General features: G+C 48.7%; 99 protein-coding genes and 1 tRNA gene (2 of these 100 cut by a window edge). 40 read left to right on the top strand and 60 right to left on the bottom strand.

From position 1 onward, the window contains the following. Positions 1-80, top strand: partial view of a GTPase ObgE gene (obgE, locus tag HGH92_RS12020; protein ID WP_317166392.1) — the 3' end only. Its footprint begins 955 nt before the window's first position; the window shows 80 of its 1035 coding nt (coding positions 956-1035); the start codon falls outside the window, past its left edge; the stop codon is at positions 78-80. Between the two features lie 57 nt (positions 81-137). Beyond that, on the top strand, positions 138-836 hold the full coding sequence (locus HGH92_RS12015; protein WP_168870952.1) for a hypothetical protein: 699 nt from the start codon (positions 138-140) through the stop codon (positions 834-836). Positions 837-877: 41 nt separating this feature from the next. Here HGH92_RS12015 and HGH92_RS12010 read toward each other — a convergent pair whose 3' ends face one another. The 4 genes from HGH92_RS12010 to HGH92_RS11995 all read right to left on the bottom strand — a co-directional run bounded on the left by HGH92_RS12010 (position 878) and on the right by HGH92_RS11995 (position 3830). Next, the gene (locus HGH92_RS12010; RefSeq protein ID WP_168870951.1) at positions 878-1456 is read right to left on the bottom strand and encodes an N-acetyltransferase; all 579 of its coding nucleotides are present in this window, start codon (positions 1454-1456) and stop codon (positions 878-880) included. Continuing rightward, positions 1443-1808 carry a hypothetical protein gene (locus HGH92_RS12005; protein ID WP_168870950.1) on the bottom strand — a complete coding sequence of 122 codons (366 nt, stop codon included), beginning with the start codon at positions 1806-1808 and terminating at the stop codon, positions 1443-1445. Before HGH92_RS12005 ends, HGH92_RS12010 begins: the two co-directional genes overlap by 14 nt. Before the next feature lie 238 nt (positions 1809-2046). After that, positions 2047-3294 (bottom strand): PepSY-associated TM helix domain-containing protein, encoded by a 1248-nt coding sequence (locus tag HGH92_RS12000; RefSeq protein ID WP_168870949.1) that lies wholly within the window; start codon positions 3292-3294, stop codon positions 2047-2049. Between the two features lie 236 nt (positions 3295-3530). Further along, complete coding sequence (locus tag HGH92_RS11995; RefSeq protein WP_168870948.1) at positions 3531-3830, bottom strand: YbaB/EbfC family nucleoid-associated protein; 300 nt, start codon at positions 3828-3830, stop codon at positions 3531-3533. A gap of 134 nt (positions 3831-3964) precedes the next feature. Between HGH92_RS11995 and HGH92_RS11990 the strand changes: the two genes are divergently transcribed. The 3 genes from HGH92_RS11990 to HGH92_RS11980 all read left to right on the top strand — a co-directional run bounded on the left by HGH92_RS11990 (position 3965) and on the right by HGH92_RS11980 (position 8900). Beyond that, positions 3965-5200, top strand: a complete 1236-nt coding sequence (locus HGH92_RS11990; RefSeq protein WP_168870947.1) for an NAD(P)/FAD-dependent oxidoreductase — start codon at positions 3965-3967, stop codon at positions 5198-5200. Positions 5201-5282: 82 nt separating this feature from the next. Further along, positions 5283-6308 (top strand): DUF2891 domain-containing protein, encoded by a 1026-nt coding sequence (locus tag HGH92_RS11985; RefSeq protein ID WP_168870946.1) that lies wholly within the window; start codon positions 5283-5285, stop codon positions 6306-6308. A 36-nt stretch (positions 6309-6344) separates the two neighbouring features. Further along, entirely contained in the window at positions 6345-8900 is a 2556-nt protein-coding gene (locus HGH92_RS11980) for a DUF3857 domain-containing protein (protein WP_168870945.1), read from the top strand. On the opposite strand, the gene HGH92_RS11975 is transcribed toward HGH92_RS11980, so the two are convergent. The 4 genes from HGH92_RS11975 to HGH92_RS11960 form a co-directional block, all read right to left on the bottom strand. Continuing rightward, positions 8901-9224 carry a Dabb family protein gene (locus tag HGH92_RS11975; RefSeq protein ID WP_168870944.1) on the bottom strand — a complete coding sequence of 108 codons (324 nt, stop codon included), beginning with the start codon at positions 9222-9224 and terminating at the stop codon, positions 8901-8903. Between the two features lie 11 nt (positions 9225-9235). Further along, on the bottom strand, positions 9236-10432 hold the full coding sequence (locus tag HGH92_RS11970; protein ID WP_168870943.1) for an FtsX-like permease family protein: 1197 nt from the start codon (positions 10430-10432) through the stop codon (positions 9236-9238). A 9-nt stretch (positions 10433-10441) separates the two neighbouring features. After that, positions 10442-11092, bottom strand: coding sequence for an ATP-binding cassette domain-containing protein (locus HGH92_RS11965; protein ID WP_168870942.1), 651 nt, complete (start codon positions 11090-11092; stop codon positions 10442-10444). Between the two features lie 97 nt (positions 11093-11189). Further along, positions 11190-13004 (bottom strand): DUF4836 family protein, encoded by a 1815-nt coding sequence (locus HGH92_RS11960; RefSeq protein ID WP_168870941.1) that lies wholly within the window; start codon positions 13002-13004, stop codon positions 11190-11192. 231 nt (positions 13005-13235) lie between these two features. On the opposite strand from HGH92_RS11960, the gene HGH92_RS11955 reads away from it, so the two are divergent. Then, positions 13236-13514: a YciI family protein gene (locus tag HGH92_RS11955; protein ID WP_168870940.1), complete on the top strand. Its 279-nt coding sequence runs from the start codon at positions 13236-13238 to the stop codon at positions 13512-13514. 53 nt (positions 13515-13567) lie between these two features. Here the strand turns inward: HGH92_RS11955 and HGH92_RS11950 are convergent, their stop codons facing one another. After that, the gene (locus tag HGH92_RS11950; RefSeq protein ID WP_168870939.1) at positions 13568-14584 is read right to left on the bottom strand and encodes an SRPBCC family protein; all 1017 of its coding nucleotides are present in this window, start codon (positions 14582-14584) and stop codon (positions 13568-13570) included. A gap of 86 nt (positions 14585-14670) precedes the next feature. Continuing rightward, positions 14671-15156, bottom strand: a complete 486-nt coding sequence (gene msrB / locus HGH92_RS11945) for a peptide-methionine (R)-S-oxide reductase MsrB (protein ID WP_168870938.1) — start codon at positions 15154-15156, stop codon at positions 14671-14673. Positions 15157-15479: 323 nt separating this feature from the next. On the opposite strand from msrB, the gene mutL reads away from it, so the two are divergent. After that, positions 15480-17381, top strand: a complete 1902-nt coding sequence (mutL, locus tag HGH92_RS11940) for a DNA mismatch repair endonuclease MutL (RefSeq protein WP_168870937.1) — start codon at positions 15480-15482, stop codon at positions 17379-17381. A 59-nt stretch (positions 17382-17440) separates the two neighbouring features. Here mutL and HGH92_RS11935 read toward each other — a convergent pair whose 3' ends face one another. Next, positions 17441-18910: a gluconokinase gene (locus HGH92_RS11935; protein WP_168870936.1), complete on the bottom strand. Its 1470-nt coding sequence runs from the start codon at positions 18908-18910 to the stop codon at positions 17441-17443. An 83-nt stretch (positions 18911-18993) separates the two neighbouring features. On the opposite strand from HGH92_RS11935, the gene HGH92_RS11930 reads away from it, so the two are divergent. From HGH92_RS11930 to HGH92_RS11920, 3 genes are all read left to right on the top strand, one after another. Continuing rightward, entirely contained in the window at positions 18994-20733 is a 1740-nt protein-coding gene (locus HGH92_RS11930; protein WP_168870935.1) for a GMC family oxidoreductase, read from the top strand. 101 nt (positions 20734-20834) lie between these two features. Next, positions 20835-21521 carry a gluconate 2-dehydrogenase subunit 3 family protein gene (locus HGH92_RS11925; RefSeq protein ID WP_168870934.1) on the top strand — a complete coding sequence of 229 codons (687 nt, stop codon included), beginning with the start codon at positions 20835-20837 and terminating at the stop codon, positions 21519-21521. 140 nt (positions 21522-21661) lie between these two features. Beyond that, positions 21662-23113 (top strand): Gfo/Idh/MocA family protein, encoded by a 1452-nt coding sequence (locus tag HGH92_RS11920; protein WP_168870933.1) that lies wholly within the window; start codon positions 21662-21664, stop codon positions 23111-23113. Positions 23114-23189: 76 nt separating this feature from the next. Here HGH92_RS11920 and HGH92_RS11915 read toward each other — a convergent pair whose 3' ends face one another. From HGH92_RS11915 to HGH92_RS11905, 3 genes are all read right to left on the bottom strand, one after another. Then, a complete protein-coding gene (locus tag HGH92_RS11915; RefSeq protein WP_168870932.1) occupies positions 23190-23987 on the bottom strand; it encodes a hypothetical protein in 798 nt (265 codons plus the stop codon). A gap of 162 nt (positions 23988-24149) precedes the next feature. Beyond that, positions 24150-25898, bottom strand: a complete 1749-nt coding sequence (locus HGH92_RS11910) for a RagB/SusD family nutrient uptake outer membrane protein (protein WP_168870931.1) — start codon at positions 25896-25898, stop codon at positions 24150-24152. Between the two features lie 10 nt (positions 25899-25908). Then, positions 25909-28974 (bottom strand): SusC/RagA family TonB-linked outer membrane protein, encoded by a 3066-nt coding sequence (locus HGH92_RS11905; protein WP_168870930.1) that lies wholly within the window; start codon positions 28972-28974, stop codon positions 25909-25911. A gap of 264 nt (positions 28975-29238) precedes the next feature. Here HGH92_RS11905 and HGH92_RS11900 point away from each other — a divergent pair, with 264 nt between their 5' ends. Further along, complete coding sequence (locus HGH92_RS11900) at positions 29239-31008, top strand: carboxypeptidase-like regulatory domain-containing protein (protein WP_168870929.1); 1770 nt, start codon at positions 29239-29241, stop codon at positions 31006-31008. A 106-nt stretch (positions 31009-31114) separates the two neighbouring features. Continuing rightward, positions 31115-31756, top strand: coding sequence for a hypothetical protein (locus HGH92_RS11895; protein ID WP_168870928.1), 642 nt, complete (start codon positions 31115-31117; stop codon positions 31754-31756). Between the two features lie 5 nt (positions 31757-31761). On the opposite strand, the gene HGH92_RS11890 is transcribed toward HGH92_RS11895, so the two are convergent. The 3 genes from HGH92_RS11890 to HGH92_RS11880 all read right to left on the bottom strand — a co-directional run bounded on the left by HGH92_RS11890 (position 31762) and on the right by HGH92_RS11880 (position 35467). Continuing rightward, positions 31762-33051, bottom strand: coding sequence for a D-alanyl-D-alanine carboxypeptidase (locus HGH92_RS11890; protein ID WP_168870927.1), 1290 nt, complete (start codon positions 33049-33051; stop codon positions 31762-31764). Between the two features lie 76 nt (positions 33052-33127). Further along, positions 33128-34462 carry a Gfo/Idh/MocA family protein gene (locus HGH92_RS11885; RefSeq protein WP_168870926.1) on the bottom strand — a complete coding sequence of 445 codons (1335 nt, stop codon included), beginning with the start codon at positions 34460-34462 and terminating at the stop codon, positions 33128-33130. Between the two features lie 39 nt (positions 34463-34501). Then, entirely contained in the window at positions 34502-35467 is a 966-nt protein-coding gene (locus tag HGH92_RS11880; RefSeq protein ID WP_168870925.1) for a formylglycine-generating enzyme family protein, read from the bottom strand. A gap of 186 nt (positions 35468-35653) precedes the next feature. Between HGH92_RS11880 and HGH92_RS11875 the strand changes: the two genes are divergently transcribed. From HGH92_RS11875 to HGH92_RS11865, 3 genes are all read left to right on the top strand, one after another. After that, positions 35654-36583: a hydroxypyruvate isomerase family protein gene (locus HGH92_RS11875; protein WP_168870924.1), complete on the top strand. Its 930-nt coding sequence runs from the start codon at positions 35654-35656 to the stop codon at positions 36581-36583. Positions 36584-36762: 179 nt separating this feature from the next. Further along, positions 36763-37113, top strand: coding sequence for a phage holin family protein (locus tag HGH92_RS11870; protein ID WP_168870923.1), 351 nt, complete (start codon positions 36763-36765; stop codon positions 37111-37113). A 36-nt stretch (positions 37114-37149) separates the two neighbouring features. Further along, complete coding sequence (locus tag HGH92_RS11865) at positions 37150-39123, top strand: thiamine pyrophosphate-dependent enzyme (protein ID WP_168870922.1); 1974 nt, start codon at positions 37150-37152, stop codon at positions 39121-39123. Between the two features lie 294 nt (positions 39124-39417). Here HGH92_RS11865 and HGH92_RS11860 read toward each other — a convergent pair whose 3' ends face one another. The 4 genes from HGH92_RS11860 to HGH92_RS11845 all read right to left on the bottom strand — a co-directional run bounded on the left by HGH92_RS11860 (position 39418) and on the right by HGH92_RS11845 (position 42757). Beyond that, complete coding sequence (locus tag HGH92_RS11860; RefSeq protein ID WP_168870921.1) at positions 39418-40794, bottom strand: TlpA family protein disulfide reductase; 1377 nt, start codon at positions 40792-40794, stop codon at positions 39418-39420. 92 nt (positions 40795-40886) lie between these two features. Next, entirely contained in the window at positions 40887-41429 is a 543-nt protein-coding gene (locus HGH92_RS11855) for an O-acetyl-ADP-ribose deacetylase (RefSeq protein WP_168870920.1), read from the bottom strand. Positions 41430-41433: 4 nt separating this feature from the next. Beyond that, positions 41434-42183: an NYN domain-containing protein gene (locus tag HGH92_RS11850; RefSeq protein WP_168870919.1), complete on the bottom strand. Its 750-nt coding sequence runs from the start codon at positions 42181-42183 to the stop codon at positions 41434-41436. Between the two features lie 103 nt (positions 42184-42286). Continuing rightward, positions 42287-42757: a Dps family protein gene (locus HGH92_RS11845; protein ID WP_168870918.1), complete on the bottom strand. Its 471-nt coding sequence runs from the start codon at positions 42755-42757 to the stop codon at positions 42287-42289. Positions 42758-42933: 176 nt separating this feature from the next. Here HGH92_RS11845 and HGH92_RS11840 point away from each other — a divergent pair, with 176 nt between their 5' ends. Next, positions 42934-44121: an MFS transporter gene (locus tag HGH92_RS11840; protein ID WP_168870917.1), complete on the top strand. Its 1188-nt coding sequence runs from the start codon at positions 42934-42936 to the stop codon at positions 44119-44121. A gap of 45 nt (positions 44122-44166) precedes the next feature. On the opposite strand, the gene rmuC is transcribed toward HGH92_RS11840, so the two are convergent. From rmuC to HGH92_RS11820, 4 genes are all read right to left on the bottom strand, one after another. Next, positions 44167-45618 (bottom strand): DNA recombination protein RmuC, encoded by a 1452-nt coding sequence (gene rmuC / locus HGH92_RS11835; protein ID WP_168870916.1) that lies wholly within the window; start codon positions 45616-45618, stop codon positions 44167-44169. 117 nt (positions 45619-45735) lie between these two features. Next, on the bottom strand, positions 45736-46812 hold the full coding sequence (locus HGH92_RS11830; protein WP_168870915.1) for an iron-containing alcohol dehydrogenase family protein: 1077 nt from the start codon (positions 46810-46812) through the stop codon (positions 45736-45738). A 20-nt stretch (positions 46813-46832) separates the two neighbouring features. Then, on the bottom strand, positions 46833-47558 hold the full coding sequence (kdsB, locus tag HGH92_RS11825; protein WP_168870914.1) for a 3-deoxy-manno-octulosonate cytidylyltransferase: 726 nt from the start codon (positions 47556-47558) through the stop codon (positions 46833-46835). A gap of 67 nt (positions 47559-47625) precedes the next feature. Then, on the bottom strand, positions 47626-48816 hold the full coding sequence (locus HGH92_RS11820) for a DegT/DnrJ/EryC1/StrS family aminotransferase (protein WP_168870913.1): 1191 nt from the start codon (positions 48814-48816) through the stop codon (positions 47626-47628). A 116-nt stretch (positions 48817-48932) separates the two neighbouring features. Here HGH92_RS11820 and HGH92_RS11815 point away from each other — a divergent pair, with 116 nt between their 5' ends. Beyond that, positions 48933-49370 (top strand): YybH family protein, encoded by a 438-nt coding sequence (locus HGH92_RS11815; protein WP_168870912.1) that lies wholly within the window; start codon positions 48933-48935, stop codon positions 49368-49370. A 131-nt stretch (positions 49371-49501) separates the two neighbouring features. Here the strand turns inward: HGH92_RS11815 and HGH92_RS11810 are convergent, their stop codons facing one another. Then, on the bottom strand, positions 49502-49702 hold the full coding sequence (locus HGH92_RS11810; RefSeq protein WP_168870911.1) for a hypothetical protein: 201 nt from the start codon (positions 49700-49702) through the stop codon (positions 49502-49504). 515 nt (positions 49703-50217) lie between these two features. Between HGH92_RS11810 and HGH92_RS34015 the strand changes: the two genes are divergently transcribed. Further along, entirely contained in the window at positions 50218-50793 is a 576-nt protein-coding gene (locus tag HGH92_RS34015) for a CAP domain-containing protein (RefSeq protein WP_211092580.1), read from the top strand. On the opposite strand, the gene HGH92_RS11800 is transcribed toward HGH92_RS34015, so the two are convergent. Both HGH92_RS11800 and HGH92_RS11795 read right to left on the bottom strand, forming a co-directional pair. Next, on the bottom strand, positions 50790-51071 hold the full coding sequence (locus tag HGH92_RS11800; protein ID WP_168870910.1) for a hypothetical protein: 282 nt from the start codon (positions 51069-51071) through the stop codon (positions 50790-50792). The genes HGH92_RS34015 and HGH92_RS11800 overlap by 4 nt on opposite strands. A gap of 10 nt (positions 51072-51081) precedes the next feature. Then, the gene (locus HGH92_RS11795; RefSeq protein WP_168870909.1) at positions 51082-51843 is read right to left on the bottom strand and encodes a glycoside hydrolase family 25 protein; all 762 of its coding nucleotides are present in this window, start codon (positions 51841-51843) and stop codon (positions 51082-51084) included. Between the two features lie 128 nt (positions 51844-51971). Here HGH92_RS11795 and HGH92_RS11790 point away from each other — a divergent pair, with 128 nt between their 5' ends. Further along, positions 51972-52997 (top strand): SPASM domain-containing protein, encoded by a 1026-nt coding sequence (locus HGH92_RS11790; protein WP_168870908.1) that lies wholly within the window; start codon positions 51972-51974, stop codon positions 52995-52997. On the opposite strand, the gene HGH92_RS11785 is transcribed toward HGH92_RS11790, so the two are convergent. From HGH92_RS11785 to HGH92_RS11775, 3 genes are read right to left on the bottom strand one after another with little or no spacing between them, the layout of a single operon-like run. Beyond that, positions 52998-53360 carry a hypothetical protein gene (locus HGH92_RS11785; protein ID WP_168870907.1) on the bottom strand — a complete coding sequence of 121 codons (363 nt, stop codon included), beginning with the start codon at positions 53358-53360 and terminating at the stop codon, positions 52998-53000. An 18-nt stretch (positions 53361-53378) separates the two neighbouring features. Continuing rightward, positions 53379-53837, bottom strand: a complete 459-nt coding sequence (locus HGH92_RS11780) for a hypothetical protein (RefSeq protein WP_168870906.1) — start codon at positions 53835-53837, stop codon at positions 53379-53381. A gap of 26 nt (positions 53838-53863) precedes the next feature. Further along, positions 53864-54058 (bottom strand): YtxH domain-containing protein, encoded by a 195-nt coding sequence (locus HGH92_RS11775; protein WP_168870905.1) that lies wholly within the window; start codon positions 54056-54058, stop codon positions 53864-53866. Between the two features lie 210 nt (positions 54059-54268). On the opposite strand from HGH92_RS11775, the gene HGH92_RS11770 reads away from it, so the two are divergent. Beyond that, positions 54269-55345 carry an AI-2E family transporter gene (locus HGH92_RS11770; RefSeq protein WP_168870904.1) on the top strand — a complete coding sequence of 359 codons (1077 nt, stop codon included), beginning with the start codon at positions 54269-54271 and terminating at the stop codon, positions 55343-55345. Here HGH92_RS11770 and nadD read toward each other — a convergent pair. From nadD to paaA, 5 genes are all read right to left on the bottom strand, one after another. Then, positions 55342-55911 carry a nicotinate (nicotinamide) nucleotide adenylyltransferase gene (gene nadD / locus HGH92_RS11765; protein ID WP_168870903.1) on the bottom strand — a complete coding sequence of 190 codons (570 nt, stop codon included), beginning with the start codon at positions 55909-55911 and terminating at the stop codon, positions 55342-55344. The genes HGH92_RS11770 and nadD overlap by 4 nt on opposite strands. A 92-nt stretch (positions 55912-56003) precedes the next feature. Further along, positions 56004-56501, bottom strand: a complete 498-nt coding sequence (paaD, locus tag HGH92_RS11760; protein WP_168870902.1) for a 1,2-phenylacetyl-CoA epoxidase subunit PaaD — start codon at positions 56499-56501, stop codon at positions 56004-56006. 1 nt (position 56502) lies between these two features. Further along, positions 56503-57267, bottom strand: coding sequence for a 1,2-phenylacetyl-CoA epoxidase subunit PaaC (paaC, locus tag HGH92_RS11755; protein ID WP_211092579.1), 765 nt, complete (start codon positions 57265-57267; stop codon positions 56503-56505). Continuing rightward, positions 57264-57632 (bottom strand): 1,2-phenylacetyl-CoA epoxidase subunit B, encoded by a 369-nt coding sequence (locus tag HGH92_RS11750; RefSeq protein WP_168870901.1) that lies wholly within the window; start codon positions 57630-57632, stop codon positions 57264-57266. Before HGH92_RS11750 ends, paaC begins: the two co-directional genes overlap by 4 nt. Before the next feature lie 81 nt (positions 57633-57713). Continuing rightward, entirely contained in the window at positions 57714-58712 is a 999-nt protein-coding gene (gene paaA, locus HGH92_RS11745; RefSeq protein ID WP_168870900.1) for a 1,2-phenylacetyl-CoA epoxidase subunit PaaA, read from the bottom strand. A gap of 190 nt (positions 58713-58902) precedes the next feature. Here paaA and HGH92_RS11740 point away from each other — a divergent pair, with 190 nt between their 5' ends. After that, on the top strand, positions 58903-59538 hold the full coding sequence (locus HGH92_RS11740) for a hypothetical protein (protein WP_168870899.1): 636 nt from the start codon (positions 58903-58905) through the stop codon (positions 59536-59538). Between the two features lie 50 nt (positions 59539-59588). Then, positions 59589-61010, top strand: a complete 1422-nt coding sequence (locus tag HGH92_RS11735) for a S41 family peptidase (RefSeq protein WP_168870898.1) — start codon at positions 59589-59591, stop codon at positions 61008-61010. A gap of 67 nt (positions 61011-61077) precedes the next feature. Here the strand turns inward: HGH92_RS11735 and HGH92_RS11730 are convergent, their stop codons facing one another. From HGH92_RS11730 to HGH92_RS11715, 4 genes are all read right to left on the bottom strand, one after another. Beyond that, the gene (locus tag HGH92_RS11730) at positions 61078-61980 is read right to left on the bottom strand and encodes a M28 family peptidase (RefSeq protein ID WP_168870897.1); all 903 of its coding nucleotides are present in this window, start codon (positions 61978-61980) and stop codon (positions 61078-61080) included. Positions 61981-62021: 41 nt separating this feature from the next. Beyond that, a complete protein-coding gene (gene feoB, locus HGH92_RS11725; RefSeq protein ID WP_168870896.1) occupies positions 62022-64154 on the bottom strand; it encodes a ferrous iron transport protein B in 2133 nt (710 codons plus the stop codon). 149 nt (positions 64155-64303) lie between these two features. Then, the gene (locus HGH92_RS11720; RefSeq protein ID WP_168870895.1) at positions 64304-65974 is read right to left on the bottom strand and encodes a PspC domain-containing protein; all 1671 of its coding nucleotides are present in this window, start codon (positions 65972-65974) and stop codon (positions 64304-64306) included. 39 nt (positions 65975-66013) lie between these two features. Then, positions 66014-66355: a PadR family transcriptional regulator gene (locus HGH92_RS11715; protein ID WP_078669713.1), complete on the bottom strand. Its 342-nt coding sequence runs from the start codon at positions 66353-66355 to the stop codon at positions 66014-66016. 395 nt (positions 66356-66750) lie between these two features. Here HGH92_RS11715 and HGH92_RS11710 point away from each other — a divergent pair, with 395 nt between their 5' ends. From HGH92_RS11710 to HGH92_RS11700, 3 genes are all read left to right on the top strand, one after another. After that, the gene (locus HGH92_RS11710; RefSeq protein WP_168870894.1) at positions 66751-67044 is read left to right on the top strand and encodes a hypothetical protein; all 294 of its coding nucleotides are present in this window, start codon (positions 66751-66753) and stop codon (positions 67042-67044) included. Between the two features lie 219 nt (positions 67045-67263). Next, positions 67264-68913: a SulP family inorganic anion transporter gene (locus HGH92_RS11705; protein WP_168870893.1), complete on the top strand. Its 1650-nt coding sequence runs from the start codon at positions 67264-67266 to the stop codon at positions 68911-68913. An 84-nt stretch (positions 68914-68997) separates the two neighbouring features. Beyond that, positions 68998-69672: a carbonic anhydrase family protein gene (locus tag HGH92_RS11700; RefSeq protein ID WP_168870892.1), complete on the top strand. Its 675-nt coding sequence runs from the start codon at positions 68998-69000 to the stop codon at positions 69670-69672. Between the two features lie 214 nt (positions 69673-69886). Here HGH92_RS11700 and HGH92_RS11695 read toward each other — a convergent pair whose 3' ends face one another. The 3 genes from HGH92_RS11695 to HGH92_RS11685 form a co-directional block, all read right to left on the bottom strand. Next, positions 69887-71020, bottom strand: coding sequence for a methionine aminotransferase (locus tag HGH92_RS11695; RefSeq protein WP_168870891.1), 1134 nt, complete (start codon positions 71018-71020; stop codon positions 69887-69889). Positions 71021-71119: 99 nt separating this feature from the next. Further along, positions 71120-72211, bottom strand: a complete 1092-nt coding sequence (locus HGH92_RS11690) for a mannose-1-phosphate guanylyltransferase (protein ID WP_168870890.1) — start codon at positions 72209-72211, stop codon at positions 71120-71122. After that, positions 72211-73185: an SIS domain-containing protein gene (locus HGH92_RS11685; RefSeq protein WP_168870889.1), complete on the bottom strand. Its 975-nt coding sequence runs from the start codon at positions 73183-73185 to the stop codon at positions 72211-72213. Before HGH92_RS11685 ends, HGH92_RS11690 begins: the two co-directional genes overlap by 1 nt. A 175-nt stretch (positions 73186-73360) precedes the next feature. Here HGH92_RS11685 and recQ point away from each other — a divergent pair, with 175 nt between their 5' ends. The 3 genes from recQ (at position 73361) to HGH92_RS11670 (ending at position 76529) form a co-directional block, all read left to right on the top strand. After that, a complete protein-coding gene (recQ, locus tag HGH92_RS11680; RefSeq protein WP_168870888.1) occupies positions 73361-75562 on the top strand; it encodes a DNA helicase RecQ in 2202 nt (733 codons plus the stop codon). A 44-nt stretch (positions 75563-75606) separates the two neighbouring features. Then, positions 75607-76371 (top strand): DUF3050 domain-containing protein, encoded by a 765-nt coding sequence (locus HGH92_RS11675; RefSeq protein WP_168870887.1) that lies wholly within the window; start codon positions 75607-75609, stop codon positions 76369-76371. 85 nt (positions 76372-76456) lie between these two features. After that, positions 76457-76529, top strand: a tRNA-Phe gene (locus HGH92_RS11670). Positions 76530-76659: 130 nt separating this feature from the next. Here HGH92_RS11670 and HGH92_RS11665 read toward each other — a convergent pair. Beyond that, positions 76660-77325: an acyltransferase gene (locus HGH92_RS11665; RefSeq protein ID WP_168870886.1), complete on the bottom strand. Its 666-nt coding sequence runs from the start codon at positions 77323-77325 to the stop codon at positions 76660-76662. Between the two features lie 285 nt (positions 77326-77610). Then, positions 77611-78168: a hypothetical protein gene (locus HGH92_RS11660; protein WP_168870885.1), complete on the bottom strand. Its 558-nt coding sequence runs from the start codon at positions 78166-78168 to the stop codon at positions 77611-77613. Positions 78169-78359: 191 nt separating this feature from the next. Here HGH92_RS11660 and HGH92_RS11655 point away from each other — a divergent pair, with 191 nt between their 5' ends. Next, positions 78360-78842, top strand: coding sequence for a DUF4240 domain-containing protein (locus HGH92_RS11655; protein WP_168870884.1), 483 nt, complete (start codon positions 78360-78362; stop codon positions 78840-78842). A 3-nt stretch (positions 78843-78845) separates the two neighbouring features. Here the strand turns inward: HGH92_RS11655 and HGH92_RS11650 are convergent, their stop codons facing one another. Beyond that, a complete protein-coding gene (locus HGH92_RS11650; protein WP_168870883.1) occupies positions 78846-80144 on the bottom strand; it encodes a hypothetical protein in 1299 nt (432 codons plus the stop codon). A 299-nt stretch (positions 80145-80443) separates the two neighbouring features. On the opposite strand from HGH92_RS11650, the gene HGH92_RS11645 reads away from it, so the two are divergent. The 3 genes from HGH92_RS11645 to HGH92_RS11635 are packed head-to-tail and all read left to right on the top strand — an operon-like array spanning position 80444 to position 81894. Further along, entirely contained in the window at positions 80444-80962 is a 519-nt protein-coding gene (locus HGH92_RS11645) for an RNA polymerase sigma factor (protein ID WP_168870882.1), read from the top strand. Then, positions 80943-81200 (top strand): hypothetical protein, encoded by a 258-nt coding sequence (locus HGH92_RS11640; RefSeq protein WP_168870881.1) that lies wholly within the window; start codon positions 80943-80945, stop codon positions 81198-81200. Before HGH92_RS11645 ends, HGH92_RS11640 begins: the two co-directional genes overlap by 20 nt. A 13-nt stretch (positions 81201-81213) precedes the next feature. After that, complete coding sequence (locus HGH92_RS11635; protein WP_247654871.1) at positions 81214-81894, top strand: ClpP family protease; 681 nt, start codon at positions 81214-81216, stop codon at positions 81892-81894. On the opposite strand, the gene HGH92_RS11630 is transcribed toward HGH92_RS11635, so the two are convergent. Together HGH92_RS11630 and HGH92_RS11625 are read right to left on the bottom strand one after the other, a co-directional pair. Further along, positions 81863-82333 (bottom strand): hypothetical protein, encoded by a 471-nt coding sequence (locus HGH92_RS11630; protein ID WP_168870879.1) that lies wholly within the window; start codon positions 82331-82333, stop codon positions 81863-81865. The two genes, HGH92_RS11635 and HGH92_RS11630, sit on opposite strands and share 32 nt — an antisense overlap. 128 nt (positions 82334-82461) lie before the next feature. Further along, positions 82462-83262 carry a lipid II flippase Amj family protein gene (locus HGH92_RS11625; protein ID WP_168870878.1) on the bottom strand — a complete coding sequence of 267 codons (801 nt, stop codon included), beginning with the start codon at positions 83260-83262 and terminating at the stop codon, positions 82462-82464. Positions 83263-83420: 158 nt separating this feature from the next. On the opposite strand from HGH92_RS11625, the gene HGH92_RS11620 reads away from it, so the two are divergent. Further along, a complete protein-coding gene (locus tag HGH92_RS11620; RefSeq protein WP_168870877.1) occupies positions 83421-85565 on the top strand; it encodes an alpha-galactosidase in 2145 nt (714 codons plus the stop codon). A gap of 34 nt (positions 85566-85599) precedes the next feature. On the opposite strand, the gene HGH92_RS11615 is transcribed toward HGH92_RS11620, so the two are convergent. Then, on the bottom strand, positions 85600-87615 hold the full coding sequence (locus HGH92_RS11615; RefSeq protein WP_211092578.1) for a hypothetical protein: 2016 nt from the start codon (positions 87613-87615) through the stop codon (positions 85600-85602). 187 nt (positions 87616-87802) lie between these two features. Here HGH92_RS11615 and cls point away from each other — a divergent pair, with 187 nt between their 5' ends. After that, positions 87803-89284, top strand: coding sequence for a cardiolipin synthase (gene cls, locus HGH92_RS11610; protein WP_168870875.1), 1482 nt, complete (start codon positions 87803-87805; stop codon positions 89282-89284). A 4-nt stretch (positions 89285-89288) separates the two neighbouring features. On the opposite strand, the gene HGH92_RS11605 is transcribed toward cls, so the two are convergent. From HGH92_RS11605 to ybeY, 5 genes are all read right to left on the bottom strand, one after another. Next, complete coding sequence (locus HGH92_RS11605) at positions 89289-89702, bottom strand: hypothetical protein (protein WP_168870874.1); 414 nt, start codon at positions 89700-89702, stop codon at positions 89289-89291. A gap of 117 nt (positions 89703-89819) precedes the next feature. Next, on the bottom strand, positions 89820-91076 hold the full coding sequence (locus HGH92_RS11600; protein ID WP_168870873.1) for an outer membrane beta-barrel protein: 1257 nt from the start codon (positions 91074-91076) through the stop codon (positions 89820-89822). Beyond that, a complete protein-coding gene (locus HGH92_RS11595) occupies positions 91069-91659 on the bottom strand; it encodes an RNA polymerase sigma factor (protein WP_211092577.1) in 591 nt (196 codons plus the stop codon). The genes HGH92_RS11600 and HGH92_RS11595 overlap by 8 nt, the downstream gene beginning before the upstream one ends. Positions 91660-92211: 552 nt before the next feature. Further along, complete coding sequence (gene mnmG, locus HGH92_RS11590) at positions 92212-94080, bottom strand: tRNA uridine-5-carboxymethylaminomethyl(34) synthesis enzyme MnmG (RefSeq protein WP_168870872.1); 1869 nt, start codon at positions 94078-94080, stop codon at positions 92212-92214. Positions 94081-97456: 3376 nt separating this feature from the next. Further along, positions 97457-97888, bottom strand: a complete 432-nt coding sequence (gene ybeY, locus HGH92_RS11585; protein ID WP_168870871.1) for an rRNA maturation RNase YbeY — start codon at positions 97886-97888, stop codon at positions 97457-97459. 159 nt (positions 97889-98047) lie between these two features. Here ybeY and HGH92_RS11580 point away from each other — a divergent pair, with 159 nt between their 5' ends. Next, positions 98048-98284 (top strand): ferrous iron transport protein A, encoded by a 237-nt coding sequence (locus HGH92_RS11580; RefSeq protein ID WP_078669684.1) that lies wholly within the window; start codon positions 98048-98050, stop codon positions 98282-98284. Positions 98285-100288: 2004 nt separating this feature from the next. On the opposite strand, the gene nadA is transcribed toward HGH92_RS11580, so the two are convergent. Next, positions 100289-101296: a quinolinate synthase NadA gene (gene nadA / locus HGH92_RS11575; protein WP_168870870.1), complete on the bottom strand. Its 1008-nt coding sequence runs from the start codon at positions 101294-101296 to the stop codon at positions 100289-100291. Between the two features lie 766 nt (positions 101297-102062). Between nadA and HGH92_RS11570 the strand changes: the two genes are divergently transcribed. Both HGH92_RS11570 and HGH92_RS11565 read left to right on the top strand, forming a co-directional pair. Further along, positions 102063-104156, top strand: a complete 2094-nt coding sequence (locus HGH92_RS11570; protein WP_168870869.1) for a peptidylprolyl isomerase — start codon at positions 102063-102065, stop codon at positions 104154-104156. A gap of 106 nt (positions 104157-104262) precedes the next feature. Next, complete coding sequence (locus HGH92_RS11565) at positions 104263-104769, top strand: DUF2480 family protein (protein WP_168870868.1); 507 nt, start codon at positions 104263-104265, stop codon at positions 104767-104769. On the opposite strand, the gene corA is transcribed toward HGH92_RS11565, so the two are convergent. Further along, positions 104766-105872 carry a magnesium/cobalt transporter CorA gene (gene corA, locus HGH92_RS11560; RefSeq protein WP_317166391.1) on the bottom strand — a complete coding sequence of 369 codons (1107 nt, stop codon included), beginning with the start codon at positions 105870-105872 and terminating at the stop codon, positions 104766-104768. The two genes, HGH92_RS11565 and corA, sit on opposite strands and share 4 nt — an antisense overlap. Before the next feature lie 194 nt (positions 105873-106066). Continuing rightward, positions 106067-107323, bottom strand: coding sequence for a DUF3472 domain-containing protein (locus tag HGH92_RS11555; RefSeq protein WP_168870866.1), 1257 nt, complete (start codon positions 107321-107323; stop codon positions 106067-106069). Between the two features lie 45 nt (positions 107324-107368). On the opposite strand from HGH92_RS11555, the gene HGH92_RS11550 reads away from it, so the two are divergent. Further along, positions 107369-107665 carry a hypothetical protein gene (locus HGH92_RS11550; protein WP_168870865.1) on the top strand — a complete coding sequence of 99 codons (297 nt, stop codon included), beginning with the start codon at positions 107369-107371 and terminating at the stop codon, positions 107663-107665. After that, positions 107610-108164 (top strand): type 1 glutamine amidotransferase domain-containing protein, encoded by a 555-nt coding sequence (locus HGH92_RS11545; RefSeq protein ID WP_168870864.1) that lies wholly within the window; start codon positions 107610-107612, stop codon positions 108162-108164. Before HGH92_RS11550 ends, HGH92_RS11545 begins: the two co-directional genes overlap by 56 nt. 55 nt (positions 108165-108219) lie before the next feature. Here HGH92_RS11545 and HGH92_RS11540 read toward each other — a convergent pair whose 3' ends face one another. Further along, positions 108220-108597 (bottom strand): septal ring lytic transglycosylase RlpA family protein, encoded by a 378-nt coding sequence (locus HGH92_RS11540; protein ID WP_168870863.1) that lies wholly within the window; start codon positions 108595-108597, stop codon positions 108220-108222. 144 nt (positions 108598-108741) lie between these two features. Between HGH92_RS11540 and HGH92_RS11535 the strand changes: the two genes are divergently transcribed. Further along, positions 108742-110478 carry a thiamine pyrophosphate-dependent enzyme gene (locus HGH92_RS11535; protein WP_168870862.1) on the top strand — a complete coding sequence of 579 codons (1737 nt, stop codon included), beginning with the start codon at positions 108742-108744 and terminating at the stop codon, positions 110476-110478. Between the two features lie 46 nt (positions 110479-110524). On the opposite strand, the gene HGH92_RS11530 is transcribed toward HGH92_RS11535, so the two are convergent. Both HGH92_RS11530 and HGH92_RS34160 read right to left on the bottom strand, forming a co-directional pair. Then, entirely contained in the window at positions 110525-112987 is a 2463-nt protein-coding gene (locus HGH92_RS11530) for a BamA/TamA family outer membrane protein (RefSeq protein WP_168870861.1), read from the bottom strand. Next, positions 112987-115343, bottom strand: the 3' portion of a protein-coding gene (locus tag HGH92_RS34160) for a translocation/assembly module TamB domain-containing protein (protein WP_168870860.1). Its footprint extends 2713 nt past the window's final position; 2357 of the gene's 5070 nt are visible here — the last part of the coding sequence; its start codon lies beyond the right edge, outside the window; it ends in the stop codon at positions 112987-112989. The genes HGH92_RS11530 and HGH92_RS34160 overlap by 1 nt, the downstream gene beginning before the upstream one ends.

Here is a 115343-nt window from a genome sequence, read left to right as displayed (position 1 = left end):
AGCTGAAAGACGTGTTGTGGCAGGCCCTGACGGATAAAGACAACCAGATAAGTACAGCCGACACCGCCAGTGTCGAATAACTGACAGGGCCAGGGACATGTAATAACGCCAATGTTCGTTACACGATCCCACATACTATGAAAACACTGTTAAAGCTTGTTCTGCCGGCATCCCTGCTGATGACGGCCTGCCAACAATCAAAAACACCTGTTAAGGAAAGACCTGTCCAAATTGATACCATGCAGCTGATTGCCCTCCCGGCGCCATCGGCAGAGAAAGTCGCGTCCAATGAAGTATCTGTGGTGGCACGCGACAGTACTACGTATGTGCGTTTCGGTGACTGCTACTTTTCACTTGACTGGATTTCGGTAGACCAGCAGCGCAATGACTTTGAAAAACATCCTGACACCCTCTATTTTTCTCTCGCACCCAAACGCACTATAGAAGGCCAGATGCTGGCCATCACCACCGGCGAAGCGGAAAAAATAAAAGTATGGCAACGTTTTGAAACCAGCGCCCGTGTAGGCAGGCAGCTGCTCCGTCAATGGAAACACCACCGGAGCGAATGGGAACAACTGCGTCCGGAAGCCAGCAACTTCTTTATCTGCCGGAAATATACTTCCGCCCAGACCAACCAGCTGCCCGACGATGCCAGCCTCGAAAGCCTCCGGCAGCATGTTAAAAAACATTACGGCCAGGCACTCTTCAATCAGGTGGCCCAACTGGAAAAACTGCCGGAAGCCGTTATCAGCACCTATTATTTGAAGTTCAACGGCACCCTGCGCAACTCCCCTATCAAAATCAATAAGCTACTGATCATCCAGGTGACGCCATAAATAAAAGAGAACCGGCAATGCAGACGCATCACCGGTTCATATCAATCGGCTGTACTTAACAGAACAGGGTTTTTCAGTTCCGGTGGATTAAATAACATAGCGGTGCACAGGCAATTCGCAAAATGATGTCCCACCAGAACAGGATAGTTAATGCAGCTCTTACACCCTTCCCAGAAACGGGTGTCAGTAGTAATTTCGGAGTATGTGACCGGCTTGAATCCCAGCCGGCTGTTTAATTTCATCACCGGCAAACCGGTGGTGATACTGAAAAGTTTTGCAGATGGATATAAAAAACGACTTAACTCGAATATTTTCTTTTTGATGGCTGCCGCCACTTTCAGTCCCCTGAACTCGGGCGCCACTATCAGGCCGCTGTTAGACACAAAATCGTCATTCTGCCAGGCCTGTATATAAGAGAACCCGGCCCAGAAACCACTTTTCGTAAAAGCGATGACTGCATTGCCCTGCAGGATCTTCTTTTTGATATCCATCGGGTTCCGTTTGGCAATACCGGTACCCCTGGCTTTAGCGGAAGCTTCCATCTCCGCTACAATAGGCAGCGCAAAGTCCACGTCTTCCGGAGTCGCTACCCTGACAATTATCTCCTCATCTGTTTCCATTGTAAATGAGTTGTTGCTGTATGTAAAGACCATAAATCGTATCCGGTATCAGGCCATATATCCTGATCCGGTTGGCGGCATCGCCCAGCGGCACTTTACTGAGTACCGGTACAAATACCCGGGTGATAGCCCCTTTTACCACTTCGTTACCGCGTTCATATAGTTTGCCGGCCAGCTGAAGGCATTTTCCCGCTATCGCGAAATTCTGCTCCCGTAGCTGTTTGTCGGTGTATTCACTGAAACATCCTACGGTGTCGTATATGTGAAATATCGCCGGAAACTGATGAAGGGCTTTTTTAAGTGCCGGTATATGATCTTCTATATAGGCCGGCACTTCGTATTGGTTTATCATGGCTGATCGTTGTTACTGTATAGGGTGTGCCAAACGGTGTTCCACAAACCGCATTAAAACGTTAAAGTGCAGCAGGGCAAGGAGTTTTAACAATTATGATGAGGATGCCAGGCGGCAAAAGCCTTCCGTTTCTGCATGGTGTTTTTCAAAAAATGCAAGGGCAGCAACGACCATAAACAAAAAAGCCTGGTGCTGTAAGTGGCACCAGGCTTATGTTTTATTATCTTTTCCGGTAAAATCAGGCAGCCGCGAGTGGCGGGCTGACGCTGCGTTTGTTTTTAGCCGCTTTCTTTTTCTTCATGGTCCTGTTGATCCACAGGATAGTGCCGGTAGTGGGGAAAGTAGCGCCCAGCAAAGCCAGCAGCAGTGCAAAAATTTTAGAGGGCAGCCCAAAAACAGAACCGGTATGTAACGGTTTGATAAGGCCACGTACTTTCTGGCCAAGGTTCCTTTCGCTGAAGGTTTGGGATTTCAGCACCTGGCCACTGAACTGGTCCAGGTAATAACTGGTGGTAGCGGCTTCATTGAGTGCCCCGGCAGGTAGCAGGGTCACCTGTATGGAAGCCTCCTTGTCTTTCGGCATGGCCACTGCATAATATTGCGCATCAGGCACCTGCTGTTTTACCTGTGCCAAAGCAGCCTCGTAGGAAACATTGTTAACCGTTTCCTGTGCAGGCACCGATGCCGGCGCCTCCATTGGTTTGGGAGAAGTGCCCAGGGCGGCAAACAGTCCTTTATTGAACCATTCGAACGACCAGGTAAGGCCGGTAAACACCGATACAAAAAGGAAAATGCTGACATAAAAGCCCAGCACAATGTGCATATCATGGTTCAACCGTTTCCAGCCGCCGTCCCATTTTACTTTAAGGCGCTGTTGCAGGATCTTACGGGTTTTGGGCCACCATAATATAATGCCGGTGATGAGGATAAAAAGAAATATCAGGGTGCTGATGCCGGTGATCAGTTTGCCGGTATCTCCGGCCAGCAGCCAGCGGTGCAGGGAAAATACCTGATAGTAGAATGTTTGCTGGTAGCTGTAAAGTTCTATCACCTTACCGGTGTAGGGGTTGACAAAAGCGGTACGGCCTTTTCCTTTTTTGGGTTCTTTTCCCCCTTTACCTTCCTTACCCGCCGGCTTCATTTCTTTGCCGGCGTCTTTTTTACCTTCCGCGCGCGCATCTTTGCCTGCTGCTTTTTTATCGCCTTTTTTACCCTCGTCCAGCTGCACGGCCAGTGAACGGGCAGGGTCCGCATATACCTGTATACGGGAGATACCCGCGCCAGGCACCTGCTGCTTCACCATTTCAGCGATCTGGTCCAGCGGTAACCTTTCTTTCTCCGGCTGTACGTAATAACGGCTGTGATTAAACGCCTCCGTCAGCTCCTTTTCAAATACCAGTAAAGCACCGGTCAGGCAACTGATGGTAATAACCAGGCCTGCCGCCAGCCCCAGGTATAAGTGAATACGGCGAAAAAAGACTTTCATATCAGATTGATCCAACCACAAAAGAACGGTCCTTCACGCGGAATATACCCGCGAAAAGGGAAAAAGATTTACGCAATCCGGAAAATTTCCGCGTAAAGGTTTTAAAAGCCCCGACTTTGATGTAATAAGAACACAAAGGAGCGGAGATCACATCTTCCTGATATATTAAATAGAAGGTGGTCTTCGCTCCTTTGCGTTCTTAATAATATTCAAAAATCTTTGCGCTTTGTATGAAACTAGAGCAAATTGCCCAGCACGCCGGCAGCGCTCTTCATTTCAGCTTCCCAGGTATTTTCGGCATCTTTCAATGCACGGTTCAGCGCAGTGAGCAACAGATCTTCCATTTCCTCTTTATGCTCAGGCGCCATCAGACGCTCCGCTATTTCAATACTTTTTACCTGACGGTTACCATCTACCGCCACCTTGATCGCACCATCGCCTGCTTCACCTTCCAGTGTAACTTTTGCCAGACGCTCTTTTGCCTCCTTCATTTTCTGTTGGATCTGCGTCACCTTGCCGAATAAATCACCAAACATATTTGTGTATTTTTTTAGGGCCGTAAAGATAAGTTTTTACCACAGCGTTTTAATATTCAATATTTTAAATATACGACAGCAGGAGCCAACAATTATGTATCTTACCACCACGTATAAGTTATCAGCTTAAAAAAATGGAAACTAAAGTTTGTATTATAGGTGCCGGGCCGGGTGGGGCTTGTGCAGCCCTTCAACTGGCACAGCTGGGCATCGAATGTATCGTTGTTGACAAAGCCGTTTTCCCCCGGGACAAAGTATGCGGTGATGGCCTCAGCGGCAAAGTGTTAACTATCCTGGAGAGAATCGACAAAGGTATCGGCGAGCGGCTGCAACAGGCTGTTTTTAAAATGGACAGCTGGGGCGTCACCTTCGTAGCTCCTAACCGCATCGGGATGGACATTCCCTACAGAGCTGATTATCAGAATGATAAAAGCGACCCGCGAGGCTTCGTCTGCAAACGTATTGACTTTGATAACTTCCTGGTAGAAGAACTGAAACGCCGCCCGGAAATTCGTTTGTTCGAAGGCGTTAGCATCGATAAATATGAACTGCGGCCAGATGGTTATTATCTGTCCGACAAAGAAGGAAAATTCCAGGTCAAAGCCGATCTGATACTGGTGGCCAACGGCGCCCATTCCGCTTTCACCAAGGAAGTAGCGGGCATCAAAATGGAACCTGACCATTATATCGCCGGCTTACGCGCCTATTATAAAGGAGTGACCAACATGCACCAGGATGCCTTCATAGAACTGCACTTCCTGAAAAACATGCTGCCCGGTTACTTCTGGATATTCCCGCTCCCTAATGGCGAAGCCAATGTGGGCGTGGGCATGCTTAGCAGCACCGTCCGCAACAAAAAAGTGAACCTGAAAAAGCTGATGCTGGATACCCTTGCTACCGATCCGATCATGAAAGAACGTTTTAAAAACGCTACGCTGGAAGGTTCGATCGATGGTTATGGCCTTCCGCTTGGCAGCAAAAAAAGAAAGCTGCATGGTGATCGTTACATGCTGATCGGCGATGCCGGCTTCCTCATCGACCCATTCACGGGCGAAGGTATCGGTAATGCACTGTATTCCGGACAGATAGCCGCCAGGCAGGCAGCAGCAGCCATTGCGGCCAACGACTATTCCGACAGTTTCCTGAACAGCTATGACCAGGAGATCTATCGTATCCTCGGCCCCGAGATGGAAGTCAGCACCAAACTGCAAAAGCTGATCAAATACCCGTGGCTGTTTAACCTGCTGATGAAAATGGGTTCCCGCAACAAACAGCTGAAAGAACTGATGACCTGCATGTTCCATGAGGTAGACCTCCGCAAAAGGCTGGGCAACCCGCTGTTTTACGTGAAGCTATTATTTAACCGATAATCCGATAATTTCTGTGAGACATATCACCCTGCTTGCCATTATCTGCTTTTCCACAGCAACCGTTACTGCTCAAAAACAGCCCATGACACCAGAACAACTGCCTAAGATGACGGTTAAAACGGCCAATCAGCTGGCAGCACTGCCGCTGAAATGCCTGGACCTGCCTTTTCCTTATAAAACAGGCGTGGTGTTCCCTGACAGTACCCTGCTCGGCGCTCCGTCGACCTATCATCCGGCATTCTACGGCTGCTTCGACTGGCACAGCAGCGTACATGGCCACTGGATGCTGGTACGCCTGCTGAAAATGTTCCCTGATATGGAAAAGTCAGCCGTGATACGCACCAGGCTGGCACAACACCTCTCGGCAGAAAACATCCGGACAGAACTGCAACTGTTTAAAGGAAAAGAGAACAAGAGCTTTGAACGCATCTATGGCTGGAGCTGGCTGCTGCAACTGCAACGGGAGCTCCTTACCTGGAACGACCCGATGGGCAAAGAACTTAGCCGGAATGTTCAACCGCTGGCCAGCCACTTTGCTGCTGCATATGTTGACTTCCTCGGTAAACTGATGTACCCCATCCGTGTGGGCGAACATACCAACCTGGCTTTCGGCCTTTGCCTGGCCTGGGACTATGCCCAGACCACCGGCGATAAAGCCCTGCAAACCGCCATTCACGACGCTGCCATGCGCTTTTATGCCAAAGATAAAAATGCGCCTGTGGAATGGGAACCCGGCGGATACGATTTCCTCTCGCCCAGCCTCGAAGAAGCTGACCTGATGCGCCGCATCATGCCGGAAAAGGAATACCGGACATGGCTATACGCTTTTCTGCCCGGCCTGTTCCAGAACCCCATCACCATCCTGCAGCCCGGACAGGTAAAAGACCGTACCGATGGTAAACTCGTTCACCTCGACGGCCTCAATCTCAGCCGCACCTGGTGCCTGGAAGCCATTGCCCGTCATGGTGGCAAAAATCAGCAGGCCATTCAGGCCCTCGCCAATAAACACCTGCTGACTTCTTTTCCGCAGGTAGCCAGCGGCGACTATGCCGGCGAACACTGGCTGGCCTCCTTCGCTGTATACCTGCTTACAGCGGAACAGCAATAACAACACAGGTTGCTGTGAACGTTTAAACCCCTGCTTATGACCCGTACCTTGAACCAAATACTTGTGTTACTGCTGGCACTCCTGCCGGCAGTAACACAGGCCCGGCAAAAACCGGTCAGCACCGGTCCCGTCCCCTCCTGGCTGGTGCCCTGGCAACCCAATCTGCAACAAAAGCCCAATGCCAAACATATCAGTGACGGATTTTACCTGCTCGTGGCTGAAACCCAATACCAGGCAGAATTACAGAGCGGCTATCATCACTATGTCCGCCAGATCGTTTCTGAAGCAGGCATCCAAAACGGTTCCCAGATATCAGTGGACTATGACCCTCAATATGAAAAACTGACTTTCCATCGTATCGTCATCAAACGGGACGGCCATGAAATCAACCGCCTTGCCGGCGCAGCCTTTAAAGTACTGCAGCAGGAAGAAGACCTCTCCCGCTTTATCTATAGCGGCACCTATACCGCCTACCTCATCCTGGAAGATGTACGCAAAGGCGATCAGATAGAATACAGCTATTCCCTTACCGGTAACAACCCCATCTTCGACAACAAAATAGATGAAGAATACTACCAGGTAGCCTCAGATCCCGTTGTTAACTTTTACCGTAACATTATTGCACGCCCCGACAGGCAGCTGCACTTTAAAGCATACAGCCAGGCCGCGCTGCCTCAGCAACGCAGCTGGAACGGACTTGCCGTCTACGAATGGCATCACATCAACCTACAGGATGATGACAACTTCAGCAACCTGCCTTCCTGGTACAATCCCTTCGCCCGGGTACAGGTCAGTGAATACAACAGCTGGCAGGAAATAGCACAATGGGCACAGTGGATAAATACGATCTCCCCGCCGGGAACCGCCATCAAAAACAAAGTTGCCTCCCTGAAACAACAGGCCGGCAACAGCCCGGAAGCCTATCTTCAGGCCGCACTTCGTTTTGTGCAGGACGATATCCGCTACATGGGCATCGAAATGGGGGAATACTCCCACCGGCCCAATACGCCTGACAGAGTACTGGCACAGCGTTTCGGCGACTGCAAAGACAAATCGCTGCTGCTCTGCTCCCTGCTGAATGCCAACGGCATCAGCGCCCACATGGCTTATGTGAATACCGACCTGAAAGAAGTTGTCAGCCAGCGGCTTCCTTCTCCCACTGCGTTTAACCATGCGATCGTCTGCGCCATGGTGGGAGGAAAAACATACTGGCTGGACCCGACCCTTTCCTATCAGCGCGGCCGGCTGGCAGACTTCTGTGAGCCGGAATACCAGCTGGCCCTGGTCATCACAGACACCACTACGCAGCTGACGCCTATACGAAAAGCCCACAGCGGCCAGGTCGTTATCCGGGAAACCATCACCCTGCCGGAAAAAGAAGGAGAGGATGGCACCCTCACCGCCAACACCGCCTGGTACCGCGAAGATGCAGACGCACAACGGGCTACTATGGCGTCGGCCAGCCTGAAGGATAAAGAATCTACCTTTCTCACCTTCTACCGGAAGCTCTATGGGGAAATGGCGCTGAAAGATTCTCTCGTCCTTCGCGATAACCCCGACAGCAACATTCTCCGCATCCATGAGAGCTATGTGGTCCGTCATCTCTGGAAAAAAGACAGCGCTACCAATAAACTACAGTTCTCTGTTATCGCACAGTCGCCGGCCGATATACTGCCTTATGTCACCGATGTGAACAGGAAAGTGCCGCTCGCTATCCGGTATCCCTACAATCAGGACTATCAGATCATTATTAATACACCAGTAGAATGGTCGCTGGAAGAAACGCCGCTGCATGTCAAAAACGATTATTATCAGTTTGACTTCACCGCCACTCACAGCGGCAGACAGATTGTCCTGTCCTATTCCCTGAAAACCTTCCGAGACCACGTGCCCGCGGCGTATATGCGACAGTACGCCGGGGAGATAAAAGAAATACAAAAAACCACTTCGCTGGACCTGACATTAAAGCCTGCGCTGATGCAGCCTGCCAACGGGCCTGCTGTCAGGGGCAACTGGCTGGCGATAGTGCTGGCCCTCTGTGCAGCAGCGGTATTTGCCCACCTCGCCACCCGGTATTACCGGCATTCTGTATTGCCGGTGCAGCATCCACTGGAGCCGATGCCCATTGGCGGCTGGCTTTCGCTACTGGCAATCGGACTGGTATTCTCTCCGATGTATGAATTAATGTTCCTGTGTAAGGCTGATGTGTTTAACTATGAAATATGGGCGACAGTATCTGCACGGCGCGACCTGGGGAATATCTCGGTGGTACAGCTTTATCTGATAGGAGAAGTGATTATCAGGGTTTTTCTCTTGTGTTACTCGGTTTTACTGGCGGTCCTGTTCTTCAACAGGAGGGATACTTTTCCTTTTGCGCTGGCTACCTATTATTTTGCCAGTACCCTGTATTTGTTTGTTTTTAATCGTCTTAACGCTCACTATTTCGGAGAAAGCACGCCGGGCGGCCTCTGGGACCAGAACTCCATCATCTGGCCACTATTACGTATGGCCCTCTGGGTACCTTACCTGTTGATCTCCCCGCGTGCAAAAGCCACTTTTATTATGCCACATCCTGCACTGCTGCGGGATTGATCAAATGGTTTCAGAATCGAAGGCCACTACCTTTTCCCAGTATTGGCGGCACTGCTCAATGAAATTGAGATGCACCGGGTGTACCTGGTAGCGGTCGTGCGCCTCGATATCTTCAAAAATACACAGCAGGCAATAGTCATAATTTCTGTCGATCGTGGGCCCGTCATCTACCGGCGCCGGCTTGCCAACATTAAAAATGGCAATCTCGTCTATCGTGTGCAAACTGCTCACACCTGCTTCAAACCGGCGCCTGTCTTCCGCAGACAATCCGGGTTTCAGGGTGAAATTCACTACGTGTACAAGCTTTTTATCCAATGCTTTCATGTTGATGGATTTTAGGATTCTTTATTGACATATCGGTTAACAGTCAGCAGATTGACGAAGTATACCAGTCCGAGTACCAGCACCGTACCGGCAAAAACGCCGGGGCCGGGCCAAACGCTGACCACCATGTCATGTTTCGCCAGCACCGAAGCCGTCACATATTGCAACCCTGCCAGCAGTAATAAACACACCACTCCGATGATAACGTACAACGGGACAAACTGTTTTAACAGGTAACGTTTCAGCTGACGGGGGGCCGTGCCCAGCATGACCAGCAGCTGTATTTCCCGCTTACAGGACGCAATGATCAGCTGGATAAACATACTGAACACCAACATGGCGAACAGCAATAATATCAGCCCGAAGAAGCCGATCACAGACACAATTGTCTGTACGATCAGGCGTGTTTTACTGAATTTAAGCTTATCCTGGTTGGTGGTATATCCGTTATCGTCCAGGAATTTTACCAGTGTCGGGCTGGAAGGGTCAGGTGTTTTAATGATCACCCTTGATATGGGAGCTTCGCGGGCAGTACCATATTTTTCGTTGGCCCAGGACATGAAGGAAGCCGGGACCAGGAAAGAAGAGATCCTGTCGGAGAAACCCACCACATGTCCGATGTATTGTTCTGAGGTGATGTTATTGGAGATGACCACCTGGAGGGGCAGCGCCTTGACGGTTTCCTGCGAAATCTGCGGCAGGTCCTGGCTGAGGGAGAACCCGAAATTGTACAGGTTCAGGAAGTCGCTCGGCAGGATAATGGGAATGGTACGGTCGCCGGCGTTCCATTTCCAGTCGTCGTTCTTCACGTCCAGGAAGCTGTCAGGCACAGATTCAAAGAACATGTCCGTCGCAAAATGCAGGTCACCGGGCGCCTGCACCACTACTTTAAACCGGCTGGAGGTAATTAACCCGAACGCCTGCACGAAAGGCTGTGTTTTGATCTGGTTGATTTCGTCAGGGGTGAAAGCGCTTTTCCCGCTTTGGCCCATAATGGCGTTGGTGATTTTTTTATTGATGACCAGGAAGTCGGCTGTTTCGTTCTGGTTTTTGGTGCTGTACAGCAACTGGTTAAAGTTGGAATGCACCTGGATGGCCACCAGTATCAGCAGCATAGCGATACCGAGGCCAACGGAGGCCATCAGGAAACGGCTTTTGCCAATGCCGGTATGTATAATTTTTTTCAGCAGTTCAAAAAACGGGCGCATGGAATAACATTAAAGCTGATAATGAACATCATATGAAAAATGCTGATCATCATCCAGATCAGTTAAAATAAAGCCGGCGTTGCGGGCCTTGCATTCGGCGGCGATGAGGGCGGCAGCGCGACGGGTGTTTTCCTCGTCGAGGTGACTGAAGGGCTCATCCATCAGCAGCCATTGAAACGGCTGCGACAGCGCCCGGATAATAGCAATCCGCTGGCGTTCGCCGTAGGACAATGTTTTGCCGCTTTGTTGCAGCACATGCGTCACATTGAGCCGGGCGGCCATTTCGCGGATTTTCTCCGGGGAGCAGTATGGATTTGGCAGCATTACCCGTTTCAGGTCGATATTTTCAGCAGCCGTCAGTTGTTCAAACAGCCGCAGGTCCTGGAAGATAATGCTGATTTGTTGCTGCCGCATGGCGGCCAGTTCGTTTTTGTTGTAGGCAGCCCATGGCCGGTTGTCCACCAGCACCGTGCCCGTATAGTCGTAACGGATATGATAGAGGTAGTGTACCAGGGTTGTTTTCCCGGTACCGGAAGGGGCTTTTATTTTAATAAAGCTGCCGGGGCTGAAGGTCACATCCTGGTTCCATATACCGGAAGAGCGCTGTAGCAGCTTGTCCTTCAGGGGAATGGGCATCAGTTGTTGTATCTGAATTTGCATATGCCGAGCTGATTAACAGTTCCCAATATAAATAAAAAGGGCCGGAGCAGCTTATTTGCTCCGGCCCGTATAAAGATTTAAAAGATATGATAGCTGTTTATCGCGCAGGGGCAGCGATGGTGTCAGCAGCAACAGGAGCGTCTACCGGTGTGGCAAACAGGCTGTCTTCCAGTGCTTTTTCTTTCGCTTTTTTCGCTTCCATGGCTTTAGCTGCTTCGGTTCCGAAGTTGATCAGCTGTACCAGGCTGTTCTCATCCTTGTTTTTAAAGTTGAGGATGATTTCAGATTTGGAAACGTCGCCGCTGGCGGCTTTGGTAACCACGGTCATGTCTTTCAGGAGGCCTTTCAGTTTAACCAGGAGGCCTTTTTCTTCTTCGCTGTTGGCTTTATCTTCCGGAATAACGCTGATTACTTTTTCCAGGTCTACATAACCGCCCATCATGCTGCCTTTCACTTTACCTTCGATGCCTTCAGGCAGTTTCAGGCTGCCTTTACCAGCCAGATAGTCCTGCAGCAGTACGCTGTCGGAGCCTACTGTGATGAATTTCTCTGTGATGGAAACGGCAGGCATACCAGCGGCAGTCATGCCCGGGTTGGCATATACATAGCGGTCACCTTCTTTGGTGAACATTTCTTTCAGCATCGGGGAAGTCATTACTTTATTGAATGCTTCCTTGTTGCCCACTTTCAGGTTGAAGATCCATTTGGAAGTAGGCTCCTCATAGAATTCGCCCGGGGAGTATTTGGATTCTTTCTTTTCAATGCCGAAGTCAGACACAACATAGGTGAACTGGCCTTCAAAAGCATTCAGGATATCGTCCATAGACAGGCCGGATTTAGCCAGGAACATGTTCGCGATGCCGTCCATACCGGTGGATTTAACGATTTCGCCTACCATATGGAAGTCAAAAGCGTAAGACATGAAACCGGCCAGGTTCTGCGAAGGATATTTCTTCAGCATGTCCATGTCGATTTCCTTGTTACCGTATTTTTTGAAGATGCTGGCTATTTCTTTGCCCATATAGTAGTTGCCGTTAGCAACGATTCTGCCTTTCTCGAAGTTGGAAGTACCGGTATAGTAGGTACCTTCCATCAGTTTTTTGAAATTGGCAGGGATCATGGTCAGCATACCGCTATTGTAGATCGCTTCCGGATTTACGAAAACGCTCATATCGGCGTTTTCTTTCAGCAGTTTGGCAAACGGCTCGATGGCGCCGGCGGTTTCGTTCTCTTTCAGATGGAAGAGGTGATCTACTTCCGCTACCATGGTAGCATTAGCAGCGTCTTCTTCGGCAGTTACCAGCGCTACCGGGGTAGTGGTTGCCGCTGCGGCGGCGGTGTCAGCCTCACTGTCGCTGTCAGGGCTGGACAAGCCGGGAGTACCAGCCGGTGCGTATTTATTGATACCGTTCGGGTCAATGTTGGTCAGGAAGATAACAGTGGATTTGTTCCACGCTACGATGCCTTTGCTTTCTTCCTCAATGATGTATTTGAAGTCTTTGCCGGATTTCAGGGAGAAGTTTTTCTCGCTTTTTTTCAGGAAGCCTTCGAACTTATCAGCATCTGTGAGGCTGGCGGTGGCGGTGATGTAAGACTTGTTATCGCCTGCCTGGCCCTGGAACACGAAGGACACAAAGAAGTGGTTTTTCAGGTCGATACCGGAGTTCTCCGCATCTTTCCATGCTTTCATCACTTCGCTGGAAGTGTCTTTGGACTGAACAGCGGAGAAGAGTTTGTCCATGGTGAGCCCGTTGGTAGCCAGTTTCTGGGTAATTTCTTTGGCGTTCAGGTCTATCACTACGCCGGCTGTTTTGGGGATGTGTTTACTTACTTCCGGAACCTTGGAGCAGGACGACAGCACTACCGCTGCAGTTACAGCGGTTAACAAAACTTTGGAAATTGTTCTTTTCATAAAAGATATAAGAGTTAATAAAATTGACTATGGTAGGGATACCGACCATCTGCCCGGTACATTCCCACAATCGTGGTATTTCGGTGGTGCGAAAGTACGCATATTTTTGTAGCTTATATGTCTCTATTTTTGGGGACAACTATGCCACAATACAATATTTTAGGTTCTATATAGTTTAATACCTTTGTTGCTTACTATGAAACAAACATCTAAAACCATCGAAAAACCTTTATGTTCCTGATTCTTCTGCAATACATCCGTCCGGTTGCGGCGGTAGAGCACTTTATGGAAGCGCATACGGCGTTCCTGCAAAAATATTATGACAACGGCAAGTTCATCCTGTCTGGCAGGCGAAAGCCCAAGTCCGGCGCGCTGATCCTATGCCAGGCCTCGAGCCGTAGGGAAGTGGAGCAGATCATGAGTGAAGACCCGCTGGAGAGAAACCAGCTGGCCATGTACGAGATCATAGAATTTGAACCTACCACCTACCCAGCTGTTTCCGCCAGATAGTCTTTTCATTTTTGCCGGCTTTTTCGTTTATCTCTTTCCGTTGGTGCTCATTCTCACTGCATAAAGTAAATGACTTTAGTCAGCCATTTGCTACTATCCTTCTCTTTGCCCGGATCTGTCACATACATCTCCATGGTGGGCGGGATTATTTTTTTACCCTTTTTTTCTATGAACTGCTGGATGGCCACGTGGGCATTGGCGATTTTATCATAGGGCCCGTAGTAGTCCGCATAGGCGGCTTTGGCGGCCGGTAGCCTGATAATTTCAAAGCCTGGTCCCAGTGTACTGCCTTCCGGTACGGGTATGGCAGCAGCCATGTCTGCTTCCCTTTTTTTCTCGTCCCAGGTATAAAAAAGCCCGCAGGGCACGCCTGGCTGGAGTTTTGCAGCAGTGGCCGCTTTATAGATCTGTTCCAGGTTGGTGCGATAATAATTAGAGATCCCTTTAAAGGGCACTGTTTTACGGGCAGCAGCATAAGTAGTGGCAGGGAAGTCCATTTCACGAACGGTGACATTGATGCCGTTAGGCGTGCCGGGGCCGTTTTTGTCGGCCTCTGCCATACTTTTAAGGTTATTGAGGCCTTTGGCAAAGTCCTCTTCCACCGCACCTTTCATGAAAAGGGCCATCACATTTTGCGGACGGTCGTAATGGGCGTCAAAGCCCCATACCACCTTGGTTTTGCCCGCGGCCTCAGAGAGCTGGAAGAACACATCCGATTCAGAGCGGAACGGTGTCACAAACGTCAGTTTCTGTTGAATGGACTTATTGGGGTCCAGCGAGAGATGCTGGAGTTTGCCCTCTCCTATCTTTTTGCCTTTCCAGGCGTCTACGGCGCCCACAGTGCCGTCATCTCCGGAGATGGTATATTCAGCGGTGGAGTCCATCAGCTTCCAGGTATTCCATTGATTGAACTTCTCGAACCGGACAATATCATTCCACACGATAGATGCCGGTGCATTGATTTCCACCGTACGTTCCACGTGCAATTGGGTTGGGGCTGCAAAAATGAGTATAATCAGTACAAGCAAGAGAGTACCTACAATCCAGGCAAGTGCTTTTAAGACTTTCATAACTCCGGGGAATTGATTACAATAAAAATACGCTTTTTTATTGTGCCTCCGCCGGAGCCGTTGGCATCCGTGATAAACAGTTCGGGTTACTCTTTTTCCTTTCCTTCTTTTTCTGAATATTGCTTGTCGGCTTCTTTGGCCTGCTCAAAATCCAGGATCACCGAGTTGATACAGTAACGGAGCCCTGTAGGTGGCGGTCCGTCATCAAAAACGTGGCCCAGATGCGACCTGCAGCGGCCGCACAGCACTTCCGTACGGTGCATGCCATGGCTGTTGTCAGGAGCATAGATAACGCTGGATTTGGCTACCGGCTCAAAAAAGCTGGGCCAGCCACAGCTACTCTCAAATTTGGCATCGGATACAAAAAGCGGATGGCCACAGGCAGCGCAGTAATAGGTCCCTTGTTCTTTGCTGTTCCAGTACTTGCCGGTAAATGCCCATTCTGTTCCTTTTTCTCTGGCGATATTATAGACTTCCGGCGGTAAGATCTTTTTCCATTCGTCATCCGTTAAGTTAACTTTACTTGTATCCGAATGGGAGTATACCTCTCCCTTCTTTTTTCCTTCTTCCATTGAATTCTTTTTGTCGCTTTTAGCGTGGGTCTGATCAGTTGGTGACTAATATAAGATGCTCAAAATTATCAGATTCTGCAGGTTCAAGCATAGCGTTTTGTTCCGTTAACGGGTCATTAACACTATCATTGTATTTTCTCTGTTGGCCTGATGAATATTTTTTCTCTTAATAAATTACGTATGAACCGCCTTAATGGATTGTTATTTCCTGCAAATCAACCCGGTATTTAGTAAATCCCGCACTTAAATGTTTAAAACAGTCTGATAATCACCCGTGAGCAACTGCGTATAAATTATTAACTTTACGCCAAAAGGCTAGTTAAGTGGCGGACATCATCAATTTATTACCAGACAATATAGCGAACCAGATAGCTGCAGGCGAAGTGATACAAAGACCGGCATCAGCGGTAAAGGAATTACTGGAAAATGCCGTGGACGCAGGTGCGACCGAGATTCAGCTGATCATAAAAGACGCAGGCAAAGAACTGGTGCAGGTAATCGATAACGGTGGCGGTATGAGCGAAACAGATGCCCGTATGTGCTTTGAACGCCATGCCACCTCCAAGATACAATCCATAGATGACCTCTTCCAGATCCGGACCATGGGTTTCAGAGGTGAAGCCCTCGCTTCCATCGCAGCCGTATCCCAGGTAGAGCTTAAAACCCGGAAAAAAGGCACCGACGTAGGTTCCTACGTGGAAATAGACAACAGCGTAGTCAAAAAACAGGAACCCTGCCAAACCGCTGACGGCACCAGCATCGCCATGAAGAACCTCTTCTTCAACGTGCCCGCCCGCCGCAACTTCCTTAAAAGTAACGCGGCAGAGATGCGGCATATTGTGGATGAGTTTATCCGCGTGGCCATGGCCTTCCCCCAACTGCAGTTCTCGCTCACCAGCAACAACCAGCAACTTTTCCATCTTGATAAAGGTTCCCTGAAACAGCGGATCATCGCTATCCTCGGACAACATTATAATGCCCGCCTGGTAAATGTGAAGGAAAGCACCGACTATATGAACGTGTATGGTTTTGTCGGTAAACCGGAAACAGCCAAAAAAACCAGGGGCGACCAGTTCTTTTTTGTCAACAACCGGTACATCAAAAGCCCTTACCTGCACCACGCAGTCATGAGCGCTTTCGCAGACATTATCCCGGCCGACAGCTACCCGCTGTACGTCCTGTTTATTGATGTCAACCCGGAACATGTGGACATCAACGTACACCCAACCAAACAGGAAATCAAGTTCGACGATGAAAAAGTAATGTATGCTTTCGTGCAGGCAACAGTCAAACACGCGCTGGCCCAGTTCAACGTGACAGCCACGCTCGATTTCGACCTTGACCCCAGCATACAGGCCCTCGACGCCGTAAGCAAACCGTTCACCAAACAACAACAGGAGGAATATACCCATTCCCCCCTCTATAAATCGTTTACACAGGCCAACCAGGCCCATATGATTGACAAAAGCAGTAGCAGCAGCAATCTGAAACACTGGAAAGACCTATATGAAAGCCCCCGGCAGACACCGGAAACTGAAGGATATACCATCAGCTCCTATACCGTGGAGCCGGAAACACGCCCGGCCGTGACCTACGAAAGCCAGCCCCACGCCACCGCTTCCGTGATCGACGAACGCTGGCAGGACACTGCCACCGACCAGAAAGTGCCGGTACAGGTACATCAGCAGTTCATCCTGTCGCAGATAAAATCAGGCTTCATCCTGATCGACCAGCAGGCTGCACACGAACGTATCCTGTTCGAACGCTATCAGCGTGCCCTTACAGAAGCGCCGATGGCCACCCAGCAAAGCCTCTTCCCCCAGACATTGCAGCTGCCACCGGCAGACGCGGTGCTGGTTGCCGAGATGCTGCCCGAACTTCAGGCACTGGGCTACGAACTGGAACCTTTCGGCAACCATACCTTTATCGTAAGAGGCACGCCCGCCGATATGCAGTCCGGCAACGACCAGGCTACTATTGAAGGTCTCCTCGAACAGTTCAAGAACTTCAGCGAACTTAAAATAGACCGCCGCGAACAACTGGTACGTTCTATGGCCCGTAACAACGCCATCCCGGCAGGTAAAATCCTCTCCGCCCGTGAAATGCAGAACATGATCGACGAACTTTTCGCCTGCAGCATGCCGAATGTTGCCCCCAGCGGGAAATTCACGTTCATTTCATTCAAACTCACGGACCTGGCCCGGATGTTTGAAAGAGGTAATTAAGACCTTTCTATAAAAAAGAAGGCCCGTGCATTTGATATGCACGGGCCTTCTTTTTATCACTACTGTTCCCCGGCTGCTTTCAGAGTGTCGTACAGCCGTTGGAACCGTTCAAATTTCTTTTGATACCCCTGATATTTGTCGCTGTCAGGATGGAACACCATAGCGGCAGCACCTTCCCCATCTCCCTCCGGCAGGTGCAACTCCCTGGCAGCCAAAAGGATAGCGCCGAGTGCAGAGGCATCGTTCTGCTGATGGAGCTCCATCTCCTGCCCGAAAATATCCGCCAGCAACTGTATCCATCCCGGCGTGGCGGTAAAGCCACCGCTAACGGATATACGCCGGACCGGGCCGGCAGTTTCTGTCAGCGCCTGGCGGATGCTCAGCAGTGCAAAACAGATCCCTTCCAGCATGGCCCGCATAAAATGGGCGGCGGTATGTCCGGGCCGGATGCCCACAAAAGCTGCTGTGGCGTGGCTGTTCCAGACAGGAGCCCTTTCACCGAGCAGATAGGGAAGACATAATAATGAACCGGTATCTGTTTGCAACGCCTCTTCCACCAGCGGTTGCAGGGCCGTCAGCGGCATTCGCAGGAAATCGCGCACCAGCCATTGCAGCAATGCACCGCCGTTATTGGTGGCGCCGCCGGTGATATAGACGTCGTCTGTCAGCAGGTAGGTGAACAGGCGGCCGTGGACGTCTGTCTGCGGCCGCGAAGAAGCCATGCGTACCGCTCCACTGGTACCGATGGTGATGGTGGCATGCCCCGGGCCGAGTGCCCGGCTTCCCAGCTGGGCCAGGCAGCCATCGCTGCCGCCAATGATAAAAGGCGTATCGGCCGGGATACCCAGTTCCGCCGCTACAGCCGGCAACAGTGGCGGCAGCCGGAAGGTGGCCGGTACCGGCTCCGGCAGTTGCGCTGCCGTAATACCGGCATATTCCAGTGCCTCCGGGCTCCATTGCAGCGTGGCAATATCAAACAGCCCGGTTGCAGAGGCTATCGAATGATCGCTTATATATCTCCCGAAAAAATGATAAAGAATATATTCCTTGATACCCGGAAAGATGGCGGACCGGGCGAAAAGGGCTGGTTGCGTTTCACGCATCCAGCGCAACTTACAGAGGGGCGACATGGCGTGTACCGGCGTGCCCGTTTGCCGGTACAACCGTCTCCCTGCTTCCGTGTCCCGCAGGGCCAGCGCCTGTGGCTCACTGCGATTGTCGGCCCAAAGTATCAGCGGCGTAAGGGCATTCCCCTGCCTGTCGACCGCCATGATGCTGTGCATGGCGCTGCTGAAAGAGACAGCTGCCGGCGGGCGCCCCGCCTGCGACACCACTTCCCGGATACCTTTTTTGACCGCATCCAGCAACAGCAGCGGGTCCTGCTCTGCATATCCCGGCTGTGGGTACCGGGTGGAATATGCCTGTTGATATACCCCCACGACCACCTCTTTCTGAGGGGCAAGCCCAATCGTTTTAGCACTACTGGTACCGATATCTACGCCGATGATGTAGGGTGTCTGCTCACTCATAAAAAAAAGACAACTTTTTACGCATTTAATTTATAGATTTAAAACCGGTGTTCTTTAAATAAAGTCCAAAAATTTCCACGCAAATGGCTTTTGAAATTAAAAAACAGGCTAAGCTTTATGATGTTTGTATTGTTGGTTCGGGTGCCGGTGGCGGCATGGCAGCCAAAATATTATCAGAGGCCGGGCTTAAAGTAGCGCTCCTGGAAGCGGGGCCTAAATATGATCCGGCAGACCCGGAACAGGCGACTCAACTGAAATGGCCCTACGAATCTCCCAGAAGAGGTGCCAGCACAACCCGCGCCTTCGGCGATTTTGATGCCGCCTACGGCGGATGGCAGATTGACGGTGAACCATATACGAAAAAGAACGGGACCGAATTCGACTGGTTCCGCTCCCGCATGCTGGGAGGACGTACCAACCACTGGGGACGTATTTCCCTTCGTTTTGGAGAACGCGATTTCAAACATAAAAGTTATGACGGACTGGGAGACGACTGGCCTATCAGCTATGCAGATGTGGCGCCCTATTACGACAGGGTAGATAAATTGATCGGCGTATTCGGCTCAAAAGAAAACCTGCCCAATGAACCGGACGGTTTCTTCCTCCCTCCTCCCAAACCCAGGATGCACGAGCTGATGGTAAAGCGTGCCGGTGAAAAAATGGGCCTTCCCGTTATCCCTGCGCGTCTGTCTATCCTCACCCGCTCGGTCAACAAAGACCGCAGCCCATGTTTCTATTGCAGCCAGTGTAACCGTGGCTGTACCGTATACGGCGACTTCTCCTCATCCTCCGTGCTGGTAAAACCCGCCATGAAAAGCGGGCATGTAGACCTCTACACCAACGCTATGGTGCGGGAAGTACTCACCGACGACAGCGGCAAAGCCACCGGCGTAGCTTATATCGATAAAGCAGATATGCAGGAATATTCCGTTAACGCCCGCGTGGTGGTACTTGCCGCCAGCGCCTGCGAATCGGCCCGGCTGCTGCTCAATTCCAAATCTGCCAAACATCCTAATGGTCTTGCCAACTCCAGCGGCGTAGTCGGCAAATACCTGCACGACTCCACCGGCGCATCCCGCGGCGGCTTCGTCCCCGCACTGATGGACCGTAAACGCTACAACGAAGACGGCGTAGGCGGTATGCACCTCTACATTCCATGGTGGGGCGACAATAAAAAACTGGACTTCGCCCGCGGCTACCACATTGAAATGGGCGGCGGTATGCATATGCCCTCCTATGGCTATGGCTTCGGCATGGAAAACATGAACGGAAAATACCCCGGTCGCGATGGCAAACCCAAAGCAGCCGGCGGTTACGGCGCTTCCCTGAAAGACGATTACCGTCGTTACTTCGGCGCCTACATCGGCTTTGCAGGCAGAGGAGAATGTATTGCGCGGGAAGACAACTACTGCGAAATAGATCCTAATGTGGTAGACAAATACGGTATCCCCGTACTGCGTTTCCACTATACCTGGAGCGATCATGAGATCAAACAGGCCAAACACATGCAGGACACATTCGAGCAGCTGATCGTGGAGATGGGCGGCGTTCCTTCCGGCACCAAACCCGGAGAAGACACCAAATACGGGCTGGAAAACCCTGGCCGTATTATCCACGAAGTGGGCACCACCCGCATGGGCGACAACCCGGCAACTTCCGTGCTGAACAAATTCAACCAGGCACACGAAGTAAAAAACCTGTTCGTGGTAGATGGCGGCGCCTTCGTGTCACAGGCCGATAAAAACCCGACCTGGACCATCCTCGCCCTCTCCATGCGCGCATCAGAGTATATCGTGGACCAGCTGAAAAAACAAAACATTTAATCATTTAGCCATTTAATCATTTGATTATTTAATTATTTATGACCAGCGCAAATGATCCTGGCGACATAAATAACTAAATGAAAAAATAAAAAAAATAAAAAATGGATAGAAGAGAATCCCTTAAAGCCCTTGCGCTGGGAACTTTATCTGTAGGCACCATCCTGTCCGCCACCGGCTGTGAAGACAAAAAAACCACCGACGGGAAAAAAGCAGGTGACGTCGCCGGCTATGGACGCACGCCGGATGAAGTGCTGCGGGACAAAGCCCTGACGGAAGAGAAATTCTTCACCGCGGAAGAAATGAAGACCATCACCATCCTGGCTGACATCATCATTCCGGCTGACGAACATTCCGGCAGCGCTTCCGATGCCAAAGTGCCCGAATTCATCGAGTTCATCGTAAAAGATATCCCGGAGCATAAGTTGCCCATGCGGGGCGGCCTGCGCTGGCTGGATGTTCAATGTGCCAAACGGTATAATAAGTCCTTTGCCGAATGTAGCCCTGAACAACGTATTGCCATCGTGGACCTGATCGCCTATCCGGAAAAGGCAGCACCTGAAAACAGCCAGGGCGTTGCATTCTTCAACCGTATGCGCAACCTGACCGCTACCGGTTTCTTCACCAGCAAGATCGGCATCAAAGACCTCGGCTACATAGGCAATACGCCTAACGAGTGGGACGGCGTGCCGGCCGATGTGCTGAAACAATACGGTTATGCTTACGACGAGAAAACCCTGGCCACCTGCCTCAAGATAGAAGACAGAGGCAAGATCATGACCTGGGATTAAATAAACGTTATGAATGATGAATCCGGGACGTCTGTTGATGGACGGGCATAGAAAAACAGGCTTCGCCTTTTATCTTCGCCCCTGCGGTCCGCGATTCGTCATTATCCGCGATTAATAAGTACCTAAAAAGAATATTACTCATGGTTCCAGAAAAAAAGAGCGGGGACAACCAGGTGTCCCGCAGATCATTCCTGAGAAATGGCGCATTGGCAGCCGCAGGGTTCATGATCGTTCCACGTCATGTACTGGGTAGAGGTTTTACCGCACCGAGCGACCGCCTGCGCGTGGCCGGTGTAGGTGTTGGCGGTAAAGGGTTCGGCGACATCTCCGAATTCGCCAAAGGACCTGCTGACATCGCTTTCCTCTGCGATGTAGATACCCGTCGTGCAGCCGAAGCCGTTAAAAAATTCCCGAAGGCCAAGTTCTATGCTGACTTCCGGGAGATGTTCGATAAAGAGCACAAAAATTTCGATGCGGTTTCCGTGTCCACGCCGGACCACCAGCACGCCGTAGCCGCCATGGGCGCTATGCAGCTGAAAAAACACGTATATGTGCAGAAACCGCTGACACATGACATCTACGAAGCGCGTATGCTCACGCAGGGCGCCAAGAGACATAAAGTGGTCAGCCAGATGGGCAACCAGGGCTCTTCCGGCGATGGCGTACGCCAGCTGATGGAGTGGTACAACGCCGGCCTGATCGGAGATGTACACACCGTATACTGCTGGACAGACCGTCCCGTTTGGCCGCAGGGCATTGCATGGCCTACCGGCAAAGCAGACGTGCCTAAAGAACTGAACTGGGACCTGTGGCTGGGCACTGCTCCGAAAAAAGATTATGTAGACAACCTCGTGCCGTTCAACTGGCGCGGCTGGTGGGATTACGGTACCGGTGCCATCGGCGACATGGGCTGTCATATCATTGAACCACCTTTCCGCGTACTGGGCCTCGGCTACCCTACTTCCGTAGAGTGCAGTGTGGGCAGCGTTTACGTAGGTGAATTCACCCGCGGCTACTTCCCGGAAAGCTGCCCTCCTTCTTCCCATGTGATCATGAAATTTCCCGGCAAAAACGGCAAGGAAATCACCCTGCACTGGATGGACGGCGGCATTCAGCCGGAACGCCCTGAAGAACTGGGTCCCAACGAAGTGATGGGCGACGGCGGTAACGGTGCTATTTTCATTGGGGATAAAGGCAAGATGATGTGCGGAACCTACGGTATGTACCCCAAACTGCTTCCTACTTCCCGCAGCACCGAAGTCAATGTGCCTCAAACCATTGCCCGCGTGCCGGAAGGACACTACGTACAATGGGTAAATGCAGCCATTGCCGGCTATAACAGTAAACAGGCTAAAACACTCAGCTCACCATTCGATATCGCAGGCCCGCTGACTGAAACTATCCTGATGGCCAATCTGGCTATCCGCAGCTTCGACATCCGCAAGCCTAAAGCCTCCGGGAAAGGATACGACTATCCCGGACGCTACATCAAACTGCTCTGGGACGGCGCCAATATGAAGATCACCAACTTCGATGAAGCCAACCAGTTCGTGAAACGTACCTACCGCGACGGCTGGTCACTGGGCGTTTAATACGGAGATATTTGATTTTAATAAAAGAGGGTGCCTCAATGGGGCACCCTTTTGTATGCTGTGTTACGGTTAACGCCTAGTGGTGATGATGGTGGCTGTGCCCTGTTACACCTTCTGCAGCGTTACTGCTTTTTACATGTATGGTAAAGTTGGCGGTATGTAATACGCCTGCGGTTTTAAATTGTATCCACATACGGTAAATGTCCGCCCTGGGGAACAGGGTATGACCGATGATCGGAAACTGACTGTCGGACATAGGATGGATATGCAAAAAATCTTTGTCTTCCCGGCCGATCAGGATGATATGCGCCACCGCTCCCAGATATGGCTCTATATCCGCCGCGGCCAGTGCCTTTCCTTCTTTTGTTATGGTAACCGGGATATGGCTTTCTGCTCCTGCTGCAAAAGACGCTGCCGCAGCAATGGCCAGGTGTAATCCGTCGGCGACCGCAGTGTGCTTTTCATTCGTTTCATCCATCGCCTGTTGTTCCGCGCCTTTTACAAACAAAGTAAGCCTGTCAGTTTGCGGGGCATGTCCTTCGGCCTGATAGTCGGCGTAAATGAGATATTTCCCTCCGTGATTAAACGTAACATCTATAAAATAACTGCCCTCGTCATTGCGTTGAGGATGCAGATGCTCAAAAGAAGTCAACTGGCTGTTTACGATGATCAGGTGAAATTCCGCTTCATGCTGTATGCTTAATGGAACAGCGGCCTCAGGATGATTGTTATTCACCGGCCTGAATATCAACCTTGTATTTTCCCCGGCTACAATGGCGTCAGTACCAGATATCAGTTTCATTTCCACTGGTGACGGCTGTCCGTGATGTCCATGATGTCCATGATGTCCGTGGTGATTATTATTTATTTCCATAACTTTTATGTTGCTTGTTTGATGATGTAAAGGTCGCGGCATACAGCAACATGGCCGTTATATTATTGAGACGTTGTTTTATAAGATTTACGGATAAACGTAAGAGGGTGTCTCCGTTATACCGGGACACCCTCTTCTCCTTTATATAGGCAAATATCTCCTTTATTTATACGGCACCTGTTGTTCCAGGTTGCCGTTTTTCCTGATCTCGGCAGCAGGGATCGGCAGCAGGTAATTCTTGTCTTTAAAAGTACGGCTCTGTATATTGACAGGCCGGTATACAAAAGGATGGTTGGCGATCTGTGATCCCAACACTTCAATACCTTGTGCATTACCGTTGAAATAAGTCATCGCATCAGTGACCCAGCGGCGGGCGTCAAAGAAACGATGCTCCTCAAAAGCCAGCTCATACCTCCTTTCATACTTCAGCACCGCTTTCAGCGCATCGCCGGAAGCTGTGGTGGCAGGCATTCCTGCCCTGGTGCGTACCGCGTTCAGCGCAGGCAGCGCATCCGCTTCCTCTCCCAGCCAGATGCTGGCCTCTGCATAGTTTAGCAGCACTTCAGCATAACGGATGAAAATCCAGTTCTGGTCGCCACGGAAAAACTGCGCATCCAGGTTTTTGTCCATGAACTTGCGCAGGTAATATCCGGAGAAAGTACCGTTCCAGTTTTCGATAGTGCTGTTGCGGGTATCCAATCCCCATACGCTGTCACGGCCGCCGTTTTTAGGCTCGTATTTTCCTGTTTGAATAATACCAATGGGATCTACTTCGGCACCGTCTTTAGGACGGGGCTTCCATTTGGCGCCATCATAGAGGATAGTGGCATAGAAACGCGGATCACGGCCTACATAGGGCGCACTGGCCTGACTGGTATTGGCCCAGGAAAATGCCGAACCGTCTTTCATCTGGTAACCGGTCACAAAGTTCTCCAGCGGCACATTACCACCCCAGTTGTGATAACCATTAGGGCCGTTATAAAGATCATGTGATGTGCCTAACAGCGCCTTATCATATTGTTTGATAAAAATCAGTTCTTTGTGGTCTTTGTCCAGGAAGATACGACTGTAGTTCTCCGCAGCAGAATCCGTAGGATGGTACAGCTCATATATACCCAGGTCCATCACCGCTTTAGCTGCGTTTTTGGCCGCCCGTAAACGGTCGGTCTGGCTGCCGGTGGTATAGCCCATCAAAGGACTTTTTACGTTGACATTAAAGTAATCGCTGGCAGCATAGAGCAACACCCTTGATTTCAGCGCCATGGCTGCGCCTTTGGTAACACGGCCTTTGTCTTTCGGCAACTCATACACCGCCGGCAGCAGTTTGGAAGCACTGTCGCATTCGTCGGAGATAAATTTCACACAGTCTTCGTAAGTAGCCCTTTTAATGTTCAGGATCTCCTGTTCATCTCCCTTTACATTAAAGGTCTTGGTGATCAATGGCACGCCACCATAGTATTTCACCAGCATATGATAATACCAGGCACGCATAAAATGCACCTCGCCTTTCATGGCGTTACGGGTGGCGTCATCAATAGGCGACTGGTCAATCTTTTCGAAAAACATGTTACAGTTACGGATCTCTTTATAGTGATTGTCCCAACGGGCGAAATCACTGAGCCGGCCGATATCGTCAGGCGATACGTTGCCCTGTACAACAAGAGAGGTGTTATAATCGTGAATAAAGCGGGCTTCGTCTGTCATGGAGGCCAGCATTACTTCCAGGTATCCCGGGCGCATCTGTACATAGAGGTCGTTCACAAACGCCTGTACAAGGCCTTTGTCTTTCCATACATCTGATTCCTCATATTCTGTCAGCGGCTTCTTTTCCAGGAAGTCCTTTTTACAGGCAGCAGTGGCAAACAGTAATCCCGCCACTACTATATATTGTATGATGTTTGATTTTTTCATGGCTTGTTGTTTAGAAAGTAACATTTAATCCCACATTATAAATCTTCGACTGCGGATAAAACTGGCCGCTGCCCATGGGCGCTTCCGGATCAAATATTTTTACGTTATCGATCGTCACCAGGTTTTGACCACTCACATATACCCTCAGTTTTTGCAGGCCGATGCTTCTGATAGCATGTCCGGGAATAGTATACCCCAGCTCCACTGTTTTAAGACGGGCATAGTCTGTTTTCCAGAACCAGAAAGTGTTCTGGCGGTTTACCCAATATTCGCGGTCACGGTCATTTACCCTTGGCCAGGATGCGTTGATGTTATCGGGTGTCCAACGGTCTTTGATATACGCTTCGGGGAAGTTGCCGATCAGACCGGATTCCGTGTGCAGGTACTGGCTGGCGCCGGTAGCGCCCTGCCACAACATAGTGAAGTCAAAGTTGTTGTATTTGGCACTCAGCGTAAGACCGAATATCCAGGTGGGATTTTCGGTGCGGTTTACCCGGACACGGTCAAGGTCATCGATGATGCCGTTGCCGTCAACATCGGCAAAAATCACGTCACCGGCGCGGGCTCCGCTGATATGGGGAGACTTGTCTACTTCTTCCTGTGTTTTATAGATGCCGATCGCTTTGTAGTACAGCGGCGCATCGATCATTCTGCCGGTTGATTTCTGCCATTCGGGAACATTGGGCACCTCGTCCCAGAACAGGATCTTGTTTTGAGCATGGGTAACGGTACCGACTACCTCGTAATGGAATTTGTTGATATCATTTTTGTGTTTCAGGACAACTTCGAAACCTTTGTTTTCCACTTTACCGATATTCTCCTGTGGCAGCGTCATACCGGTATAGGCGGGCATGGATTGGCTACGGCTCACCAGGATGTTGGCGCGGCGGGTATAGAAGTAATCTGCTTCTACAGACAATTTCTCACCTAACAATGACGCCTCGATACCTACGTCGTAGTTATTGGCCACCTCCCAGGTAATGGCTTCATTAGGCGAACGCATCTGGTAAATACCTTTGTTCAGGTCTCCACCGAACATCACCCCCCCATCGCTGAACCCATAGGTACTGAGGTATTGGAAAGACGGGATCTGGTCATTCCCCATCTGGCCCCATGAAGCGCGGATTTTGAAGTAATCCACGGCACGCACGCCTTTTTTCCAGAAACCTTCATTAGACAGCACCCAGCCCACAGAAGCGCCGGGGAAGAAACCGAAGCGGCTGTTGCGCGGGAAGTTCTGCGTACCGTCATAACGGGCGTTGAAGTCAAACAGGTATGTTTCTTTATAGTTGTAGGAAATACGGCCAAAATAGTTTCTGCGTGCAAAAGAGAAGCCGGTGCCGCCGTTATTTTTTTCCTTATCGCCGCCGGCAAACAGCTGGTCGAGTTTATCACTGATAAAGTACCGGCGATTGGCCAGCATGGTGTCGCCATCAAAAGTGGCCTGTTCAAAGGCGATGAAAGTGTTCAGGTTATGTTTTCCGAAAGAGCGTACATAATTCAGTTTCACGTTCACCGTTGTCATACGGTTGCTGTTGAAGCTTTCATTCAGCTCCGGCGCGCTCACCCCTCTGGAAGCGGGATTCAGCTTATGGTCCGGGCTGTTGGGATCAAGCGTGTAAAGCGTCCAGGGCTTTACCCATGTTTTGATGAAAGCGAAGTTTTGATCATAAGCGAAGTTTCCATCGACAGACAATCCTTGTACCCAGGGGATGTTGACAGTTGCGCCGAGGGTACCGTTAACTACATAGTTTTTATCGTTGGTGTATCCGATAATATCGGTGCTCGTTACCACCGGGTTGTCCCCGTATTCGATGTCTGGTCCGGGGAGGCCATTGGGCCAGATGGCGTTTTCAGTAGGCCGTCCACGCATCAGGGAGCGGAAAATGGAACCGGCAGAACGTGGCGGGAAATGTCTGTTTTCCAGTCTTCCTGCCAGGTCGAAGCGCAGATGCACGTTTTCATTCACGTTTGCGTCGAGGTTGGCCCTGATGTTTTGTTGTTTATAATAGGTGGCGCTGGACTTATAAATACCATCCTGGAAGAGGCTTCCGAGTGATACGTAATACGTCATTTTTTCCGTACCGCCGCTGAGGGACAGGTCATGCCTGTTTTGCAGGGAGGTGTTTTTGATCACTGCATCATACCAGTTGGTATTAGGGTATAACCAGGGATCGGAGCCGTCACCGAATTTTTTGATCTGGTCTTCTGAGAAGCGGGGCGCATCGCCGCCATACTGCAGGATTTCATTGACCAGCCTGGCGTAGGTAGGCGCATCCGCCATTTTAGGCAGGCGGGTAGGCGACACAAAAGACTGGTTAAAGCCGTAGTTAACAGTAGGCTTGCCTATTTTTCCGCGTTTGGTGGTAACGAGGATAACGCCATTGGCCGCACGGGAACCATAGATGGCAGCAGCCGCATCTTTCAATACAGACACGCTTTCAATGTCCCCAGGGGCCAGGCGGGCAAAGCCTTCACGGGGAATGCCATCGATTACATACAGCGGCGTGCTAACACCGAGCGTGCTGCGGCCGCGGATAAAAATACGGGAGTTGTCATTGCCCGGCTCGCCGCTGTTGTTGACAGCAATGATACCCGGGATACGTCCTACCAGTGAATTGGAGATGTTCACGTTGGGAGACTGCTGCAGTTCAGCTCCTTTCACAGTGGCCACGGCGCCGGTCTTGGTCACCTTTTTCTGTGTGCCATACCCTACAACAACGTATTCGTCCAGGGTTTTCTGGTTTTCCTTCAGGACAACGTTAATGGATGTACGACCTTCCACTTTAACTTCCTGCGGATCATAACCTACAAACTGGAACAGCAGCACCGCGTCTTTCTTAACGTCTTTCAGGGTAAAGCTTCCTTTTACGTCTGTAACGGCACCGCGCTGGCTGTCTTTCAACAGCACCGTTACCCCTGGCAGGGGATTCCCGTTGACGTCCCTGACTTTACCTTCTATTGTTGGATTGGCCTGCTGCCACACCGCAGGCATTAAAGCCCTGGCTGCGACCGGCCCTGACGAGGCGGCGGAAAGGCATAGCAATAGCATTGCCTTCGCATAACGTGGATTCATAAATGAGATTTTTGGGTGATAAAAAATGCTACGTTTTACTGTTTTTCAATAATTTATGTGACGTTATTTAGATCTTACAATAAGATTTAGATTTATTAACAACAAGTGTATCGAATACACTGAGTAAGATATTTAGAAAAAGCTTGATTATTTTCTAAAAATAAGCGTGGTTTTGACGTCTTTTTTTAAAAGCGTATATGCATAAGAGGAATATTTTATATTTGTATGTCTTTAGCGAACTATTTATCAGCTATTTCCATCCCTATGACAAGAAAAATTTTATGGCTGTTAACCTGCTGTACCTTGTTGCTTGCAGCCTGCGACAAAAGAATGGTAACAGTAGACAATCCCCCTGAAACAACGTCCCCCTCTACCGGCACCCCTCCCATTTCTGATAAAAAGATACAGGCAGGCGTACAGGGCATTGTTACAGATGCCAGCAACAACCCCATCGCGGGCGCGCGCGTACTGTGCGGAGAGCAGAACATGCTCACCGATCAATATGGCTCTTTCCGCTTCCAGGATATAAGCATCACGGAAGCCGCCGCTGTAGTGACGGTGCAGAAAGCAGGGTTCTTTAACGGCATCCGTACTTTTCGTGTAACCGCCACCGGGAGAGAACAGTTTGTGCAGATACAACTATTACCCAAAGCAACGGCAGGCACGTTTGATGCTACCGCCGGCGGCGTCATCGGTGCATCTAATGCACAATTCATCTTTGTCCCTAACCAGGTGCTGGACGCCTCCAATAAACCGTACAAAGGCAAAGCCACACTGACATATGCTTTCATCAATCCTGAAAGAGATGATTTCGCCGACATCATGCCCGGCGACCTGCGGGCTGTCAACGATAAAAACGAACTGGTAGCCTTACAGTCCTTCGGTATGATGGCGCTGGAATTACAAGGCGACAACGGAGAGAAACTGCACCTGGACGGAATCAACAACGTCACCTTCCGGATGGAAATTCCTGCCACATTGCGGCAAACAGCACCAGCCACCATTCCGTTATGGCATTTCAATGAAAGTACCGGTCTGTGGCAGCAGGAAGGCAGCGCAGAGAAAATGGGCAACAGTTACGTAGGCACCGTTAAACACTTCTCCTTTTGGAATTGTGACGCCCAGTTCCCGATCGTTAATTTGAAAGCCACCTTTAAAGACGATAAAAACAACCCGCTGGCCAACACCGCAGTGCAAATTACCCGCAACAATAACAGCAGCACCTACGGCTATACGGATGCCGCCGGAGAAATAAGCGGGCTGGTCCCGGCCAACGAACAGGTAACCATTACGATAAAAGATAAATGTGGCGAAGTTATCTTCTCCAAAAAAGCAGGCCCATGGTCAACAGACACTAATGCCGGCACCTTCAACATCACCATTAATCCTCAGTCCAGGTTATCTTTCAGTGGAAAAGTAACCACCTGTGATGGCGCCGCGGTAACCAAAGGAGTGGTCAACATACAGGTAAATGGTGTGCATTATGCAGCACCTATCCTGAACGGCAACTATACCGCTTCCATTCTGCGTTGTGAAACCACTACGGCCACGGTAACACTCAATCCGGTAGATGAGACGGCCAACAAGATGTCGACTACTACCTTCCAGGCCGCACCGGGTGACTACACCCGCGATCTTCAGGCTTGTGACGCTATACAAGCCAGTACCGTCACCCTTCTTCTGGAAGGACAAAATACTACCTTCATCACGCCTACGGACTCTATTCTGTTTTCTTATCACAAATCAGATACAGCTTCTGCAAACTATTATCTCATTTCAGCTGCACAAAAAACAACACCTTCCAGTCAGCTCAACATGGAACTGCCGGATATCAAAGTTGGCACCAGTGTGGCTCCCTACTTTTCAGTGAGTATGAGCGGCAATAACTATTACGGACAGTCAGTGAATATCACCATTACCAGCACGGGAGTAGCTGGCGAATATGTTGAAGGTTCTTTCTCCGGCAACATTCAAAAAATGCAAGGCGGCACGTTAGTCCCCATCAGTGGCTCATTTAAAGTAAGAATAGAATAACAAAAAATCACTATACATGAAAAAGGCCGGTAGTTCCAAAAACTATTGGCCTTTTTTGCATAAATTCATAGCAGTGAACGTTATAGGATAACCAGATCTATTGTTTATGAAGCACCTCCACGCACTCCTTTTGTTTCTGGCAGGCTGCACATTGCTGATCGCCTGTAGTAAAGAGATGAGCCACGGACCAGGATTCCCCGCCTGCGACTATGCTCCGTATACTACTAATTCCTCCTTCTCCTATATTGATGTTAATAAAACCCAGGACACTATTTCCTACACCCTGACTGTTGGGGGAGACACCACTATCAACGGCACTACCTACAAAATAGTGGGCGATGACAGCGTCTTCTTCTGCTCCAGCTGTAAAGACGGCATTTATACCCAGATAGCCAGTATCTTCACTTTCCAGGGCTATAAGGCAGACAGCCTGCAACTGACCTATCTCAAGGAATCTGTGCCGGTGGGCGGCAGCTGGTCAGATACTGTTACCGTTAGCAACGGCACCCTTACCACCAAGGCCATCCTGCAACACACCATCACCCAGAAAGGCGTCACTAAAGCTGTTAATGGCAAAAACTACCTTGATGTGATTGCTGTAAAGCTGGACGCGTCTGCCATTGTACTTAACAATCCGGTGGCCGTCGGCACCATCTCTACCAGCTATTACGCCAAAGGGATCGGACTGATAGAAGCAGACCAGGAAGACGATACCATCAAACTGGTATCTTATGTACTCAAACCCTGAACACCTTAATAGTCCTTCCAGATCATTGTCAGCAGTCGTTCTACAGCTCTTCGTACATTCGTGGCCGTATCCTGGTGATTATTTACCAGCACACTGAATATCAGCGTTTTATTTTTCTTCGTCACCAGATACCCGCTTAATGCCACCACCCCGTTCAACGTTCCGGTTTTAGCATGCACAAACTGTTGCTGATAATAATTGCGCAAGGTGCCTTTACCACCTGTAGGAAAAATATCCCATAACCGCTGCTGCGGATACAGCGCATACATCTTGTCCAGGATGCTGACGAAGTCGCGGGGCGTGATCAGATTATACCGGGAGAGGCCGGAACCGTCCACCCACTGCGGCGGATGCGGCAGGTCCTTCAGGTCGCCGTCCTGCAACCAGGCGATCATTTTTTTGGTGCTGATCGTATCCCAGAGACTGGCCGACGCCATCATCAGTGTTTGTTCCGCAAAGAAATTATCGCTGCGATGCATCATCGGCGTAAACAGCGAATCGGCCGGAATACTTTTCAGTAATTGAAACGATGCAAATTGCGGGGCAACGGCGAGGCCTATACGTTTATGCAGCGTGTCCTGTAATCTTTCCCGGAGCTGTTGTTCTCCACCTGTGATAAAAGGCACTTCTGTGGAAGACACTTCTTTATAGGCAGGGTTGTATTTCAGGAAAAAAAGATTGTTTCTTTCATCCCTGTCGGTGCTGGTATTGCTGATGGTACGGTCTTGCGTAGCTTCCAGGTCATAAAGGGCCGGTACCATTTTACTGGTATCGCCATGATGGTAGATACGGACCACATTGCCGTACATGGGCCATTCGGTCAGTTCCGGCTGATAATCATCGGCAAAGTCGGCCCATGACCATCCGGGGCCATAACGTTTGTTGAGGTTGACCGCAGGAACGAGATATATCTGTTTACCGGTTTGTTGCAACAGCTGCAGCAGCGGTTGAAAAGTATAATCAGGATGCAGGAAAGAAGGGTCTGCCATGCCTTTCACAAAAATGGCGGTATCGTTTTCGTAATAGCGCGCAGCCGGCAATGAATCGCCCAACAGCTTCAAACCTGCGTACAGGGAGAATATCTTGGTATTGGAGGCAGGGGTAAAAAACTTATCGTCCTGATACTGGTACCAGTACTTTTTAGTGGCCGGTTCATAAATGGAAATACCCACATGCGCCTGTTCCAGCGGCTGCTGGTGTAACAGGGTACTGTTGGCCCATTTAGTGATGGCGGCCGTCTGGGCCGAAGCCTGTAAAGACAGGCCGATGGCGGAAAGCAGTAAAATTAATCTCATAGCAGTAAGTTATAAATAAAATGGGAAGATGACGTTGGCATCTTCCCATTGTTTGATAATCGTGTGCAGAAAAATATCAGGAAAAATATTTTGTAATACCTGGTTTTGCATACGCATAGTTTCCGGACGCATCCGGCATTACCGGTGGCTGCGCATCGAAGGCATAGGTCTTCGGTTGCAGGTCCAGCCCTGAGTTGAGCGCGGTGTTCCAGTTGATCACCTGGCCGGAATAAGTGGCCAGGCGGCCGATGATGGCAGAAAGGGTAGCTTCTGCGCCACGCTGCGCATCGGCAAATTTGTATTCTCCTTTTGCAATGGCAGCAAACAGCTCGTCGTGCTCGGTCTGATAAGGATTGTTTTCTTTTTTCTTATCAAACTGATAGAGCACTTTCCCCTTGTGGTCCACAATCTGTGCTTTGTCGCAGTAGATGCGGCCTTTTGTGCCTACGATCTCTTCATCCACTTTGCTGGGAGCGTCTTTCCAGTGGCGGCACTGGCTGTTCATCACGATGCCGTCAGCATAACGGTATTCCACATAGTGGTGGTCGAAGATCTCTCCGTATTCTTTACCGGTGCGGATGGCCCGGCCCCCCATACCGCTGGCAGTAACAGGGGTAGCGTTTTTAAACCAGTTACCTACGTCGATATTGTGGATATGTTGTTCTACGATATGATCGCCGCAGAGCCAGTTGAAATAGTACCAGTTACGCATCTGGTATTCCATTTCGGTATACTCCGGTTTGCGGGGTTTTACCCACAATGCGCCCTGGTTCCACCATACCTGCATGGAGAGGATATCACCCACCATACCGTCCTGCGCGCGTTTATAGAGCTCACGATAGGAGTTCTGGTAACGGCGTTGCAGGCCTACCACCACGTTCAGTTTTTTGGATTTAGCTAGAGCGGCGGCGTCCAGTACTTTTTTGATACCGGCAGGATCTGTTGCCACCGGCTTTTCCATGAACACGTGTTTATTCTGTCTGATGGCTTCTTCAAAGTGGATAGGCCGGAAACCCGGAGGTGTGGTCAGGATCACCACGTCAGCCAGCGCGATGGCTTGTTTGTAGGCATCGAAGCCGGTGAATTTATTTTTTTCCGGAACGTTTACCCTGCTGGCTTTATCGCCGAGGGCTTCCTTAATATTGTTGTAGCTGTCGTTCAACCTGTCAGGGAAGGCATCGGCCATGGCTACCAGTTGCACGTTTTCTTTGGTGCTCAGTGCCTGTGTGGCAGCGCCGGTACCACGGCCGCCGCAACCAATGAGGGCAATCTTGATCACATCAGAAGAACCGGAGAAATAGTTTGCTTTAGATAAGATGGGCATGGCCAGCAATCCTCCGGCAAGCAGGGATGTCTGCTTAACGAAATCGCGGCGGCCTTTGTCGTGGAATTTTTGTTGTTCGCTTTCCATAAAAAATGCGTTGTGATTTATTGATTTTTTAGATGATGTTTAGCGTGCGCCTTTATACTTATCGATCACTTCTTCAAAAAATTTCTGTGCTTCTTCCGGTGTTGGTTGTTTGGCTGGCCTTACAATACGGAAACCAATAAACGGAGCGTCAGCATTCCACCAGGAGCTTTTCGGAATCTGTGGGTCCCTGCGGTTCCATATCGGGTCCGACTTCAGACGGGCGGCGCTGCGTAAGGCCGGGGCTGCATCTTTGTAGTTGCCGCCTTTGATCACGCGGGGCATTTTAGCTGTGGGGGCCGTCCATGGATCTGTGGCAGACACCGTAGCTACGCCGTTTTCGTCATACTGGTCCAGTGTCCATTCTGCTACGTTGCCCAGCATATCATACAGTCCCCATGCATTGGGTTGCAACTGTGCTACCTTGTGGTATTTGTCTTCGCTGTTGGCCTCGTACCAGGCGTATTTTTTCAGCTGGGACGCATCTGTTCCGTACGGATAGGGAGTGGATGATCCCGCGCGACAGGCATATTCCCATTCTGCCGCGGTAGGCAGACGGTAGAAGATGCCGGTTTTGGCGTACAGCCATTTACAATACATCAGGGCACCATACTGGCTCATACTATTGGCCGGATATCCGCCGGCTTTACCCATGCCGAGCGTCAGATCAATATATGGCGGGCTGGGGCGCGTCATACCGTCCGGGACAGGTGTTTTATCCTTTTCCGCATCGGCATATATATCATATTCATCGAAAGTCACTTCTGTAGCTCCCATCCAGAAATCGCCCACTGTCACTTTTTTCGCCGGGCCTTCGTCTTTGTTTCTTCCTTTTTCATTGTCCGGGCTTCCTAACGTGAAAGTGCCTCCTTTGATCGGCACCATTTTAAAACTTACCGTAGTTCCTGGGATCTGTTGTTCATACTGCGTGAAGGCTTGTTGCGCCCGTGTAGTCATAACCTGGCCGAGCAACCCGCCCAGCAGAAAGGTCACATAATATCTAGTCATCCAAACGTTTTAAAAAATACAAGTGGGTGAATTTAAAAAATTACAAAGTGGAATGCAATATTTTTTTATGAATGCGAAAAATGGAGGATGAGTTGAATTTTTTTCAGCTTTATTAGCATTTCCTTATAAAAGCGATTAAATTTAGCGGATGTCCTTTTCTATGTCATTTTAAAATAACCTTACGTTATGGAAAGAAGAAAATTCCTGCAGCAGGGCACTCTGGCCGGCATCTCCGCGCTGGCCCTGGGCGGTATTACCAGCAAAAGCCAGGCTGCTACGGCCGGCACTACAGCTGCTAAGGAAAAACCCTTTAAGATGAACTTCGCCCCGCACGATGGCATGTTTAAAAACAGTGCCGGCGCAGATTTCCTCGACCAGATCAAATATATGTATGACCAGGGTTTCCGGTCAATAGAAGATAACGGCATGATGCACCGCCCTGTAGCTGAACAGGAAAAGATTGGCAACCTGCTCGCCAAACTGGGCATGACCATGGGCGTGTTTGTAGTAGATACCGGCAACAACTGGAAAACTTCGCTGACTACCGGCAAACAGGAATTCACCGATGCCTTTGTGAAAACCTGTAAAGACAGTGTGGACGTGGCTAAACGCTGCAACGCCAAATGGGCCACCGTAGTGCCCGGCTTCTTCGACCGCAGCCTGCCCATGGGCATTCAGACTGCCAACGTGATCACCGCTTTACGTTTAGGCGCTGCCATCTTTGAACCACATAAACTTGTCATGGTACTGGAACCACTCAGTGATACACCGGATTTATTCCTCCGTACCGCTGAACAATCCTTTGAGATTTGTAAGGCCGTCAACAGCCCTTCCTGCAAAATTCTCTATGATATCTACCATATGCAGCGCAATACCGGCAACCTCATCCCTACTATCGATCAGTGCTGGGATGAAATTGCCTATATCCAGATCGGTGACAACCCCGGCCGCAGGGAGCCTGGCACCGGTGAAATCAACTATAAAAATATTTTCGCCCACCTGAACAAGAAAGGATACAAAGGCGTGCTGGGTATGGAACACGGCATCGCCGGCCAGGGCAAAGACGGGGAAGCCGCGCTGATAAAAGCTTACCGCGACTGTGATGTACAGGGTTGATACTGACTCCCCTGATTGACGAAGATTAAAACGTTATATGATTAAAGCCCTGTCAATTACTGTTGACAGGGCTTTTTAATTTGATAATGCCGCTGTTACTGCAGTTATATCACTGTATACGTTGATGCTGTTTTTTTTCGTTATCTTAATGTAGTTTCTGATACACTAAATACAATCATATGGGTTTCCTGGTCCGTATATTAGTCAGCGCACTGGCGGCTATGTTAACAACCTACCTGCTGAAGCCGGCAGTCAAAATCGATAGTTTTGTTACCGCGCTGATCCTGGCGCTTGTGCTGGCATTACTGAATGCACTGGTAAAACCGTTGCTGGTATTGCTTACGCTCCCCGCCACGCTGTTGACACTGGGTTTGTTTTTGTTTGTGATCAACGCCATCATTATACTGCTGGCCGCGAAGATCGTCCCTGGCTTTAAAGTGGACGGTTTCTGGTGGGCGATGTTGTTCAGTATCGTGATGACCATTATCAACAGTCTCCTGATCAACCTCGCCGGTGGCAGCAATGACTGACCTCCTGCCCTGTTCACGCCGTAAAATAGCCTATACATGTATTTCGACCGGTCTCATCTCGCCGACACGGAGTTGTTGTCTTTTTACAGGGCACTGCTGTACCCACGGCTGATAGAAGAAAAAATGCTGCTGCTGTTGCGGCAGGGGAAAATCAGCAAATGGTTTTCCGGCATTGGCCAGGAGGCCATTGCAGTAGGTGCCACCCTGGCGCTGGAAGCCGATGAATGGATCATGCCGCTGCACCGCAACCTCGGTGTATTCACCACACGTAATATGCCCCTGCATAAGCTGCTCCTGCAATGGCAGGGCAGTGACGAAGGATACAGCAAAGGCCGTGAGCGTTCCTTTCACTTTGGCAGCAGGGCTTATCATATCTGTGGGATGATCTCCCACCTGGGACCGCAGCTCTCCATCGCAGATGGAATTGCACTGGCCCATCAGTTGAAAAAAGAACATAAAGTATCGCTCGCCTTTTCCGGCGAAGGGGGAACCAGCGAAGGCGAATTTCATGAGGCGCTTAACGTGGCCGCCGTATGGGGCCTGCCCGTCATCTTCCTGGTGGAAAATAACGGCTATGGCCTCAGCACACCCGTCAGCGAACAATATCACTGCAAAAACCTCGTTGACAAGGCCATCGGTTACGGCATGGAAGGCGTACAAGTGGACGGCAACAACCTTCTTGAGGTATACCAGACCATCCGTACCGCCCGTGCTTACGCCATCAAAGAACAGAAGCCCGTACTGATAGAAGCCATGACCTTCCGCATGAGAGGCCATGAAGAAGCCAGCGGCGTAAAATACGTGCCGCCGGAGCTTTTTGAGCAATGGGGCAAAAAAGACCCCATCGCACAATACGAAACATTCCTGCGGGAAGCCCACCTGCTGGACAATGCCGGCATAGAAGCCCTCCGGCAGGAACTGAAGCACCGTATAGACGAAGAAGTGGCCAAAGGGCTGGAACCCAGCCCCTTCGCGGTGAATACCAGCACCGAACTGGAAGACATATACGCTCCGGCGCCACCGGCCTTACTTCCTTCCGGCACCGCTTCTGAAAAACGGTTCATCGACGCTATTTCCGAAGGACTGCGACAGTCTATGGAACAATATCCGGAACTGGTGCTCATGGGACAGGATATTGCCGCATATGGCGGCGCTTTCAAAATCACCGACGGCCTGCTGGGACGTTTCGGAAAAGAAAGAGTGCGCAACACCCCTCTCTGTGAGAGCGCTATCGTTGGCACCGCCCTGGGCCTGTCTATCGCGGGTTTCAAAAGCATGGTGGAAATGCAGTTTGCCGACTTTGTCAGCTGTGGTTTTAACCAGATCGTAAATAATCTCGCCAAGATACACTACCGTTGGGGGCAGACAGCCGATGTGGTGATCAGAATGCCCACCGGCGGCGGCGTAGGGGCTGGGCCCTTCCACTCACAAAGCAACGAGGCCTGGTTTACCCATGTGCCCGGCCTGAAAGTGGTATACCCCTCCACACCGGAAGATGCCAAAGGCCTGCTGACGGCGGCCATTGCAGACCCTAATCCGGTGATGTACTTTGAACACAAGGCGCTTTACCGCAGCATCAGCGGACTGGTGCCCGACAGCTACTACACGATGGAAATCGGAAAAGCCCGGCTCATACAGGCCGGAGACGATATCAGCATCATCACCTACGGCAGCGGCGTACACTGGGCCATGGAATATGCTGCCGCCCATCCGGCGCTCTCCATCGCCATCCTGGACCTCCGCACCCTGCTGCCGCTGGACTACGACGCCATCCGGGATACAGTAGCCCTCACCGGCAAAGTGCTGGTGCTCCATGAAGACACCCTCACCGGCGGACTGGGAGGGGAAATAAGCGCCTGGGTAGCTGAACATTGTTTTCATCTGTTGGATGCGCCCGTTATCCGCTGCGCCAGTCTCGACACACCGGTGCCATTTGCCGCGGCACTGGAAAAAAATTTCCTCGCCAAATCCCGTCTGGATCAGTGTATCCAACAATTAACCCGATGGTAATAGCCGGCAGGATTGGGAATTTGCCATGAATGTTCTAATTTGCACCCAGGAAATAAATAAATCATTATACAATGTTGACGAATCTCTTAACAGTAGTACAGACCACCAACTTTTACAAGGTGGGTGATAGCATTGGTCATTTTCTGGCTCCTTGTGCCATCGTTATTTTTGCTCTGATGTTCATTTACGCCTGGGCGAAATACGCAAAACTCTAATAGTTTTTCACATCGCATTATAGAAGAAAAAGGCTTCCTTCCGGAAGCCTTTTTCTTTTTGTATCTCTATTCCTGGCAGTTACCCTTTGCCAAGCAGCTTTTCTATCAGTGCTTTCAGCTCCGGCGTAGAAGGACGCGGCGCATCGATAGTCACTATCTTACCCTGCTGGTCAAACACCATAAAGCGGGGAATACCCTTGATATCATAAAATTTGGTCACCTCTCCCCAGCCTGCGCCAAAGAGCTGAACTCCTTTCATGTCTTTTTCTTTCACGAAAGCCGACCACTTTTCTTTGTCTTTGGCCTCGTCGACAGAATAGCCCACGAAAGTGACATTTTTGTCGTGCAGCTCTTCTTCCAGTTTTTGCAGGTGAGGCAGTTCCGCTTTACAGGGTCCGCACCAGGTAGCCCATACGTCCACCACGATCACTTTTCCTTTTAAATCGTTGAAAGCCACCTTTTTGCCGTTGGTATCCTCGCCATTAAAATTGAATCCTGGTTCTCCTGCGGCAAACTTACGCAAGGCTTTCTCTGCCGCCAGGTAACGCTGTTGCTGGTCGGCTGTTACCAGGTACTGTTTCACCGGCGTTACCGCCTCCGTGAGCTTATCGAACGTCCTGAACCCGCCCAGGCTTTCCGTGATAAACAGCCCTTTGATGGTATCATTGCAAAACAGTTGTACATTTTCCGCCAGGGAAGCCGGGGCTGCCCTTTTTTCCGTACTCATGATGTAGGTAAACGTCTCATATAAACGAACGATGCTGCCCGCGTCTCCATTAGCCAGCAATTTGCCATCACAGTATTTGTTGTTCTGTATAATCTGCCGATAAAAAGCCGGATACTGGCCCTTCTCCGGATGTTTGGAATGCGGCATCAGCAAAAACGACATGGCAATATGTTCCATATCCACGTCCATGGTGTATTTCAGCAGTTCGTTGAACTTTTTGTTGGGAGTGTTCACCGCCTTTTTCAGGCCGGACACCCTGGGGGCCAGTGCTTCCAGCCTGGGAAAGAAAGTCATGTAAGTGGCCGTATCCCCAAGGCTCGTATAACGGGAGATAGTGCCCAGCTGCTCTTGCCATTGCCAGAGTTGTTTGTTCTCTGCTGATCCTGCCTGCAGGGTATAAGCATCATATTCCAGCTTCAGCTTCAGCTGATCGCCCGGTTTAAGATAAATACGGGTGTCTCCGCGGGTGCCAACGGAGAGATAGTAGAACCCTTCTTTAGGCGACGGGATGGCAAAGGCAAAAGCATGCTGCTCATCCACCATAGCATTGGCAATTTCGGATTTGCGGCCTTCTTCCACGGCGTACAATGTTACCTTTTTGGCTTTTTCAGGTGCTTGTCCCTGGATAACGGCAAGTGTGGGAACGGGGGCCGGACCGGCAATTGCATGGACATTCCATGCCAGGCAGGCCGCCAGTGGCAGCAGTCTGCTTACTTTGGTTGGTTTCATTTCTTAATGGTGGTTTGGTTTTCGATTCATTAATCGTTGTGGTTTCAAATATAGACAAACCGGCTTGTCTTTAACCCCCAAACCATCGTCATTTATTCTTCGGGCCTTATATATTGATTGTAGTAATGTTGTGCCAGCGTATAATTTTCATCATCGAAGCATACCAGGACCACCTCCTGCACCACTTCATCCTGCTCGAGGAAGTTGACAATGGTGTCCATGGCAATACTGGCAGCCAGGTCTTTCGGAAAATGATAAATACCGGTGCTGATATTAGGGAAAGCCACTGATGCAAGCTGATGGCGGGATGCCAGCTGCAACGAATGCAGGTAGCAGTTGGCCAGAAGTGCAGGTTCGTTGTTATGTCCACCGTTCCAGACAGGACCCACAGTATGTATAACATGTTTGGCAGGCAAACGGCCGCCGGTGGTGATCACGGCTTCTCCCGTTTTACAGCCCCCCTGCCGGGCCACTATAGCGCGGCAGTCTTCCAGAATGGCCGGTCCTCCGGCCCTGTGGATAGCGCCATCCACGCCACCGCCGCCCATCAGGGAAGAGTTGGCCGCATTTACGATGGCAGCAGTATCCATTTTGGTAATATCTCCCTTGACGATCTTTATTTTCCTATATGCCATAACGTTATACTGTTCTTACATACACCAGTTTGCCGGTCTTCTTGCCGCTCTCCCGGATATCTATTTCAAAGTTGGGGAAGTTCTTGATCAGCTGTACAAGTTTGTTGAAGCCATAGTTCCTGGCGTCGAAGTCGGGCTGTTTTTTTAGCAGCAGGTTGCCCAGCTCTCCGAGATAGGCCCATCCGTCTTCATCGGCAATATCATTGATACTGGTTGACAGCAGATCGATCAGTTCTTTATCAGCTTTGCTGATGCCCTTGGGTTTTTCCTTCGCCGATTTGGGTTTGCTGCCGGTTTCTGTTTTCTTTTCCCTGATTTGTAATATCTCGAGATAGATAAACTTATCGCAGGCAGCGCGAAAGGCGCTGGGCGTTTTCTTCTCTCCCATGCCTATTACCCTCATGCCAGCCTCTCTCAGTCTGGTGGCCAGCCTGGTAAAATCGCTGTCGCTGGACACAAGGCAAAACCCGTCTACCCTGCCGGTATACAGGATATCCATGGCATCGATGATCATGGCCGAGTCGGTAGCGTTTTTTCCGGAGGTGTAACTGTATTGTTGTATCGGAGTGATAGCATTTTCCAGTAATACGCCTTTCCAGCCTGCTACGGTAGGTTTGGTCCAGTCTCCATAAATTCTTTTGAAAGTGGGGTTGCCGTATTTGGCTACTTCTTCCAGCATCCCTTTAATGTTGTGGTAGGGTATATTGTCGGCATCTATCAATACAGCGAGGCGAAGATCGTTTGAATTATCCATGTGGAATACGTTACATTGGGTTATTGGATTATTTGGAAATTTAATCATTTAGTGGGTTCTTAAAATGATTAAATTTCCAAATAACCAAATATCCTAATTGTTATTATTTGAGGTAAGAACGGATCATCCAGGCCAGTGACAGGTGTTTCTGCAGGAGCTGTGTTGCGAAATCAGCAGCACCTTTGTCTTTGTATTTTTCATCGAATTCATCGATCAGTCTGCGCAGGTTACGGATAATGGTTTCATGGTCGTTCAGCAGTTCCTGCAGCTGTTTTTTCTGGTCGTTGGAGTACTCGGATTCCAGGAGGTTGGTCAGTTTCAGTACGTCTGCATAACGGCCTTCCGCATAGTGTCCTATTTTACGGATATACTCTGCCACTTCATCTGCAATTTCTTCCAGCTCTTCGTATTGTCCTTCGTAGAACTTGTGTAATTCCATGAAATTGGGACCTTCAATGTTCCAATGGCTGTTGCGCGTTTTGGCGTACACCAGTAATTCGTCAGCCAGTACTTTGTTCAACTCTAATGCTATTTTCTTCGCGTGTTCCGCAGAGATGCCAATTTCGATTTTCATATAACTGAATTTTTTGGTTTTAAATAAATTTACGAATTCTTCCGGAGGGCAATTATGATGTTTATCATAAATTAACAATCGCTATAATAAACAGGTCCATAGCCGCTTTTGTTCAGGTTTTCGTTATCCGGTCAACATATTTGCCAAAATTGTACCATAGTTACTAATTTTGCGGCATGGACCAGTCTTCCGGAAAAATCTACAGTCTGCATTTCATTCTCTTATGCCTGAGTAATGCTTTATTTTCTGCCAGTTTCAATATGATGATCCCTGAGCTGCCTGCCTATCTGAGTAATATGGGAGGGGCGGATTACAAGGGGTATATTATCGGATTGTTTACATTGATGGCCGGATTGTCCAGGCCTTTCAGCGGCAAGCTGACAGATACTATCGGGCGTGTGCCGGTCATGATTTTCGGTTCTCTGGTATGTGTGGTGTGTAGTCTGTTATACCCACTGGTTAGCTCCGTTGGGGCGTTTCTGCTACTTCGTTTTTTCCATGGATTCTCCACAGGGTTCAAACCTACCGGTACTTCCGCTTATGTTTCCGATATTATTCCGTACAACCGGCGGGGTGAAGCCATGGGCATGGTTGGTTTGGCCAGCACAATCGGGATGGCCCTCGGGCCGGCCATTGGCGGTTACATGGCGTTAAGATGGAATATCAACGTGATGTTTCAGCTGTCGGCTGTATTTGCCCTGCTGTCTGTGGTGATCCTGATCGGCATGAAAGAAACCCTGGTCAACAAACAGCCATTCCGGCTTTCACTGTTAAAAATCAAGGGAGATGAAATATTTGAGCCGCTGGTGTGGTCTCCGGTGATCATTTGTTTCCTGACCTATTTCAGCTATGGCGCTATGCTCACGATTATCCCCGATTTCGGGGCTTTTCTGGGAGTGGCCAACAAGGGCGTGTTCTTTACCTATTTTACTGCCAGCTCCATCGGCATCCGTTTGCTGGCCGGTAAGGTGTCTGACCGTTATGGGAGGGTGCCTGTACTGAAGGTTTCCGCCGTGCTGATGGCCGCTTCCATGTTAATGATGGGCCTTGCCGGCTCTCCGGCCCTGCTGATGGCTTCCGCCGTGGTATATGGCATCTCCGTAGGCCTCAACTCGCCGGCTGTAACAGCATGGACCATCGACCTGGGGCAGCCCGAGCACCGTGGCCGCGCACTGGCCAGCATGTATATCGCCATGGAAGCCGGTATCGGGTTGGGGGCTTATTTCTCCGCTTTTATCTACAACAACAAGTCATCCAACTTCCCGGCAACGTTTTACCTCTTTGCCGGCATTACCTTACTGGCTACCATCTACCTGACTTTTTTCTACAAAAAGCCGGCGATGATGGCCAAAGAATGTCCGTAAGCCCGATGCAACAATACCGATGACTCCACCCGCAAAACAAATAAGTTACTGCTCCTGCTCATTCTGAACCACTTCATCAGGAGAGGCCGGGCGCTGCACGGTGATACCTGGCGCCGGTATTTGTTCTGCTCCGGATGCAGAAGGCGCGGTCTCCTCATCGGTCGTCATCTCTACCTCTACTGTCAATTGCCGAGGCAGGCTCTTTTTATTCTCCAGCCCCAGTTTGCGCATGCGCTCCGCTCTGCCTACGAGGTTGCCATTACCGGTATGCAGCTTGTTCATCGCGCTGTCATATACGCTCTGGCTGCGTTTCAGGTGTTCCCCGATCAGCCCCATGTCTTCCGCGAAGCCCACGAACTTATCGTACAACGCACTGCCCTGCCGCACAATTTCTTCTGCGTTCTTGTTTTGATTATCCAGCCTCCACATGGCGTCAATGATCCGCAGCGTGGCCAGTAACGACGGTACGCTCACCAGGATCACCTTACGGCGGAAAGCATAATCATAAAGGTCTTCCTCCTGCTGCATTACCGCCAGCGCATATGCCGGCTCTATTGGAATAAACAGCATCACAAAATCGGTGGTGTTCTTATACAGCGTATGATAGGCTTTGCGGCTCAGTTCATTCACATGGTTCTTCACAGACTGCACATGCAGCTTCAGTGCCTGTTGCCGTTCCGCCTCTTCAGCAGCGCTGCAATATTGTTCATATGCTTTAAGGGATACTTTGGAGTCGATCACCAGCTGCCTGTTTTCCGGCAGTTGCAGCACCATATCGGGCAACCGCAGTTGTCCCGTCTCATCGCGCTGTGCGTCTTGTGTGACGTAGTGGATTCCTTTCTCCAGGCCCGACGCCTCCAGTACCTTTTCCAGGATCATCTCCCCCCAGTTGCCCTGCTTCTTGGTGTCCGCCTTCAGCGCCTTCGTCAGGTTGTTCGCTTCTTTGGAAAGGGTTTGGTTCAATTGCAACAACCGCTGCAATTCCGATTTCAACTCCGCCCGTTGCGATGTTTCCGCCACCAGGGACTGCTGCACGCTGCTCCGGAAATTATCAATTTTTTCCGCCAGTGGTTTCAACAGATCGTCCATTTTCACCTGGTTCTGCTGCATAAAATTCCCGGATATCCGCTGTAGCAGCTGTTGTGCTGTATTCTCGAACTGTGCTTTAAAGTCCTGGTGCATTTCGTGCAGCCTTTCCTTTTCGCTCTGTAATTGTTGTTGCAGATATTTGTTCTGCTCCATTAACCGGCCCTGCTCGGCCATCAACGAAGCAAACTCTTCGTTGAGCCGCTCCAGTTGCTCCTGCTTCTCGCGGGCCAGTTGCTGTTTGTCGTCCAATAGCTGCTGCAAATACCCCTGCTTCGCTTCCAGCTGGGCATGGCGCTCCTGTTGTGCTGACATTTCCGTCTGTAATGCCCGCTGCCGGCCCATTGCGGTGAAGTATAAATACCCCAGCACCAGGGCCCCGATTCCTGTGACAATCAATAATATCAACATGATTAGTTCGTTAAAGGCAATATCGTTTATGACTACGCATTGGATTTGCGTGCAAAAAAAAATACGAATTGCAAACTACGCTGCAATTCGTATTATTTAATATGGTTTCCCGTAAGATTATAATCTCTCGTACAGCTTGCGCAGCCGCTCACGGGTCATGATCTCCTTCCAGTCTTTGCCCAGCGCGTTTTCCCACAGCGGGGCCATGCCCAGCGACACATTGATCATGGTATCAAACTGTTCATCCGTCAGTCCTTTGGTAATACCCTGCGGAATATCGATGTTGTGTTTTTTCACCATCTCCTTGAACTTCTTCACGCCATCAGGATAAAACTCTTCCAGCTTGTCAAACACGATACAGTTACCGATACCATGTTTGGTGCCCAGCAGGTAAGCCAGTCCATAACTTACGGCATGGGCCACTCCTACCTGGGAATAAGCAATGCTCATACCGCCGGCATAGGAGGCCATCATCAGTTTTTCGTCGGAATCATCGTCCCAGATGTCTTTCTGCAGGAATATCTCTTCGCACAGCTCCTGTGCTTTCTCACCATAAGATTTACTGAAAGCATTGAGGTAGGTGCCGGTCAGCGATTCTACACAGTGGATAAAACAGTCCATGGCGGTATAAAAACGCTGGTTAACCTCCACAGTCTTTGTCAGTGCAGGGTCCAGCACGATCTGGTCAAACGGGGTGTAGTCAGAGTTCATGCCCAGCTTGCGGGTAGGGCCTGTCAGCACGCAGGTGCGGCTTACTTCTGCACCGGTACCGGAAATAGTAGGAATACCCACTTTATACACTGCCGGGTTCTTTACCAGGTCCCAGCCCTGATAATCAGCAGAGGAACCGGGATTGGTCATCATCAGCGCTACGGCTTTGGCCATGTCCATCACAGAACCACCGCCAATGCCGATAATACCGGACACCTCGCCGAATTCAGCTTTCAGCTCGTCACGGATTTTATCTACTGTAACGGTTTTGGGTTCGTACGTCACATCAATCACCACAACCTTGTCTTTGCCCTGCAGCGGTATGCGGGACAGAAATGCCTGTTTGTCCTGGAAATACTCATCCACGAAAAAAATCATGGGAGCATCGCCTTTACGACGGGGGGCCAGTATTTCGCCCAGCTGATCAAAACATCCGCTGCCGTAAACTACGTAGTCCACCATTTTGAAATTCCTGAATTTCATATATCCGTTTTAGTTAGATGTTATAAATATTTTGAGGCCTTTTCCAGGTCTTCCGGCGTATCGATCTCCACCCCCATATAGGAAGTAACGACCATCTTCATCGGAATACCGTTTTCGAGGTAACGCAGACACTCGATCTTCTCCGCCAGCTCCAGCGGCGTAGGCGCCAGCTGCGTAAAATCCAGCAGCGTCTGTTTGCGGAACGCGTAAATACCGATATGCTCGTAATAAATGCTTTTGATGTCCTTATTGCGGGGATACGGGATCACGGAACGGGAAAAGAACAGGGCGTTGAACTGTTTGTCTACCGCTACTTTCACGTAGTTAGGATCGGCAATCGAAGCTTCATCATGCAGCTCCTGCATTAAAGAGGCTACCTGCACTTTGCTGCCCTCTTCGCCTTCAAAAACCCGGAGCAGTTTCTCCAGTGGGTCTTTTTGGGTAAACGGTTCATCTCCCTGAACATTCACCACGATGTCAACATCCATGTCAACAACGGCCTCGGCTATACGGTCCGTGCCACACTCATGCTCTTTTTTGCTCATTACGGCTTTGCCGCCATGGCCAACAATCTCGTTGTAGATCACATCGCTGTCTGTCACTACCATCACATCATCAAATACTCCGGTATTAACGGTGGATTCGTACGTGCGGAGGATGACGGATTTTCCACCCAGCTGGGCCATCATCTTCCCGGGGAAACGGGTAGCGCCATAACGGGCAGGTATCAAAGCTACTTTCTTCATGTTTATGCTTTACTCACAAAGACACAAAGCAGCAATGTCCTTTGCTGCTTTGCATTTTTATGTGAAATTATAACGCGCTTTTTACGGCTTTCACCAGCTTTTCAGCCCGTTCCTGTACTTCTGCGTCGCTCCAGGCCAGGTTGATAGGGGTGGAAATGTTCCTGCTGATAATAGCATCGGAAGCAGGGAACTGTTTGGTTTTATAAATTTCCATCGCCTGTTTCAGGCCGGGAGCAAATGGTGTCAGTACGTCACCATTTTTGAAGTGGTCCCACTGACGGATATAATGCCAGTTGTTATCGTAGTAGTAAAAAGCAGGCAGACCCGCAGCTTTCATGGCGGCCGCAGCGTTTCTGGCCTGTTCGGCTTCCGGCAGGAAGAACGACAGGAAAGTGGCGCTGTCGCCGGCTTCATCCGGCAGGCGGCGGAAAGTCACGCCAGGCACGGTGGCCAGCGCATCTTTGAAGATTTTTTTAGTCTTCCGCTGAATGGCCAGGAAGTTGTCCAGTTTGCGGACCTGTGCCAGTCCTACGGCTGCATGCAGCTCGGAGATACGGTAGTTGTACCCGATGAACGGATGCAGGTCTGCACCACGGTCCACACCAAGGTGGTCATGGCCATGGTCTGTATAACCGTCACATTTGATATAAACGTCTTTGTTATTGGTGATAATAGCACCGCCTTCTGCGCAGGTAATGGTTTTTACGAAGTCGAAGGAGAAAGTGCCGGCATCGCCGATAGAACCAAGCGCTTTGCCTTTATAGGTAGCGCCGAAAGACTGACAGGCATCTTCCAGCAGCAACAGGTTGTGTTTTTTACAGATGGCCTGCAGGGCGTCCAGATCAGCCATAGCGCCACACATATGTACCGGCATCACTGCTTTGGTACGGGGAGTGATGGCTGCTTCCACCGCTTTGGGGTCCAGTGTCAGGGTGTCATCAACATCTACCAGCACCGGCGTAGCGCCAACGGAGAATACAGATTCAAAGCTGGCAACGAAAGTAAAGGTAGGCATGATGATTTCATCGCCGGCACCCAGTCCGAGGGCGGCCATGGCGGTGGTCAGTGCGGCTGTACCGCTGGAGGCAAGCTGTGTGTACTGTACGTTCAGTTTGTCGCAAATGGCCTGTTCCAGTTCCTTTGCTTTCCAGATCCCTTTACGCGGACCGTCAAATCCATAACGCATCATGATGCCTGTTTCCAGTACATCATTTACTTCTTTCCGTTCTTCGGCGCCAAATAGTTCATATCCGGGCATAAGCTGTTGATTTTTAAAATATAATTGAAAGAGATGTCAAAATAGTGCTGCAAAGTTACTATAATCAGTGTTGCGTTACATCGCAAATTCTGTTTATCTTTTGCTAAAAATTCACCATGCGTTTTATACTGTTCCTGATAATAATAGCCAGCTTCTCCGCATTGCCAGCCCAACATGCCGATGCCCAACAGGACGACCGCCGGCAGATAGAAGGCCTCATGGCCGCCCAGACCAGCGCCTGGAACCGCGGCGATATTGATGCGTTCATGCAAACCTACTGGCATTCAGACTCACTGCTGTTTATTGGTAAAAACGGGGTCACTTATGGCTGGCAGGCTACGCTTGACCGCTACAAAAAGAGCTACCCCGACACGGCGGCCATGGGCAAACTGGATTTTAAACTGCTGGAATTCAAGCCACTGGCCCGCGATGTGTATTTTGTAGTGGGCAAATGGCATCTTCAGCGCAGCATTGGTGACCTTCAGGGACACTTCACCCTCACTCTCCGACGTATCAACGGCGCCTGGAAGATCATTGCCGACCATAGCAGCTAAGACAAAAAAACCATCCTAAGAGTAGGATGGCCGCTATACACCACAACATTAAAGAAGAAACTAAAAAGTAAGCTGTTATCTTCTTTTAATAAAAAACGTCTGGGTTTTCTCCGGATATGGTAATTATTTATTTATTTATCCTTATTGGACTTTTTGCTGTTTTTTTCGTCGTCACGTACGGCCTTGTTTTCTTCTTCCGGCGATGCTGACAAGTCCCCGTGAAGAGGGTTGCGCGTAACGGTCCCCTTGTCTGTGGTCAGCACTTCTGCCGGCCTTTTTTTGTTTTGCGAAAAACCTGTCGACTTCTCTTTGCTAAGATTCCTTTTCTTCATAACACCGGTTTTAAACAAATGAAGCGAAAATGAACTTCGATATAAGTCCGACAAACACTATTCCAAGCGCAAAACCGCGGTTTTAGCGCGTTTAGCGGGCTGGAGACGGGGCAAACACTCCCCATCTGCCGGCCTCCAGTGTGCAATGTTCCCTACAGCACTGAGTAGCAAAAGGTTGCGTCCATTAACATTCAGTTTGCAAAAACGCTGGCGTTTTTTCGGATCTATCCCCTATTTTCGTGACCGCAGAAAACGTTTTGTACTGCCTCTGCATTTCCTAACCCATAACCTTTGAACTACCGACGAGTAGTTTTAATCCTATCCCTGAAAACTCCTATAGTTTTAATCCTTGTCCTGTTTAGAACCTGTATCTATTCATTTTTTAATTTTTTAATTTTTAACTGGTTATGACAGGGAAATTTATTTGTGCGATTTTAGGTGTATGTGTAGCAGCGGCAGTATTTACAGCCTGTTCCAAAGATTCTGGTTTACTTAATCCAAGCCGGCAGGATTCGGTGACGACCACACCAGGAAAACCTACAACAGACACGTCCAAACCGGGTTCAGGTACCAAGCCGGGTACCGACACCACCAAACCCGGAACAGGCACTACTCCGGGAACGACCAATCCCGGCACTACCAATCCGGGAACGACCACTCCTCCGGGTACCGGCGTAGCCGGCAACACAATTGACCGCGCCACCCTGCTTAGCCTGGTGAACGATGTACGCAGCAAAGGCTGTAACTGTGGCGGCGACCAGATGCCGCCGGTAGGCCCTGTCACCTGGAACGACCTGCTGGAGAAAGCAGCGTACAATTTCAGTGTGGACATGCAGACCAACAACTTCTTCAGCCACACCTCTCCCAGCGGCTCCACGCCAGGCTCCCGCCTCGATGCTGTGGGCTACAACTGGAACACTTACGGAGAAAACATTGCGCAGGGCTACATGACAGAACAAAGTGTTATCCAGGGTTGGATCAACAGTCCGGGGCACTGTAAAAACATCATGAACGGTAATTTCAAGGAAATGGGCGTCGGCAAGGCCGGCAACTACTGGACCATGGACCTTGGCAGAAGAAGCGGCAACTAATCAGGGTTATCCATTTTTTTGCGCCAGAAACGCCATACCATATAAAGGTAGGCTCCCAGGGACAATACAAACCAGGAGTAAAAGAATATCATCCGGCCGGGGGTTGACTCCTCCGGCACGGCAAATCCCAGGTACAGTCCCAGGAACACATTGAAAACCATCCAGAAAAAACCGACGAAAATAGTACGCATGATCTTGATAAGAAACCAGAAAAGGTCTCTGTCCAGTTTGTCTATCTTTTTCGGTTCTCTTTCGGGGTTTTCTTTTTCTTCTGCCATATGATTAGTTTCAATGCGCCGGTAGGCACAGTTTCGCGAGATCGGCGCTGTCGCCTCTGAATACGTTAAAGTCCACCGTCGTTCTGATGCCGTTCACCCTTCCGATATCACTATGTTGCCAGAAAAGCCACGCCCTTTTGGACGCCGGTCGCTCTTTCTGGTAATAATGCGCTATCCATAGGGGGTAATCATCAAACTCACTGCCAAGATACGTTTCATAGAAATGGATATTGGTGTAGATGATCGGCTTTACTTTATAGGCTTTTTCCATCTCTTCCAGCCATATTTTGGCCGTGCTGCGGATCACCGCGGCCGGCTGATTATTGCTGGTTTCGATATCCAGCACCGGTGGCAGATCGCCCGGCTGCAGGTCCACCACATTGCGGAAATTAATGGCCTGCTTCAACGGGTCCCGCGTGCTGTAAAAAAAGTGGTAGGCGCCCCTCACCAGCCCGGCTTTGCCTGCTCGCTCCCAGTTCTGCCTGAAAGCAGCGTCCTGGCGGGTAATGCCCTCCGTCGCTTTAATAAAGGCAAAGGATATACGAATTTTATCGACCTGCATCTGTTTGACAGCATGCCAGTTAATATCTTTCTGGAATTTGGAGACATCAATACCATGGATTTTATAATTGACCGGTATATCGATCCCAAACTCATCATACCGCACAAAGGAGATGCGCTCCTGGCGGAAATACCACCATTTCCCGGCAACAAGCGCCAGCAGGATGGTCAATACGGTCAATAAAATGATGCGTGTCCGGTTACGTTTCACGTTGTTTTAGTTAGTTGCAGGGATTCGGGTAATACTGCTGTTTAATGCCGGCAGCCGTTTTTTTACGGCAAGTATAGGCTATAATTTGTTTAAAGACGCTACTTTTACATAGGTCAAGTGAATTTTATATGCCCGATTTTAACCTGAATGATACCCTGAACCTCGCTTCCAAATTTACTTTCCGCCGCGCCTTAAACGCCGGGAAAGTGCTGGGGAGCTACTTTATCAGCAAGTGGACCAATAAGCCGGTGCAATGGGGCTATCCCATTTCCATGTCTTTTGAGCCCACCACTTCCTGTAACCTCCGCTGCCCGGAATGTCCGAGCGGCCTGCGGGCTTTTACCCGCCCCACCGGTATGCTGGAACAGGATTTTTTCCGGAAAACCATCGACGAAATCTCGAAAGAGCTGTTATACCTTATCTTCTATTTCCAGGGAGAACCTTACCTCAATCCGGGATTCCTGGATATGGTCAGATATGCGGCTGACAAAGGTATCTATACCGCTACCTCCACCAACGCGCACTACCTGACAGACGCCAACGCCAAAAAAACGGTAGAGAGTGGGCTGGACCGCCTTATCATCTCCATAGACGGCACTACCCAGGACGTATATACGCAGTACCGGGTGGGCGGAAAACTGGACAAAGTGATTGAAGGCGCTAAAAACATCGTGAAGTGGAAAAAAGAACTGAAGTCCTCCAAACCTTTTGTTTTCTTCCAGTTCCTCGTGGTAAAGCCCAATGAACATCAGATCGAAGACATCAAAAGGCTGGCGAAAGAAATCGGGGTAGATCAGGTACGGTTCAAGACAGCACAGGTATATGACTACGAAGAAGGCAACCGCCTCATTCCCACGATAGATAAATATTCCCGTTACCGCCGCAACGAAGACGGTACCTATGCCATCAAAAATAAACTGGGCAACCATTGCTGGCGCCTGTGGCACTCGCCGGTTGTTACCTGGGACGGTCTGGTAGTGCCCTGCTGCTTCGACAAGGACGCACAGCACCGGCTGGGCAACCTGAAAAAAGAATCATTTAAAGCGTTGTGGCACAACAAAGAGTATATACGTTTCCGTAGCCAGATCCTGGAAACCCGGAAAAACATTGATATATGCGCCAATTGCAGTGAAGGAACGAAAGTATGGGGATAACTATTCCTCTTCCGTGTTGGCCTGTGCTGCTTTTTTCTTCTTACGGCGGTTGGTCACTTTATTAAAGATATTGATGCCCAGCTGGACACCAATAAATTCCAGTGCCGTCATCAGGGCGCCGGTGGCAAAGTTTTTAAACTTCCCGCTGCCCCAGGCCATTTTGGCCACGTTGGCTGCAACGTTCAGCACTCCGCTATGTCTGGCACTACCGGGGATAACGGCATTGAGCGCCATCTTTTTGTAGTTGTCTCTGAAGAAGTCAACCCGCTTTCCCAGATCATTTTCCAGTTGCCGGGAACGCATCTTCAAACGGGCTATTTCCAGGTCAAGGGTCTCCTGATTGGTTACTTTTACCTTACGCATGTGTAAACATTTTTCATGTTATCCTTTTGAAGTGTTTTCTGTAGCCTCTTCATTGGGCACATGTCCATATGCATCCTGTTCGTGTCCGGGCTGGTTATGAATATGACCGGATTGCTCATCTCTTTCAGCAATCTCTTCTACCAGTTCAGTCAGCAGCAACCTGGTAAGCGGCCGCTGGATCAACTGCCGGCGGAACACCAGGATCACCACAAACAACAATACAAACAAGCCTGCGGCACACGAAAAACCAATCGTGAAACTGCCGGTCATTTCACCAATCCAGAACCCTACTACCATTCCGAGAAAAACGATCACGAAAAAGAACAGCAGGAAAGCCATCGTCAGGGAAAAAAACAATCCCAACGCTTTCGACAGCTTTCCTGCTGCCTGGAGCTTTAGCAGGTCCAGCCGGGTTTCCAGATATTCTCTGGCCACCTTGCCTGTTTGGTTAAAATAGTTGCCGAAATTTTCTTCCATGCAATGTTTTTTAAACAGCTTAGGGGTTATGCCAACTCATTTTCCAACTCATCCTGGAACTGGTCCTTTCTTTTTCTCCACTTGTCTTTCAGCTTATCTGTCTGGTCTTTCAGTTTTTCCACCAGTTCATCTTTTTTGTCAGAGTTGAGGAAATACCCTACTGCTACGCCTACGGCCGCACCAACAATAAAAGAAACAACAGCTTTGGAACTTGTACTCATAAAATAGGTTTTTTAAGATGAGAGAATAAAGTTTTCATTTTTGGTATCTAAAGGTTCACAAACACCATTCCATAAATGTATAATGTATAAAACTTTCCACTAAAATTCCGCATTAAGAACAAGCTTTGCGGTTTTTTGTTTAGCTATCATGGCCAAAAGCACTGGTTCGTTTTTTGCCTGTACCGTTAAATTATCCGATATTATTGTACTATGAGCTACCTGGACAACGACCGCCTCAAACAAATTGGGTTTCTTTTACTGATCCTTTTCCTGGCTATCCTGCTGTTTAAAGAAACATATATTTACTTCCCGGGCTTCCTGGGGGCCGTAACCCTGTATGTTGCCTCCCGTAAATGGATGTTCCGGCTCGTGGAGGTCCGGAAATGGAAGAAAAACCTGGCCGCCGCCACACTGATGACGGCCTCCTTCCTGATCATACTGTTGCCCATCGGCGCACTGGTGAACCTTCTCTCCTCCCGCGTAGCGTATGCGGCCACCCATTCAGGAGAGCTGATTAACAAGGCCCGGGAGTTCAATGAAAAATTACATCAGGAAATCGGGGTGAACCTGCTTTCCACCCAACAACTGCAAAAGATCCAGGATGGGATAACCGCCTTCCTGCCCGGCTTTCTCGGCGCTACGTTCAATACGCTGACGGCTATCGCCATTATGTACTTTATCCTGTATTTTATGTTGGTCAACGGCAGAAAGATGGAGGAGACCCTGTATGAATATATTCCCCTCCGCGATGAGAATGTGGACCGGTTAGGGAAAGAGTTTAATACCCTGGTATTTGCCAATGCGCTGGGAATTCCGCTGATTGCGGTGATACAGGGCATTGTATCACTGATAGGGTACCTTGTTTTTGGCGTTCCGCAGCCTATGTTCTGGTTTGTGGTCACTTGTTTTACGGCTATGCTGCCTGTTATTGGCGCGGCGGCGGTGTATGTGCCGATGGGCGTGTATCTGCTGGCCGTAGGCAATACCTGGCAGGGAATTGCAGTACTGGTATATGGTTTCGGCGTGGTCGGGATTGTAGATAATCTTGCCCGTTTCATGCTGGCAAAAAAAATAGCGGATGTTCACCCCCTGATCACCATCTTCGGTGTGATCATCGGTGTTAATCTCTTTGGTTTTATTGGCTTGATATTCGGTCCCCTGCTGATCTCCATGTTTATCCTCCTGCTGGAGATCTATTCCAACGAATTCCTGGTGAAAAGAAGGGACCGCCGGCAACCGCGCCCGCAGGAGGCGCCGGCTTCGCCTAACCGCCCCGCAGCTGATTAACGGAAATAGTTATTCTCCTGGATATAATTGATCACGCTGTCCGGCACCATGTACCGTACAGACTTGCCCTCTTTGATCCACTGGCGGATATCGGTAGCGGAAATGTCCAGCATGGGCGCATCGAGTATTTCCACCCGGGCGCCATAGGTATCGGTGATATCATGGCCCGGACGGCGGTATACATAAATCGGATAGTGCTGTACAATGTGCATATAGTTTTTCCACCGCGGCAGGTTCTGAAAACTGTCGCTTCCCATGATGATCGCAAATTCCTGTGTGGGGAATTTCTCCCCCATATAGGCCAGCGTGTCTACCGTAAAGGAAGGCCGTGGCAGTGAAAATTCAATATTGCTGGCGCGCAGGCGCGGCTCATCTTTGATCGCCAGTTCCACCAGGTGAAAGCGGTCATGTTCATTCAGCAAGGTAGAAGAGGTCTTGAGTGGGTTCTGCGGGGAAACCACAAACCATACTTTGTCCAGGTCAGTATTGTATGCTACATAATTGGCAATGATCAAATGCCCTGTGTGTATAGGATTAAAAGACCCGAAATACAAACCTATTCTCATGTTTCATCGTATAATTTGCCAATGGCCACTAATAATACGTGTAAAAATAGGCATTTCCTGTGATAGCCATTGTGGAAACATAGAAACAACGCTTATTCCAGCGGCTTGAATTGCTCAAACACCTGACCACATGATTTGCAGTAATGAATAGCGCGGCATAACGTGGACCCGAATGGTGAACGGAGATAGGTATGCTCACTGCCACAGTGCGGGCAAGGCGTGTTCAGCATGATCTCCGGCCGTACGTCTCCTTCCAGTACTGGCGGCGGGGCTATGCCGAAATTCTTCAGTTTCTCTTTGGCGGTGGCCGTCATCCGGTTGCTCTCCCAATGTACCTGTTTGTCTATTTCAACGGTAACGGCTACACCGAGTGCCTTTTCCACCACTGTTCTGATGTTGTCTTTGATATAGCTGACAGCCGGGCATGCGGCAAATGTAGGGATCATACGGACCAGCACCGGCTGTCCTTCCGTGATCTCCACACCGGTGATCATACCAAGGTCTATCACGCTGAGCACTGGTATTTCAGGGTCCATCACCTGCTCCAGCGCATGGTATACATCTTCCTGTGTAATCGTTGCTGACATCATATTACCAGCTGGCCTCCGTGTCCAGGTTAAATACTTCCCCCATCTCTTTCAGCAACGGGGCCAGGTGGATGGTATGGAATCCCTGCCTGCCACCGTATACCGGCGTGATGGTATTCATGTCGGGGAGATTGAGGGATGCTTTCACCAGTACCGGATAGATACGGTCCAGCCAACGATGGTACAATTCCTTTTCACCAGGATATACCTTTTCAGCTATCAGGGTTTCCTCATGGGCCGCCGAAGGTTCAAAAATGCCTGCCGCCAGCGCAATGGTATCGTTCAGTGCTGTCTGCATCCGGGCATACCCTTCTTCACTGGCCTTGCTGAGCTGCATGATAAATGCGTTGGCATGCAACGTATGGTATTTCAACTCCCCTTTTATTTTTTTGCTGAGCTGCTGAAATGGTTCAAAGCTGCTGTTGTGAAGGCTTTCATACCGTACCGTTTCTGCATGGTCAAACAGGAAATGCCGCATCAGGCTGAAGTCATACCCCCCATTGGGCATCTCCACGAGATGGGAGCATTTGAAGGCGTTTTCCGGCCGCATGAAAGCAAAGCGGTCAGGGTCTTCGCCCCCGAGGTTTTCATGCAGGATGCGGTATAATGCCCAGGCATGACCGATCTTGTCCTGTGCCATGGAGGAAAAGGCAATATCTTCTTCCATCACGGGGCCGAGGCCAGTCCATTCGGAATTGCGGTGGCCCTGAATCAGTTCATCATCGGCCATCTTTATGATTAGGTCTGTTAATGCTGCGTTGCTGATCATTTGGATTGTTTGAATTTGTTGATCTTCTCCATTACTTTGAAACCACTGGCATCGCGGTAGTTCTTTTCCAGGTTGTTGGCGAACATATCTTCATCTTCCACGTCAAAAGCCAGAATGTCGGCACTTCTGACTACCCACAGGTTCACACATTTTTTACGACGGGCAAATTGTTCTTTGGCAAATACCAGCGCCAGTTGCGGGTCCGGTGCATGTACACAGCCCACATGCTCGTGATGGGCGCCTCGTTTCTCCTGATGGAATACTTCATAAACATTCCAGTTCTCTCCTTCCTCCACTTTGATGACCGCGTTGGCGTCACCCAGTTTCAGCCTGTTGACACGCGGATCTAAAGAATCGTTAGACATGAATTTGTTGATTGCTTTTATTAAACGAAAATCTGCCTGCCGACCACTCATCGCAGGCTATAACGTACAGGTATATACGATTTATGCAACCGGCAGTGAGCGCCGTTCTGTCGGGTTCATTAAAGCCTTGCGTACCCAGCGACCTTCTTCTTCCGCCCATTTCCTCACCTGCAGCCGCTCAGCATTGCAGGGACCGCCACCGTTGATCACCCGGAAGAACTCGTTCCAGTCGGGGTCGGTATATTCCCAGCGGCCGGTGCCTGCATTCTTGCGAAGCGCAGGGTCAGGAAGCGTCAGTCCCAGTTCCCATATCTTCGGCACGTAACTGTCCAGGAATTGATTACGCATTTCGTCATTGCTCGCCATCTTCACCTTCCATTGCATCAGCTTTTCGCTGTGCTGGGAAGACTTGTCGGGAGGGCCGAAGAAATGCATGATCGGTTGCCACCAGCGGTTCAGCGCGTCCTGCAGCATGGCTTTCTGTTCCGGTGTGCCGGTAGCCAGCTCAATAAAAGCGTCATGGCCCTGCTTCAGATGGAAGCTCTCTTCATAACAGATACGCTCCAGCGCCCGGCAATAAGGGCCATAGGAGCCTTTGGCATTGGCTACCTGGTTGACAATAGCGGCCGCATCGATCAGAAAACCGATCACGGTAACATCCGCCCATGTTTTGGCAGGATAATTAAATACGTTGGAGTATTTGGATTTACCACTGAGCAGGTCGTTGATCATGGCTTCCCTCGACTTCCCAAGCGTCTCTGCTGCATTGTACAACAGTTGGCCATGACCGATCTCATCCTGTACCTTGGCGATCAACGCCAGTTTACGCTTGAATCCGGGAGCGCGGGTGATCCACGTTCCTTCCGGCAAGGCCCCGATTATCTCTGAGTGCGCATGCTGTTCTATCAAACGGATGAGTTGTCTGCGATATTCCGCCGGCATCCAGTCGCCCGGCTCAATTTTTTCCCCTCTGGCTATTCTTTCTTCAAAAGCCACCAGCTTTTCAGGATCATCATGCAGTTGTTCTTCCCGCAGCTGTTTTCCGTTTGGTTCGTCGAAAATATATCCGCCGCCGTACATAGTGCGATTGTTTTGGTTGGAAGTAAATTACGGAAAAAAGCCCGTTTCCGGCGGAAAATGATTGTTAAAACACCCGGTCCAAATGTTATAGAATTTACAAATTTTGAAGCCGGTTAACAGGCAGTCCGGCATTTTCCTAATTTTAATCCTGTTGTCCACAGGTATGCCACCCTTATTACATATATTTTGTATGCTTTTTTTGCCCTTCGGGCAGATGAAAACGCACATGCCTCCTGCTTCTCCTCCTAAAATCACCACTACCCTGCTGGTATTCGAAGACAGGGAAGGTCCGGACAACGTTCACTCAGACACCCTCTTTTATTCGTCCGCCCGTAAACTGCGCTGGGACGACTTCAGGGGCAAGCCCTCTCCTGCCGGGCCCAGTGCTGCAGTGTCCTATACCAGCTTTTCCTACGAAGGCGCCAGTGCTGTAACACACGATACATTGAGAATCAAGCTCATCATGCAGGTGTTCTTCATCAAAAGCGCATCCTGGGTAAGGGACGACGCCCGTGACAGCTACGCCCTGATGCATGAACAGCTGCATTTCGATATCACCCGGCTGGTAGTGGAACGGTTTAAACAAAAACTTCGGCAAACAGCATTGAACCGGGACGACTATGACAGTGTTATACAATATCAGTATCTCCAATCCTTTCAGGAAATGAACCGCATGCAGTACGCCTTCGACCGCGACACCCATCACGGTACCAATATGGCTGCGCAGTTACGTTGGCGGGATAAAATTAATCTGGGCCTGAAAAACAAAGGGGTCATGCCGGAAGAACTTGGATACGATCTCTTTGGTAACTTTGGTCCACAATAGTATACAACTCTTGTTCGTTTAATCATTCGGGTTATCCTAAAATTGCTGCTATGCAACCAAATCGACGCTGCTGGCTGACCGCCGGCTTCCTATTTATCGCCCTGCTTTCCGCCTGTAAAAAGAAGGACCAGGCAGGCCCGCAAAGGCCACAAGCCAATATCAACGATAGTATCTTCTCCGTATTTAAAGACATTTACCTATGGACAGACGTTATCCCCGATTCAGCGACCTTTAAACCGGAAAGTTATGCCTCCGTCCAGAGCATGTTCAGCTCGCTGATCACCATGAAAAAGAACAATACAAATGGCCAGCCGCTCGACAGGTACAGCTTCATCGATGATGGCACCACCTCCCGCGCCCTGCAGGGCGACATTTTGGGGGACATGGGTTTTGAAGTTGGCTATCAGACAGATAATACCCTCTATGTAATATATGTGTACCCCGGCTCACCGGCAGACAAAGCCGGCATCCAGCGCGGGTGGCAGCTCCTCAGTGTGAACGGGAACAGCAGCTTCCAGGTTGGTCCGGCGACAAACAACATGCTGAACGCCGCCTTCGCCAGCAAAAGCGCCACCTGGGTGTTCCGCAAACCGGACAATAACACCCAAACAAGCACGCTCGCACCAGCTGCGTATAAACTCAATCCCATTCTTTACGCCAATACCTACAACTTTAACGGCACCAAAGTGGGTTATTTTGTTTTCAACAATTTCGTAGCCCTGAATGATGTGAAGCCCACCTTCGACTCGCTGTTCAACGCCTGGGCCCAGGCCGGTGTTACCCGGGTGGTGGCCGATTTGCGCTACAATGGCGGCGGCCTCCTCGAAACAGCCGAATACCTGGCCAACAACCTCGCGCCGGCCAGCGCCAACAATAACGTGATGTATACGCAATCGTTCAACAACAACGTAAACACCAACAACTACAGTTATATCTTCCGGAACATGAAAGCGGTGCCGTATAATCCCAATACATACTGGACCGAGATTTTCCGGCAGGAATCCACCACCTACAGAAGCACCAGTTTCCAGAAACAGGGCTCCCTGGCCCTCACCAACCTCAGCTTCCTTGTTACCAATGGTACCGTATCCGCCAGCGAACTGCTGTACAATGTGCTGAAACCGTCTATGAACCCTCATTTGATCGGCGGCACCACCTACGGCAAACCGGTAGGCTTCATCAATATTACCTTTGGGCAGTATGATATGTATGCTGTCTGCTTCCAGACCTTCAACTCTGCTGGCGAAGGCAACTACTTCAGCGGTATTTCACCTACCATCAACGTAACAGACGACTACACCACCAATTGGGGCAATCTCAATGATCCGTTGTTGCGTACCGCCCTCACTGACATGGGCATCCCGGCGTCGCAGCTGGGCAGAATGGCCGCCACCGAGCTTAATACAAACCGGATTGGCGTTCTGCGCCCGAACAACCGCTTCCAGGGCATGATACAGACTTTGAGAAACTAATCACCTGATATATATGGAAAGGCCTGAGCAGATCCTGCTCAGGCCTTTCCATATATCGGTATGTTCGTTAATTCAATTCAGTGTCTATCTGCTTTGTCATCTCCAGGATCGTCCTCACTGCCTGATAATAAAAACGATGGTTAATGTGGTCATATTCATCCGTTAACTGGTGGTAGTCGGGATGGTCTTCCACCCCGAAGTACAGGAAAGGTATTTTCTGTGCATGAAAAGGTCCCTGATCGCTCTGGTTGGTCCAGTTCTCGCTGCCGCTGCCGGAAACATCATGCCCTGCCAACAGTTTAATACTGCTTTGGGCAGCGGCCGCATCGATGAATTTTTTCAGTTGTGGATAAGGCGTGGAGCCTGCTACATACAGCTCATTCTTATCATTATGCGAAACCATGTCCATATTGATATTGAGCCGTATGGTACCGAGTGGCACTGGTGGCTGTTGCACAAACGCCCGGGAACCCTGCAGTCCTTCTTCTTCCCCGTCAAAAGCAACAAATAACAAGGTGTATTTAGGTGGGTTCTTTTTAAAATATGCCGCCAGCGCCAGGATGGTGCCTACGCCCGACGCATTATCATCTGCACCGTTGTAGATGCTGTCCTGGGCAGCATTGGGCTTCCCGATGCCAAGGTGGTCGTAGTGTGCGGAAATAACTATTACATCGCTGCTCTTGCCCGGTATGTAGCCGAAGAGATTAGTGCCCATGACCTTTTTATTTCCCTCCTGAAAATAAAAGGGGTACTCGTAAGTGTTGTGATAAGGAGTTATACCGATCTGTTTAAACCGGTCGATAATATAAAACTGGGCCAGGCGGCTGCCGCGGGTCCCGGTTTTTCGGCCTTCAAACTTATCGGCGGAAAGGGTACGCACGTCTTTCAGCAGCTGGGCAGAATCAACAGAAGACTGCGCCAACAGTGGCCCTGCAAAAAGCAGTAATAAGCTGTAACAAAGCATTTTCATGGTAATGCAATTTCGTGAGCATTACTGCAATGTACAAGATATTATTTGAAGATATTAAAGATGATCAGACTGCAGACATAGGCCAGTGATGTCATATAAACCAGCTGTATAAAAGGCATTTTCCACGACTTCGTTTCTCTTTTCACGATGGCCATGGTGCTCATGCACTGCATGGCAAATGCATAAAACAGCATGAGCGAAAGTCCCGCCGCCAGCGTGTATACCGGCCGGCCATCCGGCCATTTGGCAGAAGCCATTTTTTCGCGGAGGGTGGCGTTGTTATCGTCCGGATTTTCACCAACGCTGTAAAGGGTGGCCATGGTGCCTACAAATACTTCACGGGCAGCAAAAGACGTGATCAGCGCGATCCCTATTTTCCAGTCGAAGCCCAGCGGGCGGATAGCCGGTTCGATGGCATGACCGAGGATGCCGGCGTAGGAGTGCGACAGTTTTTCAGAACGGAATTCGCGGTCCAGCGCTTCCGCTTCCGGAGAACCTTCCGGCGCGGCGGCGATCAGTTTTTCATATTTCGCATGCAGCGGCTCCATTCTGCTGGCGGGCCCGTAAGAGGCCAGGAACCAGAGGATCACGGAAATTACCACGATCACTTTACCGGCATCGGTAACAAAGATTTTTGCTTTTTCCACCATGGTGGTGCCTACGTTTTTCCAGCGTGGTGCGCGGTATACCGGCAACTCCATAATGAAGTAGCTCTTTTCCTTGATACGCACAAACAGCTTCATAACGGCCGCTATCAGGATAGCCATAAAGAAACCAAGCAGGTAAAGGCCCATCATCACCAGGCCTTGCAGGCCCAGGAAGCCCAGCACCCTTCTGTCGGGGATGACCAGGGCGATCATCATAGTATAGATCGGCAGCCGCGCAGAGCAACTCATGAGCGGTGTGACCAGTATAGTGATGAGGCGTTCTTTTTTGTTTTCGATAGTCCGGGTGGCCATGATAGCGGGTACGGCACAAGCCACGCCGCTGATCAGCGGCATCACGGACTTCCCGTTGAGCCCTACCTGCCGCATCAGGCGGTCGGTGAGGAAGCTGATACGCGCCATATAACCGGTATCTTCCAGCACGGTGATGAGCCCGAACAGGATCATGATCTGAGGGATGAACACTGCAAATCCGCTGATACCGGCCAGGATGCCGTTTACAAATACGTCTGTGACCTTGTTATCAGGCAAAACAGATGTCAGCCAGCCGCTTAATTTACCAAAACCTGCTTCAATGGCGTCCATTGGGTAGGAAGCCAGCCAGAAGATGCTCTGGAACAGCAGGAACATCACCACTAGCAGGATGACGTAACCCCAGAAGCGGTGCAGCAGCAGATCGTCGATTTTTTCCGAGCGCAGTTGTTTCTGCAGCGGGTCGGCTTCCACGACGGAAGCTTTCATGATATGTTTGATGCGGTTGTACCGCTGCATGATTTCTTCCGCCTGTACTTTGGTTTTATTGAATTGATTTCGCTGCAGTGATTCCCGGATAGCTTTTTTCTGTCCGGCGTCGAGGAATGTCAGTTCTTCTGTGTTCACGGCAACGTGCAGGGCACCGTAGTCGCTACAGGCCGGTACTACTTTTTTCACGTCATCGATCACCGCTTCGGCCAGTGCGGCATTACCGATAAAATCGCGGGGGGCCGCGCTATAATTGCCGCGGGCTGCCAGCTCGATGATTTTTTTGAGTTCGGTCACCCCTTTGTTTTTGCGGGGATTGATGGCCACTACCGGCACACCCAGTTCCCTTTCCAGCCCGTCGATATCTATTTCCACGCCTTTCTTGCGGGCAATGTCCATCATGGTGAGGGCAATGATCACCGGAAATTTGAGGTCAATGATCTGGGAACAGAAGAGGAGGTTACGTTTCAGATTGGAGGCATCGGCAACAATGATCACCAGGTCGGGCGTGTCTTCATTCGCCGGGTTGATCAGTACATCGTAGGTCACATATTCATCCGCACTTTTAGGGTACAGGCTATACGTCCCCGGAAGGTCGATAATGTTGGCTGAAAGTCCCGAAACAATGTTGGCCGTTCCGGTTTTCTTGTCTACCGTCACCCCGGGAAAGTTGCTGACTTTCTGATTTAACCCGGTGAGTGCGTTAAAAAGGGAGCTTTTTCCACTATTAGGATTTCCTACCAGCGCGATGTTTATTGGTGCCTGCATTCCTTATCTTATCCTCTTTTTTAATGTTAGAGCCGAATACACAAAGTTAAACATTAATCTTCCTGGGTAATGATCGGATCGGGAAAAAAGAAGCGGGGCAAACCAGAAAGGCCAGCCCCGCTCCCATTAGAATGGCGGAAAATATGTAACTATCTGTGTGTAGTGTCGTTACCTTTATAGTGGTAAGTGTTCTCTACGGAGTCCCTTTCGATTTTCGGGGCAGTATTTTCTTCAGTGACACCGTCCGGGGTCATTTTCAGACGGGTATGGCTTCCGCCGTCCTCATCATCAGAATGGATTCCGATGTACCAATCATCTTCATCATTATAACGGCGGCCATACTTATCAAAAGAGAAGTGGCGGTAGATATCGTCATCGATCTCGAGGTTCTTGCCTACGGGGACTTTGAAGACCACCACCAGGCGCTGGCCCCGGAACGTGGAATGAGGCGGCAGGGAGAAGCCCTGCGGGATATACAGCACTGAGTCTTGTTGCCTGATGGCGAACTGGATATCGCCCGCCAGTCTGTTGGCCTGTTGCAGGGTGCGACCCTGTGAGTAGCGGTACACTTCCACCCGGAAGCTGTCAGTAGTGCTTTTTTCCACTCTCAACTTTACGATGTTGATCATGGTGGTATCATCCGCTACGATCAGGTTATCGTCGAACCAGCTGAAATCGTTGCCGTTGAAGATGCCGGGAGCCACGCGGAGTATCAGTTTCTGTTGGGTAGGCTGTTGTATGGCCACCACTTCTGCAGGCAGGTTGCTCCGCCTTCTGAAATCTTTTGCCAGGGAGGCGCCTACAATTCCGGCGAACACAAGGCCCAGCAACCAGAGGAACACCAGGGTGTAACCCGCATAGCGGCTGCCTTGTTTCACGCCTGTCAGCTTACGGACAATGAAGATCAGCAAGGCTACCACAGGTATGCCCAGGAGCAGCACAATGGCTGGCCAGAAAAGGTAGCTCTGTGCGGAATGGGCGGTGAGCAAAAGATTTTTCAGGGGGAACAGGGCCGCAGAAGAAATCGCGATCGCTATACCAGTGACGATCAGGCAGATCAGTATGACTACTGCCAGGAAGTAAAAGAATCCTTTGGTCACGAAAACCAATACTTTTCCCAACCCTTGTGCAAGGTTTACAAAAAAGCGTTCCAGATCATTACCTACCTGCTTTCCGCGGCCCTGCGAAAAATTTTGGAAGTCTTTTCCTACATTTTTCATCTGGTCCTTCATGCTGCTTAATTCCTCCTGGATGGTAGCCCTGATGTTGTTCAGGTCTACCTTCTCGCCGCGCATTTCCAGTTTTTCCGCTGCAGTGTCAGCAGAAGGCGTGGCCACCCACAGGATGAAATATACCAGTACACCGGTACCGAAGCCACCAACGGCCAGCAGTACGAAGATGATACGGAAGATCACCGGATCTACATTGAAATAAGCGCCCAGGCCGCCGCAGACACCACTCAGTACCTTGTTTTCCGGATCGCGGTAGAGCCGCTTGCGGGGACGGGGCACAAACTGGTCCGCGTTGCTGTCCTGTGACTGCGCACCGCTGCCGGGAGCATCATCAAACTGTTCCGGTGTGCCCATGGATACTTTTACAGCAGCCACGTCTTCATCGGTGATACAGTGAGCGCCTTTTTTCAGTTTATCCTGGAACAACTCGGCAATGCGGCTTTCGATGTCGGCCACAATTTCATCACCTCCTTCTTCTTTAGAGAAGTAGCTCTTCAGGCTGTCCAGATACTGGCGCAATGCTTCGTAGGCACTATCCTCAATGGGAATCAGCCGACTCGACAGGTTTATGTTGATAATCTTTTTCATTTTGTTGGTTCTTTTAGATTTTAGGTTTAGGTATATTCACTACAGCGGTGCGCTGTTTTGTTGTGTTAACTGATGGACTGCATTGGCCAGTTCGTTCCAGGTGCTTTCCAGTTCACGGTAAAAGGTTTCCCCTTTGTCGGTCATGGAAAAATATTTTCGTGGGGGGCCGGAGCTGCTTTCTACCCATCTGTAGGTGAGCAATTCTGCATTTTTCAGCCGTGTCAGTAAGGGATATAAGGTACCCTCCAGGATGTCCAGCTTTGCCTCTTTCATCTTTTCAATGATGTCTGACGGGTAAGCTTCTCCTTGCTTGATGACGGACAGAATGCAAAACTCCAGCACTCCCTTCCGCATCTGTGACTGTGTGTTATCAATGTTCATGGCAAGTGAGCTTTAAATTGTATAACGTAAATGGTGGTTTTTGATTTGTAACAGTTGAGGACCTGTACACCTTCCTTCAACTTTACGATACAAAAATAGGAATTATTTACTACTATGCAATACACAATACCATAGAAAGCAAAATAACTTGTTTAGGATATTACTGCCAATGAGGTCGAAATCCACTACTGTAGGTCATCTCGGGAGAAAATGGTAAAAACGGGTTTAAAAAACAATGTGATAAGCGGCAATTATAAAGGATAATCGGTTTTTGGCGGTTTTTGTGGTTAAAACCCTCCGCCAGTCATCACTAAATTGCTTTAACATTTTTTTAATTACCGTAACTTAGTATATATGGTTTCGCTCATTTACTTTTGTATCAGCAGTTAATACACATGAAGAAAATTATCGGCATATTCCTTTTGGGACTTATGATCTCCCAATTGCTTCCCATCAAGGAGGTAGGAAAACTGCTGTTTAATAACCAGATTGTGGAAGAACATCCTGTTGATGCAGGACATGACCATGTCAAAATTGCGAAGGAATTAAAATTCTGTAAGCAATTTGACGCACTGCAGTTTAATCCGATTTTACTCATTGGCGTTTTGCATCCTCTTTTAATGGAGGATATCCCCAGCAATCCTGCCCAGGAAATCCACGCTCCCCCTCCCAATATCTTCAGAGCGTAATTCGAACCGGCTACTGTCATTACAGTCAGCACGGATTTTCTATTTATTTATTGCAAGCATTTATTATCTCAGGCATTCCGGGGCCATCGTGTATCTGTTAACGTGATACCCGTATTGGTGTCCCAAAGGATGCGTCATCTGTATCTGTAATTACTTCCGCGACGGTAGCGATAGCTGCTGTCCGGCATCGCGATCCTTTAACGGAAAAATGCATTTTTTATGAACAAGCAAACATCGTTATTCTCCAATATCAAGGGGGACTTTTCTGCGGGTCTCGTTGTTTTCCTCATTGCCGTGCCGTTGTGTCTGGGCATTGCCCTGGCCTCCGGCGCTCCGCTCTTTTCCGGTATGATTGCCGGGATTGTTGGCGGATTGGTAATTGGATTTTTCAGCGGCTCACAACTGAGCGTCAGCGGTCCGGCGGCAGGCCTTACTGCCATTGTGCTGACCGCCATCACCAAACTGGGCGCATTCGACATCTTCCTGCTGGCCGTTGTCATCGGAGGTTGCCTGCAACTGGTACTGGGGCTTATCAAGGCGGGAACCGTGGCCAACTACTTCCCTTCCAACGTGATCACCGGTATGCTGGCAGCCATTGGTATTATTATCATCCTGAAACAGCTTCCGCATGCCTTCGGTTATGACGCCGAAAATGAAGGCAGCATTGCCTTCTTCCAGGCCGACGGGGAAAATACTTTCAGCGCGCTGCTGTCCACGCTCAACCATATTAGTATAGGTGCAACTATTATCACCCTCATATCCATTCTTATCATTCTGTATTGGAGCAAGATCCCCAAAGTAAACCTGGTACCAGCACCACTCGTTGCCGTAATAGCCGGTATTCTGCTGAACCGCGCCTTTGCAGGCAACGAAGTGCTGGCCCTGGGTGCTAAACACCTGGTAAGCCTGCCCGTGCCACAGTCGTTTTCCGACTTCCTCGGACAGTTCACCTTCCCGCGCTTCAGCGCCATCACCGACAAGGAAGTGTGGATCACAGGTCTTACCATTGCCATCATTGCTTCTGTGGAAACACTGCTCAACGTGGAAGCGACCGACAAACTGGACCCGCTGAAGCGCCACACCTCCCCTAACCGGGAACTGAAAGCACAAGGCATCGGTAACATTGTGAGCGGCCTTATCGGCGGCCTGCCTATTACTTCCGTAATTGTGCGTTCCAGCGCCAACATTAACGCTGGCGGCCGTACGAAAATGTCTACCATGATACACGGCTCCCTGCTGCTGATCTGTGCGGCACTTATTCCCATGGTGCTTAACATGATCCCGCTGGCCACGCTGGCCGCGGTACTGCTGGTGACCGGTTACAAACTGTGTAAACTGCAGGTCTTCAGGGAAATGTTTAAAAATGGCAAATACCAGTGGGTACCATTTGTGGCCACCGTTGTCTCCATCGTGTTTACAGACCTGCTGATTGGTATTGGTATCGGTATGGCCGTAAGCGTACTGGCCATTCTGCGAGGTAATATGAAGAGCTCCTATTATTTCCGCAAAGAAAAATACCAGACCGGCGACACCATCCGCCTGGAACTGGCACAGGAAGTATCTTTCCTGAACAAGGCCAGCATCCTGCTTACCCTGGACCATTTGCCTGCGGATACTACGGTGGTGATAGATGCCCAGAAAACAGCCTATATCGACTTTGATGTGTTGCAAACCATCCGGGAATTCAAAGACATCAAGGCGCCACAAAAAAATATTACCGTCATCCTGGTGGGATTTAAGGACGTATACAAAATTCCCAACACCCCCGGGAGCCTGGTAGAAGAACATGCGCGGAAAGCTAACGGGCACGTACACACTATTGCAGCCGGCAATCACAAGGAATTATTAAAAGAATTACAGTTGAACTAAACGGCTTATAGCGTAAATAGAGGCAAGAGAAACCGGAAACCATGCTCTCTTCCTCCCTTCATTCACCCATCAAAACGAACAATCATGAAAACATTGAATAAAGTATCACAGAGTGAGATTACACCGACACAAGCTTTGGAATTATTGAAATCAGGTAACCTGCGTTTTGTGGACAACCTCCGCATCAACCGTAACCTGTTGCAAATGGTAAACGACACCCGCGACGGGCAATGGCCGATGGCTGCCATTGTAAGCTGTATGGACTCCCGCACTTCCGCTGAACTGGTATTCGACCAGGGCCTGGGCGATATCTTCAGTATCCGCCTGGCGGGCGCCGTGATCTCTGACAATGTGCTGGGAAGCCTGGAGTATGCCTGCAAAGCAGCCGGCTCCAAGTTCATCGTAGTACTGGGACACACCAAATGCGGCGCTATCTGTGGCGCCTGCGACGCGGTGGAAATGGGCAACCTCACCGGTCTGCTGAATAAAATCACCCCGTCTGTTTTTGCGGAAAAAACTGTCACCGAAAACCGCACCTCCAAAAATCCGGAGTTTGTGCAGGCCGTGACGAACATTCATATTGAACGCTCTGTGCAGGCTATCATGGAACAGAGCCATATTCTGCGTGACATGATCCTGAAAGGGGACGTAGGCATCGTGGGCGCCATGTACGACGTGGAAACCGGCGTTGTCAACTTTATGGAACACACGCTGATCCTCAAAAAAGATAAGGAAACGGTACCGGCCATGGCCGTTTAATAAAAAGTCTCCTTGTGAGGAGACGTATGTTTGCTTGTGATATTAATGGGGCCGAGATAGCCAGGCCAGGCCGGTTTTTATAGGGGTACCTGTCTGGCGGCTGTCGAAGCCCCATTATATCTTGTCATTGGGTATTTTTATTTTGATATTTAGCGGGCGTCTGAGGAGTGTAGATTCCTAAGCACATTGACTAAATTTCCCAATAATTAAATTCCTATATATTTCTAAGGCGTGCTGCCGCCTGTTCCAGCGTCGTTTCTTTTTTGGCAAAACAGAAACGCACTACATGATCATCTTTGCCATCGTGGTAGAATGCGGAAACCGGAATCGCCGCTACGCCAAATTCTTTGGTCAGGCGGGTGGCAAATTCCTTGTCTCCTTCCGAAGATATCTGATCATACCGCATCAGTTGAAAGTAACTTCCCTGACTGGCCAGTGGTGTAAACCGTGAGCCGTTCATCAACTCCAGAAAATAATCTCTCTTTTGCTGATAAAATGCCGGCAGTTCCAGGTAATGTGCCGGTGTTTCCAGGAACTCGGCCAATCCGTACTGCATTGGTGTGTTCACTGAAAAACAAAGGTACTGGTGTACCTTCCGGTATTCCTTCATCAGATGCTCGGGCGCAACGCAATAGCCCATCTTCCAGCCGGTATTGTGAAAGACCTTTCCAAAGGAGAACACGACAAAGCTGTTTTTATAGATGGCAGGATAACGCAGCACACTGAGATGGCGGGCGCCGTCAAATACCAGGTGTTCGTATACTTCGTCTGATAGTACCAGCAGGTTATGTTCTGCTACCAGCTTTTCCAGTTCGGCCATGTCCTCTTCCTGAAGAATGCTGCCGGTGGGGTTGTGTGGTGTGTTAACCATGATCATGCGGGTGCGGGGAGTGATCTTGCGGCGCACCTCCTGCCAGTCAATCCGGTAATCCGGGAAAGAAAGCGATATTAGCACCGGTTTGCCACCGTTGACCAGCACATTGGGGATATAGCTGTCATATGCCGGCTCGAATATGATCACTTCATCTCCCGGATGAATGTAGGTGGCAATAGCCGTATAAATGGCATAGGTACCGCCTGGCGTGATGGTGATGTCGGTGTCCGGGTTGATGGTTTGCTGGTACAGCGATCTGATTTTGGCCGCGATAGCTGTGCGGAGCTGCAAGAGGCCGGGCATGGGCGCGTATTGGTTGTGCCCCTGTTGCATGGCCTGGTTGACCATTTCCTTTAGTTCATCGCTGCAATCGTAGTCGGGGAAGCCTTGTGACAGGTTGATGGCTTTGTGTTCCGCTGCCAGGGCTGACATAACGGAAAAAATGGTGGTTCCTGTGTGTGGTAATTTGGACATACATAAATCAATTACGAATTACAAATTACGAATTACGAATTAGGAAGTCCCTCTTCCTTTGTATTAATTCGTAATTCGTAATTTGTAATTCGTAATTGACTAGAGATATTTTTCGCCTTTGTTGCGCTTGATTTCCGCCACATATTCCTTGATCTGCTGCTCATTGTCTTTCCGGCAAATTAGGAGCACGTCGTTTGTATCAATCACGATAAATTCATCGAGGCCCTGCAGCAGTACCAGTTTCTCATTTGGCACTTTCACCATGCACTTGGTAGCGTCTATTACTACCACGTTTTTTCCCTGTACAGCGTTGCCCAGGTAGTCTTTTTCCAGGTTTTCGTAAGCGGAGGCCCAGGTGCCCAGGTCACTCCAGCCGAAGTTGGAAGGGATCACGTACACGTTATCAGCTTTCTCCATGATACCATAGTCGATGGAGATATTGGTGCATTGCGGATATACTTTTTCGATGGCTTCCTTTTCTTCCGGTGTGTTCAGGGCTGATGTGCTTTGTTCAAACAGCTCATCTATTTCGGGGAGGTATTCCCGGAAAGCAGCGAGGATGGTTTTCACATTCCATACGAAGATGCCGGCATTCCAGAGGAAGTCGCCGCTTTGCAGGAAGGTTTTGGCCAGTTCCAGGTTGGGCTTTTCGGTAAATGTTTTGACTTTATAAACGTTGTCAGCCACCTGTTGCGGTTCATACTGGATGTAGCCGTACCCGGTATCAGGGCGGGTGGGTTTGATGCCAAGCGTTAACAGGGCGCTGTGTTTCTGTACAAACAGCAGGGCGTTCAGGCAGGCCGAGGTAAATGCCGGTCCGTCCATGATCAGGTGATCAGCCGGAGCACAGATGATATTGGCCAGCGGGTCCTGTTTATGTATTTTATGGGAGATATAGGCAACGCAGGGGGCCGTGTTTTTGCGGGAAGGTTCGCTGACAATATTTGCTTCCGCCACTTCGGGCAGTTGTTCCGCCACTTTGCCGGTATACTGATGATGCGTCACCACGAAGATGTTTTCCTTTGGAATGAAGGTCGCAAACCGTTCATATGTCCATTGGAGCAATGTTTTTCCCGTGTTCAGGATGTCCAGGAACTGCTTGGGATTATCTGTCCGGCTATGGGGCCAAAAACGGCTGCCAATGCCTCCGGCCATGATGGCCACATAAAAATGGCTGTTCAGTTGTGTCATTATATAATTCCTTCTCTGATTAAATCATGTAAGTGAATCACGCCGCAGTACCGGTCACCGTCCATGGCCAGCAATTGTGTGATATCGTGCTGGCGCATCATCTCCAATGCGTTGATCGCCAATTCGCTTTGCTGGATATTTTTCGGGTTGACCGACATGATATCTTTGGCTGTTACGCCGGCGGTAGCAACATTTTTTTCCAGCATGCGCCGCAGGTCACCATCGGTGATAATTCCCTGAAGAGCACCTTTTTCGTCCAGAACGGCGGTGACGCCCAGCATTTTGGAGGATATCTCCACGATTACTTCCCTTAATGTGCTGGTTAACAATACGCTGGGAGCCTGATGTAATTTGCAGAGGTCTGCCACCTTCAGGTATAATTTTTTACCTAATGCACCACCGGGATGGAACTTGGCAAAATCAGCAGCCGTAAATCCGTGCCATTCGATAAGGCAAACGGCCAGGGCATCCCCCATCGCCAATTGGGCAGTCGTGCTGGTAGTGGGTGCAAGGTTATTGGGACAGGCTTCCTGGCTCACCGTGGTATTGAGCACATAGTCCGCTTCCTGTGCCAGAAATGAGCCGGTATTCCCCACCATGGCGACTAAAGTGTTGCCAAAATTCTTCACCAGGGGCACCAGCACCTTCACTTCAGCGGAGGTACCGCTTTTGGAGATACACATCACGATATCTTCCGGCGTTATCATGCCCAGGTCACCATGGATGGCGTCTGCCGCGTGCATAAACAGCGCCGGGGTGCCTGTGGAGTTTAAGGTGGCCACTATTTTCTGGGCGATAATGGCGCTTTTACCGATGCCTGTTACCACCAGTCTCCCTTTGCATTGGGCGACCAGTTCCACCACTTTCTCAAAATCTGCATCTATAAAATGCTGCAAATCATTAATAGCCGCTGCTTCCAAAGCAATTGTGCGTTTGGCTACTGTTCCGATGTTAATGGTTCCATTCCTTTTCATGACGAATTACAAATTTATCATTTTTTAGTCAGCAGCAGAGCGATCACGGAATTTATATTGATACTACGCGCTTTTTTAAGTAACTTCGTGTCCCCTAAAAAACATATAGAACTATTTCATCATTTGTTGATTCTTTAGAGTTTGAGTTTACCATTCTTTTTAAATTTTGAATGCAATGGCTGTTGTAAAGGTAAGTTTGATGGATGCATTACGCGAACATTTCGGGTTCGATTCCTTTAAAGGAAATCAGGAAATCATTATAAATAGCATCCTATCGGGAAAAGATACCTTCGTTATCATGCCAACAGGCGGAGGAAAATCCCTGTGTTATCAATTACCGGCGCTGATGAGCCCGGGTTGTGCACTGATCGTATCTCCCCTCATAGCACTGATGAAAAACCAGGTTGACCTGGTCCGGGGTTATAGTAGTAAAGACAATGTGGCGCACTTTCTGAACTCCACGCTCTCCAAGGCGCAGATCAAAAAAGTACGCACAGACCTGCAAACCGGTAAAACAAAGCTGCTGTATGTAGCGCCGGAAACACTGACAAAACAGGAAAACCTGGATTTCTTCCGGGAACTGGAAATCTCGTTCATCGCAGTAGACGAGGCACACTGTATCTCCGAATGGGGCCACGACTTCCGTCCGGAGTACCGCCGGCTGAAAGAGATGATCGACCAGATCAACGATAAACTGCCGATCATCGCACTTACCGCCACCGCTACGCCTAAAGTACAAAGCGACATCGTTAAGAACCTGGGATTAAACAATCCCAATATCTATATCTCTTCTTTCAACCGTTCCAACCTGTACTACGAAATCAGGCCAAAACGCAAGAAAGACCTGACTATCAAGGATATCGTCAAATATATCCATCAGCACAAAGGCAAAAGCGGTATTATCTACACGCTCAACCGGAAAACCACCGAGGAGCTGGCCGATATGCTGTCTGCCAACAATATCAAGGCCGTAGCTTATCATGCAGGCCTGGACCCTACCACCCGTGCACAACGTCAGGATATGTTCCTGCACGAAGACGTAGAGGTAATTGTGGCCACCATTGCCTTCGGTATGGGCATCGACAAACCGGACGTGCGGTTCGTGATCCACTACAACATTCCCAAAAGCCTTGAAAACTATTACCAGGAAACCGGCCGTGCCGGTCGTGACGGACTGGAAGGCAACTGTATCTGTTACTATTCCCACAAGGACGTACAGAAACTGGAACACCTGATGCGCGACAAGCCCCTCAGTGAAAGGGAAATGGGCGCCCAGCTGATCAATGAAACCGTGGCTTACGCCGAAAGCGCTGTATGCCGCCGTAAAGTTATCCTGCACTATTTCGGGGAAAAATATGAAACAGAAGATTGTGGCCAGTGCGACAACTGCCGCAATCCGAAGGAAAAAATAGAAGTCAAAAACAGGGTGGTGATCGTTCTCAAAGCCATCAAAGCCCTGGAAGAACGTTTTGGCAGCGAATACGTAGTAAATGTGATCACCGGCAAAACCAGTCCGCAGATATCTACCTATCGCCATGACCAGCTGGACATCTTCGGAGAAGGCAAAGAATTTGATGCACATTTCTGGAATTCCCTTATCCGGCAAATGATGCTGGAAGGCCTTATCGAGAAAGACATCGAAGAATACGGCCTGCTGAAGGTAACGGACAAAGGCAAAAAATTCCTCAAAAAGCCCTACTCCATCATGGTGGCCCTCAATCACCAGTTTGACGAAGACGGCGTGGAAGAGGAAGAAGAAGCCAATGCAGAAGCCAACGCCTCTGCCGACCCGGCGCTGTTTGAAATGCTGAAGGAACTGCGCAAGAAAGTAGCCAAAGAAAAAAACCTGCCTCCTTTCGTGATCTTCCTGGAAACATCCCTCGAAGACATGGCCACCCAATATCCCACTACCGTACAGGAACTGGAAAAAATACAGGGTGTCAGCAAAGGTAAAGCAGTGCGCTACGGTAAACAGTTTATCGACGTTATCGCCAAATACGTGGAAGAAAACAACATCACCAAGCCAGATGACTTTGTGATGAAGAGCGTTGTCAACAAAAGCGGCATGAAGGTGTTCATCATTCAGAACATCGACAAAAAAATCCCGTTGGAAACCATCGCCAAAAACAAGGAGCTCACCATCTCCCAGCTGCTGGACGAAATGGAGACCATTGTTGCCAGCGGCACCAAACTCAACCTTGATTATTGCATTGATGAAGAACTGGACGACTACGCCCAGGATGAAATCATGGAATACTTCAAGGGTTGTGAAACATCCAGCCTGGCGCTGGCCCGGGAAGAACTGATCGAAAACGATTACACACTGGAACAACTTAAACTGGTCCGCATAAAATTCCTGGTGGAATACGGCAACTAGTGAAGACAGCAGTCATGTGATACCAGTGAACAAACAGTCATAGAATGAACATCGAGAAAATACAGGAAACCATTTCCGCCAACAGGGAAAAAGTTATTTCCCATCCTTTATACGCTTCCCTCGAAACCCTCGACGATATCCGCCTCTTCATGGAATACCATGTGTATGCCGTGTGGGATTTTATGTCGTTGCTGAAAGGCCTGCAGCAGCAGCTTACCTGCGTCAACGTGCCCTGGGTACCCGTAGGTAATGCCGCTACCCGCTACCTTATCAATGAAATCGTTACCGGCGAAGAAAGCGACATTGACATGGACGGTAACCGTTGCAGCCATTTTGAGCTCTATGAAAGAGCAATGGAACAGGCAGGCGCTGACACAAGCAAAATAAAGGCCCTTATTGCCGCTATCGCCGCCGGCACGCCCATACACACCATCCTTGCAGCATCTTCGCTTCCTGAGGCTGTAAAAGGGTTTCTTGGCTTTACTTTCGATGTGATCGCTACCGGTAAGGCACATGTAATGGCAGCCGTCTTCACCTTTGGCCGTGAAGACCTCATCCCTGATATGTTCCATGCCCTGGTAAAAGACCTCGACCGTAAATTCCCCGGAAAACTGGGCACCTTCATCTATTACCTCGAAAGACATATCGAAGTAGACGGCGATCATCATAGTCAATTGGCCATGCAGATGGTACAGGAACTTTGTGGCAACGATTCCAAAAAATGGGAAGAAGCCGCTGAATACGCCGCCCAGTCACTGTTCTGGCGTACTCAATTATGGAGCGGCATCGTTCAGCAAAAAGTTTTTTAGAAATTTCTGAAGAAAAATTTTGCAATTATAAATTTTGTCTTACTTTTGCAATCCCTTCACGAGAGGGACACACAAAAAAAGACACGGTGCGGTAGCTCAGTCGGTAGAGCAAAGGACTGAAAATCCTTGTGTCGGCGGTTCGATCCCGCCCCACACCACAGAAACGGAATAATCGGTATTACACTGGTTATTCCGTTTTGCTTTTAAAGCCATGTGTTAACATCATCGATTTTAACACCAATCAAAAGTTTCTTTCTACAAGGCAAGTACCGGCAGCATGCCACCGGCTTAGTAATTCCATGTAATATTCCTTTTCACCAGTTTAATGGGATTTCCTACATACACCCCCTTTTCCTCTTCTAACTCACGGGAGAGAACAGAATTAGCTCCTATAACACAATTATCAGGAATATTCGCCCCTTTTAAAATCACGGACCGACACCCGATCCAAACCTTATCTCCAATAACAATAGGCATCGGTGAATTAAGGACTTTTCCTGACTCGTCCTCTATTAAATGGAAATCAGTATCCATCACCAGAATATCCCACGACAACAGGTTATTATTTCCAAACGTAACGTTTGTCGTGACAACAATAGATGTCTCTGCAGAAATTACAAAGTTATCACCCAGGGAAAGGACACCTCCTTTCCTTACAGAAATCTTTGAGCCATGGCCAATTACGGCTTTTCCCTTAAAAACAACCTCTCCGCTTACTTCCCAGATGCTTCTTGATTTTTTATGATCAAAAATCCCGACTCCCTCATATCCAATTTGCACCATAGCTGTCCTGACAGGACATTCAAACGATATTTTACCCTTAGCCGCCCTTAGGTAAACCCTTCGGGAAATCAAGATGGGAAGTCTGATTGCCTGGGAGAAAGGGAGATATTTAAAATTAAAATAGATGGTTTTAAGGTTCAGCCGAAAAAAAAAATTAATATATCTTTTCATGGAGCAAATTCAAGCTAATTTGTTAGCTCAATTAAAAAAATAAGATGATCATTAAATCCCTACGAATTGTACAGAAAACAGTAAAGTCGCCCCGAAGATAAAACTATGAGAACTAATATCTCTTAAAATTTATTCTGTAATGCTCATTTCCTTCAGCAACGAGTCTTCGTTCCTGAAAAATTATTGTCCATTTCCAGACCATTTGTCCTTAAACTCCCTATTGTAGAAAATTTAGTTTCCACAAACAAAGTGTAGCAAGCGCTGGCCGTTATCAGGCCAGGTATTTTACGGCTGTCCCTCCGGCAGCTTTTGCACCACATCAAATGAGTGCAGTATATCATACCCGAAAAATCCCCTGCTGTAGTCAATCACCACATATTCAGCCTGTATCACCTGTGGATAACGGGCGAAATCAAATACCAGCTCCTTGTCCACCCCCTGATGATGAATAATCACAGAAGGCTTTTCCATGGCTGTAATACGGCCGGTACTGTCTATCGCCAGATGCTTGCGTTTTACCGGCAGCACCAGTCCCTCGTCCACGCTGCTGGCCCCGTAGTAGTTGATCAGCAGAAACAGGAACGATACCATGCCGCCATAGGCCAACAGACTGTTGGACAGGGCATAAAAGAAGCCTCTGATGCCATATATCCGGTTATAGTGTTTTCGGACCACCACAAAGGCGATTAGTCCGGTTACCAATACAATCCCTATCGGGACCATCAGGGGTATAAAAGTATGGCGGTAAAGGAGATAGGCAAACACCATCAGTATAATCCCCGTTACTAACAGGAATATATATACGTTTTGGTAGAAGCTCTTGCCGGAAAAACGCTTTGTCATGCGAAATGATATTTCATGATGGATAGGAACCTGTAATTTACAACTCCCGGCGATTAAATGTTGCTCTCACTGCAAACCTGTTACAGTAGCGGTTTTTGGGGCTTTTATTGCGCATATCCAGTACGCAGCCCCCTCCTACCTTTGAATTGTTATCCCAAACGTCATTTTTTAACTCATTTATCTCTTTAGTTATGAATGAAGCCAACTTCTGGCAGCTGATAGAAACTGCCTGGTCCGTTTCTCCCGAACTCAATGCGGCCCGCCGGCTTGCTTTAAGGACCAACGATCCCTTTCTTCTCGAATCCCTTAGCTACGAACTGACCGATGTAATCGGCGAAAACCTTCGCCAGGTATTGCAAACACTGGACAAAGCATCCCTGGCGTCGTTCCTGCTCACTATGGAACAAAAACTCTATCATATTGACAGGCAGGAAGTTCAACAATACACCGACGGCTCAGACGACGGTTTTCTCTACTGCCGCTGTTTTATCGTAGGCATGGGCGAAGCCTATTACAACGGCATCGACAGTAATCCTGCACTGGCCGCCATGGACGTGGAAGCAGACAGTATCGGCTTTATCGGCTATGAAGTGTACCTCGAAAAGTTCAATGAGTCCTTTCCGCGTAACAGCATCTACTGTATAGAAAGCGGTTCCAACAGAAAAGGCTGGTAGCGGTCATTCCTCATATATGATCCGGATCATGTTGTTCCGCTTCATATCCGTGCTCAGGTCTACCCTGCGGCTGATCTTATCAAACAATATACGCAGCGCTGCGGTATTGGGCGGAATTCGCCCCAGGTTGTCTGCCATAAACTGCAATCTGTTTTCGCCGGGCTGCAGCGTGATTTTCAGCTCCTGGATCTGTTTCTTTACCGGGAAACCGCTCACGATCCATTTCTCATTGAGGCGAAGGGAAATACTGTCGCCGTCCTCTGTCTGGGCGTCCCACAGCTCCAGCGTGATTTCCCGTTGCTTTACCTTGATAGTGGTCACCCATTGGTCTTTCCGGCTGATGACGGTGCGGGTGAGCGCGGCCGTATCTCCGCCTGGCGGCATCGAAGCCACGGGCGGCGCAGATGGCGGCGTAACCGTTGCCGTAGCCGGCTTTTCCGGCACCGGCCGGCGGTATAACTGCGCCACCAGGAAGGTGGCATAAGCATTAGAACGGTCGCTGAAATCAAAGCTGTATTTTTTCCCATCGATGGCCACCCGCATGTCGCCGGTATTGGGCGGCAGGCGGCCGTAATTGTCCGCAAAGAAAGCCAGCAGGTTCATGCCGGTATCCAGCCGTAGCCGCTGCGATTGCGTCTGCTCGTTGATTTCCTGCGACCGGAGCAGCGTGCGGCCGTTATGCACCAGCGTTACCGTGTCCTTATCCAACTGGTCCTCATCCACGATCGTCAGTTGTCCGGTACTATCATCAACGTCTATACGATCATACAGGCCCAGATAAATGGAATCTCTTTCGGGGTATATTATTCTCTGCGCCTCCGCCCCTGTCCATGGCTGATTATCGATCTTTTTCATTTGAATGGGATTGCGGTACAGCATGTCACGCAGGGTGACTTTGGTGCTAACATAAATCTCGTCATCATCATAGAGGCCTTTCATGAAAATACCGAAGTCCTTTATCCACATGCGCTGGATGTCCATTACAGGTGGTTCGTTCCCTTTCCGGGAATAGTTGAAAGTACCGTTGAGGTACATCATCCAGATGCCCAGTTTGAACGGGGTTTCCCGGACGGGATATTTGCCCCTGCCGATGCCCAGTTGCTGCTCATTTTTCCGGACCAGCAACAGGTAATACGACCCGTGGAACTCTCCATAATCAAGCGATAACAATGCAGGGTACAGCATATGCTGCCTTGGCATGCCTATCTGCAATTGCATGGTCACCGCAGGGATATGCGGCCAGGGTTTGTAATCTACTTTCCAGGTGCCGGCCCACTGGTCATTTGATGTTACTGCCGGCATACGGTTACGTGTTACCGTAGTGCCGTTACTGTTAGACACGGCCCCGGAGCGCCCAGCGGAGTTGTTCCTATTGGGGGAAACACGCTGTGTAGGGGTGCCGGTCCGCCGACCGGTTTGCGCCGAAGCATACTGTACAGTCAGGCAAAAAAGGAATATAACAAGGCTCCTCATATATGGCTCATTCGTTAACAACAACTTAGTGCAACATACGCGATCTCTCTCGAATCATCCTCGTTTTTTTTTAATTTTCCGGGTGATATTTCCGTGGTTTTCGACACTACTCTTTAAACGAAGATTGTATGACCATGCATAACGATCCCATTTTTGAGTCTGTATACCGGGACACCCTTCCGAAAGTGGCGAGGATGGTGCACCGTATGGGGGGCGATCTGGACACCGCCAAAGACATATTTCATGATGCGGTGATCATCTGCCTGGAGAAAAAACAACAAAACGCTGTCAACATAGGCTCTGATCAGGCTTATATCCTGGGCATTGCCCGGATACTGTGCCTGCGCAGGCTGAAAGATGACCGTCAGTATGTGACTATTCATGCTCACGAAGACGATTACGGCATTCCTTCTGACTTCTATGATCCGCCGCCTGTCTCCCAACCGGTGATCAGTTTCCTCAAAAACGCCGGCAAAAGATGCCTGCAGCTGTTACAGGCGTTTTATTACGACAAGCTGCCCATGGCGGAGATAGCCCGTCACCTGCAATACAAAACACAGCACGTAGCCACGGTCCAGAAATACAAATGCCTCGAAAAAATCAGGGAACAGGTAAAACAAACACAACATGAGGAAGCAGCTTTGTGAAATCAGGGACATCGAACAATATCTTGAACACCAGCAGGATACCGCTGATCAACGTGTGTTCGAAGCCAGGGTGCTTACCTCTCCGGACCTGGCAGAAAAAATGAGTTATCAGCAGAAAATAGTACAACTCGTCCGCTGGCTCGCCCGCCGGAACAAGCGGCAGCAGCTGGATACACTGTATCATCAACTCATGACGGATGAAACCTACCGTCAGAAAATCACTTCCATCTTCCGATAAAATCACCTTACATATGGCTTTTCTGATTCCTACCGTCATTGACGGCGATGGCCGCAACGCCTTTGACATATACAGCCTGCTGCTCAAAGAGCGCATCATTTTCCTGGGCACCTCCATAGACGACCAGGTGGCCAACCTTATTGTGGCACAGCTGCTTTACCTGGACAGCATGGGGCACCAGCCCATCAGCATGTACATCAACAGTCCCGGTGGCGTTGTTTATTCCGGCCTGGCCATTTACGATACCATGAAAATGCTGAAATCGCCCGTGTCCACCATGTCAATGGGCTTCACCGGCAGCATGGCTACCGTCATCCTCACTGCCGGCGCCAAAGGGCAACGGTATGCCCTTCCACACGCCACTGTGCATATGCACCCTACCGGTGGCGGTGCCAAAGGCTATACAGAAGATGTACGCATAGCGTACCGGGAACAGGAACGCCTGCAAAGCCAGATCTTCTACCTCATCGCACAACATGCCGGCAGGCGCACGGAAGAGATAGAAGCCGCCTTTGAAAACGACCACTTCATGAACGCCGTGGAAGCGCAGTCGTTCGGCCTTATAGACCAGGTGCTGGGCAGCACGGAAGACCTGATCGCACTGGAACATTCACCGTTCCGGGTGGCGCTCATGCAACAGCAGCCCGGCGCCGGAAAAGCACTCACCGGTGGCCCCCGGCCAGCACTTCCCTGATCACCGTCACCACCTCCTCCGTTCGCTGCGAAAAGCGCAACGGAGAGCGGGTCACCAGCCGGTCGAAATAATGAATGCGCCCATGCCTGATCTTTGCCCGTAAACGCTCCACCTCTTCTTCCGGCACCATGCGCTTATCTTCCCAGCTCCCGGCCAGCACCAGGTAGTGTACCAGAAAACCAGAAGCTTCCAGGTACTGCACCACACTCCTGGCATCGTGCCTGCCTCCGTCCGGGATGAGGCTCAGCATCAGCATAAAAGCCGCGGAAGAAAAAGCATGCCGTCGCATGATCTGACTGATATGCGTACAGAAAACATCCGGCAGATAATCGTGATTACTTTTGTTGATCACCACAAACTTTGTACGCGGAAATACCGCCGGCGTAAAAGGGTCTTTTAGCGGAAAAAAATTCTTACGGGCAAAGATCTCCTGTATCACCTTGCGCTTTCCCGAGTTAGGATAACCAACAATAACAAATAGCGGTCGAGGGTTAAAAAACATGTTTCAAAAGAAAGCGTTTTTTCTCATTGAAATGTTAATCAGTTCTAAACGCTCAAAGAAAAATTTTACACCTGTCCGGCCAGCCACGCAATGAAGGACGCGCCAGGCAACAGTAACAGCTGCGCCAGCAAAGTGCCGGCCACACGGGCAATGACCATATACGTGATATACTGCCGGAAGTAGCTCACACTGACCTTGCCCAACACCACATCATCGGTCAGCACCGAAGAATGCGGATCTATAAAAAGCACCATCAATAAAGTGGCAACTCCATTGATAACGCCCGATAAATTACTGGCCGTGGTCCTGTAAGCGGGATTAATATAAGCGGCATATACGCAACAAAGCACACTGATCGTCATGATTGCTGTAGCGACCAGGTTAGCCAAAAATATTCTTTTGGGAAACCCTTTCGTGGGGTCTAATGCGGTAATGCTTTCTTTGGAAGGCATCTTCAGGTTTTCTTTGATAAACTGTCTACCTGAACCGGAAAAGCCAAGGTATAGCAACCGCGGCACAGAACGATGCACACTAAAATGCTCGACCGCTTTCGATAATACCCGCTGAAAAGATGGAATCAACACCGCGCCAATAACAGAACCAATAGTACACGATAAAATAATCAACCGGAAAACACCTTCATTGCCGGCAGCCTCCTGTTTTAACTGGTCTTCCACCGTCTTCGCCAGCAATGGCGCCTGAAAAGTATTGGCCGTACGGGACACCAGCACCAGGATGTTAAAAAGGGAAAAAGTAATGGCTATCCTCCCGGTCCTAACCCCTACAATCCTCACAGCCAAAGACAGGGTAACAATCAGGTTGATAACGGCTGTCAGTACCAGCACAATGATAATCTGCGGCGTCATAGGCATGCTTTTAAAATCTGTTCCCCAAGCTACGGATTATTCTCTTTGACCCAAACGCCCCTGGTGTATAAAACAATAGCTTTCCGGTAAATTACCATCAGCTTCTTTCCTCAATATTTGTATTTTGTACACTTATTCTCCGCGTTAAACAACAAAACATGAAAAGATTGCTCTGTATAAGCCTTTTGCTGCTTTCCCAGTACACATGGGCACAACGTCAGCAAATACGGCTTTCTACCCGGAACATCAGCCTGGTTTACAACATCAATGCCCAGGGGCGACTGGTACAGCAGTATTTTGGACGGGCCTTACAACCTGCCAATGCCGACACCGCTGCCAAAAGCGGACAGGAAGCCTATGTCACTGCCGGCATGGAAAGCCTCCTGGACCCCGCTGTACGGATCGTACACAACGATGGTAACCCTTCGCTGGAACTGAAATATGTTTCCTCCCGGTCTGACAAAAAAGACGATAACGTATCCTCAACAGCAATTACGCTTCAGGACCCCGTATATCCGGTAAGCGTTATCCTGCATTTCGAAACTTATTTTCAGGAAGACATTATCAAAGCCTGGACGGAAATCAAACACACCGAAAAACAGCCGGTGCAACTGACAGCTTACGCTTCCTCCATGCTGCATTTTAATGCTGCACGTTACTGGCTGACCCAGTTCCATGGCGACTGGGCCAAAGAAGCCACTATGGTCGAAGAAAAACTGACGAAAGGCAGCAAAATACTGGACAGCAAGCTGGGCGTACGCGCCAACATGTACCAGTCACCCATGTTCCTGCTCTCCCTCAACGGAGCTCCCGATGAAAACACCGGTGAAGTACTGGCAGGCACCCTGGCCTGGACAGGCAATTTCCGCTTCGGCTTTGAAGTGGACGAAAAAAATGCGCTGCATGTGAGCGCAGGTATCAATCCTTACGCCAGCGAATACACGCTGCAACCCAATGAAGTATTTACCACTCCTGCTTTCCTCTTCACCTGGTCGGACCATGGCAAAGGCCAAACCAGCCGTAACTTCCAGCATTGGGCAGTGAACTACGGCATCCTCGACGGACACACGCCCCGTTTGACGTTACTGAACAACTGGGAAGCTACCGGCATGCATTTCGACGAAACAAAGCTCACCAGCCTGTTTGGCGGCGCTGCCAAACTCGGCGTAGATCTTTTTCTGCTGGATGACGGATGGTTTGCCAATAAGTACCCCCGCGATGCAGACAACGCCGGTTTGGGTGACTGGGACACCAATAAAGACAAACTGCCACATGGTCTCGGCTATCTCGTGAAAGAGGCTGCCAAACAAGGCGTCAAATTCGGTATCTGGCTGGAACCGGAAATGGTAAACCCTAAAAGTGAATTGTATACCAAACATCCCGACTGGATAATGCGTCTTCCCAACCGCGCAGAAAACTACTACCGCAATCAAATGGTGTTAGACCTGATCAATCCAGCTGTTCAGGACTTCGTTTTTGATATTGTAGATAAGACGATGACCGACAATCCGGGAATCGCCTACATTAAATGGGACTGTAACCGAATGCTCACCAACACCTACTCTCCTTATCTGAAAGGAAAACAATCACATCTTTTTATTGACTATACCCGTAGCCTTTATAAAGTACTGGAAAGAGTGCGCGCTAAATATCCGCATCTGCCTATTATGCTGTGCTCCGGTGGCGGTGGCCGTACTGACTATGGTGCCATGAAATACTTCACTGAATTCTGGCCCAGCGATAATACTGATCCGCTCGACAGGATTTATATTCAATATGGCTACTCCCATTTCTTCCCTTCCAATACCATGGCTGCTCACATTACCAATATGGGAAAACAATCATTGAAGTTCCGTACAGATGTGGCTATGATGGGCAAGCTGGGATATGATATTAAAGTAGACGATTTTACACCGCAGGAATTACAGTTCAGCCACGATGCCGTTTCTACGTATAACCGTTTACGTGATATTGTGTGGTATGGCGACCTTTATCGGCTTGTTTCGCCTTATAACCAGCCTCGCGCGGTGTTTCAATATACCACTGCAGACAAACAAAAAGCAGTGGTGTTTCATTACCTCATGAATACGCGGCGGGTAGATGTTTTCCCGCTGGTGAAGTTACAGGGACTGGACCCGAAAAAGAACTACCGGGTGAGTGAAGTCAATCTGTTTCCCGGAACTAAATCAGCTTTCAGTAACCAGTTATATAGCGGAGATTTTCTGATGAACGTAGGGATTACGCTTACTCCCGGAAAAGTAAAACCACTCTCCAGCAATGTCCTGGAAGTAGTAGCAGAATAACAGCAAAACGGCCGGAAAGTTTCCGGCCGTTTTTTTATTTAAGTATTATCGGTAAGGTTGATCCTTCTTTTATCGTATAGTCTATACCGTTAGCTTTCACCAACAGTCTTCCCTTATCTTTTCTTTTTACTTCGAGATCGAATACTTTACCAAAGGCATGTATGTTCCGTAAAGCCATATGGTCCCAACCTTCCGGCAGACGCGGCGTACAGTCGAAACTATTGAAACCTGTTGGCCTCATACCAAACATTCCTTCCGTAAAAATGCGGCAATACAGACCGCTTTCAGCAGACAGGTGCCGTTGGTTCCCCTCCGGGTAAGCCTCCACGGGATAAGGCACATGTTCACCCAGTAAACGGCGGCGTGAGTAATATTCCAGTTTGTCCATCGCTTTGGCTGTTTCTCCTGCGGCAAATACGCCGCGCAATGCGTACAGCGTGGAGCGGTCCCAGAAAGTACGGTCGCCCGATTGGGACGCCAGTCCATCTTCCGTCCACAACCTGGGGGAAAACAGGGCCGCAATGGTCCCTTCTTTCCTGTCGAACAGGCCCGTCGTCAGCGGCGTAGCGATCCATGCTCTCAGTACTTTATTTTCCTCGTAGTAACGGTAGGTATCAAAACCTTCTACTGTGGCGCCAAAGAACCGGTCAATATTTTTCCTGAGCGCGTCCGCCCTCTGCGCATAGTCACGGGCCGGAACATGTAATTGTCTGGCCAGCAATACCGCCGAACGCAGTGCATCGTAATACAACGCGCTGGTATTAAGATTTGCTTTCCCAGCAGGGAAACGGCCCTCCAGCTCATCGCTGTCCGAATGCACTACTCCGTTTTCATTGACTTGCCGGCGCAGGTATTCCAGGCTCCATTCTATAAGGGGCCATAATACCCGGGCAGAATCGGCATTACCGGCAGCAAGAGCGTAACGGCTGGCGCCGTAGGCGATCATCGCCATATCACCGCGGTCTTTGGCCCCATGCCAGATACCGTCGCCTTCCGCCACGATGGAGCTGGGAATGGGCTTATAATCCTCATTCATATACCTCGCAAACCAGCGATAGGCATTCATAGCGGAATTAAGTGCTATACTGTCGCCCAGGAAGCCAAAGAAAGGGTTTACATATTCTGCCTGGTCATTGGCCCATATAGCGGCATAATAGCGTAATCCGCCCGGGCCATGGAGGTAGCCTCCTTTGGTGAGATAAATACTCTCTGTTGCCCTGATTTTCGCAAAAGCAAAAGCCGTGTTTAGCAGGGTGTCCGGTGTTTCAAGCCGTAATAGGGACAAAATACCGGACACGCGGGCATTACGGCCTGCCAGCTCCGCATCAGCGTTGATCTGTGGCTGGGCTTCGTTACCACGGCTGGCGCTGTACCCGATCACAAAACGAACGGAATCACCGGCACCTACCTCCTGCCTTCCCGCCCCGGCTGTTCGTACTGCAAAATGAAGCGGTCCGTTAGTTGTACGGCTTTCAGCAGGGCTCCGTTCCAGCTGCATAGACTCCATCTCAATAAATACCGGCTGCTGCCCGTGATTGATGAATACCAACTGCTCCAGTGCCAGCGGCAGGATGTCTGACGGGAAAAAGGTCCGCCTGAGTTCTACCTGTCCATCATTTCCCAGTACACTGTTGATGGTGGTAACACCCATATGACGAATGCTGCGTACCTTCTCCGGCAACGCTTTCACCGGACCACCGTTGTAAACGTCCTGTTTCCACAACTTGTTATTGATAAAAAAGCGGGGCAGCATATCGTCTTTGATGCTATACATCATTGCTGTCTCTGTCTTGTTGGGCGACAGGCGATATGTGGGAAATACGATAGTGCGGGTAATGGTACTGGCGCCGCTGCTGTCTACTCCGTATTGCAGCCAGAGCGCCACCTTTTTACCGGCCATTTCGATATGATCGCCATGTGGAAGGTTCCCGGAGACGTTCCAGAGAATGCTGCCGTCCGGCGCTATCTGCCAGCGGTCTGACGTTTGGGCGTAACCTCCGTACGGGCACAGTAGTGCCACGGCCAGCAGCCCTTTGAGTATCGTTTTCATGATGTCGTGGATATCTGAAAAACAAATTAAGTAACCGGCGGGGTAATTCATAGCGGAGCATCCATTCCGGACAGTATTCGGTCAACATCGGATAAAATAATATAAATAGCGGTTTTGTATCTTCATGCTATAAACCTGTTTAACTTTTTAACAGGCATGGCGTTTAATATTTAAACCTTTCAAGAGATTGCATTCGCTCATTAGCTATCTTACCGGATCTGACTGGCACCTGTATGTTAAAATAAGCAGCACAGTGCTGGTGATATTGTCGTTTATCGGTGTGGTATTTACCATCCTGCTGGAAAACAGGAACCCAGTGAAAGCAATGGCTTATATCCTGCTGCTGGTATTTATTCCCCTCGTTGGCCTCATCGTTTATTACTACCTCGGGCGGGACCTGCGCAAAAAAAGGCGGTTTACGCTGAAAGGCAGCAAGGACGAGGTGTTGTTTGCCAAATACTGGCAATCACAACGATCGGAAATAGAGCATATGCAGCTGGAATTGCGGCATGCTGTAGGCACCAAACAGGAACTGTCGGCCATGTTACTGAATACACGTCAATCTATTCTCACCAAAAACAACCGGGTAAAACTGCTGATCAACGGAGAAGAAAAATTCCCGGAAGTAATGGCGGCGCTACGGGCAGCAAAACACCATATCCACATTGAATACTACATGGTGGCTGCAGACGATGTGGGCAACGAAGTAACACAGATCCTGGTGGAAAAGCTCAACCAGGGCGTACAGGTGCGTTTCGTTTATGATGACATGGGCAGCGACAGGATCAAAAATATTCCTACCATACTCAAAGACAACGGCGCCAGCGTATACGCTTTCTCACCCGTGCTGGTAGGCCTGTATAGAAACGCCAACTACCGCAATCACCGGAAAATCATTGTGATAGATGGTACTGTGGGATTTGTGGGAGGTATCAACTTAGACGATCGTTATATCAACAACGGTAAACATGATCTCTTTTGGCGCGATACCCACCTTAAAATTGAAGGCGATGCCGTAAATCTGCTACAGCTGCAGTTTCTGATGAGTTACCGCTATTGCAGCAAAGAAGTATTTCCTTTTGAGGCGCCTTTCTTTGGACGCTCCTCCACGCTTACCGGTACCTGCTTTACTGATATCGTGGCCAGCGGGCCCGATTCTGACTGGCCTATGACCATGAGCTCTATCCTGATGGCTATTAATGTCGCCAAACGAAGGATCAGGATCACCAATCCATATTTTGTACCCACTGAAGAACTGCTGACAGCCTTGCAGATAGCCGCTTTGGCAGGGAAAGACGTACAGCTGATGCTGCCACTGAAAGGGGATTCGTTTATTGTGCAGCACGCGGCGTTATCATATATGAAGCCCCTGCTGGCTGCAGGTGTGAAGGTATTTTTTTACACACGGGGCTTTATTCACGCCAAAACCATGGTAATCGACGACAACCTGGCCTGGGTGAGCTCTGTCAACTTTGACAATCGTAGTTTCTTTCTGAATTGCGAAATCGGTGTATTGGTGTATGACAAGGAAGTGGCCGGCAAACTGGACCGCGCCTTTGACGAAGATCTGCTGTATGCCTTGCCTGTACAGGAAACCCGCTGGAATAAAAGAAATATATTCAAGCGGTTTATGGATTCGGTATGCAGGTTGCTGACACCTTTACTCTAGCTGCTTAGTATTTATCGTCCTCATCCTCTTCTTCGAGGAATTCACCATTGTCTTCTTCCAGGTCACGATGCCGGTCTCCGCCGAGGCTGTACAGGTTGTTTTCTTCATCCTCTTCACCAATGGCTTCTTCATCGTCATCCAGTTCGGACCCTGGCACATCAAGATCCTCGCCGGTTTTGTCCTTGCGCCACGTTTCCTCCTGTTCATCGCTGCGTTTCGGGCTTTTTTGCTTTTCCTCAGGCAGCTCACTGTTATGCCGGAACGAACGTGTCAGATCATCTATGTTCAGGTCCACCTCATTGTCCCGGTTTTCCCTGTTCATGATATCTTCGCTGGCAGGATATTGCGGATATCCCGGAAATTCCTGGTCTTCCTCTCCTGTTTTTTTCTTCTTTTTGTCGTCATGTTTGTTTGCCATAAAGAGATTTTTTGGTACGATGACACGCAGAAAATGACGTGCCATCTGCTATAACAACAAATGGAAGAAACTGATTGTTTTGAGCTGCTATTACGGACAGGAGCGGATTTTCCGATATCAGGGCTTCTTACGGGTGAAGGTCAGATGAATGGTCATTCCGGCGGAATATAATTTCACCTGTCCATATCCCACCCCATTCAGCGGAATTTTGACATAGGGCTGTACCCCCAGCAGCAGGCCACGGCTAACGGGGCGTTGGTAAAGAATACCGGCATTTATAATGGAGAGGTAATGCTGGTTTTCGTTCTTTATGGTTGTTTCCTTAGATGGTCCGTACTCATACAGGTACTCGTATTTTTCCCTGAGCATAAAATAGTTGGAAAAACCGAGTGTAGCGCTGATTTTGTTTCTTTTTACCGACAGGAAAGTGTAATTCATATTAATCGGTATGTCCAATACGTCACAGTCGGCATTTATCTTTTCCAGTGTGCCCCAGGGGGTATTTACATTTCCTGAGCGATAGTCGTTCGGCGTGGCGCCGTATATTTTTTTGCTGTATACCGCTCCTGTGTTAACAAAGAGATTTTTGTTGAAATAATAATGTACCAGTACGCCCGCATTGAAACCGACATTGCCGTATTTAAAAGATGGTGCCACGGTCAGATCGGGACCGAGGACAAGACCGATGTACCAGTTTTTGGTCTTTCTTTTTACTAACGTCTTTGTACTGTCTTTGTAAGCCACTGACACGGTTTTATAATCATCTTTACCGTCAGTGGAATCTATTTTCGTATAGTAATTACCGTTATCAACATTTATTTTCGTATATCCGTTATAGTTACTATCTTTTTTTTCGCCTGCCAGCTCTGATGGCGCTATCGTCAGGGATGTTGTGGAGGTATTTGTATCCTGTGACGGAGGTAGTGACTGATATTCCCGGAAATCCGCTGTGGTATTGGTTTTAGTAACGCCTGTCGTTTTCGGCATTCCTTTTTTCTGTTGATCGAAAGGGAGCTGTGTTATTGCCGGCGCCGGCAGTTGATTTACAGGTGAATGATTATTATCTTCTTTCTTTTCCGGGAGATGACCGGCATTTTTTTCAGACAGTTTTTTTCCAGGAATATTTTTTTCCGGTTGATGATCTGCCTGGGCGATGGGTTGCGTTTGCCCGGGCCTGTCTGTATCCTGCATAAACCACCATACGCCCAATACCAGCAACAACGCAGCAGCAGCGGCCCACCACCAGATAAACACAGGCCTGCGGTCCCTGTCTCCATCCAGCAGCGATTCCATTTTTTCCCAGGCTTGTGGGTCAAACGGATGGTCAGCTTCATTCAGCTTGTTACGGATACTATTTTCAAAATCGTCACTCATTTTTATGCACAGCAAAGTTAATGGTGGTATTGACAGTTGTGCCTTTACCAGCGGCGGTAATAATTTTTTCCTGTAGTATTTTTTTTGCTTTAAAAAGATTGGATTTAGAAGTGCCTTGGGAAATCCCCAATAGCAAAGCAATTTCATGATGCTGATAACCTTCCATAACATAGAGATTAAATACGGTCCGATAGGCGGGCGACAGGGATTGCACATGCATCAGCAGCTCATCATAAGACAGTTTTTCCACTATGTTATCCTCTTTTCCAAGCTCATGGTAATGTTCTGCCTGGTCGGTAAACACCAGCTTTTTTTTGCTGCGTAGAAAATCGATAGCGGTGTTAACCATAATTTTACTCAGCCACGCTTTAAAGGGACGGCTGCTGTCAAAGGTGGAAATACGCTGAAAAATTTTGAGAAAACCATCATTCATAATTTCAATCGCTTCTTCCCGGTTGGGAGCATAACGCATACAAATACTCAAAGCGTACCCAAAAAATTTACGGTACAGCAATTCCTGGCTGCCGCGATTTTTCTCACAGCAGCCTGATATGATTGTATGAATTTGGTTCAGGTCTTCCACAAATGATCGTTACCTGTTCTTTAGCTAAAAAAACCACATGTTGGTCGTTCCATCATTTTTTAAGAGAGTGCTCACAAAAAATTACCGGTTGACGTTCTATGCATACGAAGCCGACAGAAAAATGGTTGCCTTAAGCCTAAAAAAAACCGGACCTTGTTTTTTAGTCATTTTTAGGCCCATTTTCAGCCCACCTTCTTTTTTGAGTACATTCTATCAACTCCTAAGCGTTTTGCGAAATTTACCCCATTTCTGAAGGTCGATTTTTCAGGTTTTTACTCTAAAATTTCATTTTTTAACTAAAAACAGCCCAAAAATGATTCTGGGATATTAGAAGCGTTTTTGAAATTTACTGTCTTTGACAAAAGATATTTTTTGCGCGAATTATTTTTTTGCGGTTTTTCCAGTCTGAAGTTTTTTCAATAAAGTCAAAGTTCAATTTTCCGTTTCTCCCTGTTTCAATCTTTCACGAAGAAAAATAGTGATTCTTTTGAAAAAAGAAAGGGAGTATCAGTTGGATACTCCCTTTGATATTTTAATAAATCTCTATGGTAATTATCTTCCCATATAAACCATCAGGATTTGTACATCGCTTGGATTAACGCCGCTAATCCGGCTGGCTTGTCCCAATGTATGTGGACGGATTTTAGTGAATTTCTGTTTTGCTTCCGTGGAGAGAGACACCAGTTTACTGTAATCAAAATTCTCCGGAATGATCAGATCTTCGAGCTGGCTCATTTTTTTCACCAGTTCATTTTCCTTCTCAATGTATACATCGTATTTGATCTGGATTTCTGCCTGTTCCAGTACTTCTCTTCCAAAGCCGGCCAATGCCTGTTCAATTTTTGGAACGGATGTTTTCATAGAGAAAATATCCAGGTTCGGACGGAGCAATATCTGGTGTGCCCGTTGTTTTTGTGTGAGGGCGGCAGATGATTTTGATTCCAGCAAAGCGCCGATTTCTTCCGGTTCGATAGAAAGTTCTTTCAGAATGTTTTTAACCTGTTCCACCTGCTCCTTTTTCTGTTGCACTTTAGCCATCCTGTCTTCCTTCGCGAGGCCCAGTTTAAAGCTTCTTTCTGTCAGTCGCAGGTCGGCATTGTCCTGGCGGAGCAGGGTCCGGAACTCGGCCCGGGAGGTAAACATACGGTAAGGTTCTTCCGTTCCTTTGTTGATCAGATCGTCAATCAGTACCCCTATATAAGCTTCACTTCTTTTCAGGATAAAAGGATCTTGCTCAGTGGCTTTCAGGTGTGCGTTGATGCCGGCCATCAGTCCCTGGCAGGCAGCTTCCTCGTATCCGGTGGTGCCGTTGATCTGACCTGCGAAGAAAAGATTCTGCACCTGTTTGGTTTCCAGAGAAAACTGTAATTGTGTAGGCGGGAAGAAGTCATATTCAATGGCGTATCCCGGGCGGAACATCCGGCAATTTTCGAAGCCGGGCACCAGGCGAAGCGCTTTCATTTGCACATCTTCCGGCAGGGAGGTAGAGAAACCGTTCACATATATTTCCACGGTGTCCCAGCCTTCCGGTTCAACGAACAGCTGGTGTCTTTCCCTTTCCGCGAAGCGGTTGATTTTATCTTCGATGCTCGGGCAATAGCGGGGACCGGTACCCTGGATGCGTCCCTGGAACATGGGGGACCTGTCGAATCCGGTACGCAGCATTTCATGTACCGCATCGCTGGTATAAGTAATCCAGCAACTTCTTTGTTTTGCCGGTTGTATTTTTTCTATATCCAGATAAGAGAAGCCCACGATTTCTTCATCGCCCAGTTGTTCTTCCATTTTGGAATAGTCCAGGCTTCTGCCATCGATACGTGGAGGAGTACCTGTTTTCAGGCGATCGCTTTCAAAGCCAAGTGATATAAGTTGTTCGGTAATACCGGTCGCTGCTTTTTCGGCAACGCGGCCACCGCCAAACTGCTTATCTCCGATATGGATAACGCCGTTGAGGAAAGTACCGTTTGTGAGCACTACCGCCTTGGCTTTGATCTCATGCCCCAGTCCGGTTACCACACCATAGCAGCGACCATCTTTCACAAGCAGGCCTTTTACCATGTCCTGGTAGAAGTCCACATTCGGTGTTTTTTCCAGTGCTTCACGCCATTTTGCCGCGAAAAGCATGCGGTCGCTCTGTGCCCGGGGGCTCCACATGGCCGGTCCTTTAGAGCGGTTCAGCATTCTGAACTGGATCATGGACTGGTCTGTTACAATCCCGGAGTATCCTCCGAGCGCATCTATTTCTCTTACAATCTGTCCTTTGGCAATTCCCCCCATAGCAGGGTTGCAACTCATCTGTGCGATGGTTTGCATGTTCATGGTCACCAGTAAAACTTTGGAGCCCATATTGGCAGCAGCAGCGGCAGCTTCACACCCCGCATGGCCAGCGCCTACCACAATGATATCGTATGATGGAAACATAATAAATTTAAGAAAGTGCAAAATTACGGAGAAGAAGGCACATTGCAGAGATAAACTCGAATGTTCCACGTGGAACATTCGAGTGATTACGCTTCACTGACAAACCTCGGGGCAAATCCTTTTTTAGGAATTTGCGAGTATAGTTCTCTGGTATCCTGATATTGAAAGGGATTACTACCCGGGGTGTTTTAATTGGCATTCCCCTCTTTATTCAACTGATAGAAGAAGAGCTGACCAACTTAATAAAACACGATACCTGGTAGTTGAGGCCGGAAAACAACCAATGAAAAGAGAACGTTCTGAGACGGTGCTGAAAGCATTGGAAAAGACCAGATTCCTTCAGGATCATTTTATGGACCTTATGGAAAATTGAATGTACTCCTTAAGTACCCTGTTCAAAATAAAACAGGCCAACAAGAAGCTGTGTCTCCAATGTTGCTGAAATTTGGGGATAAAGGAGTGAATGAAAATAACCTAAAGTTCCCCGGCGGAAACGAACATACCATGAATTTTTCTCCCAAAAAGGTTTCAGTAATCCCCGGTGTTCGATGATGGAAATCTGGTATCCGACGGAGGAAAATACGGAAAAAGTACCCACAAGTAGCTTTATGATACCCGGGTAGACAAACCAGAGGCGTTTTAAATACGGTCCCTTTGTTTGTATTCCCCCCTTTCTTTGAAGAAGTCTTTACAAGTACATTATCAAATCAGGAACAGTATGTAGTGTAATCCGGAAACACCGAGAAGCTGGAAGTACAAAGGCCGGCACACCGGAACGTTGTGAATCACAATGGTTATTTCTTCCTTAGGCAAGGACACGTGGATTTATTCAAACTAACCGATGGAACAAACTATGAGAGAACAACTCAGGCCAGGCATAAGTAAAAATCCCCCTCCCCCCGGTAGGAACGAAGAAAAATAGCCTATCTGTATTTCCGGAGATTGGAGTCCCCGCTTCTGAAAAGCCTGCTCAGGAAACCTATTTGAGAATAAAACCACTAAGTGAATGGCGCCGGGTCTGAAAACCTCTAAAAGGGAAAAACACTCACCTGCATACTCAAAACTGAAGATGCGAAACTAAAAGGCTCTAAAAGAAAAAATTGATCGATAGCAATCCCAACGTGGACGATGCCTGACCTGAAAACCTGCAAAAAGGGAAAAGCACCTATCTGCATACTCAGTCCTGAAAATGCTTAAATAAAAAACCTCTAAAATAAAAACCTGTTCGTCGGCAATCCCAAAACGGAAGAAACAGAACAGAAAACATGCGAAACAGAAAAACCACTTACATGCATACTCAAAACTGAAAATGCGAAACGGACTTCATCTCCTTCGTAAATACCGATTCAAAAAATTCCCGCTATCCGCCAAAGTAACATGTTATTGGAGACACCTCTCTCCAGGGAGAAAAGGCGATGCTAAAACAGGAGGCACGGGTTGTCGAAAAACACATTCTTGTTAACGTCTCCGTGAGGTCCTGAATGAAATCAATTTTAGCTTGCAGGGTACATTCTTTCAAAAACTTTTTAAACAGCAATTCTCCGACCAGAACTATCAAAGGTATTTCCATTAAAAAGCTCCAAATATTCCTAAAACAAGATACTGCATACTCCCATCGTCTGCTAACTTCTGGAAAAAGGCAAAACCGTGTATGATCAAAGTTTGTTCATTGAATTGTGCCTCTTCAGAGACGAGCAGGCGAAAGTGACTTATACTAGGTTACCTCTTTTCCCGGGAAGCAGGCATTATAAACCCGTATTCAAATCACCAGGAAAATTTACCGCAGGAAAACATGGTAGCAAGCACCTGTCACCGCATCTCAAAGGGAGAAAATTACCGGGTCAAAAGGAGAGATTTACCCGTCAAATTTTGCCTGACCGCTTTGCCTAAAAACACACACGGTTTTTCACTTTTGTATTCGTAACACTTCCCTATGAAATAATAACCCCAAAGCGCCATTAACCCTCTTATTTGCGCAAAAAAGAGCCCCTCGCACCCTACTATGCCACAAAACACCTAAAAGGCCTTAAAACAGCCTGAAATGGTCCTTTCTGATGGTATTTCATTCTGCGAAGGATACAGGATTAATCATAGATACCTTTACCCCACTAAACCCAGGAGCTCCGGTCAGGGAATAAATACTTTCCCCATTTAGGATATATCCAACTGAGGCGGAATTAATCAGGCTCGTGTAAGATCAACATCATGTAGTAATCAGGAGAAGATTCCGGAATACTACCTCCGACAGAAAACAATCCGATTGAGAATTGATATGGCATGTGATTCCCGATGCCAACTTTCAAAACACATATGCAGCTTTAATGTCCCTGGGCCGGATATCCGCATAAAATGCCCGTGTTTCCCTGCGCAATCCTGTGGATGCCCTGAAGGCCGGTTAATACCGTCTGCATCCAGGGGATGCAGACGGTTTACAGCCGAAACAGGTAGACGACCTGAACATTCAGGCAACTGCGTTTTTTGGTGAAAGGCTATAAAACAGTGAAAGGTCCTTATCCTTCCGGATCACCGGCCATATTCCCCAACCCTGGGAGAAGCTGTTCATAGTATGGCAAACCAGGGTCATGTCTCTTTAATTTCTCATTTTAGGTGTCCCGTAATATTTGTTTGAAAAATAGAAATCGTCTACTTCAAAAATGCTTTTCTCTCCGTTTTAATGGAATGGACAAAGTTCAACGGAATGGATATGACCATCTTCAGGAAAATATTTGCACCTCGATTCATTTTAAAACGGATGTGTCTTGGCGCAGACAAGGATGGCTTACGCTCCTCTTTCCCATAAAGGCACCAGATATTTCAACGTGATTTGGTGGTACATGCCAGGTACGGTATTTCGGGCTTTTCCAGGTAATGGCTTAAACCAGCAGTACAGGTAACATAGATCTTCAGCAATATGGTAAGAAAATAATCCGGGCACAGCCATCTTAGAAACGCTTGGATAGTATCCTCCTTTATGAGGCTCTGACTAATCAGATAGTCTCCGGGCGAAAATCGGGTTTCAGAACAACCATCAAGGTAGCCAGGAAGTAGCCGCCATTTCGATGCAAGTTCAGTCAATTTGTACCAGATAACCTCTAGCGGCCTGTGCAGCCAATACGAAGCGAGTCCCTGGGCAACATGTCTGGAGGTAAGAAAGGACGGGGCCCGTAAACCAGGCTCTTGAAATAAGATAAGCGCACTGCAGGACATACCATTAGCAGGTACATCCTTTAAAATAACTTCTTATTGGTTAAGATTCCTAACCGGAGAGATGAAAATGATGGAGGAGGACAGCAATTCCTAAATGAAGTTTAATGTTCCACGTGGAACATTGAGTAATTTAGAATCAGACAAAATGTTCCACGTGAAACATCGTAGCTTATTCCAGCTTTCCGAAATATTTAACAAGATATTCATCCTCCTTTTCACGCATGAGAGTACTCTCTGTTTTACTTTTATCACGAAATCCACATAAATGTAAAGCACCATGAAAAATCACCCTATGCAGTTCCTGATTCACGGAAACATGAAACTTCTGCGCATTTTCCTTTACCCTGTCAATGCTAATGTAAATTTCGCCTTCTGTCACCGCGGGATCCTCTCCCATTTCAAAGGTGACAATGTCGGTATAAGTGTCGTGCTTTAAAAACTGTTGATTGATCTCCAATAAATAGGCATCTGAACAAAAAACATAGTGCAGGTCCTTTAACCCCTGCCCTTCATCAGCAAACAAATCCTTTAAAAATGTTTTTAACTTTCTTTTCTCCTTCAGGTCCACTTTAACCTCGTGCGCTGTAAACTGAATTGCCATTAATGTATTGAATTAAATAAAGTGATGTAAAAGTAAAGTGAAATTTTGGATTGGGTACCTGATTCTTTTTGCATATTCCCTGCCTGGCGGTACCTTTGCCCTGTCATTCATTGAATACTCCCGTTGCCAAACTTAGTTTAAACAGATTAATACGTAGGTATGAAAAAAGGCATTATGAAATTATCTTCCCTGGCAACAGGCAAAAGCGCAGTAATAATAGAATTTGAAAAAGACGATCTACATATTAAGTTAATGGAGATGGGCTGCGTACCAGGTGAAACCGTTAAAATTGAAAAAATTGCCCCGCTCGGTGATCCTATTTCAATTATGGTGGCAGGATATAACCTGTCTCTTAGAAAAACGGAAGCTGATCATATTTGGGTAGAGGAAATATAATTTTCCTCTACTTTCCTTCTCCTCTCCTTCCCTATTTCTACTTCCCCTTCCATTCTTCCCTGCTAAGAAAAAAAAATTTTTTGAAAATGAGGTTTGGCGTGCAAAACACCATTGAACAGGTGATTTTTCGTCGAAAACAAACCTTATATCCTCATAAAAGCAATTCTTCCCTACAGATTCCATTCCCAGGACAAAAAATTCCTGAAAAAAAGCAGATTTTTTTAGCATCCAAGTCACAGAAAAACAAAATCTGTATATAAAAGTGATTTTACAATAGATTTTACACCTCAAAAACAAAAAAAATTTTTGAACCAGGCCATTTTTCCACAAAATGGGCTCTGAAAAAATAATTTTGGGCAGAAAGTATCAGACTTCTCCACATTTTTGAGAAAAAAACATAGGAAATAGCCCACATATCCACTTTTCTTATACAAATTCCGTTAGGATTCAGAAAAATTCAAGTATTTCTCCACATTTTTAACCTAAACCAGCGAAATTTTCTGTTTAGCTTGGTTCTTTTTCCACAAAACTGGTTAACAATGACACATTTTGCTTCGAAAAAAAAATAAAACGTCCTTTATCCACATTCTGTGAATCATTTTAACGAAAAGAAAAATAAAAAACATCTTTTCCACATTTTGGAGCCGCTGTAGACAAAAAACAAAAAAAATTTTTTGATTTTCCAGACCCTTTCTGAATAAATTGATTTTTTACTCGAATTTTCATAGGGCCAACCCCAGAGAATTGGGGTTTTATCATAATCCTGGTATAACCCCGAAAGAAAATCCTCCATTCAATTCTCAGCCATCTGCCAAGCTCTCGAGAATTATGCTTTCGATCATTCATCCAGCGCTATACAAAGCATGCGATTCTCAGCGTGTTGCCAAACCGCTGAGAACCGTATGAATTATTTCATATGCTACGCAATCAGCAAAGAAAAAAATATTCAATTCTCAGCGCACTTGTTACGCTCCCAGACTGGCGTGCCATGCAGCCTTTCACCTCTCCTCCTCTTCCAAAGAAAAATATGCGATTCTCACGGCGTTGGTTATACGCTGAGGATCGTCCATTTCTCTTCTTGTCCACAACAATCAATTCCGGTCACAAATATTCAAACCTCAGCGCCTTGCCTATCGTCTGAGAATACAATCAGTTTTCACTTTCCCAACAATTTTACATCATCATCAATTCATGCGATTCTCAGCGCTCTCCCAAGCTGCTGAGAATCACGTGGATTTTTTACACCCGGGGATACCCCAATACTCGTCCCATTCTCAGCGCACAGACAATGCGCTGAGCTTTTCATGAAAACTAAAACCCTGGGGATACCCTTGACATGAACAAAATATTCGATTCTCAGAGCACTCATAAAAATAGTTTGTACCTGGGTCCATAGCGCCTGTATGCCCGAAAAAAAAGATTTTCATATGTGGCTATCCGCCGGGATAAGGCGGTTGCTAATGTCTCCTAATGCAGAAAACGCGGACCTGTCCAAAAAATGAAGGCGCTGAGAATTGAATGGAAATTCAAACCATGGGAAAACCCCGCATATTGATATTTCATTCAATTCTCAGCGCCTTCAAAAAACTGGTCGCCAACCTTATGATAAAAGAAAATCCGGAGGCACGTCACAACGATATTTCGAATAAAGCACTCTCGTGAAACTTATAAGGCTTTGAGAATCTCATAAAAAAAAATTTTGCGGGATTACCCAAGGCTTCAAAAAAAAATTAAAACCTCAGCGCCTTCAAAATGAAAATTTAGACTGTTATGCACATCGGGAAAGAGAACTTGGAAGGTCAGGGGTAGGTTAACCGGGGAAACAGTGTGAACAATCAGAAATATTGAATTCTCAAAGCCTTCATAACGTCCTGAGAATTAAATGGTTCGAACTAAAAAAGGAAAGCCCCGGGGCTGTGCAAACCTCGGGGCTTTTAGCTCATTGCTATACATTGCTTAAATAAAAAAACAAATTTGAATTTTACTGAAAATCAAACAGTTAAACTAAAGACCAGCACGTGCACTGATCTCCAACATGCGTTCTATCGGCTTTTTGGCTGCGATTCTCAGACTTTCTTCCATGGTAATTTCCGGCTGTTCGTATTCCATGCACAAATACAGCTTTTCGAGCGTATTCAATTTCATGTGTGGACAGTCATTACAAGCACATGCATTATTAGGAGGCGCCGGGATAAAAGTTTTGCCCGGATTTTCTTTCTGCATCTGGTGGAGAATGCCAGTTTCTGTCACCACGATATATTCCTGCGCATCGTCTTTTTTACTGAAGTTCAGCAAACCGGTAGTGGAACCGATATAGTCAGCCACCGCCAGTACCGCCGGCTCACATTCCGGATGTGCTATAATTTTTGCTTTCGGATGTTGTGTTTTCAGTTTAGTGATTTTTTCCAACGAAAAAATTTCGTGTACCATACAGGCCCCGTTCCACAGTACCATGTCCCGACCGGTTTTTTTGATCAGGTAAGATCCCAGGTTTCGGTCCGGCGCAAAAATGATGGGTTGATCTTTCGGAACACTTTCAATAATTTTTTCTGCATTGGAAGAAGTACAGATAATATCACTGAGTGCTTTGATACCTGCAGAGCAGTTTATGTAGGAAATCACAATGTGGTCAGGGTACTTGTCTCTGAATTTTTTGAACAGTTCCGGAGGAGCACTGTCAGCCAGGGAACATCCTGCTTTCAGATCGGGTAAAAGTACTTTTTTCTGAGGGCTCAGAATTTTTGCCGTTTCAGCCATAAAGTGCACACCGGCAAAAACGATGATATCGGCATCGGTTTTGGCAGCCTGTTGGCTGAGGCCGAGACTGTCCCCGATGTAATCGGCTACATCCTGAATATCCGGCTCCTGGTAATAGTGCGCCAGAACGATCGCATTTTTTTCCTTTTTCAGATTCTCGATCGCTGCAAACAAATCCAGGGCAGGGTCAACTGGTATATCCAAAAATCCGTTATGCTGCAAATTTTTTTTCGCGACAGCGATTTCTGTAATCATAGCTATATACTTATTTATTTATTTAAAAAGAAAAGCCCACTACTATTAGGGCTGTGAATATGTGGAAATTAATTTTCCAGCACCTGTACAAATGTAGTTGTTATTCCTTTTTTATACGCTTTCCACATCTAATTAACACCCTCTTTCCGCGTCATTGCTGCATTTTACCTACTTCATCCACATAGGTGGATATCGTTGTTGGTGAAAATCTTTTCAGGCATGGGGGTATTGGAAAAATGTTAGAAGAACGCTTTTACTATCCACAATTCACATCCTCATTTTCTGAGGTAAACTTTTAGGAGAAAAACAAAATTAGTTTTACCGCAGTCTAAAGGCACCTTTTCCCACCTTATTTTCAGTTTTACAGGTGGTTTTACACAGCAATTGTGGAAAAAAACCGAGCGGACGACAAAAACCGCCGAAAAGTATGTGTATTGAAAATAGACCTGTTTTATTCACATTTTACTGTGGATTATAGAAAATGGCTTTTTCACATTTGTGCATAAACTGTTGGCGTACCGGTTATGGCTGTTTTACGAAAATAGCTGTTCCTGCGGGCATTTTAAAACACTAAAGCATTGAAAAAAAGCATTTTGAAAAAAGGGGATATCTGTGGAAAACCTGTGAATGATAACCAGTCCACAAAAGTGTTAGAAAGGCCTCAAATCCTTTGCTGTATTGGCTTTGGACGGAAAAAATACTCTTTTGCAGTTACAGTTTATTTATTCTATTTTTGCTATCCTTAAAAATGTAGACTATATAATATATGTCAGTAATTCAGAAAATCAGGGACAAATATGCCGTCGTGATCGTAGTAGTGATTTGCCTGGCTATTGTTAGTTTCCTGTTGCAGGATGCCTTTTTTGGCAAAAGTTCTCTCGCCCGCCGTTCTACTACTGTGGGTAAAGTAAACGGTGAAGAGCTGGATCTCGGAGAATACCAGCGCCGTATTCAGGATGCTGAAGCAGGCGCACGCCAGCAGATGCCCAATGGTAATATTGACGAACAAACCCGCCAATATATCCGTGAGCAGGTTTGGAACCAGTTTCTGAATGAACAGATTATGCAGGCCCAATATGCTAAACTGGGTGTTGCAGTGACTGAAGCGGAAGTGGTTGACCAGATTAAAGGTAAAAACCCGAACCCGATCGTTGTTCAGCAATTTACCCGTGACGGTCAGTTTGACCGTGTGGCATTGCAGCAGACCATCGCCCAGGCTCCTCAGAACCCGCAGATCCGTGCGGCCCTGGCTCAGCTGGAAACCTATATCGCCAAATCACAGGAACAGCTGAAATATATCACCCTGATCAAACAAGGTGTATATTATCCTAAATGGATGGCCGCCCAACAGCAGGAAGACAACAGCAAAACTGCTACTGTCTCTTATGTAAGCGTACCTTATGCTTCTATCGCTGACTCCACTATTAAAGTAACTGATGCTGAACTGAACCGTTTCATTCAGGACCATAAACAACTTTTTAAAGTAGAAGAATCCCGCAAAGTGGAATATGTTTCTTTTGATGCTATTCCATCTGCCCAGGACTCTGCTGCTGCCATCCACCAGATTCTTGCCCTGAAAGCAGAACTGGACACCACCCATGATATTGCCGGGTTTATCAACCGTAACTCCGAGATCAAATATTATGATGGCTATGTTTCTAAAAATGCAGCCCAGGTGCCTCAGAAAGATTCTATCGTAAATTTGCCTGTAGGTGCTGTATTCGGCCCGTATTACGATAATAACCTGATCGTGTTTGCTAAAATGGTGGACCGCAAAAACATGCCCGACAGCGTGAAAGTGCGTCACATCCTGATAGCTTCCGGTCCTCAGGGCGGTTTACCGGATTCTATCGCTAAAAAACGTGCTGACAGCATCGAAGTGGCTGTGAAAGGCGGCGCTGACTTCAAGGCGCTGGTTACCCAGTACTCCGATGATCCGGGCAGCAAACAAAATGGCGGTGAATATGACATCACACCTGCTACCCAGTTTGTACCTGAATTTAAAGATTTCGCTTTCGAAGGTTCCAAAGGTCAGATCAAAGTGGTAAAAACCCAGTTCGGTTACCACGTGATTGAAATCATGGACCAGAAAAACGTTGGCCCGGCTATCAAAGTGGCTTACCTCGGTAAATCCGTTGACGCCAGCAAAGAAACCAACAACAACGCTTACGGCGCCGCCAGCGATTTCGCAGGTAAAAGCCGTACCGCTGCTAATTTCGAAAAGAACGTTCAACAGGGTAAACTGAATAAAAGAATTGCTGACAACCTCCGCCCGATGGATTTCGTCATCCCTGGTATCGGACAGTCCCGCGAACTGGTTCGCTGGGCTTATGAAGCTAAAAAAGGCGATGTGAGCACTGTGTTCACTTTTGACGATAAATATGTGGTGGCTGTACTGACCAGCGTTCGCGCTGAAGGCACTGCTCCGCTGGATGACGTTAGACCTCAGGTAGAAGCAGAAGTGAAAAAACACAAAAAAGCTGAACAGATCATCGCTAAACTGCAAACTCCGGCCAGCCTGGACGCAGCTGCTAAATCTACCAATCAGCCAGTGCTGAAAGCTGAAGGTGTAAGCTTCGCTTCTCCGTTTATCGCTTCTCTCGGCTTTGAGCCTCGCGTAGCCGGCGCTGCCTTTAACAAAAGCTGGGGTACTGCAAAAGTATCTGCTCCGATTGAAGGTAATGCTGCAGTATACGTGATCAAAGCAGACAGCTATGAGCCTGTTGCACAACCTGCGCAGGACCTGGCTACCCAGCAGGCTGCTTACGAACAAGGTATTAAATCCCTGCTCGATCAACAACTGTTTGAAGTACTGAAGAAGAAAAGCGATATCAAAGATACCCGCGGTAAGTTCTTCTAGTAGAAAGCATACATTTTTAACTGACATAAGGAGAAGGGAGGCAGCAATGCCTCCCTTTTTACATGCCTATATCTTCGTAAATTTGTGAGGTTAAAAACAGACAGCTATGGATGAAATCGTTAATAAAGTAGCGCAGAGTGGCCTGGAAACCATCGACCTGGAACAATTCTACCCCAAGGGGGAGACTGTCATTTTTGATATGAAAGACTATCTTTTTATGGGAATGATCCTGAAAGAGAAAGACTTTCGTACGGCTATGCAGTCGCACGACTGGGAACAATACCGTGGAAAAAATGTGGGTTTGGTATGTACTGCTGACGCGGTAGTGCCTTTGTGGGCTTATATGCTGGTAATGACCAACCTGGAACCGGTGGCGGCCTATGCTGCCTTCGGCGACGCAGAATTCATATATAAAACGCTGTACCTTAAGAATTTATCTACACTGGATGTAGCTGCTTTTGAAGACAAGCGTATAGTGATCAAAGGTTGTGGCGATCAGCGCGTGGGTGAAGTGGCCTATGCAGAAATAACCCGGCTCCTGCGCCCGGTGGCCAAGAGCATTATGTACGGTGAGCCATGTTCTTCTGTGCCTGTGTATAAGAAAAAGGCCTAAAACCAGCCACGTTTCCGGAAAATCAGGATCATCAGTACCAGGAGCAGTCCCATGCCGCCCAGGGTATAGAAATAACCATTGCGGCTTTCCAGCTCCGGCATATTGTGGAAATTCATACCATAAATACCGGCAATCAGTGTTAATGGCGTTAGCAACGTGGTTACTACTGCCAGTACTTTCATGATCTCGTTCATTTTAAGATTGAGCTGGGTGTGGTACATCTCCTGTACGTTGAGGATCATGTCGCGGTAGTTGTCTGCCAGGTCATTGCACTGAATGATGTGGTCATACACGTCTTTATAGTATTTAGTGACATTATCTTCCAGCAGATCGCTTTCGCTTTTGAGGAAACCATTTACCAGCTCACGAACGGGCGCTATCCCCCTCTTGAAGAGAAATACCTGCCGGCGGAGGAAGTTGATCCGCGCGAGTGTGCGGGTATTGGGTTCGTGCTGAACAATATCTTCCATGAGCTCTATTCTTTCCCCCAGTTTATCCAGTACCGTGAAATAGCTGTCTACGATCACGTCCAGCAGCGAATAACAGAGAAAATCCATGGAGCCGTTACGAATACGGGAACCGGGGATTTTCAGTTTCTCCCGTACGGGGTCAAACACGTCCCTGGTAGGATCTTCCTGAAAAGAAATCACGAAATTTTTTCCCATCACGATGCTCACCTGCTCCTGGTCTATGGTAGACGCCTCACTATTGAAATACATCATCGGCAGAATGCAGAACAGCCGTCCGCCGATATCGTCCATTTTGGCGCGCTGCCCTATACTGAGCACGTCCTCCTCCATCAACGGATGGATCATATAATGCTGACAAATAGCGTGTACATCGTCTTTCCGGATACCATCCACATTGATCCAAGTGAAAGTGGGCTTGTCACGATAAGCAAATACTTCTTCCAGCGACACTGATGTTTCCGTACAGGCGTTACCGCTATAATCGAAAACGGTGATTTTACTGGTTTCAGCCGGTTTGCGCGAAGCCACGCTCGTAGCCGGATTAAAGTTCATGATGCGCTGCCGCTTTACCTTGAAAGGGTTAAGCTCATCTAATACGTCCAGCACACCGGGAATGGGCAGTCTCTTTTTCACTGATTTAAGCATAAATACGATATCTGCAAAAGATCATTTTCCTTACCGAATTTAAATCAAAATCCGGTAAGGAAGCCCGAAAGTAAATTCGTCCCTTAAGTCCTATGGGGTATATAGGATATTGATAAACAAAAAAGCCGCAAAATTTTGCGGCTTTTTAAAGTACAATATAACGATCACGGTTAAACGGAATATTAAAAACGGGGCAGCGTTATCTCCGGATGTTTGCCGGTGGCGGGACGTTCAAAAAAGTCCCCGTATTTGGCGTTGGCAGGTTTAAAGCCGCTGGTCCACAGATAGAACCAGCCGTTTTCGGAGCCTCCGCCGAAGTCCAGCCGGTCTTTGGCTTTTGCTGTAGCATCGTTGGTGAATTTAGCTTTGGTCAGCTCTATCCATTCGCCGGTATCTGTTTTTATCCAGTGATTGCCGTAGTAACCTTTTCTGCCGAGGTGGCCGTTTTCAAAAGAGAAATTTTCGAGAAATGAGTACAGGTGCCCCATGTACTTACCGTCTTTCGGTGCGCGGAAGCTGGCTATCAGCTTCCATTCATGGTGTTCCGGCACATAGAAATACGCGGTATAGGTGGTAGTGGTGCCAACAGGAACGCTGTGCATCAAAAAGCGATAGGTTTCGCCGGCTTTCCAGTTGTACTCCCAGTGACTGTGGCCACCGGTACCTTCTCCACCAAAGCCGCTGGCATATACGCTGTCACCTTTGGCGAGCAGCACTACCTGGTCTTCGTATTTTACATTATCGCGTTTGTCTGGTTCACTACCGGCATCCCATACGGAGAAAATAATTCTTCTTTCCACAGCCGAGTTGACCTGCATACCGAAGTATCCGCGGTGAAAGCCGCAAGACATAAAATAGGTACCGATCTTGTCCTCTCCTGCCGGTACTTTTATCTCACCATAGAACCACTCCACATTTTTTCCTTCAGGAACGGGATAGTTGAGATGTACGGAGGCCGAACGCCGCCATGATTTGGGGTTGAACTGGATATCTTTGGTAGCGGCACCTTCCAGGCTTATGGCTTTCACATCAGCGTACAGCTTGCCGGATTTTTCCAGTCCCCTGAGTGTGATGGTATAGAAGCCTGCTTGTTTGATATTCGTTTCCAGTGCAGGAATGGCGACTATATCATTGTTGGCAGGAATGCTAACTGTTTTGGATATTCCATTTAGGGTAACCTGTATTTTGCTGCCTGCATCAGAGCGTGCCTGCAGGGCGACTTTTAGTTTGCCGGTGGTGGCGGCGTGAAAATAAAAATTAACCGTATTCTCATTGCCGGTCCAGTTGATCACGCCCTTGTTTTCATTGATGTCCACGTTTTTTTCCTCCGGATCTGCATAGGCCGTAGAACCCGGGAGCACCACGGGAGATGATTGCGCCGAAATCTGTTGTGTAGCCAGCAGGCTGAACAGGGCACAGAAAAGCATATATTTTTTCATTGTTCAGGAATTAGTGTCAACAAATAAAACAGTAGGAATCACCAAATGCAACAGCTGGCATCAAAATATTACACTGGAATGAGATTCCTTTCTTTCTACGGTATGGGAAAAAATATATACAACGGCTATACGACCACGGGCGCTGGAAGCAGGCTACAGGCAATATGTATGAGCAAGGGAACCTTTTTTGTGCAGTTGGAAGGAGAACAACATCTGGAATTTAGCTGTGCCCGTCAGGCGCAGCGGGCGAAATCATCCGGTTTTATTCACGAAAAAACTATGTTTTATGGGAACTCAATTGCAGGACAAAAAGGTGGCGATACTGGTCGCCAACGGATTTGAGGAAGTGGAGCTGACAGCGCCACTGGAAGCGTTAAAAAACGCAGGAGCAAAAGTGGATATTATTTCTCCCGAAAAAGAAAAAGTAAAGGCCTGGGCAGAAAAAGATTGGGGGAAAGATTATCCGGTAGATAAGAACCTGGCCGAAGCCAATGCGCAGGATTACGATGCGCTGGTACTGCCCGGAGGTGTATTAAACCCTGACCAGTTACGTATCAATCAGCAGGCGGTCACTTTTGTAGGCGGTTTTTTTGAAGACGGAAAGCCTATAGCAGCGATTTGCCATGGTCCATGGACGCTGATAGAAACAGGAGAACTCAACGGTCGCAGGGTCACGTCCTATCCTTCCCTGAAAACAGATCTGGAAAATGCCGGTGCTGTTTGGTCTGACGAAGAAGTGGTTACAGACCACGGACTGGTGACCAGCAGGACACCCAAGGATCTGCCCGCATTTTGTAAAAAGATGGTGGAAGAAATAGCAGAGGGTGAGCATGTTGTGTAACAACAACTGTGTTTGGCGCTTGTGGAAGGAGAAATGCTGTGGTGTTTCTCCTTCCCTATTTTTTAGGCTTTTTGTATTTTATTTCCACGTTTGCGACACCGGTATTAAGCATGCCCAGTTTAGACGCTGCTTTTTTAGAAAGATCGATGATTCTGCCGGGAGCAAACGGGCCTCTGTCATTGATGCGCACTTTCACCGAGCGGCCGTTGGCCATATTGACAACTTTTACGCGGGTACCAAAAGGAAGCGATTTATGGGCTGCCGTCAGGTGTCGCTGCCGGAATGTTTCTCCGCTGGCAGTGCGTTTCCCATCGAAGGAATCGGCGTAATAGGAAGCCTTCCCATTTTGGGTAACCTTACGGCTACACGCAGTTATACTGATCATCAGTATTGCACAGGCGAGTAACAGGTGTGGATGTAACGATAATCTCATAAACAGGCCGCAGTTTAGTCGTATAAATATAATGATATTTTCTGATGGGTGTACGGGTCCGTTTATTGAAGCAATGGAGGCTTAAACAAAGTACCAGCGCTGTTGTTTTTAAAAAACACATCCTGAAAAAACAAAAACATATTTATGGGAAAATCAGTTGCCGACCAATTAGTGGAGATGCTGGCGGATGCCGGTATCAAGCGTATTTATGCCGTTACGGGAGATAGTTTAAATCATATTAACGATGCAGTGCGCAGAGATGGCCGTATCCAGTGGGTACATGTGCGTCATGAAGAAGTAGGCGCCTATGCGGCCGGCGCGGAAGCACAGCTCAACGGACTGGCCTGTTGCGCCGGAAGCAGTGGGCCGGGACATGTACACCTGATTAACGGCTTGTACGATGCGCATCGTTCGGGCGCTCCGGTGATAGCCATTGCTTCCACCTGCGCGACCAATGAATTTGGCAGTGATTATTTCCAGGAAACGAATACGATTAAGTTATTTTCGGATTGCAGTCACTATAACCAGGTCGCTAATACGCCCGCACAGGCCCCGCGCATGCTACAGGCGGCCCTGCAACATGCTGTGCATAAAAAAGGCGTGGCTGTACTGGGACTGCCGGGAGATGTGGCATCAGCTGATGCGGAAAATATCAGTACAGCGTTAAAAGTATACCGGCCGGCAGCGGTGCTTCGGCCGGCGGAAGAAGAACTGCAACAGCTGGCGTCATTGCTGCAGTCGGCCGAAAAAGTGGCCATTTACTGTGGGTTGGGCGCTACTGCCGCCCATGATGAAGTAGTGACCCTGGCCTCGCTGCTGAAAGCACCGGTGGGGTATTCTTTCCGGGCGAAAATGGGCATAGAATACGACAACCCTCACGAAGTAGGGATGACCGGGCTGTTGGGACTGGCATCTGCTTATAAAAGTATGCATGAGGCGGATGTTGTACTGCTGTTAGGAACAGATTTTCCGTATACGCCGTTTATGCCGGAAAACGCGAAGATCGTGCAGATAGATAATCAGCCGGAAAGGCTGGGCAGGCGTGCATCCCTGGAAATGGGCCTCTGTGGGGATATCGCTCCTACCCTGCAGGCGCTGTTGCCGATGATACTCGACAAAAAAGACCGCAAATTCCTGGACACTATGGTGGAATTTCATGAAGAGGTAAAACGGAAACTGAACACCTATGTGGAAGACCGTGGCAAAGAAGAAGCCATCAGTCCGGAGTATGTGGCCACGGTGATCAGCCGGCTGGCAGCAAAGGATGCTATTTTCACCGTAGATACCGGAATGACCAATGTCTGGACGGCGCGGTACATTGAAGCAACAGGAAAACGTACCTTGTTAGGGTCGTTCAACCACGGCTCTATGGCTAATGCCATGCCGCAGGCCATTGGTGCTGCTTTGTGCCAGCCGGGACGTGAAGTGTACGCCCTTTGTGGCGATGGAGGGCTTACCATGTTATTAGGCGATCTGATGACCATCCGACAATATAATTTACCTGTAAAAGTGATCGTTTTTAACAACCGGGCGTTAGGTATGGTAAAGCTGGAAATGGAAGTTGCCGGTTTGCCGGACTGGCAAACAGATATGGTTAATCCCGACTTTGCCGGAGTAGCCACAGCGATGGGCTTTACTGCTTTTACCATTCGCACGCCCGATGAAGTGGAGCCGGTACTTACCAGGGTAAGGGATGCATCGGGTCCTGTGCTGGTCAATATTTTCACGAATCCTGCGTCTTTGGCCATGCCGCCGAAAATAGAATTTGAGCAGATGAAAGGATATGCTTTGTGGATGGGGAAACTGATACTGGGAGGAAGACTGGACGATGTGCTGGATGCAGTAAAATCAAACTACAAACATATCAAAGACGTGTTATAGGTAACAAAACAAAACGGATTGCACATGTGCAATCCGTTTTGTTTTATCAGAAGGGGTATCCGATGGCGATATTGAGAATCAGGTTTTTCTTTCGCCAGTCGGGATCTCCGAAATTAATTTTGTCGAACACCCATCGTTCTTTAGGCGGAAGATAAGGTATGCGGAACGGTGTTGCCAGATCGAACCGCACCACTACGATAGAGGCGTCTATTCGCAGGCCGATACCGCCGCCTACTGCTATCTGCCGGTAGAAGGAATCCAGTTTGAACTGGCTGCCAGGTTTGTCCGGCACCTGTTTCTGCAGCCAGACATTACCAGCATCGATAAATGCGGCGAAGTTGAACACGCTGGCAATGTGTATACGCACTTCCGAGTTAAGTTCCAGTTTGATATCACCGGCTTCATTGGCCAACAAGGCGGCTGTGTCCTGTGCTTTATTGTAGTATGATCCCGGACCGAGGGTACGAGCCCTGAATGCGCGGATGCTGCTGCTACCACCGGTAAAAAACTGTTTGACGAAGGGCAGCGTCTGAGAGTTGCCATATGGCAAACCATAGCCGATAAAGAGCCGGTTCACCCACTGTTTCCCTCTGCCTATCTGCCAGTAGTGGCGGCCTTCCAGGGTAAAACGTTCGTATTGGGCGAATGGATTTTTCAGAATGTTTTTGGTTCCGGAATCACTCTTTGGAACAATCAGGCCTGCTATGTTCCCGGACACGTCAACGTTGCCGCTGAGGTAGAAGCTATGGATGCGGTTGGCCGTCTGGTTATTGAATGTGATGGTATAGTTGCCTCCCAGAATAAATTGTTTTTCGATAGAAGCCCGCTGACTGGGATCATTTTTGAGGATGCTGTCATATGCCGCCGTGGTTTTGGTCGGCAATACGTACGTGACCGCTATCGGTGCGAAAGCGTGGTTCAGGTAAGCCGTCTTCTGCCAGAGGTATTGTAACTGTAGCGTATATGCGTTTAGGTTATACAGGCTTGACCGGCTGTACAGCTCGTAGCTGGCGCTCATACGGGTGCGTGGCACATATGGTGTACGGATATTGAGGCGGAAAGGCGTGAGGAAGCGGGGGAATGTTACCGCTACTTCAGCGCCGGCGCTGTAGGAGTTGCCGCCGCCGGCGGAATTATTGCCGGTCTGCCATTCCATACCGCCATGAAGGCCTATTTCCAGTGCTGTCGCGGAATGCAGCCAGTTACGGTTTTTGGCGGTGATACGGGCTTCCGAGCCGATAAACCCGTTGGACTTGGAGGTGCCCCGTAATTCTGTCTGCAGCGAGCGCCGTTTGTAAGGTGTCAGGTAAAATTTGGCATCGAGCCATCCGCTGTCGAGGGACACTTTGTTATTCACCATGGCGCGGTAGGTATTTGCCAGCGCGGTATCGCGACGATAGGCGCTGTCAGCAACGGCGGTACGCTGTACAAAACGCGGGGCAGCGGTATCCCTTACCGGTGCAGGCGCATTGGGACTGCCACCGGTGATATTGTGCCGGGAGGTATCTCTCACCGGCCGGAAAGTACCTTTCACGAATTTGAATACGCCCAGGTTGATCAGGCGTTGCAGCGTGATATTGTGGGAGCTTAAGCGGTAAAGGCTGTCAGGTCGCAGAAACACGGACCGTTCAAATACGATGGGCTTAAAACGTTTGGAAGAATCGACGATGTACATGCCCCTGTAGTATACCGGTACGCCCTGGGTGGACTGGGCCTCGTTATCCAGCGAATAGTCCGGGAAGAGGCTGATATCGTGCATCCGGTAAGGGCGAAGCGCCACCAGCGGCGTATTGTCTTTTATCTTCACGAAAAGGTCCACAGTGCCATTGTTGGTGGTATCTGCCTGCACCAGCAGATAATCCGGCGTAAAGTAGTAATATCCCTGCTCTTTTAATGCGGCGTGTATACGTTCCCGTTCGGCCCTGATAGAATCGAGGGAATAAGGTTTGCCTACTATCAGTGAGCTTTCATCATAAGTTTGGGTGACAGTTTTTCCTATCGCGCTGCTGTCTGTCAGGTAGGTTACGCTTTTGATGGTATAGCGGTGATTGGGAACGGCTTCGTAACGGATAGAGGCTTTCTTTTTACCGGAGTTTTTTACGGCAGAAGATACTTCTGCCTGGAAGTAGCCGTTATCCACCAGGTAGCCTTCCAGCACTTTGCCGGTATAGTCGGGTTTGGCCTGGCTTAGTAATACCGGCGGTTCTCCCCATTTTTTCCGGAGCAGGTAATTGAGGCCTTTGCCTTTGGGCTCGTGGCCCATATTGTACAGCCACAGCTTGATGGGCATACCGAGGAATTTCCGGTTGGTATTAGGCCGGATTCTTTTTTTCAGTCCTTCGCTGAGTGAGCCATAATCTTTGGGTTGTTTACCTTTCCATGCCACAGTGCTGCCGGTATAGAGGCGGTCGCCTTCCGGTACGGTGCGGGTAGTGCTGCAGGAGCTGATAGCCAGGAAGCCCAGGCATAATATGATACAACAGATGATATAGCTATTTCCCTTCTGCATTACTTGTTTTTGTTTGATTCATTTTGCGTAGCCTGCTTTTGGGCTTTTTTATCGCGCAGTCGTTGTGCTCTGGATTCTCTTTTGGACCGCTGCAGTATCTCTCTGAATTCATCATAGTCCATTACCAGCATAAAGGCTACGCCTGTTTCCGTGTATTGGCCCTGGATAACGGTCTGGTTATCGTTACGCTGGTATACCCTGAGACGATACCTGCCATCACGGCTTAATTTGTATTCGATGGAGATGTCCCCAACGAGTGAGCTGGCGTTTTGTGTGTTGCCGGTGAGCATGATATTGGAGCCAACGGAAACGGTTAAACGATCATTAAACAGTTTTTTGGAAGCGCCAATATTGAGATTGGTGGTTTCCTGTGCTGATCCGGAGGAATAATCTTCCTTGCTTTGCAGGTCGAAGTTGAGGTCTACTCCTTTAATCAGGTTTCCCGCCAGATTGTTCAGCTGTTGGGAAAGTATCTTGCTCACGCTGTTACGGGCAGCCTGTCCTACGGCGTTGCCGCCGGCGTCCAGTGTGGACATGGGATCGTCGGGGATAAAGGTATTCAGTACCAGGAGGCCCATCACCTGCTTGTTCAGCTCAGAAGGCACCTGGTTGATTTGTTTAATGCGGTTATAAGGCATACCGTTGAAGGTATTTCTTTCCCTTTCGGGCATGTCCAGCAGGAAGCTGATGTCCGGTTTCTTCAGGTTGCCTTTGATTTTAAGGTACACTTCAAACGGGATACGTTGTCTGTAGGTATTCCGCTGTTCAGCGCTCATGCCGCCCAGCTGGTCCTGAAGAAGGTCGATGGCGGGAGCGTTAACGGTATATTTGGCCGTGATATCGAGGTCGGCGGCCATAGCATCACCATTGAAGGAGATGAAGCTGCCTTTCTGAATATCAAAAGAGCGTTTGATCAGTTGATTGAGCGACATTTCATATTTACCTTCCGATATTTCATAGCGGCCGGTGATGCTCATTTTGCTGCTGGGGTCCAGCGTAGCGTTCAGGTTGGCGGTGCCTTTGGCCTGTACGTAGTCGCCGTTGTCTTTATCGATAACAATTTTTAATACTGATTCCGGTGTGATTTCGACGTTGCCGGAGAAGAAGATGCCTTTGAGCCGCGGGTTGCTGTATTTGAGGCTGTCGCGTTTCGCCAGCAAGGCGCTGTCGATAGGATGATCGCGGTCGATGAATTCCACTACGCCTTCCCTGTCGGCGATGCCGGGTTCATCTTGTGGCAATACAACCGTAACGCTGGATTTGTCCCGGAGCTTCACGTTGGCGTCTACACGGGGAAGATCGAGTGAACCGCGAACGGTGACTTTACTATCTATAAAGGCGGGGCCATAGATCCACTGGTCCTGGTTTTGTTGTTTGCCAAGCGCCATAAAGTTATCGGCGTTGATGGTCAGATTGAAGCCGTATTTGATAAAGTCTGAGGTATTGATACGGCCGTTCACCACCATCTCATTGTTAAGGCTGTCGGCCACTACAAGGTTATTAATCAGGATGCCTTTGTCATCGATCACGATATCTTCATCAGGCAGGTGGAGGTTGCTGCCGATGAAACTGACCACGCCGCCGGCATTATTAAAGTGCATATTGCCTTTTACGGCCGGCTGGCTGGGCGTGCCGGAGATATCGAATTTACCGGTGGCGTTGCCGTACATATGTGTGACACTGCCCATGGTAAATGGTTCGAGAGAAGACATTTCCAGGTTGGCGAGGTCTATGTGTGCGTTAATGGTGCTGTCATAGGTACCGGCAATAGTAACATCATTATTATCGCCTTTCAGGGTGGCGTCCAGCTTATAGGCGCCGGGTGCCGTGTTGTCTACGGTAGCATTGAGCGTACCAAGCGGAGAGGTTTTTACAGAGAGGCTGTCCACCTTCAGTTTGGCATGTACCAGAGGCTGTGTCTTCCAGTTGTGCACTGTGGCGTCTGCGTTCAGCAGGCCGTTGGCGAGCAGGGTATCTGTGGCCAGCATGCCGGTGATGGTGGCCAGCTGGAAGTTGCTGACTTTTGCCTGAAGGGCCGGCACGCCGGAAGTATCTGCCAGGGTATTGACCTGTATGGACTGGTCGCCATGCGACAGTTTGATATTTGCAGTATCGGGAGCACCGTTTTTAATGCGGAAAATATTGTTTTCCGCTACGGTCCACGCTTGTTTATTCAGCAGCAGGTCCGGTTTGAGTACCAGCTGCATCACATTGTCCGGCAGGAAAGTAAAGATACCGCCAAGCCGGTATTTGGGTTTTCTTTTCGGATCGTCCATCAACAGTCCAAAGTCCACCACGCCGGTATTGGCCTGTGCTGATAATACCGTATGGAAAAGTGGGAACGTAGGGTGTTTCA

It is taken from the genome of Chitinophaga varians, from assembly GCF_012641275.1.
Lineage (GTDB): Bacteria > Bacteroidota > Bacteroidia > Chitinophagales > Chitinophagaceae > Chitinophaga > Chitinophaga varians_A.
The sequence above is the reverse complement of the archived record's forward strand: the minus strand, read 5'-3'. Positions and strand labels throughout refer to the sequence as shown.

Excerpts from the sequence above, each read along its gene's own strand:
- HGH92_RS12015 (WP_168870952.1), top strand. The coding sequence starts at position 138 with ATGAAAACACTGTTAAAGCTTGTTCTGCCGGCATCCCTGCTGATGACG.
- HGH92_RS12010 (WP_168870951.1), bottom strand. The coding sequence starts at position 1,456 with ATGGAAACAGATGAGGAGATAATTGTCAGGGTAGCGACTCCGGAAGAC.
- HGH92_RS12005 (WP_168870950.1), bottom strand. The coding sequence starts at position 1,808 with ATGATAAACCAATACGAAGTGCCGGCCTATATAGAAGATCATATACCG.
- HGH92_RS12000 (WP_168870949.1), bottom strand. The coding sequence starts at position 3,294 with ATGAAAGTCTTTTTTCGCCGTATTCACTTATACCTGGGGCTGGCGGCA.
- HGH92_RS11995 (WP_168870948.1), bottom strand. The coding sequence starts at position 3,830 with ATGTTTGGTGATTTATTCGGCAAGGTGACGCAGATCCAACAGAAAATG.
- HGH92_RS11990 (WP_168870947.1), top strand. The coding sequence starts at position 3,965 with ATGGAAACTAAAGTTTGTATTATAGGTGCCGGGCCGGGTGGGGCTTGT.
- HGH92_RS11985 (WP_168870946.1), top strand. The coding sequence starts at position 5,283 with ATGACACCAGAACAACTGCCTAAGATGACGGTTAAAACGGCCAATCAG.
- HGH92_RS11980 (WP_168870945.1), top strand. The coding sequence starts at position 6,345 with ATGACCCGTACCTTGAACCAAATACTTGTGTTACTGCTGGCACTCCTG.
- HGH92_RS11975 (WP_168870944.1), bottom strand. The coding sequence starts at position 9,224 with ATGAAAGCATTGGATAAAAAGCTTGTACACGTAGTGAATTTCACCCTG.
- HGH92_RS11970 (WP_168870943.1), bottom strand. The coding sequence starts at position 10,432 with ATGCGCCCGTTTTTTGAACTGCTGAAAAAAATTATACATACCGGCATT.
- HGH92_RS11965 (WP_168870942.1), bottom strand. The coding sequence starts at position 11,092 with ATGCAAATTCAGATACAACAACTGATGCCCATTCCCCTGAAGGACAAG.
- HGH92_RS11960 (WP_168870941.1), bottom strand. The coding sequence starts at position 13,004 with ATGAAAAGAACAATTTCCAAAGTTTTGTTAACCGCTGTAACTGCAGCG.
- HGH92_RS11955 (WP_168870940.1), top strand. The coding sequence starts at position 13,236 with ATGTTCCTGATTCTTCTGCAATACATCCGTCCGGTTGCGGCGGTAGAG.
- HGH92_RS11950 (WP_168870939.1), bottom strand. The coding sequence starts at position 14,584 with ATGAAAGTCTTAAAAGCACTTGCCTGGATTGTAGGTACTCTCTTGCTT.
- msrB (WP_168870938.1), bottom strand. The coding sequence starts at position 15,156 with ATGGAAGAAGGAAAAAAGAAGGGAGAGGTATACTCCCATTCGGATACA.
- HGH92_RS11935 (WP_168870936.1), bottom strand. The coding sequence starts at position 18,910 with ATGAGTGAGCAGACACCCTACATCATCGGCGTAGATATCGGTACCAGT.
- HGH92_RS11930 (WP_168870935.1), top strand. The coding sequence starts at position 18,994 with ATGGCTTTTGAAATTAAAAAACAGGCTAAGCTTTATGATGTTTGTATT.
- HGH92_RS11925 (WP_168870934.1), top strand. The coding sequence starts at position 20,835 with ATGGATAGAAGAGAATCCCTTAAAGCCCTTGCGCTGGGAACTTTATCT.
- HGH92_RS11920 (WP_168870933.1), top strand. The coding sequence starts at position 21,662 with ATGGTTCCAGAAAAAAAGAGCGGGGACAACCAGGTGTCCCGCAGATCA.
- HGH92_RS11915 (WP_168870932.1), bottom strand. The coding sequence starts at position 23,987 with ATGGAAATAAATAATAATCACCACGGACATCATGGACATCATGGACAT.
- HGH92_RS11910 (WP_168870931.1), bottom strand. The coding sequence starts at position 25,898 with ATGAAAAAATCAAACATCATACAATATATAGTAGTGGCGGGATTACTG.
- HGH92_RS11905 (WP_168870930.1), bottom strand. The coding sequence starts at position 28,974 with ATGAATCCACGTTATGCGAAGGCAATGCTATTGCTATGCCTTTCCGCC.
- HGH92_RS11900 (WP_168870929.1), top strand. The coding sequence starts at position 29,239 with ATGACAAGAAAAATTTTATGGCTGTTAACCTGCTGTACCTTGTTGCTT.
- HGH92_RS11895 (WP_168870928.1), top strand. The coding sequence starts at position 31,115 with ATGAAGCACCTCCACGCACTCCTTTTGTTTCTGGCAGGCTGCACATTG.
- HGH92_RS11890 (WP_168870927.1), bottom strand. The coding sequence starts at position 33,051 with ATGAGATTAATTTTACTGCTTTCCGCCATCGGCCTGTCTTTACAGGCT.
- HGH92_RS11885 (WP_168870926.1), bottom strand. The coding sequence starts at position 34,462 with ATGGAAAGCGAACAACAAAAATTCCACGACAAAGGCCGCCGCGATTTC.
- HGH92_RS11880 (WP_168870925.1), bottom strand. The coding sequence starts at position 35,467 with ATGACTAGATATTATGTGACCTTTCTGCTGGGCGGGTTGCTCGGCCAG.
- HGH92_RS11875 (WP_168870924.1), top strand. The coding sequence starts at position 35,654 with ATGGAAAGAAGAAAATTCCTGCAGCAGGGCACTCTGGCCGGCATCTCC.
- HGH92_RS11870 (WP_168870923.1), top strand. The coding sequence starts at position 36,763 with ATGGGTTTCCTGGTCCGTATATTAGTCAGCGCACTGGCGGCTATGTTA.
- HGH92_RS11865 (WP_168870922.1), top strand. The coding sequence starts at position 37,150 with ATGTATTTCGACCGGTCTCATCTCGCCGACACGGAGTTGTTGTCTTTT.
- HGH92_RS11860 (WP_168870921.1), bottom strand. The coding sequence starts at position 40,794 with ATGAAACCAACCAAAGTAAGCAGACTGCTGCCACTGGCGGCCTGCCTG.
- HGH92_RS11855 (WP_168870920.1), bottom strand. The coding sequence starts at position 41,429 with ATGGCATATAGGAAAATAAAGATCGTCAAGGGAGATATTACCAAAATG.
- HGH92_RS11850 (WP_168870919.1), bottom strand. The coding sequence starts at position 42,183 with ATGGATAATTCAAACGATCTTCGCCTCGCTGTATTGATAGATGCCGAC.
- HGH92_RS11845 (WP_168870918.1), bottom strand. The coding sequence starts at position 42,757 with ATGAAAATCGAAATTGGCATCTCTGCGGAACACGCGAAGAAAATAGCA.
- HGH92_RS11840 (WP_168870917.1), top strand. The coding sequence starts at position 42,934 with ATGGACCAGTCTTCCGGAAAAATCTACAGTCTGCATTTCATTCTCTTA.
- rmuC (WP_168870916.1), bottom strand. The coding sequence starts at position 45,618 with ATGTTGATATTATTGATTGTCACAGGAATCGGGGCCCTGGTGCTGGGG.
- HGH92_RS11830 (WP_168870915.1), bottom strand. The coding sequence starts at position 46,812 with ATGAAATTCAGGAATTTCAAAATGGTGGACTACGTAGTTTACGGCAGC.
- kdsB (WP_168870914.1), bottom strand. The coding sequence starts at position 47,558 with ATGAAGAAAGTAGCTTTGATACCTGCCCGTTATGGCGCTACCCGTTTC.
- HGH92_RS11820 (WP_168870913.1), bottom strand. The coding sequence starts at position 48,816 with ATGCCCGGATATGAACTATTTGGCGCCGAAGAACGGAAAGAAGTAAAT.
- HGH92_RS11815 (WP_168870912.1), top strand. The coding sequence starts at position 48,933 with ATGCGTTTTATACTGTTCCTGATAATAATAGCCAGCTTCTCCGCATTG.
- HGH92_RS11810 (WP_168870911.1), bottom strand. The coding sequence starts at position 49,702 with ATGAAGAAAAGGAATCTTAGCAAAGAGAAGTCGACAGGTTTTTCGCAA.
- HGH92_RS11800 (WP_168870910.1), bottom strand. The coding sequence starts at position 51,071 with ATGGCAGAAGAAAAAGAAAACCCCGAAAGAGAACCGAAAAAGATAGAC.
- HGH92_RS11790 (WP_168870908.1), top strand. The coding sequence starts at position 51,972 with ATGCCCGATTTTAACCTGAATGATACCCTGAACCTCGCTTCCAAATTT.
- HGH92_RS11785 (WP_168870907.1), bottom strand. The coding sequence starts at position 53,360 with ATGCGTAAGGTAAAAGTAACCAATCAGGAGACCCTTGACCTGGAAATA.
- HGH92_RS11780 (WP_168870906.1), bottom strand. The coding sequence starts at position 53,837 with ATGGAAGAAAATTTCGGCAACTATTTTAACCAAACAGGCAAGGTGGCC.
- HGH92_RS11775 (WP_168870905.1), bottom strand. The coding sequence starts at position 54,058 with ATGAGTACAAGTTCCAAAGCTGTTGTTTCTTTTATTGTTGGTGCGGCC.
- HGH92_RS11770 (WP_168870904.1), top strand. The coding sequence starts at position 54,269 with ATGAGCTACCTGGACAACGACCGCCTCAAACAAATTGGGTTTCTTTTA.
- nadD (WP_168870903.1), bottom strand. The coding sequence starts at position 55,911 with ATGAGAATAGGTTTGTATTTCGGGTCTTTTAATCCTATACACACAGGG.
- paaD (WP_168870902.1), bottom strand. The coding sequence starts at position 56,501 with ATGATGTCAGCAACGATTACACAGGAAGATGTATACCATGCGCTGGAG.
- paaC (WP_211092579.1), bottom strand. The coding sequence starts at position 57,267 with ATGATCAGCAACGCAGCATTAACAGACCTAATCATAAAGATGGCCGAT.
- HGH92_RS11750 (WP_168870901.1), bottom strand. The coding sequence starts at position 57,632 with ATGTCTAACGATTCTTTAGATCCGCGTGTCAACAGGCTGAAACTGGGT.
- paaA (WP_168870900.1), bottom strand. The coding sequence starts at position 58,712 with ATGTACGGCGGCGGATATATTTTCGACGAACCAAACGGAAAACAGCTG.
- HGH92_RS11740 (WP_168870899.1), top strand. The coding sequence starts at position 58,903 with ATGCTTTTTTTGCCCTTCGGGCAGATGAAAACGCACATGCCTCCTGCT.
- HGH92_RS11735 (WP_168870898.1), top strand. The coding sequence starts at position 59,589 with ATGCAACCAAATCGACGCTGCTGGCTGACCGCCGGCTTCCTATTTATC.
- HGH92_RS11730 (WP_168870897.1), bottom strand. The coding sequence starts at position 61,980 with ATGAAAATGCTTTGTTACAGCTTATTACTGCTTTTTGCAGGGCCACTG.
- feoB (WP_168870896.1), bottom strand. The coding sequence starts at position 64,154 with ATGCAGGCACCAATAAACATCGCGCTGGTAGGAAATCCTAATAGTGGA.
- HGH92_RS11720 (WP_168870895.1), bottom strand. The coding sequence starts at position 65,974 with ATGAAAAAGATTATCAACATAAACCTGTCGAGTCGGCTGATTCCCATT.
- HGH92_RS11715 (WP_078669713.1), bottom strand. The coding sequence starts at position 66,355 with ATGAACATTGATAACACACAGTCACAGATGCGGAAGGGAGTGCTGGAG.
- HGH92_RS11710 (WP_168870894.1), top strand. The coding sequence starts at position 66,751 with ATGAAGAAAATTATCGGCATATTCCTTTTGGGACTTATGATCTCCCAA.
- HGH92_RS11705 (WP_168870893.1), top strand. The coding sequence starts at position 67,264 with ATGAACAAGCAAACATCGTTATTCTCCAATATCAAGGGGGACTTTTCT.
- HGH92_RS11700 (WP_168870892.1), top strand. The coding sequence starts at position 68,998 with ATGAAAACATTGAATAAAGTATCACAGAGTGAGATTACACCGACACAA.
- HGH92_RS11695 (WP_168870891.1), bottom strand. The coding sequence starts at position 71,020 with ATGTCCAAATTACCACACACAGGAACCACCATTTTTTCCGTTATGTCA.
- HGH92_RS11690 (WP_168870890.1), bottom strand. The coding sequence starts at position 72,211 with ATGACACAACTGAACAGCCATTTTTATGTGGCCATCATGGCCGGAGGC.
- HGH92_RS11685 (WP_168870889.1), bottom strand. The coding sequence starts at position 73,185 with ATGAAAAGGAATGGAACCATTAACATCGGAACAGTAGCCAAACGCACA.
- recQ (WP_168870888.1), top strand. The coding sequence starts at position 73,361 with ATGGCTGTTGTAAAGGTAAGTTTGATGGATGCATTACGCGAACATTTC.
- HGH92_RS11675 (WP_168870887.1), top strand. The coding sequence starts at position 75,607 with ATGAACATCGAGAAAATACAGGAAACCATTTCCGCCAACAGGGAAAAA.
- HGH92_RS11665 (WP_168870886.1), bottom strand. The coding sequence starts at position 77,325 with ATGAAAAGATATATTAATTTTTTTTTTCGGCTGAACCTTAAAACCATC.
- HGH92_RS11660 (WP_168870885.1), bottom strand. The coding sequence starts at position 78,168 with ATGACAAAGCGTTTTTCCGGCAAGAGCTTCTACCAAAACGTATATATA.
- HGH92_RS11655 (WP_168870884.1), top strand. The coding sequence starts at position 78,360 with ATGAATGAAGCCAACTTCTGGCAGCTGATAGAAACTGCCTGGTCCGTT.
- HGH92_RS11650 (WP_168870883.1), bottom strand. The coding sequence starts at position 80,144 with ATGCCGGCAGTAACATCAAATGACCAGTGGGCCGGCACCTGGAAAGTA.
- HGH92_RS11645 (WP_168870882.1), top strand. The coding sequence starts at position 80,444 with ATGACCATGCATAACGATCCCATTTTTGAGTCTGTATACCGGGACACC.
- HGH92_RS11640 (WP_168870881.1), top strand. The coding sequence starts at position 80,943 with ATGAGGAAGCAGCTTTGTGAAATCAGGGACATCGAACAATATCTTGAA.
- HGH92_RS11635 (WP_247654871.1), top strand. The coding sequence starts at position 81,214 with ATGGCTTTTCTGATTCCTACCGTCATTGACGGCGATGGCCGCAACGCC.
- HGH92_RS11625 (WP_168870878.1), bottom strand. The coding sequence starts at position 83,262 with ATGACGCCGCAGATTATCATTGTGCTGGTACTGACAGCCGTTATCAAC.
- HGH92_RS11620 (WP_168870877.1), top strand. The coding sequence starts at position 83,421 with ATGAAAAGATTGCTCTGTATAAGCCTTTTGCTGCTTTCCCAGTACACA.
- HGH92_RS11615 (WP_211092578.1), bottom strand. The coding sequence starts at position 87,615 with ATGAAAACGATACTCAAAGGGCTGCTGGCCGTGGCACTACTGTGCCCG.
- HGH92_RS11605 (WP_168870874.1), bottom strand. The coding sequence starts at position 89,702 with ATGGCAAACAAACATGACGACAAAAAGAAGAAAAAAACAGGAGAGGAA.
- HGH92_RS11600 (WP_168870873.1), bottom strand. The coding sequence starts at position 91,076 with ATGAGTGACGATTTTGAAAATAGTATCCGTAACAAGCTGAATGAAGCT.
- mnmG (WP_168870872.1), bottom strand. The coding sequence starts at position 94,080 with ATGTTTCCATCATACGATATCATTGTGGTAGGCGCTGGCCATGCGGGG.
- ybeY (WP_168870871.1), bottom strand. The coding sequence starts at position 97,888 with ATGGCAATTCAGTTTACAGCGCACGAGGTTAAAGTGGACCTGAAGGAG.
- HGH92_RS11580 (WP_078669684.1), top strand. The coding sequence starts at position 98,048 with ATGAAAAAAGGCATTATGAAATTATCTTCCCTGGCAACAGGCAAAAGC.
- nadA (WP_168870870.1), bottom strand. The coding sequence starts at position 101,296 with ATGATTACAGAAATCGCTGTCGCGAAAAAAAATTTGCAGCATAACGGA.
- HGH92_RS11570 (WP_168870869.1), top strand. The coding sequence starts at position 102,063 with ATGTCAGTAATTCAGAAAATCAGGGACAAATATGCCGTCGTGATCGTA.
- HGH92_RS11565 (WP_168870868.1), top strand. The coding sequence starts at position 104,263 with ATGGATGAAATCGTTAATAAAGTAGCGCAGAGTGGCCTGGAAACCATC.
- HGH92_RS11555 (WP_168870866.1), bottom strand. The coding sequence starts at position 107,323 with ATGAAAAAATATATGCTTTTCTGTGCCCTGTTCAGCCTGCTGGCTACA.
- HGH92_RS11550 (WP_168870865.1), top strand. The coding sequence starts at position 107,369 with ATGCAACAGCTGGCATCAAAATATTACACTGGAATGAGATTCCTTTCT.
- HGH92_RS11545 (WP_168870864.1), top strand. The coding sequence starts at position 107,610 with ATGGGAACTCAATTGCAGGACAAAAAGGTGGCGATACTGGTCGCCAAC.
- HGH92_RS11540 (WP_168870863.1), bottom strand. The coding sequence starts at position 108,597 with ATGAGATTATCGTTACATCCACACCTGTTACTCGCCTGTGCAATACTG.
- HGH92_RS11535 (WP_168870862.1), top strand. The coding sequence starts at position 108,742 with ATGGGAAAATCAGTTGCCGACCAATTAGTGGAGATGCTGGCGGATGCC.
- HGH92_RS11530 (WP_168870861.1), bottom strand. The coding sequence starts at position 112,987 with ATGCAGAAGGGAAATAGCTATATCATCTGTTGTATCATATTATGCCTG.